The 115,343-nt window shown below is 54.0% G+C and carries 99 protein-coding genes, 2 tRNA genes, 1 other RNA gene, 2 pseudogenes and 1 riboswitch (2 of these 105 cut by a window edge); of the genes and pseudogenes, 49 read left to right on the forward strand and 55 right to left on the reverse strand.

Annotated features, from left to right (window positions below):
- Both plsX and rpaB read right to left on the reverse strand, forming a co-directional pair.
- Positions 1–567 carry the 5' portion of a phosphate acyltransferase PlsX gene (plsX, locus tag SYC_RS00520; protein WP_011242416.1) on the reverse strand. The gene continues 474 nt to the left of window position 1, outside the view, so the window shows 567 of its 1,041 coding nt (coding positions 1–567); its start codon is at positions 565–567; its stop codon lies off the left edge, out of view.
- 150 nt (positions 568–717) lie between these two features.
- On the reverse strand, positions 718–1,452 hold the full coding sequence (gene rpaB / locus SYC_RS00525) for a response regulator transcription factor RpaB (protein WP_041676892.1): 735 nt from the start codon (positions 1,450–1,452) through the stop codon (positions 718–720).
- Positions 1,453–1,656: 204 nt separating this feature from the next.
- Here rpaB and radA point away from each other — a divergent pair, with 204 nt between their 5' ends.
- Entirely contained in the window at positions 1,657–3,093 is a 1,437-nt protein-coding gene (gene radA / locus SYC_RS00530) for a DNA repair protein RadA (protein ID WP_011242418.1), read from the forward strand.
- Here the strand turns inward: radA and SYC_RS00535 are convergent.
- Together SYC_RS00535 and SYC_RS00540 are read right to left on the reverse strand one after the other, a co-directional pair.
- The gene (locus SYC_RS00535) at positions 3,090–3,551 is read right to left on the reverse strand and encodes a hypothetical protein (protein WP_011242419.1); all 462 of its coding nucleotides are present in this window, start codon (positions 3,549–3,551) and stop codon (positions 3,090–3,092) included. The genes radA and SYC_RS00535 overlap by 4 nt on opposite strands.
- Positions 3,552–3,593: 42 nt before the next feature.
- Complete coding sequence (locus SYC_RS00540) at positions 3,594–4,394, reverse strand: phosphate ABC transporter ATP-binding protein (RefSeq protein WP_011242420.1); 801 nt, start codon at positions 4,392–4,394, stop codon at positions 3,594–3,596.
- 64 nt (positions 4,395–4,458) lie between these two features.
- On the opposite strand from SYC_RS00540, the gene lpxD reads away from it, so the two are divergent.
- Positions 4,459–5,526, forward strand: a complete 1,068-nt coding sequence (lpxD, locus tag SYC_RS00545; RefSeq protein WP_011242421.1) for a UDP-3-O-(3-hydroxymyristoyl)glucosamine N-acyltransferase — start codon at positions 4,459–4,461, stop codon at positions 5,524–5,526.
- A 19-nt stretch (positions 5,527–5,545) separates the two neighbouring features.
- Here the strand turns inward: lpxD and nadA are convergent, their stop codons facing one another.
- Together nadA and SYC_RS00555 are read right to left on the reverse strand one after the other, a co-directional pair.
- Entirely contained in the window at positions 5,546–6,508 is a 963-nt protein-coding gene (gene nadA, locus SYC_RS00550; protein ID WP_011242422.1) for a quinolinate synthase NadA, read from the reverse strand.
- A 35-nt stretch (positions 6,509–6,543) separates the two neighbouring features.
- The gene (locus tag SYC_RS00555; protein ID WP_011242423.1) at positions 6,544–7,362 is read right to left on the reverse strand and encodes a carbonic anhydrase; all 819 of its coding nucleotides are present in this window, start codon (positions 7,360–7,362) and stop codon (positions 6,544–6,546) included.
- A 146-nt stretch (positions 7,363–7,508) separates the two neighbouring features.
- On the opposite strand from SYC_RS00555, the gene SYC_RS00560 reads away from it, so the two are divergent.
- Positions 7,509–7,928: a hypothetical protein gene (locus SYC_RS00560; protein WP_011378035.1), complete on the forward strand. Its 420-nt coding sequence runs from the start codon at positions 7,509–7,511 to the stop codon at positions 7,926–7,928.
- 132 nt (positions 7,929–8,060) lie between these two features.
- On the forward strand, positions 8,061–9,149 hold the full coding sequence (locus tag SYC_RS00565) for a CARDB domain-containing protein (protein WP_234701786.1): 1,089 nt from the start codon (positions 8,061–8,063) through the stop codon (positions 9,147–9,149).
- A gap of 412 nt (positions 9,150–9,561) precedes the next feature.
- On the opposite strand, the gene fba is transcribed toward SYC_RS00565, so the two are convergent.
- The 3 genes from fba to SYC_RS00585 all read right to left on the reverse strand — a co-directional run bounded on the left by fba (position 9,562) and on the right by SYC_RS00585 (position 11,453).
- Entirely contained in the window at positions 9,562–10,635 is a 1,074-nt protein-coding gene (gene fba, locus SYC_RS00575) for a class II fructose-bisphosphate aldolase (protein WP_011242426.1), read from the reverse strand.
- A gap of 241 nt (positions 10,636–10,876) precedes the next feature.
- Positions 10,877–10,948: transfer RNA gene (locus tag SYC_RS00580), tRNA-Lys, on the reverse strand.
- 70 nt (positions 10,949–11,018) lie between these two features.
- Positions 11,019–11,453: a VOC family protein gene (locus SYC_RS00585; protein ID WP_011242427.1), complete on the reverse strand. Its 435-nt coding sequence runs from the start codon at positions 11,451–11,453 to the stop codon at positions 11,019–11,021.
- A gap of 247 nt (positions 11,454–11,700) precedes the next feature.
- Between SYC_RS00585 and cbiB the strand changes: the two genes are divergently transcribed.
- From cbiB to SYC_RS00605, 4 genes are all read left to right on the forward strand, one after another.
- On the forward strand, positions 11,701–12,678 hold the full coding sequence (cbiB, locus tag SYC_RS00590; RefSeq protein WP_011242428.1) for an adenosylcobinamide-phosphate synthase CbiB: 978 nt from the start codon (positions 11,701–11,703) through the stop codon (positions 12,676–12,678).
- 80 nt (positions 12,679–12,758) lie between these two features.
- Positions 12,759–13,679 (forward strand): homoserine kinase, encoded by a 921-nt coding sequence (thrB, locus tag SYC_RS00595; protein WP_011242429.1) that lies wholly within the window; start codon positions 12,759–12,761, stop codon positions 13,677–13,679.
- Between the two features lie 142 nt (positions 13,680–13,821).
- Complete coding sequence (locus tag SYC_RS00600) at positions 13,822–15,423, forward strand: NAD(P)H-quinone oxidoreductase subunit 4 (RefSeq protein WP_011242430.1); 1,602 nt, start codon at positions 13,822–13,824, stop codon at positions 15,421–15,423.
- Between the two features lie 237 nt (positions 15,424–15,660).
- A complete protein-coding gene (locus tag SYC_RS00605; protein WP_231621403.1) occupies positions 15,661–16,056 on the forward strand; it encodes an ATP-binding protein in 396 nt (131 codons plus the stop codon).
- Positions 16,057–16,287: 231 nt separating this feature from the next.
- On the opposite strand, the gene SYC_RS00610 is transcribed toward SYC_RS00605, so the two are convergent.
- Positions 16,288–16,566: a DUF6439 family protein gene (locus SYC_RS00610; protein WP_011242433.1), complete on the reverse strand. Its 279-nt coding sequence runs from the start codon at positions 16,564–16,566 to the stop codon at positions 16,288–16,290.
- Between the two features lie 80 nt (positions 16,567–16,646).
- On the opposite strand from SYC_RS00610, the gene SYC_RS00615 reads away from it, so the two are divergent.
- The 3 genes from SYC_RS00615 to SYC_RS00625 all read left to right on the forward strand — a co-directional run bounded on the left by SYC_RS00615 (position 16,647) and on the right by SYC_RS00625 (position 19,597).
- On the forward strand, positions 16,647–17,093 hold the full coding sequence (locus SYC_RS00615) for a hypothetical protein (protein WP_011242434.1): 447 nt from the start codon (positions 16,647–16,649) through the stop codon (positions 17,091–17,093).
- 35 nt (positions 17,094–17,128) lie between these two features.
- Positions 17,129–18,877 (forward strand): 2-succinyl-5-enolpyruvyl-6-hydroxy-3-cyclohexene-1-carboxylic-acid synthase, encoded by a 1,749-nt coding sequence (menD, locus tag SYC_RS00620; protein WP_011242435.1) that lies wholly within the window; start codon positions 17,129–17,131, stop codon positions 18,875–18,877.
- A 120-nt stretch (positions 18,878–18,997) separates the two neighbouring features.
- Entirely contained in the window at positions 18,998–19,597 is a 600-nt protein-coding gene (locus SYC_RS00625; RefSeq protein ID WP_011242436.1) for a hypothetical protein, read from the forward strand.
- Positions 19,598–19,810: 213 nt separating this feature from the next.
- Here the strand turns inward: SYC_RS00625 and argC are convergent, their stop codons facing one another.
- Positions 19,811–20,869: an N-acetyl-gamma-glutamyl-phosphate reductase gene (argC, locus tag SYC_RS00630; protein WP_011242437.1), complete on the reverse strand. Its 1,059-nt coding sequence runs from the start codon at positions 20,867–20,869 to the stop codon at positions 19,811–19,813.
- Between argC and SYC_RS14120 the strand changes: the two genes are divergently transcribed.
- A complete protein-coding gene (locus SYC_RS14120) occupies positions 20,868–21,002 on the forward strand; it encodes a hypothetical protein (protein WP_265575003.1) in 135 nt (44 codons plus the stop codon). The genes argC and SYC_RS14120 overlap by 2 nt on opposite strands.
- A gap of 139 nt (positions 21,003–21,141) precedes the next feature.
- Entirely contained in the window at positions 21,142–22,827 is a 1,686-nt protein-coding gene (gene ribBA, locus SYC_RS00635; RefSeq protein WP_011242438.1) for a bifunctional 3,4-dihydroxy-2-butanone-4-phosphate synthase/GTP cyclohydrolase II, read from the forward strand.
- A 38-nt stretch (positions 22,828–22,865) separates the two neighbouring features.
- Here the strand turns inward: ribBA and SYC_RS00640 are convergent, their stop codons facing one another.
- Positions 22,866–23,303: a peptidylprolyl isomerase gene (locus SYC_RS00640; protein ID WP_011242439.1), complete on the reverse strand. Its 438-nt coding sequence runs from the start codon at positions 23,301–23,303 to the stop codon at positions 22,866–22,868.
- Between the two features lie 376 nt (positions 23,304–23,679).
- Between SYC_RS00640 and SYC_RS00645 the strand changes: the two genes are divergently transcribed.
- Both SYC_RS00645 and SYC_RS00650 read left to right on the forward strand, forming a co-directional pair.
- The gene (locus SYC_RS00645) at positions 23,680–24,537 is read left to right on the forward strand and encodes a hypothetical protein (protein ID WP_011242440.1); all 858 of its coding nucleotides are present in this window, start codon (positions 23,680–23,682) and stop codon (positions 24,535–24,537) included.
- Positions 24,538–24,585: 48 nt separating this feature from the next.
- The gene (locus tag SYC_RS00650) at positions 24,586–24,996 is read left to right on the forward strand and encodes a hypothetical protein (RefSeq protein ID WP_011242441.1); all 411 of its coding nucleotides are present in this window, start codon (positions 24,586–24,588) and stop codon (positions 24,994–24,996) included.
- Positions 24,997–25,054: 58 nt separating this feature from the next.
- On the opposite strand, the gene ssrS is transcribed toward SYC_RS00650, so the two are convergent.
- The 11 genes from ssrS to bchL form a co-directional block, all read right to left on the reverse strand.
- Positions 25,055–25,236: non-coding RNA, 6S RNA (gene ssrS, locus SYC_RS13415), on the reverse strand.
- Between the two features lie 22 nt (positions 25,237–25,258).
- Entirely contained in the window at positions 25,259–26,446 is a 1,188-nt protein-coding gene (purK, locus tag SYC_RS00655; protein WP_011242442.1) for a 5-(carboxyamino)imidazole ribonucleotide synthase, read from the reverse strand.
- Positions 26,447–26,547: 101 nt separating this feature from the next.
- Positions 26,548–26,883: a ribulose bisphosphate carboxylase small subunit gene (locus SYC_RS00660; protein WP_011242443.1), complete on the reverse strand. Its 336-nt coding sequence runs from the start codon at positions 26,881–26,883 to the stop codon at positions 26,548–26,550.
- 90 nt (positions 26,884–26,973) lie between these two features.
- Positions 26,974–28,392 carry a form I ribulose bisphosphate carboxylase large subunit gene (locus tag SYC_RS00665; protein WP_011242444.1) on the reverse strand — a complete coding sequence of 473 codons (1,419 nt, stop codon included), beginning with the start codon at positions 28,390–28,392 and terminating at the stop codon, positions 26,974–26,976.
- A 390-nt stretch (positions 28,393–28,782) separates the two neighbouring features.
- The gene (locus SYC_RS00670) at positions 28,783–29,613 is read right to left on the reverse strand and encodes a carbon dioxide-concentrating mechanism protein CcmK (protein WP_011242445.1); all 831 of its coding nucleotides are present in this window, start codon (positions 29,611–29,613) and stop codon (positions 28,783–28,785) included.
- A gap of 41 nt (positions 29,614–29,654) precedes the next feature.
- Positions 29,655–30,140 (reverse strand): hypothetical protein, encoded by a 486-nt coding sequence (locus SYC_RS00675; protein WP_011242446.1) that lies wholly within the window; start codon positions 30,138–30,140, stop codon positions 29,655–29,657.
- 35 nt (positions 30,141–30,175) lie between these two features.
- On the reverse strand, positions 30,176–31,795 hold the full coding sequence (locus SYC_RS00680) for a ribulose bisphosphate carboxylase small subunit (RefSeq protein ID WP_011242447.1): 1,620 nt from the start codon (positions 31,793–31,795) through the stop codon (positions 30,176–30,178).
- Positions 31,796–31,860: 65 nt separating this feature from the next.
- A complete protein-coding gene (locus SYC_RS00685) occupies positions 31,861–32,160 on the reverse strand; it encodes a EutN/CcmL family microcompartment protein (RefSeq protein ID WP_011242448.1) in 300 nt (99 codons plus the stop codon).
- Positions 32,161–32,306: 146 nt separating this feature from the next.
- On the reverse strand, positions 32,307–32,615 hold the full coding sequence (locus tag SYC_RS00690; RefSeq protein ID WP_011242449.1) for a carbon dioxide-concentrating mechanism protein CcmK: 309 nt from the start codon (positions 32,613–32,615) through the stop codon (positions 32,307–32,309).
- A gap of 329 nt (positions 32,616–32,944) precedes the next feature.
- Positions 32,945–34,345, reverse strand: a complete 1,401-nt coding sequence (locus SYC_RS00695; RefSeq protein ID WP_011242450.1) for a ferredoxin:protochlorophyllide reductase (ATP-dependent) subunit N — start codon at positions 34,343–34,345, stop codon at positions 32,945–32,947.
- Positions 34,346–34,408: 63 nt separating this feature from the next.
- Positions 34,409–35,269: a ferredoxin:protochlorophyllide reductase (ATP-dependent) iron-sulfur ATP-binding protein gene (bchL, locus tag SYC_RS00700; RefSeq protein ID WP_011242451.1), complete on the reverse strand. Its 861-nt coding sequence runs from the start codon at positions 35,267–35,269 to the stop codon at positions 34,409–34,411.
- A 398-nt stretch (positions 35,270–35,667) separates the two neighbouring features.
- Here bchL and SYC_RS00705 point away from each other — a divergent pair, with 398 nt between their 5' ends.
- Positions 35,668–35,874 (forward strand): hypothetical protein, encoded by a 207-nt coding sequence (locus SYC_RS00705; protein ID WP_011378027.1) that lies wholly within the window; start codon positions 35,668–35,670, stop codon positions 35,872–35,874.
- Here SYC_RS00705 and SYC_RS00710 read toward each other — a convergent pair.
- Complete coding sequence (locus SYC_RS00710) at positions 35,871–36,854, reverse strand: S-layer homology domain-containing protein (RefSeq protein WP_011242452.1); 984 nt, start codon at positions 36,852–36,854, stop codon at positions 35,871–35,873. The genes SYC_RS00705 and SYC_RS00710 overlap by 4 nt on opposite strands.
- Before the next feature lie 4 nt (positions 36,855–36,858).
- On the reverse strand, positions 36,859–39,510 hold the full coding sequence (topA, locus tag SYC_RS00715) for a type I DNA topoisomerase (RefSeq protein ID WP_011242453.1): 2,652 nt from the start codon (positions 39,508–39,510) through the stop codon (positions 36,859–36,861).
- Between the two features lie 248 nt (positions 39,511–39,758).
- Here topA and SYC_RS00720 point away from each other — a divergent pair, with 248 nt between their 5' ends.
- Both SYC_RS00720 and SYC_RS00725 read left to right on the forward strand, forming a co-directional pair.
- Positions 39,759–41,324, forward strand: a complete 1,566-nt coding sequence (locus SYC_RS00720) for an NAD(P)H-quinone oxidoreductase subunit N (RefSeq protein ID WP_011242454.1) — start codon at positions 39,759–39,761, stop codon at positions 41,322–41,324.
- A gap of 95 nt (positions 41,325–41,419) precedes the next feature.
- Positions 41,420–42,145, forward strand: a complete 726-nt coding sequence (locus SYC_RS00725; RefSeq protein ID WP_011242455.1) for an ABC transporter ATP-binding protein — start codon at positions 41,420–41,422, stop codon at positions 42,143–42,145.
- A 12-nt stretch (positions 42,146–42,157) separates the two neighbouring features.
- Here SYC_RS00725 and SYC_RS00730 read toward each other — a convergent pair whose 3' ends face one another.
- Positions 42,158–42,913, reverse strand: coding sequence for a sulfite exporter TauE/SafE family protein (locus tag SYC_RS00730; protein ID WP_011242456.1), 756 nt, complete (start codon positions 42,911–42,913; stop codon positions 42,158–42,160).
- Positions 42,914–43,036: 123 nt separating this feature from the next.
- On the opposite strand from SYC_RS00730, the gene SYC_RS00735 reads away from it, so the two are divergent.
- From SYC_RS00735 to SYC_RS00745, 3 genes are all read left to right on the forward strand, one after another.
- Positions 43,037–43,486 carry a YbjN domain-containing protein gene (locus SYC_RS00735; RefSeq protein WP_011242457.1) on the forward strand — a complete coding sequence of 150 codons (450 nt, stop codon included), beginning with the start codon at positions 43,037–43,039 and terminating at the stop codon, positions 43,484–43,486.
- Positions 43,487–43,495: 9 nt separating this feature from the next.
- Positions 43,496–44,203 carry a lipoate--protein ligase family protein gene (locus tag SYC_RS00740; RefSeq protein WP_011242458.1) on the forward strand — a complete coding sequence of 236 codons (708 nt, stop codon included), beginning with the start codon at positions 43,496–43,498 and terminating at the stop codon, positions 44,201–44,203.
- A 79-nt stretch (positions 44,204–44,282) separates the two neighbouring features.
- Complete coding sequence (locus SYC_RS00745; RefSeq protein WP_011242459.1) at positions 44,283–45,905, forward strand: 2-isopropylmalate synthase; 1,623 nt, start codon at positions 44,283–44,285, stop codon at positions 45,903–45,905.
- 79 nt (positions 45,906–45,984) lie between these two features.
- Here the strand turns inward: SYC_RS00745 and SYC_RS00750 are convergent, their stop codons facing one another.
- From SYC_RS00750 to SYC_RS00760, 3 genes are all read right to left on the reverse strand, one after another.
- Entirely contained in the window at positions 45,985–47,007 is a 1,023-nt protein-coding gene (locus SYC_RS00750) for a Fe(3+) ABC transporter substrate-binding protein (protein ID WP_011242460.1), read from the reverse strand.
- Between the two features lie 291 nt (positions 47,008–47,298).
- Positions 47,299–47,934 carry a class I SAM-dependent methyltransferase gene (locus SYC_RS00755; RefSeq protein WP_011242461.1) on the reverse strand — a complete coding sequence of 212 codons (636 nt, stop codon included), beginning with the start codon at positions 47,932–47,934 and terminating at the stop codon, positions 47,299–47,301.
- A gap of 231 nt (positions 47,935–48,165) precedes the next feature.
- Positions 48,166–49,797, reverse strand: coding sequence for an ABC transporter permease (locus SYC_RS00760; protein WP_011242462.1), 1,632 nt, complete (start codon positions 49,795–49,797; stop codon positions 48,166–48,168).
- Positions 49,798–49,944: 147 nt separating this feature from the next.
- Between SYC_RS00760 and SYC_RS00765 the strand changes: the two genes are divergently transcribed.
- On the forward strand, positions 49,945–51,051 hold the full coding sequence (locus SYC_RS00765) for an ABC transporter ATP-binding protein (RefSeq protein WP_011242463.1): 1,107 nt from the start codon (positions 49,945–49,947) through the stop codon (positions 51,049–51,051).
- 15 nt (positions 51,052–51,066) lie between these two features.
- Here the strand turns inward: SYC_RS00765 and SYC_RS00770 are convergent, their stop codons facing one another.
- Complete coding sequence (locus tag SYC_RS00770) at positions 51,067–51,594, reverse strand: DUF192 domain-containing protein (protein WP_011242464.1); 528 nt, start codon at positions 51,592–51,594, stop codon at positions 51,067–51,069.
- 175 nt (positions 51,595–51,769) lie between these two features.
- On the opposite strand from SYC_RS00770, the gene rppA reads away from it, so the two are divergent.
- Both rppA and gloB read left to right on the forward strand, forming a co-directional pair.
- A complete protein-coding gene (gene rppA, locus SYC_RS00775) occupies positions 51,770–52,459 on the forward strand; it encodes a two-component system response regulator RppA (RefSeq protein ID WP_011242465.1) in 690 nt (229 codons plus the stop codon).
- 25 nt (positions 52,460–52,484) lie between these two features.
- Positions 52,485–53,260, forward strand: a pseudogene (gloB, locus tag SYC_RS00780) (hydroxyacylglutathione hydrolase).
- 16 nt (positions 53,261–53,276) lie between these two features.
- Here the strand turns inward: gloB and SYC_RS00785 are convergent.
- Positions 53,277–54,371, reverse strand: coding sequence for a zinc ribbon domain-containing protein (locus SYC_RS00785; protein WP_231621302.1), 1,095 nt, complete (start codon positions 54,369–54,371; stop codon positions 53,277–53,279).
- Positions 54,372–54,748: 377 nt separating this feature from the next.
- On the opposite strand from SYC_RS00785, the gene SYC_RS00790 reads away from it, so the two are divergent.
- The 4 genes from SYC_RS00790 (at position 54,749) to SYC_RS00805 (ending at position 60,006) form a co-directional block, all read left to right on the forward strand.
- On the forward strand, positions 54,749–55,126 hold the full coding sequence (locus tag SYC_RS00790) for a VOC family protein (RefSeq protein ID WP_011242468.1): 378 nt from the start codon (positions 54,749–54,751) through the stop codon (positions 55,124–55,126).
- Between the two features lie 350 nt (positions 55,127–55,476).
- A complete protein-coding gene (locus SYC_RS00795; protein WP_011242469.1) occupies positions 55,477–56,598 on the forward strand; it encodes an endo-1,4-beta-xylanase in 1,122 nt (373 codons plus the stop codon).
- Positions 56,531–57,766 carry an HlyD family secretion protein gene (locus tag SYC_RS00800; protein WP_011242470.1) on the forward strand — a complete coding sequence of 412 codons (1,236 nt, stop codon included), beginning with the start codon at positions 56,531–56,533 and terminating at the stop codon, positions 57,764–57,766. Before SYC_RS00795 ends, SYC_RS00800 begins: the two co-directional genes overlap by 68 nt.
- A gap of 17 nt (positions 57,767–57,783) precedes the next feature.
- Positions 57,784–60,006 carry a glycosyltransferase gene (locus tag SYC_RS00805; RefSeq protein WP_011242471.1) on the forward strand — a complete coding sequence of 741 codons (2,223 nt, stop codon included), beginning with the start codon at positions 57,784–57,786 and terminating at the stop codon, positions 60,004–60,006.
- 327 nt (positions 60,007–60,333) lie between these two features.
- Here the strand turns inward: SYC_RS00805 and SYC_RS00810 are convergent, their stop codons facing one another.
- Positions 60,334–61,662, reverse strand: a complete 1,329-nt coding sequence (locus SYC_RS00810) for a hypothetical protein (RefSeq protein ID WP_011378017.1) — start codon at positions 61,660–61,662, stop codon at positions 60,334–60,336.
- A 190-nt stretch (positions 61,663–61,852) separates the two neighbouring features.
- Between SYC_RS00810 and SYC_RS00815 the strand changes: the two genes are divergently transcribed.
- Positions 61,853–62,110, forward strand: coding sequence for a hypothetical protein (locus SYC_RS00815; protein WP_011242473.1), 258 nt, complete (start codon positions 61,853–61,855; stop codon positions 62,108–62,110).
- Between the two features lie 17 nt (positions 62,111–62,127).
- On the opposite strand, the gene SYC_RS00820 is transcribed toward SYC_RS00815, so the two are convergent.
- From SYC_RS00820 to SYC_RS00830, 3 genes are all read right to left on the reverse strand, one after another.
- Positions 62,128–62,547, reverse strand: a complete 420-nt coding sequence (locus SYC_RS00820; protein WP_011242474.1) for a hypothetical protein — start codon at positions 62,545–62,547, stop codon at positions 62,128–62,130.
- Positions 62,544–64,307 (reverse strand): M61 family metallopeptidase, encoded by a 1,764-nt coding sequence (locus SYC_RS00825; RefSeq protein WP_011242475.1) that lies wholly within the window; start codon positions 64,305–64,307, stop codon positions 62,544–62,546. Before SYC_RS00825 ends, SYC_RS00820 begins: the two co-directional genes overlap by 4 nt.
- 127 nt (positions 64,308–64,434) lie before the next feature.
- Positions 64,435–65,349 (reverse strand): histone deacetylase family protein, encoded by a 915-nt coding sequence (locus tag SYC_RS00830; RefSeq protein WP_011242476.1) that lies wholly within the window; start codon positions 65,347–65,349, stop codon positions 64,435–64,437.
- Positions 65,350–65,870: 521 nt separating this feature from the next.
- Here SYC_RS00830 and SYC_RS00835 point away from each other — a divergent pair.
- Entirely contained in the window at positions 65,871–69,938 is a 4,068-nt protein-coding gene (locus SYC_RS00835; protein ID WP_011242477.1) for a choice-of-anchor I family protein, read from the forward strand.
- A gap of 223 nt (positions 69,939–70,161) precedes the next feature.
- Here SYC_RS00835 and SYC_RS00840 read toward each other — a convergent pair whose 3' ends face one another.
- The gene (locus SYC_RS00840) at positions 70,162–71,700 is read right to left on the reverse strand and encodes a YifB family Mg chelatase-like AAA ATPase (RefSeq protein ID WP_011242478.1); all 1,539 of its coding nucleotides are present in this window, start codon (positions 71,698–71,700) and stop codon (positions 70,162–70,164) included.
- A gap of 87 nt (positions 71,701–71,787) precedes the next feature.
- Here SYC_RS00840 and SYC_RS00845 point away from each other — a divergent pair, with 87 nt between their 5' ends.
- Positions 71,788–72,132 (forward strand): histidine triad nucleotide-binding protein, encoded by a 345-nt coding sequence (locus tag SYC_RS00845; protein WP_011378015.1) that lies wholly within the window; start codon positions 71,788–71,790, stop codon positions 72,130–72,132.
- Between the two features lie 101 nt (positions 72,133–72,233).
- Positions 72,234–73,316, forward strand: a complete 1,083-nt coding sequence (psbA, locus tag SYC_RS00850; RefSeq protein WP_011242480.1) for a photosystem II q(b) protein — start codon at positions 72,234–72,236, stop codon at positions 73,314–73,316.
- A 165-nt stretch (positions 73,317–73,481) separates the two neighbouring features.
- On the opposite strand, the gene SYC_RS00855 is transcribed toward psbA, so the two are convergent.
- Positions 73,482–74,195 (reverse strand): carbonic anhydrase family protein, encoded by a 714-nt coding sequence (locus tag SYC_RS00855; RefSeq protein ID WP_011242481.1) that lies wholly within the window; start codon positions 74,193–74,195, stop codon positions 73,482–73,484.
- Positions 74,174–75,001: an ATP-dependent sacrificial sulfur transferase LarE gene (larE, locus tag SYC_RS00860; protein WP_011242482.1), complete on the reverse strand. Its 828-nt coding sequence runs from the start codon at positions 74,999–75,001 to the stop codon at positions 74,174–74,176. Before larE ends, SYC_RS00855 begins: the two co-directional genes overlap by 22 nt.
- Positions 75,002–75,093: 92 nt before the next feature.
- On the opposite strand from larE, the gene SYC_RS00865 reads away from it, so the two are divergent.
- Positions 75,094–76,227 carry a cob(I)yrinic acid a,c-diamide adenosyltransferase gene (locus SYC_RS00865; RefSeq protein WP_011242483.1) on the forward strand — a complete coding sequence of 378 codons (1,134 nt, stop codon included), beginning with the start codon at positions 75,094–75,096 and terminating at the stop codon, positions 76,225–76,227.
- Between the two features lie 120 nt (positions 76,228–76,347).
- Entirely contained in the window at positions 76,348–76,569 is a 222-nt protein-coding gene (locus SYC_RS00870; RefSeq protein WP_011378013.1) for a hypothetical protein, read from the forward strand.
- Position 76,570: 1 nt separating this feature from the next.
- Here SYC_RS00870 and SYC_RS00875 read toward each other — a convergent pair whose 3' ends face one another.
- Positions 76,571–77,407 (reverse strand): META domain-containing protein, encoded by an 837-nt coding sequence (locus SYC_RS00875; protein WP_155813849.1) that lies wholly within the window; start codon positions 77,405–77,407, stop codon positions 76,571–76,573.
- A 135-nt stretch (positions 77,408–77,542) separates the two neighbouring features.
- On the opposite strand from SYC_RS00875, the gene SYC_RS00880 reads away from it, so the two are divergent.
- Positions 77,543–78,055 carry an inorganic diphosphatase gene (locus SYC_RS00880; RefSeq protein ID WP_011242486.1) on the forward strand — a complete coding sequence of 171 codons (513 nt, stop codon included), beginning with the start codon at positions 77,543–77,545 and terminating at the stop codon, positions 78,053–78,055.
- A gap of 86 nt (positions 78,056–78,141) precedes the next feature.
- Here the strand turns inward: SYC_RS00880 and SYC_RS13345 are convergent, their stop codons facing one another.
- From SYC_RS13345 to accC, 5 genes and pseudogenes are all read right to left on the reverse strand, one after another.
- Positions 78,142–80,367, reverse strand: a complete 2,226-nt coding sequence (locus SYC_RS13345) for a putative bifunctional diguanylate cyclase/phosphodiesterase (protein ID WP_162010016.1) — start codon at positions 80,365–80,367, stop codon at positions 78,142–78,144.
- A gap of 156 nt (positions 80,368–80,523) precedes the next feature.
- Complete coding sequence (locus tag SYC_RS00890) at positions 80,524–80,811, reverse strand: hypothetical protein (RefSeq protein ID WP_041676898.1); 288 nt, start codon at positions 80,809–80,811, stop codon at positions 80,524–80,526.
- A 431-nt stretch (positions 80,812–81,242) separates the two neighbouring features.
- Positions 81,243–83,169 (reverse strand): annotated as a pseudogene (locus SYC_RS00895) (ABC-F family ATP-binding cassette domain-containing protein).
- Positions 83,170–83,250: 81 nt separating this feature from the next.
- Positions 83,251–84,975, reverse strand: coding sequence for a solute carrier family 26 protein (locus tag SYC_RS00900; RefSeq protein WP_011242490.1), 1,725 nt, complete (start codon positions 84,973–84,975; stop codon positions 83,251–83,253).
- Positions 84,976–85,017: 42 nt separating this feature from the next.
- Positions 85,018–86,379 carry an acetyl-CoA carboxylase biotin carboxylase subunit gene (gene accC, locus SYC_RS00905; RefSeq protein WP_011242491.1) on the reverse strand — a complete coding sequence of 454 codons (1,362 nt, stop codon included), beginning with the start codon at positions 86,377–86,379 and terminating at the stop codon, positions 85,018–85,020.
- A gap of 155 nt (positions 86,380–86,534) precedes the next feature.
- Between accC and SYC_RS00910 the strand changes: the two genes are divergently transcribed.
- Positions 86,535–86,616, forward strand: a tRNA-Leu gene (locus tag SYC_RS00910).
- A gap of 76 nt (positions 86,617–86,692) precedes the next feature.
- On the forward strand, positions 86,693–87,928 hold the full coding sequence (locus SYC_RS00915) for a lipid-A-disaccharide synthase (protein WP_231621304.1): 1,236 nt from the start codon (positions 86,693–86,695) through the stop codon (positions 87,926–87,928).
- Positions 87,929–87,974: 46 nt separating this feature from the next.
- Here the strand turns inward: SYC_RS00915 and SYC_RS00920 are convergent, their stop codons facing one another.
- The gene (locus SYC_RS00920) at positions 87,975–90,269 is read right to left on the reverse strand and encodes a RelA/SpoT family protein (protein WP_011242493.1); all 2,295 of its coding nucleotides are present in this window, start codon (positions 90,267–90,269) and stop codon (positions 87,975–87,977) included.
- Between SYC_RS00920 and SYC_RS14125 the strand changes: the two genes are divergently transcribed.
- The 5 genes from SYC_RS14125 to SYC_RS00940 all read left to right on the forward strand — a co-directional run bounded on the left by SYC_RS14125 (position 90,268) and on the right by SYC_RS00940 (position 94,567).
- Positions 90,268–90,402, forward strand: coding sequence for a hypothetical protein (locus tag SYC_RS14125; protein ID WP_265574996.1), 135 nt, complete (start codon positions 90,268–90,270; stop codon positions 90,400–90,402). The two genes, SYC_RS00920 and SYC_RS14125, sit on opposite strands and share 2 nt — an antisense overlap.
- A 158-nt stretch (positions 90,403–90,560) precedes the next feature.
- On the forward strand, positions 90,561–91,148 hold the full coding sequence (locus SYC_RS00925) for a hypothetical protein (protein ID WP_126148055.1): 588 nt from the start codon (positions 90,561–90,563) through the stop codon (positions 91,146–91,148).
- A gap of 199 nt (positions 91,149–91,347) precedes the next feature.
- Positions 91,348–91,869 (forward strand): NAD(P)H-dependent oxidoreductase, encoded by a 522-nt coding sequence (locus tag SYC_RS00930; RefSeq protein WP_011242495.1) that lies wholly within the window; start codon positions 91,348–91,350, stop codon positions 91,867–91,869.
- A 70-nt stretch (positions 91,870–91,939) separates the two neighbouring features.
- On the forward strand, positions 91,940–93,571 hold the full coding sequence (locus tag SYC_RS00935) for an RluA family pseudouridine synthase (protein ID WP_011242496.1): 1,632 nt from the start codon (positions 91,940–91,942) through the stop codon (positions 93,569–93,571).
- Positions 93,572–93,706: 135 nt separating this feature from the next.
- A riboswitch (cobalamin riboswitch) is annotated at positions 93,707–93,851 on the forward strand.
- 20 nt (positions 93,852–93,871) lie between these two features.
- Entirely contained in the window at positions 93,872–94,567 is a 696-nt protein-coding gene (locus SYC_RS00940) for a HupE/UreJ family protein (RefSeq protein ID WP_011242497.1), read from the forward strand.
- Between the two features lie 154 nt (positions 94,568–94,721).
- On the opposite strand, the gene metH is transcribed toward SYC_RS00940, so the two are convergent.
- On the reverse strand, positions 94,722–98,294 hold the full coding sequence (metH, locus tag SYC_RS00945) for a methionine synthase (RefSeq protein ID WP_011242498.1): 3,573 nt from the start codon (positions 98,292–98,294) through the stop codon (positions 94,722–94,724).
- Between the two features lie 32 nt (positions 98,295–98,326).
- Between metH and corA the strand changes: the two genes are divergently transcribed.
- Positions 98,327–99,649 (forward strand): magnesium/cobalt transporter CorA, encoded by a 1,323-nt coding sequence (gene corA / locus SYC_RS00950; RefSeq protein WP_011242499.1) that lies wholly within the window; start codon positions 98,327–98,329, stop codon positions 99,647–99,649.
- A gap of 2 nt (positions 99,650–99,651) precedes the next feature.
- Here the strand turns inward: corA and SYC_RS00955 are convergent, their stop codons facing one another.
- The 4 genes from SYC_RS00955 to SYC_RS00970 all read right to left on the reverse strand — a co-directional run bounded on the left by SYC_RS00955 (position 99,652) and on the right by SYC_RS00970 (position 102,592).
- Complete coding sequence (locus SYC_RS00955; protein ID WP_011378005.1) at positions 99,652–99,891, reverse strand: hypothetical protein; 240 nt, start codon at positions 99,889–99,891, stop codon at positions 99,652–99,654.
- 125 nt (positions 99,892–100,016) lie between these two features.
- On the reverse strand, positions 100,017–100,616 hold the full coding sequence (gene recR, locus SYC_RS00960) for a recombination mediator RecR (RefSeq protein ID WP_011242500.1): 600 nt from the start codon (positions 100,614–100,616) through the stop codon (positions 100,017–100,019).
- Positions 100,617–100,861: 245 nt separating this feature from the next.
- Positions 100,862–101,197 (reverse strand): SH3 domain-containing protein, encoded by a 336-nt coding sequence (locus SYC_RS00965; protein WP_011242501.1) that lies wholly within the window; start codon positions 101,195–101,197, stop codon positions 100,862–100,864.
- 27 nt (positions 101,198–101,224) lie between these two features.
- Positions 101,225–102,592, reverse strand: a complete 1,368-nt coding sequence (locus tag SYC_RS00970; protein WP_011242502.1) for a cytochrome P450 — start codon at positions 102,590–102,592, stop codon at positions 101,225–101,227.
- Between the two features lie 58 nt (positions 102,593–102,650).
- Between SYC_RS00970 and menA the strand changes: the two genes are divergently transcribed.
- Both menA and SYC_RS00980 read left to right on the forward strand, forming a co-directional pair.
- The gene (menA, locus tag SYC_RS00975; protein ID WP_011242503.1) at positions 102,651–103,562 is read left to right on the forward strand and encodes a 2-carboxy-1,4-naphthoquinone phytyltransferase; all 912 of its coding nucleotides are present in this window, start codon (positions 102,651–102,653) and stop codon (positions 103,560–103,562) included.
- Between the two features lie 231 nt (positions 103,563–103,793).
- Complete coding sequence (locus SYC_RS00980; protein ID WP_011378003.1) at positions 103,794–104,492, forward strand: MarC family protein; 699 nt, start codon at positions 103,794–103,796, stop codon at positions 104,490–104,492.
- Positions 104,493–104,577: 85 nt separating this feature from the next.
- On the opposite strand, the gene SYC_RS14130 is transcribed toward SYC_RS00980, so the two are convergent.
- From SYC_RS14130 to SYC_RS01005, 5 genes are all read right to left on the reverse strand, one after another.
- Positions 104,578–104,712, reverse strand: a complete 135-nt coding sequence (locus tag SYC_RS14130; RefSeq protein WP_265574994.1) for a hypothetical protein — start codon at positions 104,710–104,712, stop codon at positions 104,578–104,580.
- A 38-nt stretch (positions 104,713–104,750) separates the two neighbouring features.
- Positions 104,751–105,167: an HHL1-like protein gene (locus tag SYC_RS00985; RefSeq protein ID WP_011242505.1), complete on the reverse strand. Its 417-nt coding sequence runs from the start codon at positions 105,165–105,167 to the stop codon at positions 104,751–104,753.
- Between the two features lie 529 nt (positions 105,168–105,696).
- Entirely contained in the window at positions 105,697–106,140 is a 444-nt protein-coding gene (locus SYC_RS00995) for a hypothetical protein (RefSeq protein WP_231621305.1), read from the reverse strand.
- 125 nt (positions 106,141–106,265) lie between these two features.
- Positions 106,266–106,769 carry a pentapeptide repeat-containing protein gene (locus SYC_RS01000; protein WP_011242507.1) on the reverse strand — a complete coding sequence of 168 codons (504 nt, stop codon included), beginning with the start codon at positions 106,767–106,769 and terminating at the stop codon, positions 106,266–106,268.
- Between the two features lie 32 nt (positions 106,770–106,801).
- Positions 106,802–108,070: an LCP family protein gene (locus SYC_RS01005; protein WP_231621306.1), complete on the reverse strand. Its 1,269-nt coding sequence runs from the start codon at positions 108,068–108,070 to the stop codon at positions 106,802–106,804.
- Positions 108,071–108,354: 284 nt separating this feature from the next.
- Here SYC_RS01005 and SYC_RS01010 point away from each other — a divergent pair, with 284 nt between their 5' ends.
- The 4 genes from SYC_RS01010 to SYC_RS14040 form a co-directional block, all read left to right on the forward strand.
- Positions 108,355–109,560, forward strand: coding sequence for a Coenzyme F420 hydrogenase/dehydrogenase, beta subunit C-terminal domain (locus SYC_RS01010; protein WP_011242509.1), 1,206 nt, complete (start codon positions 108,355–108,357; stop codon positions 109,558–109,560).
- A gap of 415 nt (positions 109,561–109,975) precedes the next feature.
- Positions 109,976–110,767 (forward strand): SWIM zinc finger family protein, encoded by a 792-nt coding sequence (locus SYC_RS01020; protein ID WP_011242510.1) that lies wholly within the window; start codon positions 109,976–109,978, stop codon positions 110,765–110,767.
- A 328-nt stretch (positions 110,768–111,095) separates the two neighbouring features.
- Positions 111,096–112,994: a PAS domain S-box protein gene (locus tag SYC_RS14035; protein WP_198407990.1), complete on the forward strand. Its 1,899-nt coding sequence runs from the start codon at positions 111,096–111,098 to the stop codon at positions 112,992–112,994.
- Positions 112,995–113,009: 15 nt separating this feature from the next.
- Positions 113,010–115,343, forward strand: partial view of a PAS domain S-box protein gene (locus SYC_RS14040; RefSeq protein WP_011242512.1) — the 5' portion only. It continues 1,164 nt past the right edge of the window; only the first 2,334 of its 3,498 coding nucleotides appear in the window; the start codon lies at positions 113,010–113,012; its stop codon lies off the right edge, out of view.

Here is a 115,343-nt window from a genome sequence, read left to right on the forward strand (position 1 = left end):
GCCCTTGGAATCTTCTTCGCCGATGTTGACCAAGCCGACCCGCGGGTTCGCTTGCCCCAAGACATCGCGGCTGTAGATTGAGCCCATGACTGCAAACTGCTCGAGAAAGCGGGGCTTGCAATCGACGTTAGCGCCGACATCCAAGACCAGCACGGGTTTGCCTGGGATTACCGTTGGTAGCAAGGCACCGATCGCGGGGCGATCAATTCCACGAATCCGCCCCAACCGCAGCAGCGCAGAGGCCATGACAGCGCCAGAATGCCCTGCAGAAATCACGGCATCCGCTTCGCCCGCCTTGACCAGATCCATGGCGACGTTGATCGAAGCACGGGGACGGCTGCGCACCGACACCGCCGCGTCTTCCATCGCGATCGCTTCTTCAGCAGCCTCAATCCGCACCTGTAGATGGGGCGCATGATCTTGGCAAATCGCCCGCAGACGATCGGGATCGCCCACTAAAATCACATCGGCCTGGAGTTCTTCTTGGGCGCGCAAAGCCCCTTTCACAATTTCCTCGGGGGCGAAATCGCCGCCCATTGCGTCCACCGCGATCCGCGCACGCGTCATCGGCTTACGTCCCTGAATCTCACCGGATTTTATCAGACCCTTTGTCTGCGCCTGAATCACAAGAATAACGGGGATCGATGGCTGCACTCGACGAAGCAGCGCCCCATCCCCTGACTATGAGCGCGACGATCGCTGCCGGCGCTGGCTGCTCTAACGCCCTTCTTCGCCCGGTTCAACGATGCGTTGGAAGAGGTAGCCGGTTCCTCGGGCCGTCAGAATGAGCTCAGGGTTGCCCGGATCGTCTTCCAATTTGGCGCGCAGCCGCGAGATGTGGACATCGACTACGCGGGTATCGACGTGGCGCTCGGGGGTATAGCCCCAGACCTCTTGCAGGATTTCGGCGCGGCTAAAAGGTTCACCGGAGCGGCTGACCAGCAGTTCCAACAAACTGAACTCCATGCCCGTCAGACGGATGCGCTCATCGCCTTTGTAGACTTGGCGCTTATTGGTGTCGATGCGGATGCTGTTGATCTGGATGACGCCCGAACTGGGGATGCCATTAGCACCGCTTTTTTCGACCCGACGCAGCACCGAGCGGACTCGCGCTTTTAGTTCCTTAGGCGAGAAGGGTTTGACGACGTAGTCATCAGCTCCCAACTCAAGCCCCGTAATGCGATCGGCCACATCGCCCAAGGCTGTCAGCATGATGATCGGAACGTCCGACTCTTTGCGCAGCTCTTGGCAAACGCCATAGCCATCGAGCTTGGGCATCATCACATCGAGCACCACGAGATCCGGCGTAGCATTGCGGAAGGTGATGAGGGCTTCTTCGCCGTCGGCTGCGGTGACAACTTCGTAACCAATCATCGCCAACCGAGTTTCAAGAATCCGCCGGATGCTCGCTTCATCGTCGACAACGAGGATTTTTTCCTTGCGATTTTCCAAGATTGGCCTCTCTCAAAGGTCGTCGGTTGACTCAGATTCGCCAAAAGCGAATGGCGCAGCAAAATGACAGTGAACCTGCAAATCAATAACAGGATAATCGTATTTCTTATCGTTTCGTCATCGTCAGAAAGGTTACCGTCATTGACTTTAAGCAATCCGTTACAACACAAAAAATTGTCAAAATTATTTAAAGGTTTGTAACGAATGGCGCGATCGCGAAGCGAATATGTATGTCAAAACTGCGGCCATCGTGCACCGCGTTACGTCGGCCGCTGTCCCGCCTGCGAAAGCTGGAATAGCCTCGTGGAGGAAGCAATCGCGCCAACGGCTAAGACGGCGATCGCGACCGTCTTACCTTCCCGACAACGCCGCGATCGCTTAGCTGAAGCCCCACCCCAAGCGGTTGCTGCCCAGCCCCTCAGTGCGATCGCGGATGTCAGTCAGCAGCGGATTGCCTCAGGTTCTGGCGAGTTCGATCGGGTTCTCGGTGGGGGGTTAGTGCCGGGTTCTTTGGTGTTGATTGGTGGTGATCCGGGCATTGGTAAATCAACACTGCTGCTGCAGACCGCCACGGCTCTCTCCCAACAGCAGCCAATTCTCTACGTCTGTGCCGAGGAATCGGGTCAGCAGGTCAAGCTGCGCTGGCAGCGGATTGCAGCCCACCGATCGCCCAATCAGGCGGATCAGCAGTTCTATTTACTGCCGGAAATCGACCTGGATGCGATCGTGGCGGAACTGGAGACTCTGCGTCCCCCTGTTGCCATCATCGACAGTATCCAAGCGCTCTACAGCCCAGCCCTCGGGTCTGCGCCGGGCTCCGTCGCCCAAGTGCGGGAATGCACGGCGGCCCTGATGCGCGTGGCGAAGCAACTGACAATCACCTTGCTGATCGTCGGTCATGTCACCAAAGACGGCGCCATCGCGGGGCCTAAGGTGTTGGAACACCTCGTCGATACGGTGCTTTACTTCGAGGGTGATCGCTTTGCCAGTCACCGACTGCCGCGATCGGTCAAGAACCGCTTTGGAGCGTCTCAGGAACTGGGCATCTTTGAGATGGTCGATCGCGGTCTGGAAGAGGTCGGTAATCCCTCAGCGCTGTTCCTGGGCAGTCGTGATCAAGCAACTAGTGGTACAGCTACGATCGTCGCCTGCGAGGGCACCAGGCCGCTGCTAGTCGAGCTGCAAGCCCTCGTTAGTCCCAGTAGCTATAGTTCACCGCGCCGTGCTGGTACGGGAATTGAGTACAACCGCTTGCTGCAAATTTTGGCGGTCTTAGAAAAACGCTTGGGTTTGCCGCTGTCAAAATTCGATGCCTACGTCGCCTCGGCTGGCGGGCTGAATGTGGCTGAACCCGCTGCGGATTTGGGAATTGCGATCGCTCTTGTCGCCAGTTTCCGCGATCGCTGCCTGCGGCCCGATACGGTACTGATTGGTGAAATCGGCTTAGGGGGACAAATGCGCCCTGTCAGTCAGGTTGAACTGCGCCTCAAGGAGGCTGCCAAGCTCGGCTTTCAACGAGCGCTCTTACCCAAGGGACAGGAGCGCTGCGAGTCGGATCTGGAACTGGTGCCGGTCAGCCGCTTGGTTGATGCGATCGGTCTAGCGCTGCAAGAAGCCCCCCCGAGCAGCGATCGTTCTTAGAAACGAGATTCAGCCGGTTCTTCTAGCAGTTGGGTCCGGACCGTGGCGCTGAAGCCCGATGCTTTGAATTGCTTAAGTTGCAGTGGTTCTGGTTGGCTGGCCGGAACGCTGATCCGAATTTCGAAAGGATGATCGCCCGGCGGCACTTCCTCAACCTCACCTAAGCGCGTGCGATTTTGCATCACTGAGTCGCCGTTCGCGTCGTAGACCCGACCGTAGATATCGACGTCGTAGACGGTTTTGTTGCTGGGGTTGTTGAGCGTGCCCACCACCAAGTAGCAGGTGGCTGGGCGACTACTACCGCCACTGGTGACAGCTCCTGAATTGAGTTCAGCCGGGCACTGTTGATAGTCAACGGTGGTGACATTGAGCTGAGTGATAGCCAACGCTGGGCCCGCGCCGAAAATCAGACCGCCAATCAGTACGAGCAAGAGACTGAGCGATCGCCAGATTTTCATAGTGATTTCCTTCGCAAGCAGCTTTTCTATTATTGCGACGCTTTAGCGTCGACCACAGACAAAGTCATCGGTGATCGGATGCTGGGGCTGGCGAAAGATTTGGCTGGTCGGTGCAAACTCAATTAGCTTGGTCACGGGCAGTTTCTGTTCGTCGATCAGGACAGGATGGAGCAGGGCTGTGTAGGTGGCGCAGCGTCCGGCTTGGGCCAAATTGTTGGTGATCAGAAGGATAGTGTGGCGATCGCAGAGCCGCAGCAGCAGTTCTTCAAAGGCAAGGGTCGCTGCTGAATCCAGTGGCAGACAGGGCTCATCGAGGAGCAGAATGTCAGGTTCCATGGCGGTCGCCCTGGCCAGACAGAGGCGGAGTTGGGTCTCTGGTGAACAATGGCGGGCCGCTTGCTGGAGGTCTAAATTTTCTGGCAGTTCAACAATGGTCAACACCTCCCGCACCAGCGCTTCCAGATTGCCGCGATAGCCCTGTAAACGAGCAGGTAGGACGATGTTGTCATAGAGACTACCGGCGATCGGGGTCGCAGGCCCACGAATCAGGGCCAGTTGACAGCGCAAACTTTCAACATTGACTTGGCGATCGCGCAGATTGCGATCGCGTAGCCAAATTTGACCGCTTACCCGCAGCTCTGGCTGGAGGTCACTCAGTCGGTTCAGACAGCGCAGCAGCAGGGTTTTACCACAGCCAGAAGGGCCGACGATCGCAGTGATGGTCTGCTGAGGAAATTCGCAGCTGATCTGATGCAACAGACAGTGATCGCCATGCTCAACCGTCAACCCCTGCAGGCGGAGTGCGGGGTCAGTGAAACGGGGCGGCGGCGGTAAAAACTCCATGGTGCTTAGTGTAGGGGAGAGTCAGTCCGCTAAGATCCTGTGCGGTTCACCTGGGGAATGAGGCATGCGCTGGAGTGAGTTTCTGCAACACCTGGAGGCCAAAACTGGCCCCTGTACCGCCAAGGCGATCGCAGGCGATCCAGAACTACACGGAGTCGCGGCCATCAACGAGGCGCAATCAGGACAGGTGAGCTTTCTCGATCAGGAGAGCGGCCTACAGGACTGGATTGAGCAAACAGCGGCCAGTGCTTTGATCTTGCCACCGGATCCAGCCTTACAGGCCCGTGCTGAGGCTCGCAATCTCCCTTGGATGACGACAGCTCAGCCACGCTTGGCGTTTGCTGCTGCGATCGCAGTCTTTTATCAACCCTTTCGGCCGGTAGCGGGCATTCATCCCAGCGCCGTTATTGATCCCAGCGCCCAGTTGGGCGATCGCGTCAGTGTCGGTGCCCATGTGGTGATTGGCGCGAACTGCGTGATCGGCAATGACGTCATCCTGCATGCCAATGTTGTCCTCTATCCCGGCGTCAGCCTCGGCGATCGCTGCCAGATCCATGCCAACAGCACGATTCATGAGCGCAGCCAAATCGGGCAAGACTGCGTGATCCACAGCGGTGCAGTCATCGGAGCAGAAGGCTTTGGCTTTGTGCCCACCGCCAGCGGCTGGTTCAAGATGGAGCAGTCCGGCATCGTTGTGCTGGAAGATGGCGTTGAAGTCGGGTGCAACAGTGCGATCGATCGCCCTGCAGTTGGCGAAACTCGGATTGGTGCTCAAACCAAGCTCGATAACCTTGTCCATATTGGCCATGGCTGCCAGATTGGCAAAGCCTGCGCTATGGCAGCCCAAGTCGGCCTCGCTGGGGGAGTGGAAGTCGGTGACCGCGTCATTCTGGCGGGACAGGTGGGCGTTGCTAACCGCGTCAAGATTGGCGATCGCGCGATCGCATCCTCAAAATCCGGCATCCACGGTGAAATCGAAGCCGGGGCGATTGTTTCGGGCTATCCAGCCATCCCCAATCGGCAATGGCTTAAAACCTCAGCTGTCTACAATCGCTTGCCTGAGCTCTACCGCAGCCTCCGCAACCTAATACGGCGCGTGGAAGTGCTGGAACAGGATCGCCCCAGTTCCTAGCGGCAGCCAAGCCTCAGACTCAAGCGCTCATTGCCAGCATCCGCTCGATTGGGCGAAGGGCTGCCAGGCGGGTTTCTTCTGGAATCTGAATTTCCGGCCGGCGATCGCGCATACAGAGATAGAGTTTCTCGAGCGTGTTCAGCCGCATGAACGGGCATTCATTGCAGGCGCAGGTAGTGTCTTGGGGAGGGGCAGGAATAAACGTCTTCTCCGGCGCCGCTTGCTGCATCTGGTGGATGATGCCCGGCTCGGTGACGACGATGAACTCGCGGCTGGGACTGTTGAGGCTGTAGTTTAGCAATGCTGTCGTCGAGCCGATGAAGCGAGCCTGATCAAGAACCGGCGTTTCGCATTCGGGGTGCGCGATGATTTCGGCGTCGGGATGCCGCGCTTGCAGTTCCAGCAGGCGTTGTTCTGAAAAGGTCTCGTGGACAATACAACTGCCATCCCAGAGCACCAAATCACGGCCTGTTTGCTGCATGACGTAGCGACCCAAGTTGCGATCGGGGGCAAAGATAATCGGCTGATCCACAGGAATCTGCTGAACAATCTTCACCGCATTGGAACTGGTGCAGATGATGTCGCTAAGCGCCTTAATCTCGGCGGTGCAGTTGATGTAGGAAATAACGATGTGATTGGGATGAGCGGCCTTAAACGCGGCAAATGCCTCGGGTGGGCAGCTATCGGCTAAGGAGCAACCTGCGGCCAGGTCCGGCAGCAACACTTGTCGCTGTGGGTTGAGAATTTTCGCCGTCTCGGCCATGAAATGGACGCCGGCAAAGACGATCACATCGGCGTCCGCTGCTGCGGCTTGGCGCGACAGACCGAGTGAATCACCAATGTAGTCCGCCACATCTTGAATCGCCGCTTCTTGGTAGTAGTGCGCCAAGATAACCGCATTCAGCTCTTGCTTGAGCGCCGCGATCGCGGCAGGTAAGTCGGCAGGAAGATCAGTGGTGGGACGATCAGCAGCGAGGAACACAGGCAGATCTCAGCAGGGTCGAAGATGCTTCGATCCTAGCTAGCATTGCCGCGATAAATCCGCTGTTGTTGTTCAGGGGCCAACCAACCGCGACTGGAGTAGTTGGCGGGTGGAGCCGCCACAGCCGCGATCACAGGCTCCGGCTCTGGTGGAGCAACGGCCACTTCTTCGGTCAGGGGGACGACACAACGACCGAGAATGGCTTTCTCCTGGCTGCCGGGCAAACGCACTGGACATTCATCAATGCCTGTGTCATCACTGCTGGTACGGCTAATCTGCAAGACCTCGCCGCTTTCAACTTCATAAATCCAGCCAAAAATCTGCAGCTTGCCTTGGAAAAGGCGCGATCGCACGATCGGGTAGGTCTTAAGGTTCTCGATCTGCGTCAGCACATTCTCGGCGACCAGAAACTCTACCAAGTCGTCAGTCTCATAACCGCTGTAGTTATCCAAGACTAGGCGGCGGGTGGCTTGGGCATGCTGCAGCCAGTCATAGACCAGCGGCATGTCCTCTTGCAGCTGATTGAGCTTGAGCAGCCCTTTCATCGCACCGCAGTGCGAGTGACCGCAGACCACAACATGCTCAATGTTCAAAGCTGCGATCGCGTATTCGATCGATGCCCCTTCACCACCGTTGGCGGCACCGAAGGGCGGGATCAGATTGCCAGCGTTGCGAATGACGAACAGCTCACCCATGCCCGACTGGGTAATGAGGTTAGGGTCAATGCGCGAGTCTGAGCAGGTAATGAACAGGACTCGAGGGTGCTGACCTTTGGCAAACTGCTCGAACAGGTCCCGATGAGACGGGTAGTAGGACGTACGGAAATGCCGTAACCCCTCGATGAGCTTGCGCATGCCAGTGATACTCGGGACTGAGAAGCATTATCGCGGAGAAGCGATCGCCCGCCTACAAGCTTTGCAAAATCCGATGGAGTCGATAAGTGCAGACAATCCCTCAGCTGGGTAGGCTAAGGCCACAGAGATTCCCTGAGGAGTGCAGCATGCGAGTTTTGAGTGGGGCAGCAGTGGTCAGCGCCATCAGCGTGATCGGAGTCCCTGTCGCAGTCATGGCTCAGCCAGCCCCTAGCAGTCTCTACGGCACAACGCTGATCTATCTCACTTGCGTCAACCTCAATAACGGCACGATTACCCGTCAGGATCTCTCCAGTCTGAGCGATCGCCAATACAATGCGCTGCTGCCAATTTGTAACTCTCTACAAGATGGCAAGATTACGCCTGAAGAAACGGTGGCAATCCAGACTCGACTCAAGCAGGAAAGCAGGCAAATCAATCAGGATGTTGCTCAACAACTCCAAAGCCAGCCCTACTTACAAGGAGCGCAAATTGATCTGCAGTCGGTTGAAACTATCAACCAAATTAACTCGATTTTCAATACAACTTTTACACCCGCTCCTTTTTAGCGAGACGCCATACAGCAAAGCACTAGGCGCGATCGCTGCAGGCTACTCCACAGCTTGGATCACTACCCACAGGATTTGGAGAACAGCCCCTATCTAGGCGAAGAGATGTTGAAACTTACTGTCGCTAACACTGTGACGGCACTGATTCAAGGTGACATCAGCGAACACTATTCTATTCGTCAGATTCCTCTGCAAGGGGAGGTGATTGGCCTAGGCACCACCACCGAAATTGATAACGGCGAGCTCTGTTTCTTGCCAGAAGGGGATGCCACCACTATCTACAAAGGGGAACCGCAAACGGGAGCAGCAATTTTTCAGGATCCGAGTTCAGAGCTGATTCATTTCCCCTATGTCTGCTTCACCAGTAATGGCGCTGGACTGGGGATCTCTGTTGACGCCGCTAGCCTGCCGCCGGTTGAAGCAGGGCTGCAAGCTATGGTTGCCGCTGCGATCGCTCAGATCGATTCCCCAGCCGATTACTTTGGTATCCGTCTGCAAGCCCACTGGCAAGCCTTGGTAGTGACAGTTGCTGCCAAGCTCTGTCTCTGGCAACGGGGGCGGTTGCTGCGCGATCGCCAAGAGGACAATGTCTACGAGAGCCTCAAGCACTTTTACTTTGCCGAACAGTCAGGTGACCCGCTCCATCATTTCCTTGGGCCTGCCCCCGTCTGGAATCTCAGTGGCTTTTATGCGCGCCATCCTGAAACGGGGCTTGTGACTGTACCGCAGGCGAATGCTCACCTTCACATTCACGGTTGCTCAAGCGATTTGCGCTTCGCAGGGCACATCCACCATGAACATCCCAATACGAGACTGAGATTGATTCAAGGGTTGATCCTCTATCCGATTGCAGCTGTCGAGGTGCTGAAGGCTGACTTGGCAGTGATAGATCTCCGTATCGAGGAGGATTTACTACGATTCACGATTGCCAACCAAGGCCGAATGGATGTTAGTGATGCGGATGTGGTGATCGTGGTTAACAACAGCTATCGGGGGCATCGTGCCCTGCGCTTACCCTGGTTAGCCCAAGGCGATCGTGAAGACGTGGCCTATCCGATTGCTGGGTTGCCGTTACAGGCAGGCACAAACTTGATTGAAGTGATTGCCAATCCTGATCAAACCATTCTGGAAGAGAATCTCAGTGATAATCGGGCCAGTATCACTACAGTCTTTACGCCCAGTCTGATGCAACCTTGTTCTGAAGACTCGCTGAGTGCTTAAAATTTAAAATGGAAATTTTTAATTCAATCTATAAACCTGATCTTTAGATTTATCTTTGGCAGTTAAAACCCAATTATTCAGCCCAAAAGTTTCTCAGGATTGAGTTGGCAATTGTCTGAGATCGACTCTATAGTCGAAGTACTGCAGACGATGCAGTCAAGAACTGTAAGCTGACCTCCTGACGAGGCAGCTTTTTTTTGATTAAGCGATCGCTTCTGCAAACAATTTCTCCACTCTTTCGACAAGGTATCAGCCTCCCACCGTTCACCCTCATCCCAGAGGAGCAGAACTATTTGTAGCGGTACGACACTGATATAGATCAAGACCAGCACTAAAAAGCGGAACCCCGACAAGTCGAGATTCCGCAGCACTCCAGAGAGGTAAAGTGAGGGCGCGATCGCCTCCTTAGGGTTTAGGCAAACACTTTGGTTTGAGCGCGCAGTTCGCCTTTGGCGTATTTCGCTGCGAACTCATCCAAGCCTTCTTGCTTGATCTTGCTGGCTTGTCCAGCGGTATTGAAGGCCACGTAGCGATCGACGCACACTTGTTTCATGTACTTGATCGCCGGTTTGTTGAAGTGGCGGGGGTCAAAGTTGCTGGGGTCTTTGGCCGCTGCTTCACGAACCGCAGCCGTAAAGGCCAAGCGGTTATCGGTGTCGATGTTGATTTTGCGGACGCCGAGTTTGATCGCTTTTTGGATCTCTTCGACAGGTACGCCGTAGGTCTCGGGAATCTGACCGCCGTATTCGTTGATCAGTTCCAGCAGCTCTTGGGGAACCGACGAAGAACCGTGCATCACCAAGTGGGTATTGGGCAGACGACGGTGGATTTCTTCGATGCGGCTGATCGCCAAGATTTCGCCCGTCGGTTTGCGGGTGAATTTGTAAGCGCCGTGGCTGGTGCCGATCGCAACAGCCAGAGCGTCGACTTGCGTTTTTTCAACGAAGTCAACAGCCTGGTCAGGGTCGGTCAGTAGTTGCGAATGGTCGAGGGTGCCCTCGAAACCATGGCCGTCTTCGGCTTCACCTTTGCCGGTTTCCAAGGAACCCAAGCAACCTAGCTCGCCTTCAACGCTGACGCCGATTGAGTGAGCCACGTCCACCACTTGACGGGTCACTTCAACGTTGTACTCGTAGCTGGCAGGGGTTTTAGCGTCGGCTTCCAAGGAGCCGTCCATCATCACGCTGGTAAAGCCGTTTTTGATGGCGGAGTAGCAGGTCGCCGGGCTGTTGCCATGGTCTTGGTGCATGGCGATGGGGATGTGGGGGTAGGTTTCCACAGCCGCCAGAATCAGGTGGCGCAAGAAGTTTTCGCCAGCGTAGCTGCGGGCACCCCGAGACGCTTGCAGAATGACAGGGCTATCAGTTTCGTCTGCCGCTTGCAGAATCGACTGAACCTGCTCCAGGTTGTTGACGTTGAAAGCAGGAATGCCGTATTCGTTCTCAGCTGCATGATCAAGCATGAGCCGCAAGGGTACGAGCGCCATAGAAGGTCCTCCGACTTGGGTTCCTGAATGCTGACGACCTGTTCGACCAGGCCGCAACTCTCTGTTCAAACAATCTTAGGCTAAGGGCAGCCCCGCAGACGGTCGCGAGCAATGCCAAGGGGGATCAAGCGGCGATCGCGACTTCTTTTGCCACAAAAACCTGGTGATCGTGCATCGAGTTAACGACTGAAGGCAGACGTTCTCTCAATCACTATTAAGGGATTGGTGGTGCTTGAAAAAATGGGTCGCCTGGGATTCGAACCCAGGACCAATCGGTTAAAAGCCGAGTGCTCTACCGCTGAGCTAGCGACCCATGCCTGATTGAGGCACGTTTTTTAATTTAGCATAAACGCCTGATCTCGCAAGTAGTCGGACCTGAGACTTCAGGTAGAGGGTTCCAGACGGGTCTGGAAGCGCAGAAACTCTAGCGGCAACCCATCACGATCGCTCAGAAACATCACTTCGTAGATGCTGGTGCCAATCTGCTGCTGGCGTGGCGTGAGTAAGACGGGCGCGGGTGCTTCGCCCTGAGCTTGCAGTCTGACCTGAAATTCATCCAGCCACTGACTGAGATTGGGAGTCAGTGCGGTTAGGTCAAAAGAAAGATGGTAATAGCCGGTGTAGTGCTCGTCGTGGAAGGCATCAGCAGCAGGTCGGGGTTGGGGCACTTGCAGGAGTTCGATGCGGCCGCCCAAACCTTCCATCCAGCAAGCCAAAGTGTAGCCAGCGGTGAATCGCTCGCAAACCTGAAATCCTAGAAGTTCGTAGAAGTCGATCGCGCGGTGGATATCGGCGGTACGAATCGATGCATGGTGCATGGTGGGTCAGGGCGCAAGTGGGTGTGGATAGTTGGGTTGTGATGATTCTGGTCTATCAATCAAAACCTTTGTCCGTGGGGGTGATTGCGCACCCCCACACCCACGCACTGGGGGCCTCGACTCCCCCAGCCCCCCCGCAACAGGATGGTCGGTGGGACTGCCCGGGTAAGAGCCAGACATTGCAATTAGTCGGCTTGCGGGAGCAGGCGTTTGGGTTTGAGGCTCCAACAGCACTCCAAGGGCAGTCATGATGTCTGCGTCACTGACGACGATCGCGGTCTTGGGGTTGGCGGCCTTGCTGGATTACGGTGTCGGCGATCCCTGGGGTTGGCCGCATCCGGTGCAGGCTTTGGGCTGGGTCATCGCTTGCTGGCGCGACTGGACGTTTCGCTGGCTGAAATCTGCGATCGCTCAGCGGATCTCAGGCATGGTCCTGACGATTGTTCTGGTGGCTGGTAGCGCGATCGCTAGCTGGGTTGCTTTTGGGGCGATCGCTCGTCTCTCACCACTCCTCTCGGCAGGTCTGCAAGTGATTCTGCTGGCAAGCTGTTTCGCCGGTCGCAGCTTGCGGGAAGCAGCTGCGGAAGTTCTGAAACCCCTAGCTGCTGAGGATTTGCCAGCAGCTCGAAGGGCACTGAGTCGCTACGTGGGCCGCGATACTGATCAGCTGTCGGCGCTCGAAATTCAGCGAGCGGTGCTGGAAACGGTGACTGAAAATTCGACGGATGGTGTTTTGGCACCACTGTTCTATGCCGGATTAGGAGTATTGCTGGGACTTGGCCCTGTTCCGTTGGCGATCGCCTATAAGGCTGCCAGCACCTTGGATTCGATGGTGGGCTACCGCCGCCCGCCCTACACGAACCTAGGTTGGTTTCCAGCTCGTAGCGAGGATGTCTGGACTTGGTTGCCCTGCCGCTTGGTGGTGCTGACGATCGCGCTATTCAGTGGTCAGCCCCGACAGGTCTGGCAAATTTGCTGCCGCGATGCTCCGGCGGATCCCAGTCCCAATGCAGGCTGGAGCGAAGCGGCCTACGCAGCTGCGCTGGGGGTTCAAGTCGGCGGCGACAACGTCTACCAAGGTCAAATCGTCTCGAAGCCGCTACTGGGGGATCCACAGCGATCGCTGGATGCCACAGTCATTCAGCAAGCCTTGCAGTTAACCCGCATCGCTTTTTTGCTTTGGTTAGCTGTGATCGCGGGACTGCTACTAGCGTTGGGGCATTAGAAACCCTGCCGGCTCACAGTGGTGTTCCAAGATGGGCGTCCCCCAGCCCAGTATTCTGGGAAAGGCTTTTTCCAGATTCCATGCGCGTTCGTGTCGCTGTTCCTGCTACGACGGCCAATCTTGGTCCGGGTTTCGACTGCCTTGGGGCAGCTCTGACGCTCTACAACCACTTCTGGTTTGCGCCTGCCTCAACCGGCGAGCTAGAGATTACGGCGCGGGGCATGGATGCCGAGAAGATCAGCGGCGATCGCGACAATCTGGTTTATCGCGCTTTCGCGGCGTTTTTTGAAAAGCAGGAGCAGCCGGTTCCAGCACTCAAGCTGGAAATTGAGCTGGCGGTGCCGCTAGCACGAGGTTTAGGCAGTTCTGCGACTGCGATCGTCGCCGGTTTGGTGGGGGCGAATGCGCTGGCCGGCAGCCCTTGGAGCAATGCACAACTCTGCGATCTAGCAACGGAGCTGGAAGGCCACCCCGACAATGTGGTGCCGGCGCTCCTCGGTGGTTGTCGCTTGGCGGCTCGCGATCGCCAGAATCAATGGGCGATCGCCGATCTCGACTGGCACCCCGACTTCATCCCAGTTGTCGCGATTCCGGACTTCGAGCTTTCGACCGAAGCGGCACGGCAGGTTCTCCCCACTCAATACAGCCGCAGTGATGCGATTTTCAATGCTGCTCACGTTGGCCTTGTGGTGCGATCGCTGGCCAGCGGTAATGGCGAATGGCTAGCAGCCGCACTGCAGGATCGCCTCCATCAGCCCTACCGCCAGGCCCTGATTCCGGGCTACGCAGCGGTGGAAACTGCTGCCCTGGAAGCTGGTGCTTTTGGTCTGGTGATCAGTGGCGCAGGCCCGACTTTGCTGGCGATCTCCAGCCCCGATCGCGCCGAAGCGGTACGCCAGGCCATGCTGACAACTTGGCAGGCAACCGGCCTCTCGGTCCGGGCTGAAATTTTGGCGATCGCGGAGTCCGGGACGCAGATTGAGCAGGAAACCGAAAATTAAAGCGCCAATTGCGTCACAAAAATTTACAATGTAAAAAAGTGGCGATCGCCAACTTGAGTATTTTTACTCAGTCCAGGTATATACTGGTTGCCAAGCCACTAAGCAAATCTGCTTATCGACCAGGCTTGCACCTGGAGACCCGATGACAAGCGAACAATTTCCCTGGCTTACAGGCATTATCCTGCTGCCGATCTTGGCAGCGCTTCCCATCCCACTGATCCCTGACAAGGACGGTCGGACAGTCCGCTGGTACTCCTTATTTGTGGGGCTGGCGGACTTTGCGTTGATGGTCTACGCCTTCTGGCAGCATTTCGATCGCAGTGAAGCAGGGCTTCAGATGGTCGAAAAGATTAGCTGGGTGCCGCAAATCGGGCTCAACTGGTCCTTAGCTGTCGATGGTCTATCGATGCCCTTGGTTCTGCTGACTGGCTTGGTCACCACCCTGGCAATCCTGGCCTCGTGGAACATCAACGTTAAACCCAAGTTGTTCCACTTCCTATTGCTGCTGCTCTACGGCGCTCAGATTGCCGTGTTCACAGCTCAAGACATGATGCTCTTCTTCCTTGTCTGGGAACTGGAGCTGGTTCCGGTCTACCTGCTGATCTCGATTTGGGGTGGCCCCAAACGGCAGTACGCGGCAACCAAATTCATCCTTTACACTGCCTTAGCCTCCTTATTCATCTTGGTGGCTGGTCTGGCTTTAGCCTTCAGTGGCGACAGCTTTAGCTTTGACCTGACTGAACTTGGCCTTAAGGATTACAGCCTCTGGTTGGAATTACTGGCCTACGCTGGTTTCTTGATCGCCTTTGGCGTCAAGCTGTCGATCTTCCCGCTCCATACGTGGTTGCCGGATGCCCACGGCGAAGCCAATGCACCCGGTTCGATGCTGCTGGCCGGCATTCTCTTGAAGATGGGCGGCTACGCGCTGATTCGCTTTAACGTGCAGCTTCTGCCAGAGGCGCATATCCGTTTTGCACCTGTTCTTGCCGTGCTTGGCATTGTCAACATCATCTACGGCGCGCTTAATGCCTTTGCCCAGGACAACCTGAAGCGCAAGATCGCCTACTCCTCGATCTCGCACATGGGCTTTGTCCTTTTGGGAATTGCCGCTTACAACAGCTTGGGATTGAATGGCGCTCTGCTGCAGATGCTCTCCCATGGTCTGATTGCAGCGGCACTCTTCTTCTTGGCCGGTGTTGCCTACGAGCGCACCCACACGCTGCAGATTCCCCAAATCAGTGGGCTTGCCAAGCAAATGCCGATTACCTTCGCTCTCTTTACCGTCACCGCCATGGCATCCTTAGCGCTGCCCGGCATGAGTGGCTTTGTCAGCGAACTAACGGTGTTCTTGGGCTTTACCGATAGCGTTTACAGCAGTGGTTTCCGAACCGTCACGATTCTGCTGGCGGCTGTTGGTCTCGTCTTGACGCCGATGTATCTGCTCTCGATGCTGCGGCGGATCTTTTACGGCACCTACAACATCCAACTGGGGCAAGTTCTGGCTGATGCCAAACCTCGAGAGCTATTCGTTGCCTTCTGCCTCTTGGTTCCGACCCTAGCGATCGGTTTCTATCCGAAGCTGACGACGCAGGTGTACGACGTGACCACGACGGCTCTGGCGGCTCAGGTACAGTCCAACTTGCCGGTCGTGGCGCTGGCCCAGCAGGGAAGTCTCTACTCCCAGATGCCGGCTGCTGAAGAAGCCACTGCGGTCTCGATGACTGCTCCGCCTGTGATCGACTGAATCTGGGCTTGGCGATCGCTCTAACAATGACAAGGGTTGAAGGCAACTTCAGCCCTTGTTCTATCTCTACTCGCAACAGTTCGTATCGTTGCTAACAGTTCAGCCAGGGGGGGCCTAGCTAGGATAAAGAGGTCAAGCATGGTTGCAATGAGGGTCTGCCCAGTGGTGACAGTACCAGAAGCGACTTGGGAGCAAGTAAGCTTCGCGTCAACCTTGCACCTTGAGCCGATCTTGTCTGTGCTCTTACGCCAGGTTCCAGCCCGCCACCGTCAGGAACTGCAACTGGGTTTACAGGAAGCGCTCGTCAATGCTGTCAAACACGGCAACTGCTCTGACCCCAGCAAACTCATCACTGTTCAGTACACTCGCTCTGGTGCCCACCACTGGTGGGTGGTCACTGACCAGGGATGTGGCTTTGGCGACTGCCTGCAAGAGACGCAGTCCCATGCCTGTCAACTACCTGACAGCAGCTGGGAATCGGGCCGAGGCTTATATATTTTGCGCCAAGTTTTCGACCAGGTAATTTGGAACGAAACGGGTAATCAGCTCCGGCTTTGCCGCTATCTACCACACCCGCTGGTCGCCTGGCAGCCCAAGCCTGATCAAATGCTTGTTCGCTGGGCGATGTCCTGACTTGCTGAAGCTGGGGGGCTTGTCTCAGCCGGTATTTGACCGGACCTGGGCAAGCTGATTCAATCCTCGTCATCATGACAAATTGCTGTGGAGGCTAGCTGAGCAACTGCTAGCAGGCAGTTGAGCAAGTGATGAGCGATGTCTTCAGTCATCTCCTGATCACAATGCCACGGTCGCTGGTGGGCCGAGACTCAGCGCGTAATTCAGCAGGTATTGTGGCTAGCCCGATCCCTAGCGCCGATGGGTGGGGCAAGGAGGCGGTGTGATGCTGCGATCGAGCAGCCCTAGCGCTTGTTGCAGATGGGCTTGGGCATCGTCAGGACGATTTTGCAACAGGGCTAGAACTGCAGCAGCAGTCTGTTCGCGGGCTCGCACCGGCCGATTATTTTTATAGCGATGCCATTGGTCATCTGTCAGAGCTAGCCGTTCCAACAGAACTTGGGCGATCGCGATCGTGTCGACTTCGCGCAGGGCTTGACTAGCCGGACTTTGCAGAGGAGAAGCCGTCATGGGTGTTGAGGGGCGGAGAGACTTGACGAGCGATGGACTCTCCTTGCAGTGTAGGCGCAGGATGGTCTGGGCAGGGCTCAATGCAGGGTTCGTCACTTTTCTCTTTTGTGCTGCTGACGGTTGCCGTCGCACTGACGCTGAGCTACCTCTGGATTTGGTGGCAACGACTGAAACGCCGTAAACGGCGATCGCTGCCGGTGCTCAGCCCCGATTGGTGCGATCGCTTTGAGCAATCACTTCAAGAAGCCCAGCAACAGTTGATTGAGGTGGGCGATCGCTATCGGCAAGTGGTGCGCGATCGCCAGCGCTGGGAAACGATTCAAGAGGCGCAAGAAGCCGCGCAACAGGAAGGGAAGTCTGCCCGCGATCAGCTACGTAGCTTGGAAGCCCAGATCCTTGAGCTCCAGGTCAACCTCGAAAGCCGTCTGATCGATTGGCCCGCATTGAAAGAATCGTTCTGGCAGTTCCTTCGTTTTGGCGGCTTAGGATTTTTGCTCGGTTGGTTTTTGCATTGTCTCGCTCGCTAGCTCCGCGTTAGGTCGAACAAGTGGCCCGTGAAAGAATGGGGCAAGCTGCCGCTATCACCATGCCGATCGACCCTCGCAACCTCAATACTCTTTGGTCTTCTGTTCTAGCGGAGAGCTTTGTGAGGCTGGGACTGCAAACCGTGGTGATCTGCCCAGGCTCCCGCTCGGCACCGCTGGCAATCGCTTTTGCAGAGCATCCAGAAATCGATGCCATCCCGATTTTGGATGAGCGTTCGGCTGGTTTCTTCGCCCTAGGGCGAGCAAAAGCCAGTCACCGACCCGTTGCCTTGATCTGTTCCTCTGGAACTGCGGGTGCCAACTTCTATCCGGCAGTGATCGAAGCCAAAGAGAGTGGCGTGCCGCTACTGGTCATCACCGCCGATCGCCCACCAGAGCTGCGTCAGTGTCATGCCGGCCAGGCGATCGATCAGCTGAGGCTCTTCGGCAGCTATGCGCTTTGGGAGGCCGAACTGGCCTTGCCTGTGCTGGATTTAGGTTTACTGCGCTACCTGCGACAAACGGCTCAACAGGCTTGGCAACAGGCACTGCGGGGCGGACCGGTTCATCTCAATCAACCGTTGCGGGAACCCCTCGCGCCGATCGCCGATCCCGCCACTCAAACTTGGTTAGCGCAACAGTGGCCCGGCGAGAATTTCTTCGCAGAATTGCTTACAGCTGTACCCACCCCACAGATTCAGCAACCGCTACCGCCACTACCCTCACAGGGACTGATTACTGTGGGCCCGATCGCCCCAGAAGATCCGGCCGCGTTTGTGCAAGCGATCGCACAGCTTTCAGCGCATCTGGGCTGGCCAGTGCTCAGTGATGCTGTGACGCCCTTGCGACAGTTCGCTGATCACTGTCCACGGTTGATCAGTAGCTATGACTTGATCCTGCGGCAACCCCACTGGCGAGCCAGTCTCCAGCCTGAAGCAGTGCTGCAAATTGGTGAATTGCCCACCAGCAAGGAACTGCGGCTGTGGTTGACTGAGCAAACCTGCCCCCGCTGGATTGTGTCGCCCCGTCCAGAGAATTTTGATCCCCTGCACGGATCCAGCCATCATCTGCCGGTGACGGTAGAGGCGATCGCCATCCCAGCCACAATCGCACCTGCCAGTGACTATAGTCGCCAGTGGCAGCAAGCAGAGACTGCTGTTCAAGCCGCGATCGCCCAGCATCTAGCCCAGGTTCCTGACCTGACAGAACCTGGCATTGCTCGGTTGCTCAGTCAGCATCTACCTGCGCAAACGCCGATCTTTGTGGCCAATAGTACGCCGATTCGCGATCTGGAATGGTTTTGGCTGGCGAATGATCAGCGGCGATCGCTCTACTGCAGTCGCGGAGCCAATGGCATTGATGGCACGCTCTCCACCGCGATCGGGATTGCCCATCAAAATCGCCCCAGTGTGCTGATTACCGGTGATCTCTCGCTCTTGCATGACAGCAATGGCTTTCTGCAGCGATCGCAGTTGCAGGGGCATCTCACCGTGGTGTTGATCGATAATTCCGGCGGCGGCATCTTTGAGTTGCTGCCGATTCGCGACTGTGGACCCAGTTTTGAGCCCTTTGTAGCCACTCCGCAAACGGTGGACTTTGCTGCACTTTGCCAAGCCTACGGCGTCGATTATCAGGCGATCGCCACTGAGGCGGAGCTGATCAAAGCGATTCAAACCCTGCCGACATCTGGCATCCGAGTCCTCCATCTGTTCACCGATCGCCGACAAAATGCCGCTTGGCGACGCGCCTTATTTGCCGAGCTAGCGGCGATCCCCAGCCAGAGCTGAAATCGGGACACCGGCCAATGGTAGATTGATCCCCAGAAGCGGCAAATTGCCGAACAAGCGGTGATTATCAGAGCCATTAGCTTTTCTCAATCACCTTGGCAGCAGTGAGGGCTACTATTCATGACGAGCGGAAACTCCCGACCTTCTAGTCGTCGACGGACGCCTCGGCCCGCCGCAGAACCTCAACCGACGCCAACCGAAACGTCTGCTATGACGCCAGAGACGCCGACCACTCCCGACCCGATGCCTGAAGCCGCAGACACCCCCCCCCAGCCCGAACCCATTGCTCCTGAACCTGCTGAGGCTCCTACCATGTCTACCTCCGACACTGCGATTACGCCGACCAAAGGGACTGAGTCCAGCGCGATCGTGCATGATGTGCAAGGTAATGCCCTGATCCTCAAAGGAACGGGTGGCTTGCCCAGCGATCGCCCTATTGGCATCAGCAACTTGGCAGTTTCTCGCACCTATGGGACGAATGCGATTCGCCCCATAGGCGTCAGCGCAATCACGGTCGTAGGCTCCTATCGCGATCCGGAGCAGCGCCCAATCACGGCGGATAACTTCACGATCGTCAAAGTGCAAAACGATGCAGGCGCCCGTCCCACGATGGCCAGCACGCTCAAAATCGATCGCATCGAATCCGCCTTTGGTCTGCGCCCCGTTGCCTCTAACGCGATTGATCCCGCCTCCCCAGAGTTGATGGGCTACCTCGACTAGCGGGCTGCGATTGCCAACTGGTTTTCCTCCTCACTGGGAATCCCTGCAAATCCAACTGGACGAGCAGGGATTTTTTAATGCGGCTCTACTGGAGAGCCGTCAGCAAGACAGCTAAAGCGATCGCTCGGACAGCAGGAGCAGATTCGGCGGACCCATCGTTAGGACAGGGAATCGGAGGACGAGCCCGCCCTCTTGGACTGGGGCGATCGCAACCTAGGGGTAGTAGCAGAGTGTGGGCAGACCTAAGCCTTCCTCCCAGCCCTGCATTAGGTTCAGGCATTGAATCGCCTGTCCTGCCTGTCCTTTGATCAAGTTATCGATCGCGGATAGCAAGACAATTCGCCCCGTGCGAGCATCGACCTCTAAGCCGAGATAGCAGAGGTTAGTGCCCGCTGCCCACTTGGTTTGTGGATAAGTCCCGTGCGTCAGTACCTTGACCATGGGAGCGTTGCGGTAAAAGGCCTGATAGACCGTCAAGCAATCTTCAGTCGTCAGATTGGGATCACGCAGCTTGGCGTAGATCGTGGCGTGAATCCCCCGTACCATCGGCATTAGGTGGGGCGTGAATTGCAACAGCACCTCATGACCGCTGAGGTCGCTACAGATTTGCTCGATTTCGGGAGTATGGCGGTGCCGAGCGACGCCATAGGCCCCGACGGAATTACCTGCTTCCGCGAGCAAGGCATTGGTCTTCGCCTGGCGGCCGGCCCCAGAAGTGCCCGATTTGGCATCGATCACAATCGTGTCGGGGTCGATCAAGCCCTGTTTAAGAGCCGGTGCTAGCGCCAGCAAGCTGGCCGTAGGATAGCAACCAGGGCAGCCAATCAGCTGGGCATTGGCAATGCGGTTGCGATAGAGCTCTGGCAGACCGTAAATGGCCGTGTGCGCGACCGCGGCATCTTGGCGATCGCCGCCGTACCAAAGTGCATAGGTCTTGAGGTCGTGGAAGCGATAGTCTGCCGAGAGGTCCAAAACCTTGCAGCCCCGCTCCAGTAAGGCCGGCGCTAGATCGTAGGCCAAACCATTGGGAAGCGAGAGGAATACTGCCGCACAACGCTCAGCAATGCGGTCGACGTCGATCGCTTCGATCGTCAGGTTGAGGTGGGGGCCGAGGTGGGGATAGAGCTCAGCAAACTCTTTACCGGCACTGCGATCGCCCCCAAGGTAAGCAACCTCCAGTTGCGGGTGATCTTGCAAAAGCCGGACGAGCTGTACGCCACCATAGCCTGAAGCGCCAATAATACCGACGGGAAGACGGGAAGACTCGTGCATGAACGCAGCCACAGGCCAAACAGCAATGGAGCAGCATTTTAGCGCTTCGTGGGGGCTCTCAGGCAGCCACGGCGATCGCCTGATGCTTCAGATTGAGACCCCGCCTGCTCAAACGATGCCTGCGATCGCCTAGCTGAGCGAGTTATCCCCTTTTGGTCAGGGTGAGGGCTGCTAGCCCAGGCTCCCAAATCCCTCCTATGGCGCTGCCCAGACCGGAGTTTCTCAGAGAATTAAGATGAAACTATGACTTTTGTAAGCCTTGATTGGCTGCTGTGACTTTGCCAGAAGACTTTCAGTTTGATGCGATCGCCGACGCGATCGCGGAAATCAAAGCCGGTCGCTCGGTGGTGGTGGTTGACGATGAAAACCGCGAAAACGAAGGTGACCTGATCTGTGCGGCTCAGTTTGCCACCCCCGAAAAGATCAACTTCATGGCGGTGGAAGCCAGAGGCTTAATCTGTCTGGCTATGACGGGCGATCGCCTCGATCAACTCGATTTGCCGCTGATGGTCGATCGCAACACCGACAGCAATCAAACTGCCTTTACCGTCAGCATTGATGCGGCCCCCCATCTCGGCGTCAGCACTGGTATTTCTGCTGAGGATCGGGCGCGAACGATTCAAGCCACGATCAATCCCCTGACCAAGCCCCACGATCTGCGCCGCCCCGGTCACATTTTTCCGCTGCGATCGCGGGAGGGCGGTGTCCTCAAGCGGGCTGGACATACCGAAGCCGCTGTCGATCTAGCACGGATGGCTGGGCTCTATCCCGCTGGGGTGATCTGTGAGATCCAGAATCCCAATGGATCGATGGCGCGGCTGCCGGATTTGATTGACTACGCTCGTCAGCATCGGCTGAAACTGATCAGCATTGCTGATCTGATCAGCTATCGGCTGCAACATGAGCGCTTCGTGATTCGCGAAACGATCGCGACTTTGCCGAGTGAGTTCGGGCAGTTCACGATTTTTGCCTACCGCAACAGCTTGGATGGCTCAGAGCATGTGGCGCTGGTCAAGGGCGATCCCAGCCGCTTTAGTCAGCAGCCAGTCATGGTGCGCGTTCACTCCGAATGTCTGACCGGTGATGCCTTCGGTTCACTGCGCTGCGATTGCCGGATGCAGCTGCAGGCCGCGATGAAGATGATTGAAAATGCTGGTCAGGGCGTGATTGTCTACCTACGGCAAGAAGGTCGTGGCATTGGCCTAATCAACAAACTCAAGGCTTATTCACTACAAGATTTGGGGCTAGATACCGTCGAAGCCAACGCCCGCCTTGGCTTTCCGGCTGACCTGCGCAATTACGGCGTGGGGGCGCAAATCCTCAACGACCTAGGGGTAACGCGCATTCGTCTGATCACCAACAATCCCCGCAAAATTGCCGGCCTCAAGGGCTATGGACTAGAAGTGGTCGATCGCGTCCCCCTGCTGATTGAAGCCACCCCCTACAATTCGTCTTATCTGGCGACTAAGGGTGAAAAACTCGGCCACTTGCTCCTCAAAACCCATCTAGCCGCGATCGCTCTGCATCTCACGCCGGAATTACAGAACAATCCCTATCGCCAAACGCTGATTGGTCAGATTCGCAGTCTGGTGCAAGGAGAGGGATTATTCCTGCAAGAAGAGCTGCGATCGGTGGCGTCAGCGCTCTTTGGCCCCCAGGTCCTAACCCTGCAGGTCGGCTTGGCCCAGTCAGAAGCGATCGCAGCGGACTGGTACCGCTCGCCCGATTCCCCACTGGCCGACCAGCTGCAGCATTGCTTGGAACAAATGGCTGCGATCGATGGCTTAGAAGATCTGGAATTTCTGCTGGCGGATGGTCATGACCCGCTAACTAGCTTGCAGGTGCAGCTCGATCGCCAGTCGTTACCGCTACCGGATCTGAGCCGCCAGTTCAAAACCCTGAAGCTGCAGCAGATCTATCACTTACAGCTGCAGGAACGACCGAGCTTTGTCAGCTGAGGCTCACACGAAACAAACCCCAGCTGAACTTAGGTTAGCTAGGCAGCATCGGTCACGATTTTGACGGAGAGAATGCGATCGCCATTGCGCAGCGATCGCACTACTTTCAGGCTCTCGTCATCTTCGGTCTGCCCAAAGGTCGTATGCACGCCGTCCAAATGGGGCTGGGGCTCATGGCAGATAAAGAACTGGCTGCCACCCGTATTCCGACCCGCATGGGCCATCGACAGCGTTCCGGCTAGGTGGGGATTATCGTTGATTTCACAGGGGATTTTGTAGCCGGGGCCGCCGGTGCCAGTCCCATGGGGGCAGCCGCCCTGGCTCATAAACCCAGGAATGACGCGGTGGAAGGTCAGCCCATCGTAGAAGCCATCTTGCGAGAGCTTCACAAAGTTAGCAACCGTGTTCGGCGCGTCGTTGTCAAAAAATTGCAGGCGGATCGTGCCTTTCTCGGTTTCCAGAATGGCTTGGGTCATTCAGACTGCGTGGATAAGTGGATCTCCTGTGATCCTAGCCCGTTGCTCAGCTGCAACTAGTTGATGCAAGCAGGAGACGGGGAACCCTTGAGACTGAAACTACATCAACTAGCCTACGGCGATCGCAAAGCTGGAGCCCCGATCGACTCTTGGATGCGATCGCCCGTCACTGAGAGTGATTACTCAGTGTGTCGGTACCGTATTGGCAGATTTTGTCAAGTTCATAGGCAACATTATGTTTTGCGCATTGTACCTAAATTTAAATTACAGTTTTAAATTTACTCAAGGGGTAGGCTGATGGTAGAGCACTTCCCACGAGAAATAGAGGTCACAGCCTGTTGCCAGACAACAGCTTTTCCCAGAGCAGTCTGCTTCGATGACTGTTTTTGAGGAACTGAATGAAGCGGCACGCACTTTTGTGGGCCCAATCTTCATCCTGTTGCCCGACTATTATCGATTTCCTGGAACCCCTCATCTCCACATTGATTTATCGAGGGCTGGGCTACTACGCGGTAGTCAATATCATGTGTATCACGAGGGAAATCGCCTACTCTACACCAGTGACCAGCGTTACTTTGGTGCCAATCTGCGCGATCAACGGTTAGTGGCTGCCTCACCCCACGGCACTTGTTTATTTGTTCAATTTTCTGATGGTCGCAAGCTGAATCGAGTCCTGATTTGGATCTGTAAGCGTCGTGATCATCCCCAATTAGCTTCTAGTTTGCGCTCGAAAAAGTCGGTGGGAGAAAGACTGAGGGACACCCAGACTTGGCAGCCTCTCAAAAAAGCCCGCGATCGCGTTGTGCAAATGTCAAAGCTCAACGAAGTTCTGCGAATCGAAGGCCACATTAAACCCACTTCTGGCTCTCGGGTCTGTCTGAGCCTAGAACCTATCCTTGTGCTGCAAGGTCAGACTGAACTGCACCACTCGGGGCGATCGCAGGTGGTCGCGACTGGATCAGGAGCTTGCATGGGCACACTCCAAGCAGTTTCGAGAGGACAATCCCACTGTCAGAGCCAAGGCTGCACCCTTGTGGTCGGTCAACTGCGTGCTCGCCAGGCATCGTCCTCGAAACTAGAGTCTCACTTCCGGGTCTGCCCACGAGACCCCAGCGCCCCAGAGATGGACTACATCTATGGGGCTTTTGGACGAGCGTTGCTCAAACATCGCGATCGCTACTGGTTCAGCTTTGATCCCATCTTGGCGGGCATTCCCATGCCCCCCGATGCCTAGCGATCGCCGCAGGAAAACCCCAAAAACTTGATGAGGTTAATTGCTTAGATGACGGTGGCTCTTGGTTTAGAACTGCGCAATAGCCTATGTGAGCTGATTCGCGATCGGGCAAGTAATGGCGCGCTGATTCTTTACGCAGGCTATGACCCGCATAGCGATCAACTGACGGAAGAGATCGTCCGGTTTCCCCTCGCGGCCCAACCCTTTCGGCCGGTTGAGTCAGGTACGATGGCTGCTGCGCCGATCGCGCCAGCTCGCTGCAGTCGTGGGGGCGCGCTGCGCTATTGGGAAATACGCTCTAGTCCACTCCATGACACCCATCCTGACCAGATGCTTTTGCGGGGTAGCATCGGGGACATTACCAATCCCGGAGACGCAGATTTGGTGCTGGATACCGTCGCGGTTCTGCAAAACCAGGCGATCGCAATCGCCAGCTTTACCTACTCTGCCCCCCTCTGAGCGGCGTGACACAACTCACGTTGCCTTGGGGACAGGTTGAGGATTTGAAAAAAGGAGAGATCTAACCGCGACGCCGTTTTACCTCAGATTTCGACCTGGGAGAACCAGGGGGGAGCTTGCGGCCAACATTAAGTTTCCGAGTCAAGCTCGGTCTACTGCCGTCGGCTCTGCGAGAGCGCCCAACTTCGAAAGGTATAGATCAAAAAACATTGTTGGCAGTCACCAACGTCGCAGCCAGATCTGAGGTCATCCTAGCAGGCTTCTAGGGTTGGTGGGCAGTGTCTGGATTTGGCCAGATCGCCTCAACCTGAGCCAGCATAGTTTGCGCCTGTTGCGCTCGCTCCGTGGACGACGCGCCAGAGAGCGGCAGTGTGATATGTCCCAACTTACGACCAGGCTTCGACTCCGTTTTGCCATACCAGTAGAGACAGGCCCCAGGTAGCGCGGCGAGTTGCTGGCGCAGTTCTGCATAGCCACTCTGGTGATCCTCGAAGCCGAGGAGATTAACCATTAAGGCACCGGGCCACTGCAATGCTGTCGATCCCAAAGGCAGATCAGCGATCGCTCGCAACTGCTGTTCAAACTGCGAAGTCTGGCAGGCGTCCAAGCTGTAGTGTCCTGAGTTGTGGGTGCGGGGCGCAATTTCGTTCACCCAGAGGCGATCGCCCTGCTGAAAGAGTTCAATGCCCGCGACGCCAACATAATCGACCGTCTCAACGAGGGTTCGGGCGATCGCAGCAACGGCTTTTTGCAACGCGCCTGGGATGGCAGCAGGAGCAACGACCCAACGACAGACCTGATTCTGCTGATGGGTCTGAACCACAGGGAAAGTCGCGATCGCCCCACTCTGACTACGGGCAACCATCACCGCTAATTCCTGCTCAAAGGGAATGAACTCTTCGAGGAGTAGTGGCGTATCGCCATAAGACTGCAAGGCTTGTTGAAGTTCTGCTAGCGATCGCAAAACCTGTGTTCCCTTGCCGTCGTAGCCATGGCGGCGTTGCTTCAGCACCACCGGAAAGCCCAAGGCTGTTAGCTCCGACTCTGTTGCGGTTGCTGCCGCGATCGCTAAAAAGCGTGGGGTTGGCAATCCCAGACGAGTCAATAGTTGTCGCTGATCAAGTTTGTCGAGCAGGGAGGCGATCGCCGCTGGACGGGGGCGAAACCGGACACCAGTTTCCTCCAGCTCGGTCAAAGCCGGCAGATCAACAAACTCATTTTCGAATGTGATGACGTCACAGGCTTGAGCCAATTTCGCAGTCGCTGCAGCGTCAGCAACTGCTGCTAATACGGTTTGATCCGCGATCGCTACTGCTGGGTCGTGATCATTGGGTGTTTGAACGTGCAGCGACATCCCCAACTGTTGCGCTGCTGGTGCCAGCATCCAAGCTAACTGGCCACCACCAATCACTCCAACGTGCTGGACAGGGGAGACTGCGATCGCATTCATGGGCGTAGAGCAAAAGGGAAAGAGTCCGCCATCCTCAAGAATGGCAGACAGAAAAAAGCCCCTGCCCAAAGGCAGGAGCAGCTATCAAGACAAATCAGGCTTTAGTAGCGGCCGGGACGATGAACGATGAAGCTCACGGTTTGGCACTGCTTGATGTTGTCGAAGCCAGCGACACGGATGTAGCAATCACCGTATTCGCTGCGGCACTCACGCACTTCATCGAGGACTTGCTGAGGGCTCTTGCAGTCAAACAGGGGGAGCTTCCACATCGTCCAGTAGAACTCTTCCGGATTCGAGTGCTCGTTGAACTCGATCAAGGGGTGGAAGCCTTGCTCGATCATGTACTCGATTTGTGCAGCGATTTGGCGATCGCTGAGGGGAGGCAGGTACGAGAAAGTCTCGAAACGACGCTCTTTGGGCAGAGTTTTCATGCTCATGATTCAGAAATCCTGAAAGGTTAAGTCGAAAGGCTGGGGAGAAAGCTTTACGCAGCAACGCTCACTCCCCCAGCGATAGTCAGAGGCTCCTTAGAGCTTGTCCATCGTTTCGAATTCGAACTTGATCTCTTTCCAGAGGTCGAGGGCAGCAGCCAGTTCAGGCGACCACTTGCCAGCTTCACGAAGGATGTCGCCGCCTTCACGGTAGAGGTCGCGACCTTCGTTCCGAGCTTGGACGCAAGCTTCCAAGGCAACACGGTTCGCGGTTGCACCAGGAGCATTACCCCAGGGGTGACCCAAGGTGCCGCCACCGAACTGGAGAACGGAGTCATCACCGAAGATTTCCACCAGTGCGGGCATGTGCCACACGTGGATACCACCGGAAGCAACCGGCAGCACGCCCGGCATCGACGCCCAATCTTGGGTGAAGAAGACCCCACGGCTGCGGTCAGCTTCGATGTGGTCTTCGCGCATCAAGTCAACAAAGCCCAAGGTCGAAGCTTTGTCGCCTTCCAGTTTGCCGACGACGGTGCCGGAGTGGAGGTGGTCACCACCGGACAGACGCAAACACTTGGCCAAGACACGGAAGTGAATCCCGTGGTTACGCTGACGGTCGATCACCGCGTGCATTGCACGGTGGATGTGCAGCAGGACGCCGTTGTCGCGGCACCATTTTGCCAAGGTGGTGTTGGCGGTGAAACCAGCCGTCAAGAAGTCATGCATGATGATCGGCATGCCGAGTTCTTTAGCGAACTCAGCCCGTTTCATCATTTCTTCGCAGGTCGGCGCGGTCACGTTCAGGTAGTGACCTTTGATTTCACCGGTTTCTGCTTGCGATTTGTGGATTGCATCAGCCACAAACAGGAAGCGATCGCGCCAGCGTTGGAACGGCTGCGAGTTGATGTTTTCGTCGTCTTTGGTGAAGTCCAGACCGCCGCGCAGACATTCGTAGACGGCACGACCGTAGTTTTTCGCCGACAGACCGAGTTTTGGTTTGATCGTGCAACCCAGCATCGGACGGCCGTACTTGTTCAGCAGGTCGCGCTCGACTTGGATACCGTGGGGAGGACCTTGGAAGGTTTTGACCAAGGCGACGGGGAAGCGGATGTCTTCCAGACGCAGCGAACGGATAGCTTTGAAGCCAAACACGTTACCGACGATCGAGGTCAGGATGTTGGTGACCGACCCTTCTTCAAACAGGTCGAGCGGGTAAGCGATGAACGCAAAGTAGGAGTTCTCTTCGCCTTGCACCGGCTCGATGTGGTAGCACTTGCCTTTGTACCGATCCATGTCGGTCAGCAAGTCGGTCCACACGGTGGTCCAGGTACCGGTCGAAGATTCAGCCGCGATCGCCGCACCAGCTTCGTCAGCAGGGACACCCGGCTGAGGGCTGAAGCGGAAAGCCGCCAGCAGGTCAGTGTCTTTGGGGGTGTAATCGGGGGTGTAATAGGTGAGTTTGTAGTCCTTCACCCCGGCCTTATAGCCTGCGGCAGATTGCGTCTTGGGCATGTCGTCTCTCCCTAGAGATATGTCAGATATGCTCGACGATTCAGGATTTCTGGCAGGGGGAGCCTGTAAAGCTGCAGTCCCACAGCGCAAGTCCAGCGGAGCATTCCGTTGCGACGGACGCTTAATTCTTTTGTGGAGAATTAAGCCTTAGATTCCTCATGAATCAACCTATCATCAATCGGAACCATTTATTGAAGCCCAGAAGCGAGATTTGATTTGATTTGCTTAACGCTGGCTCATGCCCTGCTTATTGAAGATGAGGAGCGATCGCTGAACCATGGCAAAAGCCGCCTCCCGTCTAGCTTGAAGGCGTTGACATCACTCTGTACTTAGGTCTACTGAGTCCGAAACTTTCAGCCAAAAACCAAGGGAATTACAGTGCTTTTTCCATCACTGATCATCACGAGGATTGGGGAGCTCTAAGGGCTCGGCGAGCGGTGTCTCTTGAGCCAATTCCAACGCAGACTGTCGCTCTTCTGCTAAAAGTCGCGGTGCTTCGATCGCGATCGGCTGCCGTTCGAGTTCCGGTAGCTCCAACAGCGGTTGTTTTTCGCGAACCCGCAGCGGTAATTGGAGTGGCTGGGCTGCTTCGCTATCCGACTGCGGCTCAGGCAAGCTGTCCATCAAGTCGTCTAGCGGTCTGGGAATGACCATGATTGCGTTGAGCTGGCCGATCCGCTCAGCGGCATACATCCCGGCTTCGACCGCAACGGTCACATTAGAAACCGTGCCTTGCACGATCGCAGTACAGAGACCGCTGCCCGTTTTCTCATAACAAATCAGCTTGACGTTAGCCGATTTGAGCATGGCATCGGCTGCTCCAACCAAAGCAGGGAACCCATTGGTCTCAATTAGCCCAATCGCGCCAACATTCTGATGCGATCGCGTGGCCATGGCTTCTTGGGAGAGCCGCCGGCTAATCGGCAACACGGCTTCGAGGTTGCCTTGAGGCCGCGGCAGAATAGTGCTGGAAACGTACTGCTCAAACTGACGAGCTGTCGCTACGCCAGCCTCAAGAGCCAGCTTGATGTCGGCATAGCCACCCCGGATGATTGCTGTACAAAAGCCCGAGCCTGTTTTCTCATAGCCGATCAATGTGACATCGGCCGACTTGAGCATCATGTCTGCAGTGCCGACAACCGCTGGAAAACTACGGGTACAAATGACCCCTAGTGCACCTGCATTGCGAGGCTGAGAATAGGCGGGAAGAGAAGCCGACATCAACAAAGTACCCTGCAGCTCCTAGAGCTGCTGTGCACATCTTAGCGATCGGGGAACATGCTCTGGCGCATCCGCAAAAACTGTTCCTTGCCGTAGACCTTAGTGGGGTGGGCGATTGCACTGGATTGAGGCGATCGCCCGGCGGGCTCGGAAGAGCTGACCGTCGCGGTTGTTGGGGGCGTTTCAGCACTCAACAAGCTGCCAGGCGCCGTGACACCGCCAGCCTCGATCGAGGTGTTAACCAGAGTGGTGGATGCACCCAGGCAAGCCTGACGACCGACAATACTCTGGCCAACAATCAGCACTCCGGCAGCAAGCAAGGCTCCTGCTTGAATGATGATTGCACCGCCGCGAGCGTGGATCACCGATCCAAGGCCAATACAGACGCCACTTGCGATCTCAATCCGGCTGTCGGCCTCCGCAATCAGCAACACCCCCGGAGCAATCACCACATCAGCAGCAATCGTGACCTCACCACTGGCAAAGTAGCGATCGCTGATCGGGGGCTCTAGGGGCGGTAGATGCATGAAGACAAGGGGCGATCGCCGGATTCCCGGCACAGTTACGGCTTTTGAATCAACAGTTCAGCCACGCGACGACGAGCCGCAGGGTCAATCCCAATCAGGCGCACATACTTACCCTTGTGCTCTTGCAGAATTGACTCCAAAGCAGGCAAGACAGTTGCTTCGCTCCGGCCACTCAGAGCCGGCAAACTCTGCCAAGAGCTGGTTTGGAAGCGACGCTTATCGGCGACTTCCGCACTGATCCGGTAGCCTTGGGCTAGCAGACCCCGAACCTGTCCAGCGACATCGCTCGAACTCGATCCATTTGAGGTGTAGCTGTGGCTGCTGGGCGTTGCCGAACTCACAGGTGCGGCGGCCGCTTTGGCGGAACCCACCGGTCCTTGGGGATCTTGGATCAGGGCTTCAAAAACACGACTGCGGCTAGCAGTGTCGATGCCCAGCAGGCGAACGTACTCACCTTCGTGCTCGCTCAGACAGTTTTCCAGTTCAGCCAGAACCTGGCGCTCATTCGAACTTTGAATCGGTGCGCAGGACTGCCAAGAGCTAGTCCGAAAGCGGCGCTTGTCTGCATGTTCCGTCCCAATCCGATAGCCTTGGGCTAAGAGGTTGCGGACTTTATTGACCACTTCTGCTGAGAGGTTGCCGCTGACGCTGGCATAGCTGCTCTGACGGCCACCACCGGAAGCGACTGCCACCGGTTGGCTCCCCAGCGATTCAGGAACCGAACCATCGGGCCGTTGAATCAGGGCTTCAAAAACACGGCTGCGAGTATTGGTATCGATGCCGAGCAAGCGAACGTATTCACCTTCGTGTTCGCTCAGACAATTTTCCAGTTCGCTCAAGACCTGGCGCTCGTTCGTGCTTTGAATCGGCGCGCAGGGCTGCCAAGAGCTAGTCCGGAAGCGGCGCTTGTCCGCATGTTCCGTCCCAATCCGATAGCCCTGGTTCAGCAAACTCCGGACTTGGGTGATGACTTCGGAACTGAGTCGGCCTTGGCCGTTATAAGCGCTCACGGTCGTTGCCTCGCTAGACGATGGACGAAGTGGAGAAGGAGTTGGCGTGGAGTGGAAATCAGCAGTAGCTGCTGGAGTAGACCGGACAATCACTGGAGGTGAGCCAATGATGTGGCGGGCAAATTCCCGATCTTCCGGGCGAACCTCGGGTAGGCGATCGGCCTGCTGCTGGGTCGTGATGATTGCTCCAGAAGGAACATAGCGACCGGGAGGAATCTCTACGTCTTGGACAAGGGCGTGCATCATGATTACCGAACCGGCCCCAACACGAGCGTTGAAGACGGTGGATCGGAAACCGACGAAGCAGTCATCTCCGAGATAGGCCGGGCCATGGATGAGTGCTTTGTGAGTAATCGCGACTCGCTGGCCTATCCAGACGGAATAGTCCGCTTGGTCATCGCCCAAGACACGACCATATTCCAAGCCGTGGATGACAGCGCCCTCTTGCAGGATGCTTTCTTTCCCGACTTGGAATGGTGCGCCTTCGTCAGCACGGATCGAAACCCCCGCTGCAACGCGGACTCCCGCTGCGATACGTACGTCGCCGATGATGCTGGCGATCGCATGAACCTGAGCAGCCGGATCAATATAAGGCTCAGCCAACCGACCCGCCGTAGCAACGGGGACCGTTGTTGGGCTCGGCATTCTCTAACCTCCCAAGCCTGGGCTCAATCCAGATCAATGACCAGCAGGGATTCAATCCCTGCCCATTAGCTGTGCTCGCGTTTGTCGTAGACGGAGCGGTTTTCCACGTTGACCGTATCGATGATGGCAATGACAGCTGCATCAACCGGTCGTTCCTGACAATCGCGCACATGGCGCGCTTGACTGCCGCGGCTAATCAACACCCACTCGTCAACGCCAGCGCCAACCATGTCAGCAGCAACCTCATACTCTTGAAGTGCCTGTCCAGCCTCATCCAAGAACTGAACAACCAAGAACTTTACCCCTTGCAGGCTGGGCTCTTTGTAGGTACTGACTACGGTTCCGCGAACCTTAGCAATGCGCATGCTGATCTCACATCGACGGCACAACAGGACAGCCGACCATCGAAGAACAGACAAACAAATCTGCCAAGGTGCATCTTGAAAGACTCACCTAAAGAGTCGGCAATCAAGATGAAAGGGCTATTGAAACGACTCAACAGCCCTCAACCTTACATGCGGAATTGTTCAACAGCTTCGGTGTAGCGAATCGGGAGAACGTATTCCAAGTTCTCGTGGGGACGCGCAATGATGTGGTGCGACAGCACTTCACCACCGGCAACCCGTTTCGCCGAATCGAGACCCGCAGAGACAGAAGCTTGAACTTCCGAAACGTCTCCCCGGACAATGACAGTGACGCGGCCGCTGCCAATCTTCTCATAGCCAACCAGCGTGACACGCGCTGCTTTGACCATCGCGTCAGCTGCTTCCACAACAGCCGGGAAGCCCAGGGTCTCGATCATTCCAACCGCAATAGGCATGAGTCCACGTCCTTTAAAAAAGTCGAGTCAGTCTCTAGCAAGAAGCAAACAAATGTGACTCAAGTGAATCAGCTTGAGGTTTCAGGATGCTTCAATCGCTCTCTAATCAAAAGATTAGATTGATGGGGATCTATTGACAATATTTAAGCTGATGGTGATTTTCGATTAACCTCATCAGCAAAACTAATCGCCCCCATCGGATTCGGGCACAGATGATGCCCTGGTTTCTGGGCGACTGAACGAGAAGTTCAACCCCGGAAACCCTCAATAGTTTCTCATGAGTAGGTCCGCGATCGCACAGCAACTTTGGCCGGGCGATCGCAGTAGGTCTAGCGTGAGGTAACAGCTTCGCTCACCCATTGACTGCCGCCCAATGTGCCCAATGCGAGGTTACGACGGAGGGGGCGAGTCACCAGCTCTAGGATGGCGCGGGCATTGCCGAAGCCATGGATCTGGGCAAAGGTGAACTCCACCGACCACTTGGTGCTGATGCCGCGAGCCTCTAGAGGATTAGCGTGGGCCATGCCGGTAATGACTAGGTCGGGCTGTAGTGCCTCGATCCGCTGCAGTTGGTTGTAGTTGTCCGGTTTCTCAACCAAGCGTGGTAGGGGGACTCCCATGCTTTGGCAGGTGGCTTCAAGCATTGCCAGCTCAGCCCCTAGGTAGCGGCGATCGAGGTAGGGGATGCCAATTTCAGGACAGCGCATCCCGCAGCGGACCAGGAAGCGAGCCAGGGAAATTTCCCAGAGGTTGTCGCCCATGAAGAAGACTTGTTTGCCCTCGACAAGCTGACGATAGTCTTCGATGCTGTCCCAAACTTGAGCTTCCCGCTCAGCTAAGCCTTGGGGCTCAATCTCCAGAACGCTGCAGATTTTCTCGATCCAAGCGCGACTGCCATCGGGTCCAATGGGGAAGGGAGCGCCGATCACTTTGCATTTACGGCGGCGCATCAGGGTTGTAGCTGTTCTGGACAAAAACGGATTCAAGCCGATCGCGTAACTCCCTTCAGCGATGACCGGTAGTTCGGTATAGCGCTTAGCGGGCAACCAACCCGAGACCGTAATCCCTTGCTTCGCCAGCTCGATCGTGAGTTGGGTGGCAACAGGATCGGGCACCGAGCCAAACAGGATCAGGGGCGGGTGCTTGGAACTAGCAGGCTGCTGCTCGGCGGCAGGGGATTTCCCAAACTGGAGCAGACGCTGGATAGCGTTAGTCCGTTCTTGTTGATCTGCTTCGCTGGTAGCAGCCTCAGGGCAGCGAGCGGGCATAGCAGCTAACACGGTGTCCTCGCCTTGGGTGAAGGCATAGTCCAAACCATTGGCACGAGCGACCACGATCGGAATGCCAATCTCAGCTTCTAGCTTGGGAGCGAGTCCCTCCAGATCCATCTTGATAATTTCAGTCGTGCAAGTACCAATCCAAACAATTACGCTGGGATTGCGATCGCGTTTGATTTGTGTGCAGAGTCGTTTGAGTTCTGCAAAGTCATTAAGCTGAGCGGAAATGTCTCCCTCTTCCAGCTCTGCCATCGCATAGCGTGGCTCTGCAAAGATCATCACACCCATGGCATTTTGCAAAAAATAGCCGCAGGTTTTTGTGCCAATCACCAAGAAGAAACTATCTTCAATTTTTTGATAAAGCCAAGCCACGCAACTAATGGGACAAAAAGTGTGATAGTTGCCAGTTTCACACTCAAAAGAGAGTGCTGAAGGTGCTTCGGTAGTCGTCATAAGAGAGGAGATGGGAGAAGAGTAGCAGAACTTGAGCGAACAGATTTCAGCCAGTCAGTCGCACTACACCAGCAACGCTTCAGGTGCGATCGCTTCCGTAGTCTGTTTGGGTGGATTGAGATAGAAGTCAGATAACAAGCTGAACAAGTCACGATCGGCTGCATCCTTGGGAACAACGCCCTCTGGTCTTGCGAGGATTTGATCCGCAATGTTCAGGTAGTAATCACAGACTGTGAGTAGGCTGGGTTCAGTTTCAGCCATCTCAAAGACAGTTTTTCCTTTCACTCGAGAAATACGGATATCTTCAATCAGCGGAAGAACTTCTAGCACGGGCATCGGGACCGCTTCGATGTATTTATCGATTAGATCACGTTTACTAGTTCGATTGCCAATCAATCCAGCTAGTCGCAGGGTATGCGTCCGTGCTTTTTCCCGCACTGAGGCGGCAATCCGATTGGCAGCGAAGAGCGCATCAAAGCCATTATCTGTGATGATTAAGCAGTAGTCAGAATAGTTCAGTGGTGCCGCAAATCCACCACAAACGACATCTCCCAAAACATCAAAAAGAATGACATCGTACTCATCAAAGGCATTGAGCTCTTTGAGTAGTTTGACGGTTTCGCCAACCACATAACCGCCACAGCCTGCACCAGCTGGTGGACCGCCCGCTTCAACGCAGTCCACGCCACCATAGCCGCGATAAATTACATCTTCAGGCCAGACATCTTCGTAGTGATAATCCTTGGCTTGCAGGGTATCGATGATGGTGGGAATTAAAAAGCCCGTCAGGGTGAACGTACTGTCGTGCTTGGGGTCACAACCGATTTGCAGCACCTTCTTACCACGTCTGGCTAAAGCGACAGAAATATTGCAACTGGTGGTTGATTTTCCGATACCACCTTTGCCATAAACCGAAAGTTTCACGGGTGCGACTCCTTGGCTGTTAGCCTCGATAGCCCAGCGTGAGCGGTGCTATCTGAGCGGGGATGCCTGCATTATCAAGTTGCTATGCCTAGGGCTGCTGGTTTAAAAGCTTGATTTAACGCTTCAAATCAATATTTAAAAGTTCTTGAATAGTAATGGCTCCTTTCAACGGCTTTAGGATAAATCGAAAATCAATTGAACAACCTTGCTTTAGATTGAAACAGTATCTATAAACAATAAACAAAAAGTAAATTTCAGCCAAAATCTAGGAATTTTTAAGGGCCAATGACTGGCTGACAGAGGGCTCAAGATCGTTACTTGCCTGAATTCGTAGCGATCGCTGCTCAAAGCAGTGATTTGATAAAAATAGTGAATTTTCTCGATTGAGGCGGCAGTCCATGACCGCAAGCGATCGCCAGTTATCTGAAGCGGAGCTGCTCACCTTGCAGGCTGATCCGATCGCAACGCTGCAATTCTTGCTGGCAGAAGCAGCGTTACCCAATTCTGAGACAGCGGCAATACTCCAGCTGGCGCAGGCACTCAGGGCTGAATTTCAAACTGCTACTCCAGAGGCGATCGCTCACCTTACCCCTAAGGCAGATTAAGGCTGAGGGGTAGGGGCTGGCTGCTGCGTGGGCGGTGAACTCGTTGAGGGACGTGTGGGCGGATTGGTGGCTGCTGGCGGCGTCGCAGGTTCTGGCGCTTGCTGCGATCGCAGGACCTGAGCCGCAGATTGTCCTTCCCCTTGGAAACCGATGTACCAGAGAGCAGCGGCAGCCTCAGCTCGAGTCACTGGCTTTCGCGGCTGGAAGAGTTGAGTGAAGCCAAAAACGCGCCGAATGATGCTTTGGGTTCCATTGTCGTCATCGGCCAACAGTGCCCGCTGCAGCCGTGGATCTAGCCCGTTGGTATCCTGAAAGCCCCAGCTCGCGGCTAACTTTTCTGGGGTTGCCGTCGGTAGTGTTTGGCGATGGTCGAGGGGGACTTTCCAGAGCAGTAAGTCAGCACGGGTCAGAGGAGCCTCAGGCTGGAAGCGGGTTGCAGCCGTATCGCCACTGAGGCGGCTGGGGAGAGTTCCCGCTTCAGCCAATGATTGAATGGCGATGAAGTCTGGGTTGCTGGTGGGAACGTCCGTGTAAATTGGCGGACTATCGGCGATCGCCAGCCGAATTTGGCGACCTGGGTCGTCCTCAAAGAAACGGTTGTTGACAGCGAGCAACCAGCGCGCAAAAGTACCGCGATCGATCGGCTGATTGGGGTCAAACCGACCTTGGCGATCGCCCGGGGTATCAAGCACCCCTAGTTCGATCATCTCCTCCACTTGGCTGCGGAGAGCAGTAGGAATCTGATCCAGATCCGTGAAACTGCTGAGGGCCGGCGGACTTGGGGCTGGCGTTGACGGTGCTGGATTGGTCGGAGACGGGGGCGTTGTAGGAGCGCCAGAAGTGCCAGTTCCGTTCTCCGGTCGCTCAAAAGACTGCTGCAGTGACTGGCCAAAGGGCGTGCCACTACAGGCTTGGAGCGCAATCGTCAGGAAGCCCAGCGCGATCGCAGGCCGAAGTCGATACCCAGACAGATGTCGCACAGTGTTAGCGGCTCGTAGTCCGACGAGTCGTGGTTTTCTTAGTCGTTTTGGTTGTTCGGGCTTTCGTTTCACCGGACTTTGGTGTTCCCGTACTACGGCGGCCTCCTTTAGCCTTGGCCTGACCGGCTTTGGCCGCTAAGGCTGCAACTGCTGTTTCCAGGCTGATCGTCTCCGGCTTCTCATCCTCGGGCAGCGAGGCATTGACCTTGCCATGTTTGAGGTAAAGACCGTAGGGACCCTCAAAAATTTGAATGGGGGCTTGGTCATCAGGATGGAGGCCAACCTCCCGAATCGGTTCCTTGCCGCGACCCCGACTCTTCTTGGGTTGTGCCAGGAGTTCGAGGGCACGATCGAGATCGATGGTCAGCACATCATCATCGGCTTTGAGCGATCGGTAATCCTTCTCACCACCCCCCAGATCGCAGACCACGTAGGGTCCAAATCGCCCTAGACCTGCTTGGATCCGTCGTCCTGTTTCGGGATGCTCGCCCAAGGTACGTGGTAGCGACAACAGCCCTACGGCTTGCTCCAACGAGATCGTTTCTAAGCTCATACCCTTGGGCAAAGAAGCCCGCTTCGGCTTGGGTTTTTCCTCGGTGGCTGCCCCAAGTTGGACGTAGGGACCGTAGGCACCCGTAAGCAGGTAAATCGGCTCGTCGGTTTCAGGATGTGTTCCCAGTTGGTCCGGCCCTTCGGTTTTTTGCCGCAGTAGTGTTTCCACTCGCTGGACATCCAAATCAGCAGGCGTTAGCTCCTTGGGCAGGTTTGCTTTGATCGGTTCTCCATCGGCCTCGGCCTCGAGGTAAGCGCCAAAACGACCAATACGGACTTTGGCGGGCAGTCCCTCCAGCGCGACTGTGCGAGCGGCAGCCGGATCAATTTCACTTTCGCGAAGTTTGACCTGTTCTTCCAAGCCACGATCGCCCCGATAAAACTGACTGAGATAGGGTAGCCAGTCGACTTCACCATTGGAAATGTCGTCGAGGGACTGCTCCATCCGCGCACTGAAGCTGGTGTCCACCAAATCGGGGAAATGTTGCTCCAGCAATGCTGTCACTGCAAAAGCCGTGAAGGTCGGCGTTAGAGTGTTGCTCACCAATTGGGCATAGCCGCGATCGACGATCGTGCCGATGATGCTGGCGTAGGTACTGGGACGACCAATGCCCTCGTTCTCCAGCATTTTGACCAGTGAGGCTTCGGTGTAGCGGGCTGGCGGCTGGGTTTCATGACCGATCGCGGCCAGTTCCTGACAGGTGGGGCGATCGCCCACCTTCAACGCCGGCAGCAGAATTTCGCGATCTTCTAGGGCTGCATCAGGATCGTCTGAGCCTTCAACGTAAGCGCGGAAGAAGCCCGGGAAATCGATCCGCTTGCCACTGGCGCGGAACTCAGCATTATCAACCTCCAACAACACACTCAGCATGGTTTGTCGGGCCTCAGCCATCTGAGAGGCGATCGTGCGCTTCCAGATCAGGTCGTAGAGCGCAAACTCGGCGCCCGACAGTCCCGTTTCTTGGGGCAGCCTAAACGTGTTCCCCGCTGGCCGAATTGCTTCGTGGGCTTCCTGGGCGTTTTTGCTCTTGGTGGTGAACTGGCGAGGCTGGGGGCTGAGATAGTTTTTGCCATACATCTGCTCAACGCAGCTGCGAGCTGCCTCGATCGCCTGTTGCGACAGATGGACCGAATCCGTCCGCATGTAGGTGATAAAGCCTCGCTCGTAGAGGCTCTGGGCGACTCGCATCGTTTCCCGGGCTGAGAGCCGTAGCTTCCGGTTCGACTCCTGCTGCAAGGTCGAAGTGGTGAAGGGTGGGGCTGGTTTGCGAGTGGTGGGTTTTTCTTCCAGCGACTTTACTTGCCAGGGCTGGGTCTGGAGGCGATCGCGCAGGGCTTCCGCTTCTTGCTGATCGAGCAGACAGACCTGACGGCCGGCAATGATTTGGCCGGTGCTTTCGTCAAAGTCATTGCCTGTGGCTAGCCGTTGGCCTGCCAATGTCCAGAGTTTGGCTTCAAACTGGCCAGCCTCCACCGTCAGCTGAGCTTTGAGATCCCAGTAGCTGCCTTGGCGGAAGGCCCGCCGCGCCCGTTCCCGCTGGACGAGTAGGCGTACTGCCACCGACTGCACCCGCCCGGCGGATAGGCCCCAGGCAATTTTTTTCCAGAGCAGGGGGGACAGGGTGTAGCCCACCAAGCGATCGAGAATCCGGCGGGTTTCTTGGGCATGGACCAAGCGCTGATCGACATCCCGACAATTTTTCAGGGCTGCTTGAATCGCCTCTTGGGTGATTTCGTGAAAGACCATGCGCTTCGTGGGCACCCGAGGTTGCAAAAGCTGCAACAAGTGCCAGCTAATACTTTCGCCTTCGCGGTCTTCGTCCGTTGCCAGGATCAGTTCATCGGCATCTTTCAGTGCATCTTTCAATGTTTTGACAATCTTTTTTTTATCCTTGGGGACGATATAAAGCGGCGCGAAGTTATTTTCAACATCGACCCCAAGATTGCTCCATTTCTCACCTTTCAGTTCGGTGGGAATGTCGCTTGCCGACTGTGGAAGATCGCGGACATGTCCCATCGATGCTTCGACGCGGTAATCCTTCGGCAGGTAGTTGCGGATGGTGCGCGCCTTGGTGGGCGACTCGACGATGACGAGTTTGGGCATGGAGTCACGATTCTGCCCGATTGGCAGCTAGGGAAGTCAAAAAAAGCGATCGCAGGCGATCGAGAGGGCCCAACCCAAAGGGCTGATCAATGGGTAACCTCCTCTTCCACTTATAGCCAAAGATGTGAAGTCTCCTGCAACTGCGATCGCGGAAGGATCAGGCTGAGAGGAAGGTAGAATCAGTGGCTGATGCCTCAGGTTACTCAATCAACCTGCTGGCGTTCCCCAGTTCTGAGTCGCACCGACCTATGGACTTTTTAACCCTCGCCGGTCAACTCAATGCCGGTGTGATTCTGCCAGAAGGCATCGTAATCGTCACACTGTTGACGGTTCTGGTCACGGATTTGATTTTGGGACGGCAATCGCTGCGCCTAACTCCAGCCCTCGCCATCACGGGGCTTAGTGCTGCGATCGCAGTGCTCACACTCCAATGGAATACGAGTCAAAATCTGGCTTTTCTTGGTGGCTTCAACGGCGATAATCTCAGTATTGTTTTCCGAGGCATTGTGCTGCTGTCTGCAGCGGTCACCATCCTGCTCTCGATTCGCTACGTTGAGCAGTCGGGAACGTCTCTTGGAGAATTCATTACGATTCTGCTCACGGCATCACTGGGGGGGATGTTTCTCTCCGGTGCGAATGAGCTCGTAACTATTTTTGTGTCACTGGAAACGCTCAGTATTTCGTCTTATCTCTTGACGGGATATATGAAGCGCGACCCCCGTTCCAATGAAGCAGCACTGAAGTATTTGCTGATTGGCGCTGCCAGCTCGGCTATCTTCCTCTACGGTGTTTCACTGCTCTACGGCTTAGCTGGGGGGGAGACCCAGTTGCCTGCGATCGCGGAAAAACTGGGCGAAGCTCAGCCGCTGGCACTGCTGATTTCATTGATTTTTGTAATCGCTGGCATTGCTTTCAAAATTTCTGCGGTTCCTTTCCACCAATGGACTCCGGACGTTTACGAAGGCTCGCCCACCCCGATCGTGGCGTTTCTCTCGGTCGGTTCCAAAGCAGCGGGTTTTGCTTTGGCGATTCGCTTGCTGGTCACCGCCTATCCGGCTTTGACCGAGCAATGGCACTTTGTCTTCACGGCCCTGGCCATCCTCAGCTTGGTGCTCGGTAACGTCGTGGCGCTCGCGCAAACCAGCATGAAGCGCCTGCTAGCCTACTCCTCGATCGCCCAAGCTGGTTTTGTGATGATTGGCCTGATCGCTGGCACCGAAGCAGGCTATTCCAGCATGGTTTATTACCTGCTGATTTACCTGTTTATGAATCTGGGTGGCTTTGCCTGTGTCATCCTCTTCTCGCTACGGACAGGAACGGACCAAATCAGCGAATACGCTGGCCTCTACCAAAAAGATCCGCTGGTCACCCTCGGTCTGAGCCTCTGCCTGCTCTCGCTGGGCGGCATTCCGCCGCTGGCTGGATTCTTTGGCAAGCTCTACCTGTTCTGGGCAGGTTGGCAGGCCGGGCTGTATGGGTTGGTGTTGCTAGCGCTGATCACCAGTGTCATCTCGATCTACTACTACATCCGTGTGATCAAGATGATGGTGGTCAAAGAGCCACAGGAGATGTCGGAGTCAGTGCGCAACTACCCCGAAACCAACTGGAATCTGCCGGGCATGCAGCCGTTGCGTGCTGGTTTGGTGGTTTGCGTGATTGCCACGGCCGTAGCAGGTATCCTCTCCAACCCACTGTTTAACCTTGCTAGTGCTTCGGTGAGCGGCAGTTCCTTCCTGGGTTTAGCTCCTGCTGCAGAAGTGGTGACCACGACGGCAACCCCCGTCGCTCTGTCAGAACCGCCAGCTGCCAGTTAGCTAAACCGACCGCGATCGCGGCTCACTCACCCCATCCTTTCCCAAGACAGCGCTAGCATGGCGCTGTCTTTCTTTTTGCAACCCCTTGTCTCTGCATGGCAGAATCCGCGCCTCCCGTCATTCAGTTCGAGCATGTCAGCAAGATCTACGGCGAAGGGGAAACTACGGTCCGTGCCTTGGATCATGTCGACTTTCAAGTTCGGGCGGGTGAGTATTGCGCGATTATGGGCGCTTCGGGTTCGGGAAAGTCGACGGCAATGAACCTGATTGGTTGCCTTGATCGCCCCACAGCTGGCCGCTATTACCTCGACGGCACCGATGTCGCCGATTTGGATGACGACGCCCTCGCTGCCGTGCGCAATCGCAAGATTGGATTTGTTTTTCAGCAATTTCACCTGTTGCCCCAGCTCAGCGCGGTCGAGAATGTGATGCTGCCGATGATCTACGCCGGCATTTCTCAGCAGGAGCGGCGCGATCGCGCTGTCGCTGCTTTAACCCAAGTGGGCCTCGCTCAACGACTGGACAATAAACCCAATCAGCTGTCTGGGGGACAACAACAACGGGTGGCGATCGCCCGAGCGATCGTGAATCAACCAGTGCTATTGCTGGCAGATGAACCGACTGGAGCATTGGATTCCCAGACGACCGAAGAAGTGCTGAATATCTTCGACCAGTTGCACCAGCGGGGCATCACGATCGTGATCGTCACCCACGAAGCCGAGGTCGCCGATCGTGCCGAGCGGGTGATCTGGTTCCGCGATGGCCAAATCCAGCGGGAAACCCAAAATCCGCCTCGGCCAGTCCTTGCAGCTACCTTTTGAGCAGCGCGATCGCTAGGGATTTTGAGCCTTCCAGATGAAATAGATCCCAAAACTAAGTAGCAACAGCTGAAAGCAGCGTTGAACCAGCACTGCAGGTAACTTGGGCAAGAGCCGCGTGGTCACCTGCACGCCCAGTAAGCCGCCCAAACCCAGCCAAAACCCTTGGACCCAGAGTACGTCGCCAGCGACTGCATAACCACTCAACGCTGAGCAGGCAGTGACGATAATCACGCCGAGGCTGGTTTGCACTGCTGTTTTGATCGGTACCCTCATCAACAGCACCTGCAGCGGCACCATCAGCGTGCCCCCCCCAATCCCAAACAGTCCTGCTAGGACGCCCCCTAAAGCGCCCGTAATCAGTACGGACATCAGGCTAGGCTGAGTGGGCTTATCCTTGTCGGGCGAGGCGTTACGGTTCAACCACTGCCGCAGTTCAACCAAAAAGATATTAAGAAAGTAAAGGCCGGCAATTCCCAGCAGCAGAACATTGCCCGGTAGCCGTTGGGCCAGAAAGACCCCCAGTTGGGCTGTCGCGATCGCCGGTAGACCCAGTTGCCAGATACTCGCTGCCTGTAAATTGCCCGATCGCCAGTTTTGCCAGGTGCCAGAGATTGAGGTGATCAGAATGGCGAGATTACTGGTGCCAAAGGCTTGCACCGGGCTGACGCCTAAACCGATCAAGACCGGCACCATCAACACGCCGCCGCCCACTCCCAGCAGTCCTGCCAAGAGGCCAGCTCCAATCCCAATTACAAACAACGTCACCATTGTGTTTCTCGTCTGGTTGATGACCGATGAGGAGTAGCGATACCGTCGCAGAGGTTGAGCAGTGCTAGAAAGAAAACAGCGCCGCCCCTACCTGCGAACGCTCAACCGACTCTGGAGATTGGCATGGCTGTGTCTTCCGAAACGACTCTTGACTCCTCGGCCTTGTCTGCGACTGCGCCGCTAGATTACATCGATATCATCGAGACCGTCATCAGTAGCCTTGCCGATGCTGACAGTGCCCAGGTCAGCCACACGGGCAGCGGCACGATCTGGAAGTTTCGCTATGGCCAACTCGAAGTTTTTGTACAACTGACGGGCTCTAGCGAGGACGACCTGTTCACGGTTTGGGCCAAAGTTTTTCCGCTCAGCGAATCCACCGACGCCACACTTCTGCAACGGCTGCTTACCCTCAACTGGGCCGACACCCTCGAGGCGCGGTTTGCCCTTTATGACGATCACATCACGATGGTGGCTAGCCGCACCGTAGCTGATCTCTCGGCGGGCGAAATCTCGCGAGCCATTACCTTGGTGGCGAGTATTGCTGCCACTTATGCTGAAGGGCTCCCAAGCTAGGGTACAGCGGTGCCCTTCTCGACTCTTACTTGGCAGATCCTACCTTGGCTGGTTGCGCCGGGTGACTGGCAGATGGCCTTGGATGACTGGCTGCTCGATGAAGTGCGCCGCGATCGCTGTCCCCCTACTTTTCGCTTATTCACTTGGCAAGACCCTGGCTTGTCCCTCGGCTGGCATCAGGATCCACTGCTCGTGGATCTGGACTTACCCATCGTTCGCCGACCCACGGGAGGACGGGCTGTGCTTCACGGAGGCGATCTTTGCTATTCCCTAGTGACGCCTGCCCCAGTAACAGGCGATCGCCGACAGACCTATTGTCTGCTCACTCAATTCCTGCGATCGGCCTTTCAGTCCCTCGGGTATCCACTCAGTACCGGTTGTGATCGCCCCGATCGCACTGCGATCGACTGTTTTGCCCACAGTACCGTTGCTGATTTACAGCTCATTGATGGCCGCAAGTGCATTGGCAGCGCCCAACTTTGGCGCGATCGCACCATCCTCCAGCAAGGGTCGATTCAGCTCCAGCCGCCCGATTGCTGGACTCAAGTCTTGGGAACGCCATCGCCACCAGCCCTGTCGCTCGCGATCGCGACCCTAGCGACGAGTCTGATCAATGCCCTGAGAGACAGCTACGGCCTCAGCCTGAACCCTGGAGGTTTGAGCTCTGCGGATTGGGAGGCAATTGACGACCGGCGATCGCGCTTTCAGGTTGACTGAACACCTCAGCGCCACTAAAAACACCGCAAGCGGGAAGTTCGCCACCTAGAATGAAAACAGTTTTTCTGGCAACCGTCCGATGGCCAGCGCAAGCTCGAACGACCGGATTCTCATTTTCGATACCACGCTCCGGGATGGCGAACAGTCACCTGGTGCAAGCCTAAACCTAGAAGAGAAACTGGTGATCGCGCGTCAACTGGCTCGACTGAATGTCGACATTATTGAGGCCGGTTTTGCCTTTGCTAGTCCCGGTGATTTTGGAGCGGTGCAGCGCATTGCCGCTGAAGTCGGCACACCGGATGGCCCCACGATTTGTAGTTTGGCGCGGGCAACTCGTCAGGATATCAAAGCAGCGGCTGAAGCCTTGGCACCGGCAGCCAAAGGCCGCATTCACACCTTTATCGCCACTTCCGACATCCACCTCGAGTACAAGCTCAAGAAAACTCGGGCTGAGGTTTTGGCGGTCATCCCCGAGATGGTTGGCTATGCCGCTTCCTTGGTCGATGACGTCGAATTTTCGCCGGAAGATGCGGGGCGATCGGATCCTGAATTCCTCTATGAGTGTTTGGAAGCGGCGATCGCGGCAGGGGCCAAAACGATCAATATTCCCGACACCGTCGGCTACACGACTCCTAGCGAGTTTGGAGCCTTGATTGGCGGCATTAAACAGAATGTCTGCAACATTGATCAGGCAATCATTTCCGTCCATGGTCACAACGACTTAGGCCTTGCTGTCGCCAACTTCCTAGAAGCGGTCAAAAACGGCGCGCGCCAGCTGGAATGTACGATCAACGGCATTGGCGAACGAGCTGGTAATGCGGCTCTAGAAGAGCTGGTGATGGCCCTGCATGTGCGTCGCCAATACTTCAATCCGTTCTTGGGACGCGCTGCAGATTCAGAAGCACCCCTAACCCAAGTCAACACTCGCGAAATCTACAAAACCTCGCGCTTGGTCTCGAATCTGACTGGGATGTTGGTGCAGCCGAATAAAGCGATCGTGGGGGCCAATGCCTTTGCACATGAATCGGGTATTCACCAAGACGGCGTCCTCAAAAATAAGCTGACCTACGAAATCGTCGACGCCGAAACGATTGGCCTAAGTACCAATCGCATTACCCTCGGTAAGCTGTCGGGGCGCAATGCCTTCCGTACCCGTTTGCAGGAGTTGGGCTACGACCTTGGCGAGGACGACTTGAACCGAGCTTTCCTGCGCTTCAAGGAACTAGCCGATAAAAAGCGGGAAGTCACCGATCGCGACTTGGAAGCGATCGTCAATGACGAAACCCAGCAAGCACCCGAGCTGTTCAAGCTGGAATTGGTGCAGGTTTCAGCGGGCGATCATGCGCGTCCCACCGCCACCGTCACCCTACGCACTCCCGAAGGGGAAGAACTGACTGACGCAGCGATCGGTACGGGGCCGGTTGATGCGATTTATCGAGCCATCAATCGTGTGGTGAACATCCCGAATGAGCTGATCGAGTTTTCGGTCAAGTCTGTCACAGCAGGGATTGATGCGATCGGCGAGGTCACGATTCGTCTGCGTCATGAAGACCGGATTTTCTCTGGACATTCGGCTAATACCGACATCCTCGTAGCCTCGGCCCAAGCCTATATTCACGCTCTCAACCGGCTTGCCGAAGCGTTGCAGAAGGATAAGCCCTTGCATCCGCAAGAACCGATTGTCGCTGGTATGGGTCGTTAGGCGATCGTCCATTCTCTCAACAGAGCAGCCACCCGATCCTTGAATCGGGTGGCTATTGTTTTTAGATTGCGCTAGATGATTAACGCCAGCCTGCACGGTCCATAATCTTCACCGCTTCAGCATTGTTGGCCCCGTAGACATCGACATTGACGGGAGCGGCCTCAAAGGGGCCAAAGCTTTGGACCACTGCATCCTCAGCCGTATTGGCTTTGGCTGGATACTCGTAGGTGCCTTGGGTGAAGTAGCGCTGTCCGTCGGGGCTCGCCAAGAACTCGAGAAATGCAACTGCATTTTCCTTGTGTGGAGCATTGGTCGCAACGCCGGCACCACTGACATTGACGTGGGTGGGGCGCGGGAAAAAGACCCCGACTTTTGAGGCAATTTCGCGATCGCTCGCCTCTTTGGATTCCAACAACCGTGCGACGTAGTAGTGATTGACGACCGCGACATCACAGACGCCTTCCGCAACCGCCTTGATCTGAGCGGTGTCGTTGCCCTGGGGCGGTCGCGCAAAGTTTGCCGTCAAACCTTTGATCCACTCTTCCGTAGCTGCTTCCCCTTGCGTTGCGATCGTTGCCGCAACTAAGGACTGGTTGTAGATGTTGTCAGAGCTGCGCATGCATAGCTTGCCACGCCACTCGGGGTTGGCGAGGGCTTGATAGGTGGAAAGCTGACTGGGCTGAACCTTGGCTTTGTTGTAGATGATGACGCGGGCCCGACGGGCAAATCCAAACCAGCGGCCGTCCGGATCGCGCAGGTCATCAGGCAGGCCAGCGGTGAGCACGGATGATTGCACGGGCTGGAAGAGTCCCTTTGACTCCGCCTGCCACAGGCGACCCGCATCCACCGTAATCAGGACATCGGCAGGGCTGTTGGCTCCTTCACTTTGGATGCGCTCAATCAGCTCAGCATCTTTGCCTTCAATCACATTGACCTGAATGCCGGTCTTGTCTGTGAAAGCTTTGTAGAGTTCATCGTCTTGGTTGTAATGCCGGGACGAGTAGATGTTGACGACCTTATCGCTACCCCCTGAGCAGGCTGCAAGGCCTGTGCTGAGGAGCAGAGCAGCAAGGCCCGTTGACCAGATACGTAGACAAGACAAAAGCTTGATCCTTATTGCAAGTAGTTCTAAATAAGAGCGTATAAGCCTGACGCCCCTTTCGACAACTCAGGACCTTTGAAACCTGGTGTTAGCCTCTTCTAAGCACTAATTCTGCTAGGACTCATTTGCAAATAACCTAGGGTGTAGTGATCTCCTCTACCGAGCTATTGCCATCCCATGAGGAGGCGGCAGCAAAACCTGAGGCGCTAGAGCCAGCGACTCATTGCCAAAGTTACCGACAACCAGCGTCAGATCAGGTTGGAGTTGTAGCGCTTTCTTCCATACCCTGTTTTAGGCTGCTATATCACCTCTAGCTGCCTGTATTGTCATCAATCCCCAAAACCAATTGATCCGATATTGGTCAATTGATAGCAGTTTAAAGTTGCTTTCGATTAATATCTTTTGCAAATCATCTATTGAGTAAGCTCTAACATGAGCCTTGTCAACCCAATGCAACCATCGATCTAGGAGGTTAATCATCAAGTAATTTCGGCACCAGTCCGTTAAAATCAAGCAACCCTGGGGCTTTAAAACTCTCGTGATCTCTTGAAGAACTTTTTCAGGGTTTTGAAAATAATGGAAAACACTCGTTGAGATCACGAGGTCGAAATGGTGTTCCGGAAAGGGGAGTTCATTAGCTTCTCCAGTCTGCAGCTTGACTGAATCCGGTAGTTTCTGCCGAGCGATCGCTAGCATTGCAGCTGATATATCTAAACCTGAAAGCTTGACTGTAGGATATTGTGCTGCAAGTTGTTGAAGGAGTGATCCAGTTCCACAACCAAGGTCTAAGACTGATGCTTGAGAGCTGATAGTAATTCGCTTAAGGGTTTCTTGAATAGTGGCATGAATATAAAAATCCCAGCGGCGATCGTAGGATGATGCAAGGATTGTATATTCTTCTTGAACTGGGGTGGAATGATTTTCCATCGTCAAAATTTGCTGACTAGAAGCTGTTGGTAATATTTGCTGGATTCTAGTGCTGTGAAACTGGGGCAGTCGAGTCTTTCTTGGTGTCTATGGTGAGGTGATCAATGCTCTTTGAGACTGTTGTCACGCTCTCGGGTTGGAGTGCATCAATGCCGACTCAGAGGCGATCGCCAGAAAAACTCAGCAATCGCCCAGCAGGCGTCGGTGGATTCCCTGCAATAGTCGCAAAAATCAGGCCCGTTTGGTTGCCGACTGAGTGACTTGGCGGCTAATTAGAATCACAGGCAGCAGACCCGCTACCAAAATCATCAGCGCCGGGAGCGCAGCTTCTGCCAGACGTTCATCCGAGGCATATTGATAGACCCGCACAGCCAAAGTGTCGAAGTTAAAGGGGCGCATCACCAAAGTGGCAGGCAGCTCCTTCATTACATCGACAAACACCAGCATGCTGACGCTGAGGAGTCCACCGCTGAGGAGAGGCAAGTGAATGCGGCGTAGCACCCCACTGCTGCTTTCCCCGAGGCTGCGAGCCGCTTCGTCAAAGCTAGGGCGGATTTTGGTCAAGCTGGATTCGATACCCGAAAAAGCGATCGCCAGAAACCGCACGAGATAGGCAAACACAAGGCCAACCAAAGTTCCGGTCAAAAGAATTGGTTCTGTGCCACCAAAGCGATCGCTGAGGCCTGTCAAGCCCTGATCTAGCCCCCCTAGCGCCAAAAGAATACCCACAGCCAATACTGACCCGGGAATGGCATAGCCGAGAGAAGCCGTACGCACCGCTAGCTGAATTGGCCAAGACTTTTGTAATCGCTGACCATAGCTGACGATCAAGCCCAGCAGCGTCGCCAGAACAGCTGTGATTCCAGCCAACATCAAACTGTTGCGGGTCAAGTCCCAGAAGTTATTGTTACTGGCCTCTTCGCTGTAGTTAAGGACGAGTTCTAACAAAATGCCGACGGGCAGCACGAGACCAAGCAACACTGGCAGGAGACAAGCGATCGCTGCAATCAGCGCCCGCCAACCCCGTAATTGGTAAACCGGCGCTTCCGCGTAGCGACTCCCAGACTCGTAGAAACGGGCTTGCCGGCGTGAGGCCCATTCCAGTAGCAGCAGCACGGCAATAAACAACAGCAAAACGGCTGATAACTGGGTTGCTGCAGGGCGATCGCCCAATCCCAGCCAGGTGCGATAGATGCCAGTCGTAAAAGTATTGACGCCCAGGTATTGCACTGCCCCGAAGTCATTGAGGGTTTCCATCAACGCCAAGGCCATCCCCGCTGCGATCGCAGGCCGAGCCAAGGGCAGGGCCACTCGCCAGAAACTTTTCCAAGGACTACAGCCCAGACTGCGAGCGGCTTCGATCGTGCAGTGAGACTGCTCAAGGAAGCTGCTGCGGGCTAGCAGGTAGACGTAGGGATAGAGGGTCAGACTAAAAAGAGCGATCGCCCCTGGCAACGAGCGAATCTCGGGGAACCAATAGTCCTGACTATTGCTCCAGCCAAACGTCTGCCGCAACAAGCCTTGGACGGGACCGTAATAGTCCAAGAACTCTGAGAGCGTGTAGGCCAACAAATACGTCGGGGTCGCCAGTGGCAAGAGTAAGCCCCATTGCAGCCAGCGACTGCCTGGAAATCGGCAGGCCGTCACCAACCAAGCCGTTGCCGTACCAATGACAGCGACGCCAAAGCCCACTCCAAACAACAACGCAAGGGAATGACGCACGTATTCCGGCAGGACTGTGGATGCCAGATGCGCCCAAATTTCACTTTTCTGGGTAAACAGGCTAGCCAGAATGACCAAGATCGGAGCGGCCACCAGCAGCGCCAAGCCGAGGGTCAGGGCAGCCCAGCTCCGACGAGCCATCAGGGTTGGCCAGTGCAGTGCTGGCTGGCTGGCTGAAGTGGGGGGCGAAGCGGCACTCACGGGGCAATTGAGAATAAATCGCAGAAGATCACTCTACACTGGAAAAGCTCTCTCTATCACCGCTGTCGCGGTTCTTCGCAGTTGCCCATGTCTCAATCCGAGGTTCTTTGCCTAGACCGTGTCTGTAAGCAGTTCTCAGGAAGTTCTCTGGCAGCGGTTGATCAAGTCAGCTTTGGATTAGAAGCTGGAGAAATTCTGGGACTGGTTGGTCCCTCAGGTTGCGGCAAGACGACCTTATTGCGAATGATTGCTGGTTTTGAGAGCCTGCAGTCTGGCAGCATCCAGCTCGCAGGAGAAACCGTAGCCACCGCCCAGCGATCGCTCCCGCCCGAAACTCGGTCAGTGGGCATGGTCTTTCAGGACTATGCACTGTTTCCGCATCTAACGGTTTTGGACAATGTCTGCTTTGGGCTGCGCGATCGCAAGGGGTCTGCCGCTGTCGCTCGACAAGCGCTGGCTTTGGTAGGCCTCGAAGGACTAGAACGCCGCTATCCCCATGAACTCTCTGGCGGCCAACAACAACGAGTAGCTCTTGCTCGGGCTTTGGCACCGCAGCCCCCGCTGATCTTGCTGGATGAGCCGCTCAGTAATCTTGATGTTCAAGTCCGGCTGCGATTGCGGCAGGAACTGCGTGACATCCTGCGCCAAGCTCAGGCAACGGCAATTCTAGTCACCCACGACCAAGAAGAAGCTCTTTCCATTTGCGATCGCGTGGCGGTAATGCGTTTGGGCCGTTTTGAGCAGATTGGTCAGCCCGAGGAGCTATTTCAACACCCGGCCAGCCGCTTTGTCGCTGAGTTTTTATCCCAAGCCAACTTCTTGGCCACAGAGTATCAAGGTGATGCGTGGCGCACGGTGCTGGGCGACTTTGAAGCACCGGGGGGATTGGAGGGCAGCCGTACGGGTGGCGAGCCGCCAGTGGTGATGGTGCGGCAAGAGGATGTTTTGCTACATCCCCATCCTGAGGGCACCGGCCTGGTCCGCGATCGCCAGTTTCTGGGTCGCGATTACCGCTATTTTGTCCAGCTTCCCGCCGGACTGGAAATCCAAGTCCTTGGGCCAGTCAGCGAGGCGATCGCCGTGGGGACGGCCGTGCAGGTTCAATTGCGGACAGGGCAAGCCCGCCTCTATCCCTACGACCTGCCCTTGGTTTTACGGGGCACTTCCACGCGTAATGCTGCCGCCCGAGCTTGAGCATTGTCCTAGTAGTTATGGTTCCTGAGAGGTGGGCACTGTTTGGCCGACAGGCTGCAGAAATTGCACATTGAGGCGATCGCCCCTATTCAAGCCAAGCTCCTGACTCCGTCCAGCCCGCAGTTCAATGACCGCATCAATCGGTACCAAGGCCGGACCATAGCTGGGACAGGGCATGGCCAGACAGGGCGGCACCTCACGCACAATCGCTCGCACTTCCCCTTGGTAGAGAAAGATCATGTCCAGCGGCTCCGGTGTGTTGAACATCCAGAAGCTGACGGGACGGGCTTGGGAGAACGGAAAAATCATGCCGCGGTTGTCGGCAAGACGTGGTCGAAACATCAGCCCACGCGCCTGCTGAGCAGGGGTTGCTGCCACTTCCACTTCCAAACGCTGGCCGCCAATCTTGACCTCAGCGCCGATCGGTAAATACTGGGCGCGATCGCTCTCCGCTTGGCCTCGGCAGCTCAGGCCCAAAATCGAGAGGGGGATGACTGCGATCGCTAGCCGTTGCAACCAGCGCTGCTCCAAGAACACAAGCATGGTGAATCCTGAAAATAGGACAGTCAGGTCGAGAGGGCAGTCCTCTGCTTTCAACAGGACGATTGATGACGGTGATCAGTTGCCGAGCTGACTGTAGATCCGCAGCTTCCCCAGCGATCGCCACGGATCCCAGCAAGAGGCAATGATAGAGCTTGCTACGCCTGCTGATTGAATCATGCGAATTCTGCTCGTTGACGACGAAGAAGCCCTGACTGCGCCACCCCATCGCATGTTGCGCCGCGAAGGCTACGACGTGGATGTGGCGAGTGATGGTCAGACGGGAGAACAGCTGGCAACCCACCAGCCCTACGACTTGCTGATTCTTGATTGGATGCTGCCCGAGCGATCGGGGTTGGATCTCTGTCGCTCCGTTCGACAGCGCGATCGCCAAGTACCAGTTCTGTTTCTGACTGCTCGCGATACAGTCGATGACCGAGTTCAGGGCTTAGATGCCGGAGCTGACGACTACTTGGTTAAACCCTTCGAACTGAAGGAACTCCTAGCCCGCGTCCGAGCCTTGCTCCGGCGATCGCCCCGACAGGAAACCTCGGAGGCTCCGCGCCTTGCGGGTGGCGATCTGGAACTGGATACGCCCAACCAACTGGCCTATCGTCAGGCCCGTCGCATTGAGCTGTCCGAAAAAGAGACGCAGTTGCTGGCAGTACTCATGCAGCATCCGGGCCAACTGGTCAGCCACCAAGAGCTGCAAGCGCAAGTGTGGGGTTCTGCCAATCCCCCCAGTAGCAATGTTCTGGCCGCACAAATTCGCCTCCTGCGCCGCAAGCTGGAAGCCCCGGGCGAAACGCCGCTGATCTTTAGCGTCTATGGCAAAGGTTACCGCTTCCAATTCGGAGATTTGGCCTAAATTTACCCTTCGGAGACTCGTCACCATGCGGATTGACTGCCTGCCAGCACTTCAGGACAATACATCTTTCTGCTAGTTGATGTAGAGCAGCGACAGGCCGCGGTAGTTGACCCAGCGGAAGCAGAGCCAGTGCTCGCTGCTTTGCAAGCGGAAGGGCTCACCCTAACAGCCATCCTGAATACCCACCATCACGGCGATCATGTCGGCGGTAACCGGCGGTTGCTACGGCAATTTCCCGAGGCAGCTGTCTCCGCCAGCGCCGTCGATCGCGATCGCATTCCAGGTCAAACGGTCTTGCTCGAAGCGGGCGATCGCCTACAGATTTGTGGTCAAACCGCCGAAGTCTTATTTGTGCCCGGACATACCCGTGGCCACATCGCCTATTACTTCCCTGAGGTAGCTGAGGGCAACCCTAGGGGCGCTTTGTTCTGCGGCGACACCCTGTTTGCCGGTGGCTGCGGTCGTCTGTTTGAAGGGACGCCGGCGCAAATGCTGGACTCCTTGCAACAGCTGCGATCGCTCCCTGACGACACCGCAATCTACTGCGCCCACGAGTACACCTTGAACAACCTCCGCTTCGCGCTAACAGTAGAGCCAGACAATTTTGACCTGCAACAGCGCTATCAAGCCGTCGCGATCGCTCGTCAGCAAGGACAGGCGACTATTCCTAGCCGTTTAGACATTGAAAAAGCTACCAATCCCTTTCTGCGCTGGGATCAAGCAGCCCTGCAAGCGGCCGTTTCCAGTCAAGATCCGGTTCAAACCTTGGCTCGGCTGCGGAGCCGGAAGGATCAGTTTTAGAGAGCAGAGATTGAGGTCACGACTGCGGCGATCGCAAATTCTCGCCACACGCCCGACAGTAGGGCAGATATTGATAGGTCAGGTGGTGGCAATGATGGCACTCGATGTATTGATAATGGCCACAGTGGGGGCAGTGCGCTTCTTGAGCAGGGAGCCGTTTGGCGCACTTGATACAGCGGGACTTCTGGACTCGATTAGCGGCTTGAATGCGTGGGTTAAAAATCCAAGCTTGGGCGAGTTTGATGATGCCAAAACCCAAGGCAGGAATCAGGAAGATATAGAGATAACTGACGAGGAAGAGGAGCTGGCCAAATAGAGCTTGAACTAGCTGTGAGAGAGCATTAAAAATAATGTTGATTCGCAGTAGCTCAAAGGCTTTAAACAGTAATGGCAGAGAGAAGATAACTAGTAAGTGCCAGCTCAACAAAGCCAGCAATCCATAGTCACGTCGTTCAGCATAGCGATGGATAACTGTCGCGATCGCTAGGAGTGGAGCAAGGAATATAATCTGTAGCAAGAGTTGCAGGGCTGGATACCAAAACAGCGATCGCTGATAGCCCTGTGCAACCTGTTCAAATTGACTACGATCGGCCAGCAGCGCCAAAAAGGAGCGACTTGCAGGCTGAGTGATCAGCGTTTGTTCTAAACCAGCGATCGCCTGCCGATTGGTCTGAATCGTTGCTTGATTAGCCTCAAGTTTTTGGCGAGCTTGATCTGCCCCAACATCGGTGATTGCCTGATCTCGAGACTGCCCTGCGATTTGCTCCAGCAGGGAAGAGTCGTACTGCTCACGAATTTTTTGATTTTCAGCTTCTAGCTGGTTGATCGTGGCTTGTTTTTGATTAATCGAGACAAGAATATTAGAATAATTTGCCTTAGTGATTTGGTCATAGCGCTCTGCATATTGTAGACAGAGTGGAGAGGCTGAGCCGAGGCGATCGCGCTGCGACTGTTGATATTGACTAGTCAGCGAAAGAAAGGAACTAGGGGTTTCCATCCCGATTCTTACAGCTTGAGAGACTAGCTTAAAAGCCTGATTCTCTGCCTTGCGAAGTTGTGGGTCTTGATAAATTTGCCAGTCTTGATAGCAAGGATAAGACTCGCTAGCCATGAGTGGCCAACGACCAATTTCTGAGAGTCCTGAAAAGACATTAACGAGGATGAAAATATCAATAACAATAATGACAACAAGACTAACTTTGTTCAGGGGCTCATTGTTAATCGTTCTCGACCTGCGAAATGCCGATCCAAACCATCGTTTCAAGCGTGACCACATGGTTACGACTCCTCCCAGTGTTTCCTGAGCAGCTCACTCCGGCTTTTAAGATGTCACCCTGAACTCGACCAACGGATGATTCGTCGAAATTTCTTATCATTGGTGAATCCCTCCCCAGATCCGTTGAGCGTCAATCCGTGGCTCTGAGGGCCTCAATCCAGTCCATTGGAAATCTCGCGGCAGAATAAAGGAGTACTGCTGTTTGAACTCGCATGGATCTCAAACGCCTCGGCCACGTTGCCATTTGCGTGAAAGATATTGAAGCTGCCGCTGCGTTCTATCAGGGCTTGGGTCTCGAGCTAGTTTGGCAGGATGCAGACTGGGCATACCTTAAGGCGGGTGAGGACGGCCTGGCGCTACTCGGCCCCAGCTACAAGCAAGCAGGTCCACACTTTGGCTTTATTTTTCACGATCGCGCCGAAGTTGACACGGCTTATGAGCAGCTGAAAACCCAGGGTGTTGAACTAACGCGCATCCATGAGCACCGTGATGGTACGGCCTCCTTCTACGGCAAAGACCTTGACGGCAACTGGTTTGAATACCTCTATGAACCCATCAAGGCAACCGTAGAAACTACAGTTTCGGCTTGATCGAGGCTTAACTACCTTGGTTAATCTTAATTCCGATTAGCAAGGTTAGTTGTCATGAGTTAGCCTCTCTTATTCCAAGAGAGGCTTAGTTAATCTAGACAGATTACCAAAGAATCTAAGATGTTTACTGCAAAAATAATTTGTCTAAATTAATTCAGAACACCCTAACTCACGAGTGCTGGCAATGGTTTGAACGTTGAAAGATCAACCCAAATCAAACCTCCAGTCAAACTTTTAAAAAATAAATTTACAACATTAAGAGACGTTTAAAAGCATTAGCCTTGTTGCCGGCAAGATTAGGATCACTCTTGGGAATCCTCTGATCCAGAGGTTAGGAGTGTTGCTTCATCTTGATTGGTCATACGCTGAGGAGACGCCAGTTTTTGCAGGGACTTTGTGGTGCGTCTGCAGTTCTACTCGCCCAGCAAGTCCAAGCTGCACCGGCAAGATTGCGATCGCTGGCAGAGTTAGCACAACAGCGATCGCTCCTGCGGGGATCTGCCATTACGACTGACATGTTGGCCATTCCAGACTTAGCAGCACTCTATCGTCAGCAAACGAGTCTCTTGGTGCCGGAATGGGAAATGAAGTGGGAGGTGTTGCAACCGAGCCCCGATCGCTTTGACTTTAGCCGCTCGGATCGCTTACTCGCTTTTGCGCAGTCCTATCAAGCCCAGTTGCGCGGTCACACGTTGCTCTGGCATCAGCAATTGCCGCAGTGGCTAGCATCCTTGACAGCGGCTGAGACAGCAACAGCCCTGCAACGCTATATCACCACCGTTGTTGGTCACTATCGCGGTCACCTGCAATCTTGGGATGTGATTAACGAACCGATCGCCGAAAATGGACAAGGACTCCGTCCCAATCTTTGGTTACGGCAGCTAGGGCCTAGTTATTTAGAGAAGAGCCTGCGCTGGGCAAGAGCGGTCGACCCGACAGTTCCCTTGGTCATTAATGACTTCGGTCTGGAACCTGATAGCCCCCTCGCGACTCGTAAACGTCTGCAGCTACTGCGTCTCGTTCAGGAATTGCGCGATCGCGATACTCCCCTTCAGGCGATCGGGTTCCAAGCTCACTTGGTCGCTAACCCCCAAGCACCTCCCAGCTTCACTGGTTTTGCTGAGTTTTTAGCGGACTTGAGTCGCTTTGATCTCGACTTCTACATTACAGAATTAGACGTCAATGATCAGGCTTTACCGGCCAATAATGCTGAGCGCGATCGCGAAGTTGCCCAGACCTATCAGCGTTTCTTGAGTGCAGTTCTACCGCTTCCTCGCCTCAAGTTAGTGACCACTTGGGGGCTCAGCGATCGCTTCACTTGGCTTAATCAGTTTGCACCTCGGGCAGATGGACTACCTCAGCGTCCACTCCCGTTTGATTCCGTTTTTCAACCCACTGAGACCTATGGCAACCTCATCACCCTCCTCCAATCAGTTTCAAACGGACCCAACAGCAGCACCTCAACGCAGTAGCGCTGCTAATTTTGTGGTGATCAGCCTAGGCATCTTGATTCTGCTCAGTGGTGTTGGCTTACTGTTTTACACCTTGGCAACCACTCGTGGTCGAGATGCAATTGTCAACGCCAAAGTTATCACTTTGCAAGCCCCTGATGATGGGATTGTGACCGATTTTCAGATACGACCGGGCGAAGAAATTCCTGCTAATCAACCCCTTCTAAGGATTGAGAATCCTCGCACAAGTACATTTGAGCAAGCACGCTTACAGACTCAGCTCGATACTGAGCAGCAAAAACTAAAATTACAGCAAGATCAGTTGAGCAATATCTCACAACTTCGCCAACAGGTCGAGCGTGATAACCGCAATCAACGGCAACTCGAAATCAATAAGTTCACAGCGCAACGCCGCAAGTTGCAGGCTGATATTAATGCAGCTCGTGGGCAATTGGCATTAGCGAAACGAATTTATGAACGCCGCCGCGACCTAGCTACCACAGGAGCTATCGCGATCGAAGTGGCTGATCAAGCAGAGACAGACTATTTACGGCAACAGGATGCTCTCACAGCCCTAACGAAAGAGCTGACCAGTCGGGAACAAGATTTAAAAGCAGCCCAATTGGGGCTAACTTTAATTAATTCCCGCACCAACTATGATCCGAGTGTTCGTCTACAGGAATTAAAGATTCAAGAAACGCAGCTACGATCGCAGGTCGCAGCACAGACAGCCCAAGTCAATGGTCTAAAAAATCAGTTACAGGAAATTACGCGTAACACGCGATCGCGCCAGAATATTCCGCTTTCAAGTCCTGTTCCTACTGTTTTATGGCAGTCCTCAGTCAGTAATGGAGACGTTGTCACACGAGGACAACCACTCGCAAAAACCATTGACTGTCGCGACCGTTGGATCGATGTCTACATCGGTGAAACGGCTTTACGCCAAGTCCGAATTGGTGAGTCTGCTCGCATTGATTTGATTGGCAAAGATCAATCAATAACAGGCAAGGTTGCATTTATTCGTTCTGGGGTTGGTCGTCTACGTATTGGTGAAGATGTGCTGCCACTTGTACCGATTAATTTAGCGCGGGAAAGCCAGGTGAGAATTCAGTTAGATCCTGATAACGTTCAAGCTGCTGAATTTTGCTATGTGGGATTTACAGGTCGTGTTACTTTCCAAAATTTTTAAGAGTTGTTAATTGCTTCATGCGTTTCCCCAACTTTCTACAGCGATCGCCCCAGTCCAACCTAGCTCCGAGTCAGGTTTCACCTGGAGCATGGCTATTTTTAGCTATCAGCATCGCTGTTTTAGTTTTTGCCTTACTGAGTCTGAATTTAAGTTGGCTGCAAAATCTGCCAGGCTATCTGAATCCTCAAAACGTACGGGATCTACCAGAATCTCTGAGCTTCCCAGAGGATCCACGGCAGCTGTTTCAGCCCCTATTACTAGTAGCCGGTCTACTGCTGTCATTAAGGATATTGCCTCACCATCCTATTAGTCATCTGCTAGTATTGTTAACCCTCTTGCTCTATGGGATTCGCTACTTCACGTGGCGTTTATTCGCTCTGAATAATGGACATATTTTTAGTTTAACCTTAAGCATTATTTTTCTTTTGACGGAAAGCCTTTATGTCTTAAGCTTCTTGATGCAATTCTATCCAACTCTAGTGTTTGATCCCAAGCGGCGATCGCGGCAGGCTGACCAGCAAGAAGCTTTACTCAGCAAGTTTTCGCCCAGTGTCGCCATTTGGATTCCGATTTACAACGAGCATCCAAGAATCATTCGGCGTACAATTCTTGCTTGCCAACTGATCGATTATGAGAATAAAGAAATTTATGTTCTCGATGATGGTCATCGATCTGAAATTCGAGCGATCGCTACAGAATTAGGTGTCCATTACCTCAGTCGTCCAGATAATACCCATCGCAAGGCAGGCAATCTGAACTATGCTCTTAATCATACAAATAGTGACTTAATTGCTGTATTTGATTGCGACTTCTTGCCATTCAATAATTTTCTAAAGCGGACCGTTGGTTTCTTTGCCAACGAAGAGATTGCACTTGTCCAAACTCCGCAGCACTACTACAACAGTGACTTCCATACTCGTAATTTAGGTCTAGATTATGTGTTGCCCAATGATATGGATTATTTCTTTCACTATATCCAGCCAATACGAGATCAATTTAACTCCGTCATCTGTTGTGGAACTTCATACGTCGCTCGTCGCTCAGCTCTGGAGGATGTGGGTGGCTACTACACTGATTGCATTGTTGAAGATTTCCAAACGGGCACTAAATTACTCCTTAATCATTGGCGAGTTGTTTACCTCAATGAAGTGCTCAGTATTGGTGAAGTCCCGCGTCACTTATCTGAATATTTGCAGCAGCGTCTTCGCTGGATGCAGGGAAATATTCAACTTTACTGCAGTCATAAACAGTTGCCCATTTGGTCTGGTCGACTCACCACTTGGCAACGTCTTTTCTATCTAAGTATATTGATCTACTGCCTCACACCATTCATGCGTGCAATTTATATCCTCTTGCCACTGCTGAGTTTTCTTTTTGGCTTCACATTGATTGCTGCACCCCCAATTGAATATTTCTATTATGGATTGCCTTTTATATTATTGATTTATGGCGCTACAAGCTGGTTGACCTACAATCACTATTTTCTTTACTGGACTGAGATTTATGAGTCAATTATGTGTTGGCCTAGCCTTCAACGAATCATACAAGTCTTATTTAACCCTTTTGGAAACTTTGGCTCCTTGGTAACTGCCAAAGGAGAATTAGATGATCGCAAACGCTTTAACTTAAAAATTTCTTGGCCTTTCATTGCTTATTTAAGCTTATTTGGCTTAGGTTTCTGTCTGCGCTATGTAGCTCCGTTGCTCTCTCCTTATTTTGTGCGACCCTCCTTTGAAGGAGAAGCCTTAATGATGATCTGGAATTTCTATAATGCAATGCTAATGTCAATTTGCTTATTTGCTTGTGTTGATCAACCTATCCGTCGTCGTTTTGAACGCTATCCTTACCAAGCTGTCGCTTGTCTTGAAGTCAACGGTCATAAGTTCTGGGGCATGACTCAAGATCTCTCTGAAGGAGGAGCTAGTTTTATCCTGCGTAATGAGCAAGAGCTCCAACTGATTGACGAGCAAGCTGAACTAGTTTTACTTCAAGAAGACTTGCGTATTCCTGTCAATGTCCTTCGTATGAGCCGTGAAGCGTTCAACGGTCATAGCCAAGTAGGCTTGGAATTTCAGCTCTCTGATACGGCTGCTGAAAAAACACTGATTCGCCTCCTATATGTGGACTCAAGCCTGTGGTGGCAGCAGATTCGCCGCTCCAGTGCGATCGATGCTTTTCTAGTGCTGATTCGGTCCGCCCTCAATCCACGAGCGCTTTTAACGCGCTACAACAATGGTTAAGGCTGTAGCTTTCCCTACCGTTGCGATCGTAGCTGAGCCCCTAGTTCAAAAGGCAGTGCATCCAATTGCAGCAGTTACGTGCGTTCTATGGAGCCATCACAGTGACCCCTCTGATACCTAAGTTGGCAACCAGTATCAATGTTTGCTCCATTGAGTTGGCTGTATGCGAGGGATTGACTGGAAGTAGTCTTCGCTACAGGGATTTGCGATCTCCCTTGCTAAGGTAATGACCATCAAAACTTTATAAAAACCCCCTAGAGGCAGCAATGCCCTGGTAGAGCTCTACCAGGGCGCTATTTTTTCGCTAACTCAGACTTAAACTCAGCCTTAGCCAAAGAGCTTGCGGAAAAATCCCTTAATTTTGCGAAGCAACCGCCCAAAGAAACTGGGGCTAGGGGACTCACTGGCCAGCTGTAACGAACTTTGGCTTTGAACCTCTGCCGGCTTCAGCTTCTCAGCAACAGACTGCGAGGCAACGACTGCGGCTTCGAGCTTCTCTTGTGCCCCTTTGAGGCTGTCAGCTGCAGTTGAAACCGCCTCGGGCGCCTGCTCAAGCTGTTCACTGACCGTATTAGCAGTATCCTGGACGTCGCTCTGAGCGCTCTTTGTCAGATTGCCGAGTTCTTCTTGCCGAGCGTTGGTAAAAGTTGACAGCTTTTCCTGGGCACTAGCAGCAAACTCAGACGCATCTTCCTGGAGATTGCTGAGTTTTTCTGCCGCTGATTCGCCAAGTTCTCCGAAGCGATCGCTAACGGCTTCACCGAAACTGGCAGCTTTACCCTGAGTCGTTTCCACAATCTCGCTCAGTTTTTCCTGACTTGCCTCTGCAAAGTCACCAAACTTCTCCTTCGCTCCGGCTGCAAGCTCAGACGCACCTTCCTGGAGATTGCCGAGTTTTTCTGCCGCTGAGCCACGCAGCCCTTCGACGCGATCGCTCACAGCTTCACCGAAACTGGCAGCTTTACCCTGAGTCGTTTCCACAATCTCGCTCAGTTTTTCCTGACTTGCCTCTGCAAAGTCACCAAACTTCTCCTTCGCTCCGGCTGCAAGCTCAGACGCACCTTCCTGGAGATTGCCGAGTTTTTCTGCCGCTGAGCCACGCAGCCCTTCGACGCGATCGCTCACAGCTTCACCGAAACTGGCGGCTTTATCCTGAGTCGTTTCCGCAATCTCACTCAGTTTTTCCTGACTTGCTTCTGCAAAGTCACCAAATTTCTCCTTCGCTCCGGCTGCAAATCCTGCAGCGCCCTCTTGCAAGTTGCCGAAGCTTTCAGTTGCTGATTCGCCGAGTTCTCCGAAGCGATCGCTAACGGCTTCACCAAAACTGGCAGCCTTCCCCTGAGCGCTGGTCAATAACTGACCTAAGTCATCTTTATGCGCTTCGGCAAAGTTGCCAAACTTTTCCTTAGTCTCAGCCGCTAGTTCTGTAGCACTTTCCTGCAAGTTGCTCAGACCCTCGGTAGCGGCAGATCCAAGCTCAGTAGCCTTGTCGGTTACGGACTTAAAAATAGTGGTGAAGGGGTTGCCAGAATCATCAGCAGGATTAGGCTCAGCTGAAGCTTCCGGAGAAAGTTCAGCTAAAAGTCCATCCAACACCTCATCTGCTGGAGTTGAAGGCGTACTCTCTGGACTGTTGGGCGTTTTGTCGTTACTCATGTAGCTTCCCTCTACAGAACACCGCGGCCCAGCGACAGGCATTGCTCAAATTTTGGCGATATTTCGCTGATCTGGCCACAATTGCAAAGTTTCATTGACGATCGCGGACCCATCGCAGTTCTGAAAGTGCGCTGGTCACAACCTCAGGGGTTAGCTAGCGTAGAGAGAACACGTCGGCGATCGCAACTGCATGGAAGCCCTCTTTGTCGCCATTGCGATGATTCTGAGCTGGGTCTTAATTCTGATGACAGTTTGGAGTCTGCTTAGCGCAGCTCGCGATGCGATCCGTCAAGCACGACGCATGTACGCGATTCCCTGTCCACGCTGCCGGTTTTTCAGTAACAACACCCACCTCAAATGCTGTGTGCATCCTCACATTGCCATGACGGAGGCGGCGACTGACTGTCGCGATTTTGAGCCACTCACTAAGCCGATGCGCCTGTCTTAATTCAGCGTGAACTCTTGCTAGGGAAGGGCTTCAGCAGGGCAATAGCGGCGCATGAGATCACTGACCCAAACAGGACGTTGTTGATCGGCCAAACTGATGGCCGTTCCCAAACCTGCTCGCGGCGTGCGTTGCTGCAGGAGATCATCCACCTCATTGACACGTTCAAGCCCCAGAAAAGATTGGCGGGGATTCTGGCGATCGCACTCACCATAGATATCCACTAATAGATAACGACTACTGGTTTTCGGATCATCAATCCGAACCTGGCCCCGAATCAGGGTTTTGGTGGCGGTGGCAGCATCTAAGGTTGGTTCCGCCAGCAGAGCAACTCGGCGATCGGCATAGACCCCTAGTTCTAAATTGTTCGGAGCCGAAGTTTGGCGATTACAGGCGACCAGTACAACCGCTAACAACCCCACAGCGATCGCCTTAATCACAGCTGAGGCTCCAGACCCAACCAGCGCTGGAAGCGATCGCGTTGTTCGGACGTGACTGTTGCAGCCGGTCGCAGGTTGTAGCTTTGCGGTTGCGGTTCCGCTAAGGTCAGTGAAAACGATTGGAGTTGATCGTCGTGGAAAATCGTCAGCTCTAACACCTGACCGGCTTGGTAAGTTGCCAGCCGCCGCGAGAAGTTATCGGCACTGACCCGCAAACCGTTGAGCGCAACAATTTCATCGCCGATCATCAAGCCTGCTTGCTCAGCCGGACTATCACTCGCCACAAATTTGATTTGGCAGCGGCCCTGCTCATCAGCTAAGCGCAGCCCATGACTGGGGCGATCGCAGCCCTGGGGTAAAAGCTGCAGCCCTAGCGAATCCACTGCCGCTGCGATTGGTAATTCTTCCAGGCCATCCACATAGCGCTCGAAGAAGTCAGTCAGATCAACCCCAGCGACTTCACTAAAAATTTGCCGTAGTTCCGCTTCCTCGAACCCAATTTCTGGCCCTTGCCCGTGGCGCTGCCAGAGCAGACGCAACACATCATCAAAACTGCGATCGGGCTGGTGGTTACGAATCTCGAGATCGAGGAGCCAGCAGACCAGTTGCCCTTTCAAGTAGTAGGACATTTGCTGGTTATCGCTGTAGGCATCGCGGCGGTAGAGTTTCACCCAAGCATCAAAGCTCGACTCAGCCAACGGTTGCACCTTGCGGCCAGGCGTCGTCAGATAGCGGCTCAGATCCTTACCCAGCGCTTCCAGAAAGCTATCCACCCCATAGAGACCGGCCCGCAGCGGCAGCAGCAGATCGTAGTAGCTGGTTGCCCCTTCACTAAACCAGAGCGAGGGCGTGTAGTTTTCGGCTTCGTAGTCAAACTGTTCCAGCGCCTTGGGCCGTATCCGTTTGACATTCCAGAGATGGAAAAACTCGTGAGCAACTAATTGCAGGAAGCGACGATAGCCCTCGGGTTCTGTGATTGCTTGGCGATCAAACGCCAGAACCGTGCTGTCGCGGTGCTCTAGGCCGCCGTAGCCACCACTGCTGAGATGGAGGATGAACCAATAGTGGTCGTAGGGCAGTCCGCCGAAGATGGCTGCTTCAGTTTCAATGAGGCGTGCGGTATCCGCCAAGAGGCGATCGCTGTCGAGGTTGCCGCCCCAAGTCCGCCAGTAGTGTTTCTTGCCAAGAACCGTAAATTCCTGGGTTCCTTCTGGCCCAATTTCAAAGGGGCTATCCACCAAAGTGTCGAAGTCGGCCGCTCGGAAACAGTTGTGAGCGATTGCGGGTAGGGCTGTGGCGACGTTCCAGCCTTCCGGTGCCTTGATTTCGACTTGACAGGGGCGATCGCGCCAAGCGTCGATGTAGAGGCAGAGCGCTGCTGGCGTGAAGAAACCATGACTGCGATCGAGATGGTTCGTCCGAACAGTCAGCTCTGTGGCGAGAACCTGATAGCTGATGTAAATCTCAGAGTGTTCTTGCGTCTCAATCTGCCAAGCATTTTTGCGGAGTTTGCGCCACAGTAGTGGTTGTCCTGTTGCAGTTTGTGCCCGAAAGTTCTGGAGATGACGGGCGTATTCTCGCAGGAGATAGGAACCCGGCGTCCAAGCTGGCATCTGCACCGTCACTATCTCAGATTGCCAATCCGAGATTTGCAGCGTTACCTCAAATAAGTGATTGCTGGGATTTGGTAGCGCCACACGGTAGGTGAGGCCTGAAGCAGCGATCGCCAAGGAATCGGCAGCAGCGGGCGCGAGGGTCATCAGCCAAGGGGGAGGGAACTGCTTCCCATTGTGCAGCTGCAACCGCCAAGCCCGTCTGTCCTCTGGCAACGAGGTTCCTCCCAGCCGCGTTGCAGAAGTGCGATCGCCGCCTTAAATGCCAGTGATTTCACAACCATGTTCGATAGACATCGCTAGCGGCGCGTTGGCAAAGGGAATGACGGTAGACCAAAGCGTTGAAGTCTTCGCAATAGCCGCCACCTAGCACAGCAGCAACGGGATACCCTTGACGCACACAGGTTTCCAGCACCTGCATTTCTCGGCGGAAGAGTCCAGTATCAGTCAGGGCAAGCTTGCCAAGGCGATCGCCCCCATGGGGATCAACACCAGCGTTGTAAATCACCAAGTTAGGGCGGACTTGACTGAGCAGATCCGGCAGGTACTGGGCGAGTTGTTGCAGATAGGCATCATCCTCCATGCCCTCAGGCAAGGGAACGTCACAGTCACTGTGCTGGTTGCGGGCCGGGAAGTTCGCCTCACAGTGCATTGAGAAGGTAAAGACTCTCGGGTCATCCTGGAAAATCCAGGCTGTGCCATCTCCTTGGTGAACGTCCAAATCGACGATCAAAATCCGTTCAACGAGCCGTTCTTGTAGCAATAGTCTGGCCGCGATCGCACAGTCGTTGAAGATGCAGAAGCCCGATCCGTAGTCAGGGAAGGCGTGGTGGGTGCCACCGGCCAAATTACAGGCCAATCCCTGTTGCAAAGCTAGACGTGCCGTCAGAATCGTGCCGCCAACCGCAATCCAAGTTCGTTCAACTAGGGCAGGACTCCAGGGCAGGCCAATTCGGCGTAGCGATCGCTCGTCGAGCGTTCCTTGGCTATAAGCCTGAATGTAATCAAGGCTATGAACCGAGGTCAGCCATTCCAGTGGTGGGCGATCGGGCTGGTGAAACTGTTGAGGATAGACTACCCGTTCACGCAGTAGGCGATCGTGAAGAAGCCGAAACTTAGCCATCGGAAAGCGATGGGTCGATGGCAGTGGCGCAGAATAGCCTGGGTGATAGACCAACGGCAGGTCCACAGCAACCCTTTGAGAACAATGCTTTCTGAAGCTAGCAGGACTCCGAGTCGCGATCGTGGAACAGCCTCAGCCCCCATTGCCTTTGAGGATGACCAAAAAGCCTAAGAGATACCTAAGAATTCAGCAGAATTCCGATGAGACAGATAATCAACATCCCATAACCAGAACAGAATTAATAGGCAGTATTTTAACCAGAATCTACTTTTGACTTAATAATTCAGCTCAATTATTCATCAGCATGAATCAGCGATTGAGCATTTTTGCTCTTAACAAGAAATCCTACGGAGTTTTAACTATTTCATAATCTATTCTCAATCTCCTGTAAACCCAAGCCGCCTACCTTGGTTTAGGTGACTCAGTAGTCAAACACTGGTTTAGTCGACTCACTCATGTTTGCGTTAGTGGTTTGACCAGCCTTCACTGCTGATTTTTGACAATGATGCCTGATGCAAACTTAGCCTTGTCTAAGTAGTCTTCATCTTGCCAGAAGTGCCGATTGATATTCTTCAGTAATCAAGACGATGGCTCAATTTACCCTTCAGCTTCTGCACTTTTCAGATCAAGAAGCAGGTATTCCTGCTTTAAAAGATGCTCCCAATCTATCAGCAGTCCTGAAGGCTCTGAAAGACCAAGACGGGGATGATGTAGATACTGATCCTGACTATCTGAACACATTAATTCTTTCATCAGGTGATGCCTACATTCCAGGCACCTTTTTGGATGCTAGCGTCCAGGCTTACGGTGGCCAAGGACGAGCTGATATCCTCATCCAGAATGAGCTTGGCGTACAGGCCATTTCTTTTGGCAACCATGAGTTTGACTTGGGAACTGGCTTGATTGCCAATCTGTTGAAGCCCTCAGCAGATGGACTCTATGCCGGGGCTGCCTTCCCTTACCTCAGTGGCAACCTCAACTTTGCACCAGATGCAAACCTCGCACCCTTAGTCACTGCTGATGGTCAGGAAGCCAGCACGATCGCGGGTAAAATCGCGGCGAGCAGCATCATTACTGTCAATGGGGAAAAGATTGGCGTTGTTGGCGCAACAACGCCGATTCTGCGCAGCATTTCTAGCCCAGGTGCTGTTCAAATCGAGCCTAGTCCCTTTGGCAGTGTTCCTAGCGCCCAAGAACTCGATGCCCTAGCTGCCATCATTCAGGCCGACGTTGATGCGCTGCTGGCAAATAACCCTGATCTCAATAAAGTGATTTTGCTGTCTCACATGCAGCAAATCTCGATTGAGCAAGAAATTGCAAAACGACTGAGAAACGTTGACATCATCGTTGCTGGCGGTTCTAATACTCGTCTACTTGATAGCAACGATGTACTAAGAGCTGGTGACACCAAGCAGGGTGAATATCCCTTCTTTACAAATGATGCAGATGGCAAGCCGATCGCTGTTGTCAACACAGATGGAAATTATAAGTATGTTGGTCGGCTAGTTATTGATTTTGATGAAAACGGTAATGTTATTGCCGAGAGCTATGACCCCAATGTAAGCGGGGTCTATGCCACTGACGATACTGGTGTTGCTGCCCTAAACGCTCAGAATTTAGTTGATCCTGAAATCCAACAAATTGTTGACAACTTGAGCTCTGTTATTTCCAGCTTAGATGGCGCAATTTTTGGTAGTACAGACGTCTTTCTCAACGGCGCGAGAAGTGATATCCGCATCCAAGAAACCAACTTAGGTAACTTAACTGCGGATGCGAACCTTGCCTACGCCAAGACTATTGATTCGACTGTAACCCTCTCACTGAAGAATGGTGGCGGTGTTCGTAACAACATCGGTTTCGTCACCTTCCCGGAGGGCTCTACCGATCCAGATGATGTATTGAAACTCCCGCCAGCAGCTAACCCTCTTGCAGGCAAAGAGGAAGGGGATATTTCTCAGCTGGATATTACGAACTCGCTGAGTTTTAACAATGGCTTAGCGCTGATCACATTGACTGCGGAAGAACTTCTAGAAATCGTCGAGTATGGCTTTGCAGCCAGTAGTCTTAACGATGGTAATACCCAAGGTCGCTTCCCTCAGATTGGTGGCTTCTCCGTTGCAGTTGATTTGACTCGTGCCCCAGGCGATCGCGTCCTCTCGCTAGCGATTAAAGACGAAGAGGGCCGCGACATTGATGTCGTTGTCCGTAATGGCGAGATCGTTGGCAACCCCGCTCGCACCTTCCGGATGGTAACGCTCAGCTTTTTGGCCGACGGGGGCGATGGATATCCATTCCCGACCGGTGAGGCGACTAATCGCATTGATCTTGCTCAACCTGCCGAGGCTGAACGGACTGGTTTAGCGCAATTTGCACCAGATGGCACTGAGCAAGATGTTCTAGCGGAGTATCTAGCTACTCGCTTCACTGAGAATTCTTTTGACAAACTGGATTCTGCGCGTGATTTCGATACTCGCATTCAGAACGTCAGCTTCCGCGATGATACGGTCATTAACTCTCAAATCCAGCTGAGTGTTCTAGGAACCTTTGCAACAGGCAGCTTTGACCAGGGCGCCGCAGAAATCCCGGCCTATGACCCGATTAGCCAACGTCTCTTTGTTGTCAATGCCCAAAACAGCCGCGTAGATGTCCTAGACATCAGCGACCCTACTCGACCTACCCTCATTGGATTTATCGATACTTCGAGCTTTGGCTCTCCTAACAGTGTCGCCATCCAAAATGGTCTGGTTGCGATCGCTGTTCAAAATGCGAATCCGCAGGAGAACGGCCAAGTCTTCTTCTATCAGTCCACCGCTAGTTCCTTCAATGCTCCGCTTCGGGCAATTGAAGTGGGCGCCCTACCCGACATGCTGATCTTTACGCCTGACGGCTCCAAGGTTTTGGTAGCTAATGAAGGTGAACCTAATGAAGATTACACCGTTGATCCCGAAGGTTCAGTCAGCATCATTGACCTTAGTCTGGGTGTAGCCAACGCTCAGGTTAGAACAGCAACTTTTACTGCCTTCAATGACCGAAAGGCAGAGCTGCAAGAAGCTGGCGTCCGCATTTTGAAAGATGATGCGACTGTTGCCGAGGATATTGAGCCGGAGTACATCGCTATCTCTCCCGATGGCAACACTGCAGTGGTGACTCTCCAGGAAGCCAATGCACTGGCTTTCATTGATTTGGCGACCGCAACGGTTACGGATATCAAGCCGCTGGGTCTAAAGGACTTTAGTCTTCCGGGTAATGCGCTGGATCCGAGCGATCGCGATGGAGGTATTAATCTCCGTAACGTCCCAGTGTTTGGGCTCTACCAACCAGATGCCATTGCCTCCTTCGTTGGTGCTGATGGGAAGACCTACTACATCACTGCCAATGAAGGCGATAGCCGAGTCCGGCCGACGGGAGATGACATCATCCCCGAGGTTGGTGAAGGGGACATCTTCAATGAAGAGGTTCGAGTCAGCAGCAACCGTTACATTCTCGACCCAACGATCTTCCCAAATGCAGCTGAGCTGAAGCAGAACTCGAATCTGGGTCGCCTGACCGTTACCAACGAATCAGGTGATCTAGATGGGGATGGTGACTTTGACCAAATCGTCACTTTTGGAGCTCGCTCTTTCTCGATCCTCAATTCCGAGGGTGAGCTTGTTTTTGATAGTGGCGATCAGCTAGAGCGAATCACTGCTAGCTTCTTCCCTGAAAACTTCAACGCCAGCAATGACAATAACGATCTAGATAACCGCAGTGACAACAAAGGTCCTGAGCCTGAAGGTGTCGTGATTGGCCAGATTAACGATCGCACCTATGCCTTTGTCGGTCTTGAGCGGACCGGTGGCGTCATAGTCTACGACGTGACTACCCCTAACAATCCCACCTTTGTTCAGTACCTCAACAATCGTAATTTCAACGCTGATGTTGAAAGTGCCGAAGCGGGTGATTTAGGCCCTGAGGGTCTTGCTTTCATCTCTGCAGAGGACAGCCCCAACGGCAAACCTCTGTTGGTTGTCGCCAACGAGATCAGTGGAACTACAACGCTCTATGAGATTAATGTCGGTTCTAATCCTGACTTGATCAAGTTAGACAACAGCGCCCAGATTGCTTACATCACTTATCTAGGACGGCCTGGCGATCGCGGTGGACTGACCTTTTGGAATGAGGTTCTGAGAGATGCCGAAATCAGCTACGACCCTCAAACTGGTGATTTAATTACTGGTGAAGAAGTTCTTCCCTTCAACGCCTTCATCAACGGGTTTGGAGATTCTTCTGAAGCTGATCAAATCTACGGTGGTAAATCTGCAGCCGATCAGGTGAACTTAATTTATAACTTTGCCTTCAATCGTAATGCTGAGAGTGCTGGCCAAGCCTTCTGGGTCAACCAGCTGAATAGTCGCCAGCTCAGCTTGGCGGAACTGGCTCTAGAAATTGGTCTGAACGCGACAGGCAATGATTCAGTAGTTCTTAACAACAAGATTAGAAGTGCCACTCTGTTCACCGATTCGATTGACACGAATGTTGAACTAGCTGCTTATCAAGGTAGTAAGGGGACCAGCTTTGGTCAGACCTGGCTAGATCAGTTTGACTTTAGCCAAAGTAGCCAAGCTCTGGTTGATAGTGCTCTTAACGCTTTAGTCAATGACCTACCTCTTGGATAGAGAGGCTTAGATTTCTCTGCCCATTTGCTCAGTATTTTTTGCCAAAGGGGTTGATGTTTCAATACGGCATCCACCCCTTTTTCCTTATCAGAACTCTCTCAGGTTTGAGTAGTGAAAAGAAGTTCTCCCAGCATCTTGAATGCTGTAGGTGAGCAGTCATTACAGGCCCTGCTTGCATCAGACTATTGAATTGATTCCGATCAGCCAGCTTTTGAAGCACTGCTTAGCGCTCAACGAGGCGATCGAGACCTCTATACTGAGCTGCTTCTGCGAGATGCTGACTCTGGAGCTGTTCACTGCCATCCAGATCTGCGATTGTCCGCGCAACTTTGAGGATACGAGCGGTGGAACGTCCAGACAACCGCAATTTAGTGATGATTTTCTCGAGCAACGCTGTTGTCGGCTCCGTCAAGGCACACCAATGGCGCAGGTCAGCACTTTGCATTTCGGCGTTGCACCGCAATCTGCCTTGAAAGCGCTGTTGAGCCCGCTGACGAGCTTGCGCTACTCGATCCCGCACGATCGCAGTTGACTCGCCTAGCTGACTGCGAGCCAAATCGGTTGGTGGCAACCGCTGCACACTCACTTGCAAGTCAATTCGATCTAGCAATGGTCCCGACAGGCGGCTCCAATAGCGCTGGCGCTGATTCAGGCCGCAAGTACAGGGCTGCAGAGTATCGCCGTAATAGCCACAGGGACAGGGGTTGGCACTGGCAACAAGGGTAAATCTCGCTGGAAAAGCCACTGACTGTCTTGTCCGCGAAATCATGACCTGACCGTCTTCGAGAGGCTGCCGTAGGAAATCTAAGACTTCTCGTTTGAACTCCGTCAGCTCATCCAGAAACAACACGCCACGATGTGCCAGAGAAATTTCGCCCGGCCGCGGGAAGGATCCGCCACCCACCAAAGACGGCCCAGAAGCCGAATGATGAGGACTGCGAAAGGGGCGATCGCAGATCAAATGTCCGCGTTCTTTCAGCAGACCCGCTGCTGAGTGAATGCGCGTCACCTCCAGTGCTTCTTCAAAACTGAGCGTGGGCAATATGCCCGGTAGACGCCGTGCCAGCATCGTTTTGCCACTGCCCGGTGGACCAATGAATAAGAGATTGTGACCGCCCGCTGCAGAAATTTCTAAAGCCCGTCGCGCCTGTAGCTGGCCCTGAACATCGGCTAAATCTAATGTTGATTGCAACGATGACGGGCTGACTTCTGCCGATTCCAACTGGGTGACTGGGTAAGGACTATGGCGATCGGGCTGATGCAAAAACTCAGCGACCTCCGCAACCGTCTCAAAACCGTAGACCGCTAGTCCTTGAACAAGACTGGCTTCCGCTGCATTGGCCGCCGGTAAAACCAGGGCTTGATAACCCAGCTTTTGGGCTGCAACAGCGACGGATAGTACTCCTGCGATCGCCCGGAGGCTGCCATCAAGAGCGACTTCTCCGAGCAGAAGAAAGCGATCGAGTTGAGGGCTCGGTAACTGCTTCGAGGCGGCCAGAACCGCCATCGCGATCGCCAGATCAAAACTTGGGCCTTCCTTGCGCAGATCACCCGGAGCTAGATTCACCACAACCCGCTGCATTGGAAACGAGAGCCCGGCATTACGAATCGCAGCCCGCACCCGCTCCTTCGATTCCTGAATGGCTGCATCGGGTAAGCCGACCAAGACCATCGCTGGAAGACCCGCGGAAACATCTGCTTCGACGCAGACCGGAACTGCATCTAAACCGACGAGGGCAGCACTCCAAGTCCGAGCATGCATCTTTGCGTTCCGTGACGGCTACTGCCAGCATGCCGAGCCTGATGTGTGACACCTAAGATCACTCCAGTTCTCTTTGGAAACTGGCTGATGAGTGAAGACACCATCTTTGGCAAGATCATCCGGCGCGAGATTCCAGCAGACATTGTTTATGAAGATGATCTCTGTCTGGCTTTTCGAGATGTGGCACCCCAAGCGCCGGTTCACATTCTGGTGATTCCCAAGCAACCAATTGCCAACCTTTTGGAAGCGACAGCAGAACATCAAGCGCTGCTGGGTCATTTGTTGCTGACTGTAAAGGCGATCGCGGCCCAAGAAGGACTCACCGAGGGCTACCGCACCGTGATTAACACGGGCCCTGCGGGTGGGCAAACCGTTTACCACCTGCATATTCACTTACTGGGCGGGCGATCGCTGGCTTGGCCGCCCGGCTGAGAAAAGTCTGAAAGTTCTTTACAAAACTCAATCTGCTTGTTAGATTTTACTCACGAGGCTATTAAGTCTCGTAAATAGTTCAACTAAGGACTCATCGCAAAATGACGACTGCATTGCAGCGGCGCGAGAGCGCCAGCCTGTGGCAGCAGTTCTGCGAGTGGGTAACCAGCACCGACAACCGCCTCTATGTGGGTTGGTTCGGCGTGCTGATGATCCCCACTCTGCTGACCGCCACCATCTGCTTCATCGTTGCGTTCATCGCAGCACCTCCCGTTGACATCGACGGCATCCGCGAGCCCGTTGCTGGCTCCTTGATGTATGGCAACAACATCATCTCTGGTGCTGTTGTTCCTTCTAGCAACGCCATTGGTTTGCACTTCTACCCGATCTGGGAAGCCGCTAGCCTCGACGAGTGGCTGTACAACGGTGGTCCCTACCAACTGGTAGTGTTCCACTTCCTGATCGGCGTCTTCTGCTACATGGGCCGTGAGTGGGAACTGTCGTACCGCCTCGGTATGCGTCCCTGGATCTGTGTTGCATACAGCGCACCGGTTGCAGCAGCGACTGCAGTGTTTCTGATCTACCCGATCGGCCAAGGTTCGTTCTCGGACGGCATGCCCCTGGGTATCAGCGGCACCTTCAACTTCATGTTCGTGTTCCAAGCAGAGCACAACATTTTGATGCACCCCTTCCACATGCTGGGTGTGGCTGGTGTGTTCGGTGGTTCGCTGTTCTCGGCAATGCACGGTTCGTTGGTGACCAGCTCGCTGGTGCGTGAGACGACCGAGACCGAGAGCCAAAACTACGGCTACAAATTTGGTCAAGAGGAAGAGACCTACAACATCGTGGCAGCCCACGGTTACTTCGGTCGCTTGATCTTCCAATACGCATCGTTCAACAACAGCCGTTCGCTGCACTTCTTCCTGGCTGCATGGCCGGTTGTGGGCATCTGGTTCACGTCCTTGGGCATCAGCACCATGGCGTTCAACCTGAATGGTTTCAACTTCAACCAGTCGGTTTTGGATAGCCAAGGCCGTGTGATCAACACCTGGGCAGATGTGTTGAACCGTGCCAACTTGGGCATGGAAGTGATGCACGAGCGTAATGCTCACAACTTCCCCCTCGATTTGGCAGCAGGCGAAGCGACCCCGGTTGCTCTGACTGCACCTGCAATCAACGGCTAATTGCCGGCTGATGCGGAACAGCTAATCAAAATTGAGTAGGTGAAAGGGTCTGGGAGTAATCTCAGACCCTTTCCCTTTTTGATGTCTAAGCTTTCCCCGATCGCAGATGCACTGCATCGATCGCGCTCCTCAGAAGACACTTAGCGATCGCCTTCGGGCACTGCTTTAGGCTTGCAGTGGTCGAGCATTCATACCCAACCGTTGCCGGAGCTGCCGGAGTTGTTGCCGAGCTACAAACAGTGGGCGATCGCAGACCCGCCAGAGAACGGGTTCAGAGCAGGGTGGGGTTGTTAGAGACCCAGAGTAGCGCCAGACGGTGCGATCGCGGGGCATGAGGTCTGTCGGTTGAATGGCTGTTGAAAGCAGTTGATTGTCAGTTGACGGTGGCACGGCTAAGAGGGTGTCCAGAATCGGAAGGGGGCGATCGCCCGCTGCCAGAAAAACACCAACCACAGCGAGCTGATCGCGATCGCTGCGATGGACGAAATGAATTTCTGCTGGGAAACGTTGGCCTTGGTGCTGGTGCTCACTGGGCGTGTGGAAGTGAAATTGCAGCAGCTCATAGAAGGTGCCAGCTTCCCAGAAACCATTCCCAGCTGGACAGTCAATGCGGAGGGAATGGGGAGCCTGCTGCAGAATGCCCTTAAACGGGCGATCGCGGTAATCCAGTGGTGTTCTGTCAGGCTGACCCGTCAGGTTAATTGGGGATTGTTGACGACCCTGCTGACAAATGGCATAGGCCGGATCAAGCTTGGCCCACTGGCGAGGACCTCGGCGGCGACTATAGTCCCAGTCTGCACTGGCCCAGACGGGTTGACTGCTGCCCAACCAACCGATGCAGCTGCCGCCAAGAGCTGCTAGGAGCGATCGCCGGCGCATGCTGCAGTCAAAGCGCGATTGAGTTTGCCACTGACCAAACCTTCCAGATCAAGGCTGACGTAGCGAAACCCCAAGGATTGAAAATGGCTGACCAAGACTGGCAAATCAGTCTCGGCCACAAACCGCTGCAAATCAGTACTAGGCAATTCAATCCGAGCCGTATCCTGTTGCGATCGCACTCGGATTGATTGCCAGCCGAGTTGGCGCAGATAGCGTTCGGCAGCCCCGACCCGCGCCAGTTTCTCAGCAGTGATCGCTTCACCGTAGGGAAAACGGGAGGACAGGCAGGGCATGGCTGGTTTATCCCACCAAGGCATCCCCAGTTCTCGGGCCAACTGCCGGACTTCGAGCTTGCTAATGCCGGCCTCAGCGAGGGGCGATCGCACGCCTCGTTCCGCTGCGGCTTGTAAACCCGGACGGTGATCGCCAAGGTCATCAGCATTGACGCCATCCAGAACCACAGCGAACCCGCGACTTTGGGCAAGAGGCTGGAGGCGATCGTGCAGCTCGCTTTTGCAGAAATAGCAGCGATTGCTGGGATTACTGGCGTAGTTAGGATTCGCTAACTCATCGGTCTGAATTTGCTCGTGAGCAATGCCCATCCATTCCGCCTGCGATCGCGCCGCTTCAAGATCTTCCGGCAACAAGGAGGCGGAAACAGCCGTAACGGCGATCGCGCGATCGCCTAACTCCTGAGCTGCAAGGTAAGCAACGAGGCTGCTATCAATGCCTCCAGAGTAGGCCACCAAGGCCGAGGGAAACGATCGAAGTTGCGATCGCACCTGCTCAAGTTTGGCCTGCAGCATGAATCTCGTACCCAGCAACGCCCTCTAGCCTATCGAACTCCCAAGCCTTGCCGCAGATCGATAAGATCGGGGCTGTCGCAGTTCAGATCAGCATGACCCGCTCAGGCATTGGCATCCGCACCGCGCAGCAGCAGTCTGGACGCCTCACCGGTCAAATTCATGTCTATGACGGGGCTGGCAAAGGTAAATCCCAAGCCGCGCTGGGGGTGGTGCTGCGCTCAATTGGTCTGGGGATTCGCGATCAATGGCAGTCGCGGGTGCTGTTGCTGCGCTTTCTGAAAGGGCCCGGCCGCACCTACGACGAAGATGCCGCGATCGAGGCACTCCACCAGGGTTTTCCCCATCTGATTGACCAAGTCCGCACAGGGCGAGCGGAGTTTTTTGGCCCGGATGCGATCAGTCGATTCGATCGCCAAGAAGCTCGCCGGGGCTGGGACATCGCTAAAGGGGCGATCGTCTCGGGTCTCTATTCGGTGATTGTGCTGGATGAACTCAACCCGATTTTGGATTTGGGCCTGCTCCCTGTCGATGAAGTCGTGCAAACTCTGCGCCAGAAGCCGCCGCAGGTGGAAGTTATTGCTACCGGCCGCGGAGCGCCGCCGCAACTGCTAGAAATTGCCGACCTCCACTCCGAAATGATTGCCCATGCCAATCCTGCTGTGGCTCCGGTCGGCATGGAAGGCATCGAAATCTATACCGGCGAGGGCAAGGGGAAATCGACTAGTGCCCTAGGTACAGCTCTACAGGCGATCGGACGGGGCATCGGTCAGGATCTCTCGCATCGCGTCCTGATTTTGCAATGGCTCAAAGGGGGCAGTGGCTACACCGAAGATGCGGCCATTCAAGCCCTGCGCCAGAGCTATCCACATCTCGTTGATCACCAGCGATCGGGCCGGGATGCGATCGTTTGGCGGGGGCAGCAGCAGGAAATTGACTACATCGAGGCGGAGCGAGCTTGGGAAATTGCGCGTGCTGCGATCGCTTCTGGACTCTATAAAACGATCATTCTGGATGAACTGAATCCGACAGTGGATCTTGAGCTACTGCCCGAAGAACCGATTTTGCAGGCGCTACTGCGCAAACCGCGCGATACGGAGGTGATCATCACCGGACGTTGCAAACAGATTCCGGCTTACTTCCATCTGGCCAGTGTTCACTCCGAGATGGTCTGTCACAAGCATTATGCAGAGCGCGGTATTGAACTCAAGCGTGGCGTTGATTATTAGGCGGCTGTCAGGCTGCCAGGGCGATTGCTGGTCACGATTAGCGAGACTCAGCCGACTGAGCTAGGGACTGACGCCACAATAAAGGCTGTGCTTCTGTTCCCATCGCTTTCTAAACCTGCCATGAGTTCTGAGTTTTCCGATCACTTGATTGAGCAACTGGTACAAGAGGCCAAGGGCTACGCCGATACCGATCCTGCGGTTGAGCGCAACTGCTGGCTGGCGGTACATCGCCATGCTCATGGGGTGCTGCCCAGTGAGTACGACATCCGCGAAATTCCTGAGGACTTGTACTTAGCCGTTCTTGAACGGGCGCGGGCGATCGCTCAGGCCACGAATCCATAATTCAGGAACCGGCCTTTGCGCCGAAGACCGCCAGTAACTGTTGTTGGGCGTCGTATAACTCCAGGCGATCGCCCTCCAATTGGTAAGAATGCGAAGCAGCCAGCAACTGCAGGAAGGCTTGCTCTTGGGTAGCCTGATCTCTGCCACAGGCCATGCGGGTACTGCCAATCGCCCCGACTGTGAGCTGTTGCTGCTGGACTTTGTAAGTGGCGAAATAGCGATTACAGCCGGTGAATCCTGAAAGCCGTTGACTGTCTGCTGCAAATTGAGTCGTCACGTCAGTGTCGGCAATCGGCGGTATCAAAGCCCCTTCGCCATTGTTGTAGCGCTGCAACTGCCACTGGGTTTGGGTCAAAGCAATCATCGGCTGGGGACGCAAGGTGAAGAGAACTTGCTGGGCTGAATTCTGGAGTTGCAGGCGCTCGCCCTCTAAGCGATAGGTCGTGACTTGGGCAAGTCCCGTAAGTAAGGCTTGTTCTTGCTGACTGAGCGCTGTCGAAAGACAGGCCCGTAGGGTTGAGCCTACGGGTTTAATCTGCAACTGATTGGTGTTGGACTCGAGACGATAGCTACCAAAGAAGGAATTACAGCCAGTGTTGCCCTGGAGTTGTGGAGTCGTTTGGCCTGATTGCAAGCGGAGGCTTGCTTTCTGCTCAGGAGCGACCGCCGCCAGCTGCTCACCATTCACTTGACGGAAACTGATGAGTTCCCAGGTGATGTCTTCTAGCTTAGATGGCTCAGGGGCGGCACTGAGCCGTAGCGGCTGAGCGATCGCAGTTGCTCCGAATACCAGCGCACTAAGCTCAATCCCAAAGTACTGCTGAGAGAACTGCTCCACCCTGACATCGCGCGACTCCCGTCAACTCAATTCCAACCAGCGATCGCCATGCTCCATCGAGGGGGCGACTAGGGAATGAGACAATCAAAACGGCAGGTCTGTTCCTGCCCCTAGAGACGATTCTGGAGAACGCCAGTGGACCTTTCCCGCATTCCCGCCCAACCGAAGCCGGGCTTAGTGAATGTCCTCATTGAAATCCCCGGGGGAAGCAAGAACAAATACGAGTTCGATAAAGACCTCAACGCCTTTGCGCTCGATCGCGTCCTCTATTCCTCGGTGCAATATCCCTACGATTACGGCTTCATTCCTAACACGCTGGCGGATGATGGCGATCCCCTTGATGGCATGGTCATTCTTGATCAACCTACCTTTCCAGGCTGTGTGATTGCGGCGCGCCCAATCGGGATGCTGGAGATGATCGATGGTGGCGATCGCGATGAGAAATTGCTCTGCGTTCCTGCGAAAGATCCACGCTATGCAGAGGTCAAAACCCTCAGCGATTTAGCCCCGCATCGTCTTGAGGAAATTGCTGAATTCTTCCGCTCCTACAAAAACCTCGAGAAGAAAGTTACTGAAATTCTCGGTTGGAAAGGCCCTGAAACAGTTCAAGCTTTGGTTGATGAGTGCATCAAAGCCTACAACGCTTAGAGACATAGCCTTAGTAACAACCTAAGTACTAGCCAGCCTCTTGAGGGATCTACAGACAAAAATGTCTCAAGGGGCTTTCTCTTTCCCTATTGCTGCTCCCGCAAAATTGCTGGAATGTCCTCAGCTGGCAGCGGCAAGTAGACCAGATACCCCTGAATTTCGTGACACTGATGCTCTTGCAGCCACTGTCTTTGGAATTCAGTTTCGACACCTTCAGCCAATACTCGAAGTTCTAACTTATGGCCTAAGTCAATAATTGCGGACACAATCGTCTGAATTGCTTGGTCCACCTCTAAAGCTTGAATTAAAGAAGCATCAATTTTCAAACGATTCAGACCTTTATTCTGAAGAGAGGCAAGGGTTGAATCAGAGCAGCCAAAGTCATCAACTGTCATCTTCAGGCCAAGATTCTTGAGCTGAATTAGACCTTGTTTGAGCCCAGAATCCGGATCCGCAAGAATCGCTTCATTCAACTCTAGTTCAAGATATTGAGGACGTAGGGTAGTTTCATTCAGAATCTCAAAAATTTGAGGACAGAATTCTTGTATCTGAAAGCCGGAGAAATTAATCCCAATAGGCACTGATTTTAAGCCTTGGGCTTGCCAGACTGCATTTTGTGTACAAGCTGTTTTGAGAACCCACTGCTGAATTTCTTCCATTAGACCGATTTCAATCGCAATCGGCAGAAAACTTTTGGGGGTCAGTAGGCCTAGGTGGGGGTGATGCCAACGCAGCAAAGCCTCGAGCCCAATGATGCTGTCGTCTTGGAGGCTAATTTGGGGTTGATAGAAAAGTTCGAACTGCTGATTAGCGATCGCCGATCGAAGGCCTGATTCAATCTCCAAGCGTTCTTGTAAGCGCTGGCCAATAGTGGCGGTAAAGAAGCTAAAGGCATCTCGCCCACCTTCTTTGATGCTGTACATTGCTGTGTCAGCTTTCTTGATCAAGATTTCCAGATCATCGCCATCGACAGGGAAGAGACTAATACCAAGACTGGTTGTGAGTTGAATTGAGCGATCGCCGATCGCGATCGGTGGCGTAATTTGTTGCTGCAGCTTTTGGGCCAGTGTGGCGGCCCCCTGTGCATCAGTGTTGGGGAGAATGACGACAAACTCATCGCCGCTCAAGCGAGCGATGAGATCACTCTGTCGTACTGATTGTCTGATTCGTTGAGCAACCTCTACTAAAACGCGATCGCCTACTTCGTGGCCGAAATTATCATTAATATCCTTGAAGCGATCGAGGTCAATAAAAATAACTGCCAGCATCTCTTGACTTCTTTTTGCCAGCAACAGCAACTCTTGTCCTTGTTCTTGTAACAAGAAACGGTTTGCCAGACCAGTCAAGAAGTCGTAGCAAGCCTGGCGCTCTAGCGCCTTTTCGTTATCTCGGCGATCAGTAATATCAATCCCAAAGGAGATGAAGCCAACACATTCATTGTTTTTGAAAATTTTGCTGTTGCGCCAGACAATATAGCGTTCCTTGCCAGACTTAGTAATAATTGGATTTTCAAAATTGTGAGGGATTTCTTCAGAGCTACAGTTCTTAAACTGCTCCCAGACATGCGGATAGCGATCGCGGGGGACAATAGATTCAAACCAGTCTTTTCCGAGGATTTCTGACCTTTGGTAGCCAGTGACTTCCTCAGCGGTTGGGTTCAACTCAAGAATGCACCCATTTAAATCGAGGAGAAGGACAATGGCATTCGCTGTTTGAATAAGATTTTCTGCAAAATCCCTAGCGTCTTCTAGCTCTTTTTGGGTTTTATCAAGGGCTTCGATTTCATCAATTAAATAATTTGTTTGCTCATTGATAGTGGCTTGTAAGTGATCACGCTGACGCCTTAGCTCAGCATATTGCAGCGCAACGATATGAACCGCCAAGCTGATACTAAACATCAGCAAGATGACTGCTAGATAGGGATTATCTGGTGCTAAACGAATGAAAGGCCCTAGCCCCCGGCGAGTAGCAAGGAGTGAAATAACTGAGAGTAATGTGGCGCCAATGGCACTCCCGAGCAAACCGACTCGTAAGGCCAAACCTAGTAGAGCAAGCAGTGAGATGCCTAGCAGAACGGGATAGAGAACAAAAGTTAAGGTCAGCACTATCACTAGGGAGAGAACACCCAGCCCCAGCCACAGAAACTTGCTTTGGTTTATCGTTTTACTTTGCCGCCAAGCATCATACAGAGGCAAAACCAAGAAAATTCCTAGAGAGTCTCCCATCCAAATGGTGATCAAACTCTCAGGAACTTCCTGCCAAGGTAAGAAGCCACCAAAAGCTTGATTGGCAACAAGTAACGGTAGAGTCAATGCAGTTGGCAAAAGACAGACCCAAGCTACCAATTGCCCAAGCTGATGAATTTTTTGAATCGGCTCTCCCAAAAATCGCCGCCATAGGGTGTAGGCAATCGCCGCCTGACTGGCATTAATTGGTGCAGCCAGAAAGCTATGAAGTAGCTCGGTTCCTCAGTCCAAGCGCCCCAACTGTGTAAAGTCTTGTAAATTAATCAGCAAAGCAGCGAGCCAAATTGCCGGGATGGCTCGATAGCCCATGGTGATGCAGGCTGCTAAACCAATACCTGCTGGCAGCCAAACGACCGTGAGGTTACTGGGGGGCAGAGAACCATAGGCAATTCCCAAGCGGGCAAAGCCCCAAAACAAGAGGAAAGTGACAAGACTACCTAGCCTGAAGCGCCGAGAATGCAAGCGCAGGCTCGTGGGAGCGGTCAATCCCATAAAGGAGGCCAGGGACATTGGGTTTCTTGATTAACTCTTGAGCAATGAACAGCAAACGACCAATTTTTCCCATGGGGCTCATTGGAATTTTATGATTTTGTCCTTAGCCTGCAGACAACGCAAGATTCTAGTGAAAATTATCAATAAATTGTGTACCCAGCGCTGAGGATTAAACTCGCGCCCCTAGTATGCATATCTCTAGAGTAAAGCTTATGCCTGTAATGAATCCTTTTCGGGTGACAGATACCTCAATTAGCAACCTCAACTAAGGGCTCACTATACAGGAATATTTAATTAAGTCTTTAGGATGTCGTAGTAAGGTGGATGCTTATGCTCTTGCGTTAGTGATCGGATAGGCTTACACAGCACTCAATGATTCCCTACTTTCAGAAATAGGAGACTCAAATATTGAGTTTAATGGGGTCAACAAATTTCCAACTCCGATGAGCTTAAGCAGAACTGGCAACCTCGGAAAGTTCTAGCCAGCGTTCGGTACCCACTTCAATCCGTGTCTCTAGCTCAGCAAGTTGCTCCGAAAGTGTCTGAAGTTGGCTAAAACTCCCTGAGTTGTCTTGGTAGAGCTTGGCTTCTATTTCTGCTTTTTCTGCTTCCCAAACAGGAATTTGCAGTTCTAGTTGCTCTAGTTCTCTTTTCTCTTTGAAGGAAAGTCGGCGCTGCTGCGATCGCGACGTTTGACTCGCCGATCGCTCACCATTCGATTTAGGAGCCTTTGTCGGCTCAGCTTCTATCACTGCCGCCTGTTTCTGTTGATACTCAAGATAGACCGCATAATTGCCAGGGTAGTGGCGTAGTTCACCTGTTGGTTCAAAAGCCAAGATTGAATCAACTGTGCGATCGAGGAAGTAGCGATCGTGGGAAATAATAATGACTGTCCCCCGGAAAATCCTCAAGATAATCTTCTAAGACAGCTAGAGTTTGGATATCGAGATCATTCGTGGGTTCATCCAAAATCAGCACATTTGGCGCTGTCATTAGGATCCGTAACAAATAGAGCCGCCGCCGCTCTCCTCCTGATAGGGAAGCGATCGGAGCGTATTGTTGTGCTGGTGGAAATAGAAAACGTTCTAAAAGCTGACTGGCACTGAGCTTTTCACCATTCCCAAGTGGGAGATACTCTCCTTCTTCCCGCAGATAGTCAATGGGGCGCTGTTGTTTTTGGGCAGCTAACTCTAGTCCCTCTGCTTGCTGATCAACATAGCCAAAACAGACAGTACTCCCCTGAACAACCTTACCTTGATCAGGAGAGAGTTGCCCAGTCATTAAGTTGAGTAAGGTCGACTTACCCACCCCATTTGGGCCAATAATTCCTAATCGCTCTTCAGGGCTAACTTCGTAGGAAAAGTCCTGAATCAGTTGGCGATCGCCAAAGCTTTTACTGACATTTTCCAATCTCACAACCGTCTTGCCAAGCCGTTGGCTTGCAGCTGCAATTTCAACTCGACCCGCAGCCCCACGAACCTCCTGCGATCGCATTTCTTCAATGCGTTGAATCCGAGCCTTTTGCTTCGTACTCCGTGCCTTGGGTCCGCGCTGCAACCAAGCTAACTCTCGTCGTAAAACCCCTTGGAACTTGTGGGCACTACTCGCTGCAGAGGCTTCTTGCTCAGCTTTCTTCTGCAAGTAGTATGCGTAATTTCCGTCATAGGCCGACAGCTCGCCCCGATCGAGATCCAAGATGCGATTGGTGACGCGATCGAGGAAGTAGCGATCGTGGGTAATCAGAACAAGGGCACCCCGAAACTTGCTCAGAAAAGACTGCAGCCACTCCACCGAATCTGCATCGAGGTGGTTAGTCGGTTCATCCAGCAACAGCAACTCTGGATCCGCAAGCAGAGCGGAAGCAAGTCCCAAACGCTTACGATAGCCCCCCGAGAGATCGCCAACTCGTTGCTGAAAGTTGTGAATGCCGAGGCGACTGAGGACAATTTTGGCTTGAGTTTCCAGTCCCCAAGCATCCTGAGCATCCAATTGCTGACTGAGGCTGGTCAGCCGCGCCATCAAAGCTTCTGCTGCTTCCCCCTCAGCCGTCGCTAACTGCTCAGAAATGGCTTCGTAGTCACGCACAAGCTGCAGTTGCTCACCCGCATCAGCAAAGACTTGTTCCAGCACAGTGCGCTCAGGGTCGAGTTGAGGATCTTGAGGCACGTAAACGGAGCGAAGGCCTGACTGCCGCTGAATATCGCCGCTATCAGCTGTTTCTAAACCTGCCAAAATGCGCAAGAGCGTCGATTTGCCAGAACCATTCCGGCCAATCAAGCCGATCCGATCGCGATCGCCCACACTGAAGCTCGCTGACTGTAGCAAGACTTTGAGACCGTAGTCTTTGCTGACGTTGCGCAGCGTCATCAGCGCCATAGGAACTCCCGGACCGGATTGCTCTTTTCAGTCTCGCAGCTCGAGGCTGTCTACGTCGCAGTTCGGCTCTGGAAGACCGTCTTAGCTGGCGGTTAGAGGCGGCTCATCCGCGATCTGGCTTTGGCGAAACTGTTGGAAAGCCGCGATCGCAGTCGGCAACGTCGGATAAAAGTGCTCGCCCCCAATCTGCTCGACTAACCCCACGCGATCGAGTTCAGCAATTAGTTCCTGCTTGGCACGAGCGATCGTCAGGGTGACACCGCGTTGCTGGAGTTCCCGCAACAGCTCTAGCAGTTTTTCCGCTGCCGTAACATCCAAATTAATAATTGCCTCTGCATTCAGCAGCAGCCATTGGACAGGTTGTGGTGCCGTTGCGATTGCCAGCAGCACCCGCCGCTTAAAGTCCTCTGCATTGGCAAAGCAAAGCTGAGCGTCATAACGAAAAATCACCAAACCCGGAAAGGTTTGCGCTTGGGGCCAATCTTCAATGTCATGCAAACCAGCCATGCCTGGAATTTCACCCAAAATCGCAGCATGGGGACGCGCAACTCGGGCAAACAAATCAATTACCGAGAGACTAACAGCCACACCAACACCAATCAGCATATTAGTGCCCAGCACACCCGCAGCAGTAATCAGTGCTAGCCAAAACTCGCTAGGACGATAGCGGCGCAGACGATAGAACTCGCGCAGGTCAATCAGTTTGGTGGCGGCATAGATCACGATCGCTCCCAGAGCTGCTTGGGGAAACATCGCCAGTACTGGTCGAAAGAACCAGAGCACTAGCAAGACCGTGCCCAAGCTGACCAGAGAGAACAGTTGGGTACGACTGCCGAGCGCATCGCCAATCACTGTGCGGCTCGTGCTGCCACTAATTGGGAAACACTGAAAAAAACTGTTGCCGACGTTGGCGATACCCAGCGCTAATAATTCTTGATTGGCATCGATCTCGTAGCGATGACGGACTGCAAAAGCTCGCGCCGTCAGAATATTGTCCGAGTAGCCCACTAGCGCTACTCCGATCGCAGATGCTGTCAAGGTGGGCCATTGTTGCCAAGGCAGCGTTGGCCATTGCCACCGGGGCAGGCCGGCTGGAATTGTTCCGATGACTTGCACCCCCTGTTGATCGAGCTGAAAGAGGGCGACAAACAACGTCGCGAGCAACACAGCTAAAAGTGGACCTGGAGCTGTCCGAAACTTTTTCTGAACTCCAAACAGAAACAACAGGACAAGAATGGAGACCCCAACTGTGGGCCAATGGCATTGTCCGAGCCCAGCAAAAAACTGTTGAAACTCCTCAAGTGGCTTTGTCGCCGTAATTGGAATGCCACTGGTTTTTCCCAGCTGCCCTGAAATCATGACCAGACCAATCCCTGCCATGTAGCCAATCAGAATTGGTTTGGAGAGTAAGTCGGCCAGAAACCCCAATCGGAGGCTGTAGGCAACCAGAAAGACAATGCCAACTAGCAACGCCATCACTGCGGCCAACAGAGAATAGCTGAGATCAGTTTGCGCAGCGACCGGTGCGATCGCCACCGCCGTCATGATCGCTGTGGAGGATTCGGGGCCGACCGACAGCTGTGGTGAGGAGCCGAAAAAGGTGTAAAGAAACAACGGGATCAAAATCGCCCACAATCCAACGATCGCCGGTAATCCTGCTAGCTGACCGTAGGCCATGCACTGGGGAATGAGATAAGCGGCAACCGTAACTCCAGCCAGCACATCTCCCCGTAACCAAGCCCGACGGTAGTGCAGTAGCGATCGCAGCCCCGGCAGCCAGCGCAGTTGAGATTGTCCCAACAGCATCCCCTCTTCTTAGGTTTCAGTGAGCAGTGGGCGATCGCAGCACTAGGACTTGAGGATCCGAGGTAGCATCACCTGCTCAACAAAGTTGGTATAGAGTTCCCCGCGCAGGAACTCAGGCATCTGCAACATCAGCTGATGGAAACTAAGGGTCGTCGGCAAGCCGGTGATGGCGCATTCCCGCAGAGCACGCTGCATCCGCGCGATCGCCTCTTCCCGTGTTGCACCCCAGACAATCAATTTGCCAATCAGCGAATCGTAATAGGGCGGAATTTCGTAGTCGGTATAAACATGGGAATCGACACGAACGCCGGGGCCGCCGGGCGGTAAATAGCCTGTAATGCGGCCAGGATTCGGCCGGAAATTGTATTCCGGATCTTCCGCATTGATACGGCATTCGATCGCATGGCCGCGCAGTTGAATATCGGCTTGCCGGAAGCGCAGCGCTTCGCCTTGGGCAATCCGAATCTGCTCCGCAATCAAGTCCAGTCCCGTAATCATTTCTGTGACTGGATGCTCGACTTGGATGCGGGTATTCATCTCCATGAAGTAGAAGTTGCCGGTCGCATCGACCAGAAACTCCACGGTGCCGGCACCGATGTAGCCGATCGCTTGAGCGACTTTGACGGCGGCATCGCCCATTTTCTGCCGCAGGTCTGCCGATAGCGCCGGACTGGGGGCTTCTTCGAGCAGCTTTTGGTGACGACGTTGAATGGAGCAATCGCGCTCGCCTAGATGCACTACATTGCCGTAGGCATCGGCCAAGATCTGAAATTCAACGTGGCGTGGGCGATCGATAAATTTTTCGAGATACAGTCCTGGATTCCCAAAAGCTGCCTCGGCTTCTCCTTGGGCAGCAAGGAACAGTTTTTCCAGATCTGCAGGCTCACGCACCAGCCGCATACCGCGACCACCGCCCCCCGCCGTCGCTTTGATCATGACGGGATAGCCGATCTCGGCAGCAACTTTGGCAGCCGAATCAACATCCGTCAGCAGACCGTCACTGCCCGGAATCGTCGGAACGCCGACCCGCTGCATTGTTTCCTTAGCGGTGGATTTATCGCCCATGGCTCGAATCGAATCGGGGCTGGGGCCAATAAAGGTGAGATGGTGATCGGCGCAGATTTCTGCAAAGCGGGCATTCTCCGCCAAGAAGCCATAGCCGGGGTGAATGGCGCTGGCATTACGGGTCAGGGCCGCCGCAATGATGTTGGGGATATTGAGATAGCTTTTGCTGCTGGCCGCTTCGCCAATACAGACCGCTTCGTCCGCTAACTGCACATGGAGCGCGTTGCGATCCACAGTGGAGTGAACGGCGATCGTGCCGATCCCGAGTTCTTCACAAGTGCGGAGAATGCGCAGGGCGATTTCGCCGCGATTGGCGATCAGGATCTTGTTGAAACGCATAGGAGCAGCGGCAGCCAGGAATTACTAGCGGCAGCAGAACGGCGGCTAAACCGTTTTGAGCAACCGAATCCTATCATGCAGCCTCAGTGACCCTCTTGCCGAGTCCGCCGATCGCTCGTTATAGTACTTAAGCGCTTTTGAACAAGTGCAACCACGCGGATGTGGTGGAATTGGTAGACACGCACGTTTGAGGGGCGTGTGGCTTACGCCATGCGAGTTCAAGTCTCGCCATCCGCATTCATAAAGCCGAAAAGCAGGAGAGCAAAACGCTAGCCTGCTTTTTTGGTTTGATGGTGGGGCCAAGAGGATGCGTATGGATATTTTGATTCTGTCCAACGGCCCAGGGGAAGTTGCCACTTGGGTACGCCCTGTGGTTAAGGCTCTACGACAACAGTTGGGTGACAATCGCGATCGCCTGCGTCTCTCCCTAGTCCTTGCACCCTGCAGTAATGGCACCGGTCAGGAAGCGGCGGCGGCAGCTCGCTATCCTGAGCTCGATCGCATCCAAGCCGTTGAGCATTTCTGGCCATTCCTCCTCTGGGGCAAAACTGCGGATAACTGGGACTGGCGATCGCAGGGCTTGGTGATCTTCCTTGGCGGCGATCAGTTTTTTGCCCTCTGGATTGCCCGACGCTTGGGCTACCGCTGCTTGATCTACGCGGAATGGGAAGCCCGCTGGACTGGCTGGGCTGATGCCTTTGCGGTAATGACGCCCCAGGTGATTGAGAAAGCACCGCAGAAAGACCGTCACAAGTTTCAGTTGGTTGGCGATTTAATGGCGGAGGTCTCAGCGCAGGCTGGATCTGAATCCACACGATCGCGGGTGGGTCTTCTGCCCGGATCCAAAGCAGCTAAATTGCAGATCGGCTTGCCCTTCATGCTGGCGGCGGCTGAAGCGATCGCGGCTCAGCAACCAGAGATGGAGTTTATTCTGCCACTCGCACCGACCGTGCAACCGCAGCAGATCGCTCGCTATGCGGATGCGGATCAAAATCCCGTCATTGCAATGTTTCGGGGTAGTTCCGCCCGTTTAGAAGAGCAACCCACAGGTTGGGTGCTGACGACCGAAAAAGGGCTAACCGTAAGGTTGATCACGGAATTTCCAGCCTATGTCGAGTTGGCCCAGTGCCAGATCTGCCTGACCACGATCGGCGCGAATACAGCAGAATTAGGCGCGCTGGCGGTGCCGATGTTGGTGCTGCTGCCAACCCAAAAACGGGATGCGATGAAAGCCTGGGACGGCTTGCCGGGCTTGCTGGTCAAGGTGCCACTGTTGGGCAATGCGATCGCTAGCCTGATTAATACCTTGGCGCTGCGCAAAGTGGGTCTGCTGGCTTGGCCGAATATTTGGGCGAAGCGGGCGATCGTGCCCGAGTTGATCGGCGAATACTATCCCGAGGATATTGCCGCGATCGCTCTCGACTATCTCCAGAACCCAGAGAAACTGTCGGCCATGCAAGCGGAACTCAGAGCGGTTCGCGGTGAGGCCGGTGCGGCCCAAAAACTAGCGGCGATCGCGGCTCAATTGCTAACTCCTGCAGCGCAATAAGTGCCTGTAGGCGGTATTTATCAGCATCAGTTGGATAGCTGAGTGATCACAGCTCATCATCGCTGCCGCTTGACAGCCGCCGGATATGCAGCACATCGCTCATCTGGCGGATTTGAGAAAACGTCCGTCCCAGCTGATCTGCACTAGCAAGATCGATACAGAGATCGATAATCGCTGGCTTGCCTGGGGTCGTTTTCACTTGCGCATTGCGGACGTTGATGTTGTTATCGCTGAGGCGGGTCAGGATATCGCGTAAAACGCCAACGCGATCGAGCACGGTGATCTGAACATTGACCGGATAGGTCTGTGGCCGAGGTGCTTTGACTTCGTCCGGATTCCAGCACACCGGAATTAAGCGATCGCCCGCAATCCCTTCCACGTTTGGGCAGCTCTGGCGATGGACTGCAATGCCATGGTTACCCCGCGAAACTACTGCCAGAATTGATTCGCCAGGCAGAGGATTACAACAGCCCGCCAACCGATACACCAGCCCTTCAACACCAATAATCGGCGATCGGCTAACCGGGCGCTGGGCATCGTGGCGCTGGGTGGCTTGGCTGAGCGTCGCAGCTAGATCCGCATCCGAGAGCGCTGTGTCTGTGCCTTCCAGCAGTGCCGGTTGCTGCGATCGCACAGCATCACGGATGCGATTGACCACCAAAGTAATGGTCATTTCGCCGTAGCCGATCGCCGCCAGCAGGTCATCGGGACTGGGGTAGTTGCAGCGCTCCGCAACCTTTTGCATCGGCTCCGATTTCAGCAGCGCTTCAAAGCCGGGCTTGCCCAGCTCTTTCTCCAGCATTTCGCGGCCGCGTGCAATGTTTTCATCGCGATGGCTACGTTTATACCACTGACGAATCCGGTTTTTGGCCGCTGAAGTAACAACAAAATTGAGCCAGTCCAAACTAGGACGAGCATTTTTTTGGGTCAGAATCTCGACGATATCGCCGTTATTGAGGCGAGTCTCCAGCGGTACTATCCGGCCATTAACCTTTGCACCTGCACAACGGTTCCCCACTTCGGTGTGAATGCGATAGGCAAAGTCAACCGGTGTCGATCGCTGGGCTAAGGCAATCACATCGCCGCCGGGAGTGAAGACGTAAACATCCTCATCAAACAGGTTGTCTTTAATATTCTCCAGATACTCCTTGGCATCTTTGAGATCGTGTTGCCATTCCAGCAACTGACGCAGCCAAGTAAACTTCTCGTCTTCGGTCGAAAATTTCCCAGCTGAGCCGCCGCTTTCCTTGTATTTCCAGTGGGCAGCGATCCCGTATTCAGCAATTCGGTGCATTTCCAGCGTCCGAATTTGAATTTCTAGGGGACGACCTGAAAGGCCAATCACCGTCGTGTGAAGGGATTGATAGCGATTGGGCTTAGGCAGACCGATATAGTCTTTAAAGCGACCTGGAATCGGTCGAAAGGCATCGTGAACAACAGCAAGTGCTCGATAGCATTCATCATTGCTATTGACGATAATCCGCAGCGCTGCTACATCAAAAATTTCGTGGAACTCCTTCTGCTGCATCTGCATCTTGCGATAGATGCTGTAGAGGTGCTTGGGACGACCGCTGACATCAACGGGCTCAATTCCAATTTGTGATAAGCGATCGCGCAGAATCTGTACCGATTGCTCTAGCCGCGCCTCACGATCGGCTCGTTTTTCAGCGACGTGGCCTTGGATTGAGCGATATTGCTCTGCATCCAAATATTTGAATGAGAGATCTTCCAGCTCCCACTTAACACGACCAATGCCCAATCGATTGGCCAGCGGCGCAAAGATATCCATCGTTTCTTTAGCGATCCGCTTCTGCTTTGTGGAGGCAAGATGCTCCAACGTCCGCATGTTGTGGAGGCGATCGGCCAATTTGACTAAAATGACGCGGATGTCCTGGGCCATGGCCAAAAACATGCGCCGAAAATTCTCAGCCTGCTGTTCAGTTTTGCTCGAGAAGTTGAACTTCGAAAGCTTGGTCACGCCTTCAACGAGCTGACGAACTTCCGCACCAAAGCGCTCTTCAATCTCCTCGGGTGTGACTTCAGTGTCTTCGACAACATCGTGGAGAAAACCCGCACAGATCACTGCAGCACTGCCACCCAGATCGCGGAGCAGCCCAGCAACAGCTACAGGATGGGCAATGTAGGGCTCGCCCGAGGCGCGGTATTGCCCTTCATGTAGGGAATAGGCGAAGCGAAAAGCGCGGGCAATTAGACAGTGATCACTGCCGTCAGGCGACTCCTCACTCTGCTGTTCCTCGTGGCTGAGACTTTGCTCAAGCCAAGCCGGTAACTCAACAGCAAAGGTTGAAGGGAAATTGGCGGCTGGGGCAGCGACGTTCATGGCATCAGCGGAGAAAGGGACTGCCGGCAAACCGGCTGACGGCATCGAACGTGCGATCGCTCCCCTTTTGGCTGGTGCAACTGCAGCAGTTCATTGGGAAGCTCGGCAGTTGTGCACCGATCTTAACCGTTAATTTCCTGTGAGTCAGGGGGGTGACAGGAATGCTAGTGGACTGAATCGCAAGATTCTGGGTCTGAATCCAGTCATTCTTGGTGCAAACGGCAAACCTAGGTCTTGATTCCTGGTGGGAAAATGGCAAGCTAGCTGTGCGAAAGGCGATGGATGGAAATGATGCGCAAATCTGCAGTCGCGATCGCTGGCGTGTTAGCCGCACTGTCAGCTTCGACCGCTTGGGCCCAGTCCAGTATTCCACTGCCGACCGTGCCGGCTGGCGGTGGCTCGTCACTCAGCACAACCCCCTTGAAACCCTTGAGCGATCGGTTTGTGGTGCGGCTCCGCTACACAGGTCCTGGTCTGAGCTTGCAAAGCGCTCTACCAATTCAAGAGGTCATGACTGTTGACCAAAATGTCACGGATAGCAGGGGCCAGGTCATCCTACCGATCGGGACGCCAGTGCTCGGCCGCTTTGAAACTAATCAGCAGGGCAGTCGGTTTGTTGCACAAGCGCTTGTCCTCAATGGAGTCTCAGTACCGATCTATGCCATTTCAGAGGTCATCACCGGCCCGCCTACGGCTGATGGCGGTCGTGTTGCCAACAATGCAGGTGTAGGCGCAGCGGCAGGACTAGTGGTTGGAGGACCCGTGGGGTTAGTCGGGGGGGCTGCTGTCGGAGCTGCATCAGCCTTTGGGAGTGGCTTGCCGGCGACGAGTCTTCAACCCAATCAAGTGCTGGAAGTCTTGCTGACCAGTGCTTGGTAAGGGAACGTTAAGCTCGAATCAACGGCAGTCTGGACGTTGACCTGCCTAGAAGTGGAAACGGCTGCCCTGTCTGGCTGGAAGCGATCGCTGTTCAGGGCTGGCTAACCGTTTTGGTTTGACACTGTCGATTAGCCCCGATGTCTAGCGCCAGTTATGCCGCCATCCAGCCCTGTCATTCGACTTTTCCAAGGATTTTGTAATGACTACCGATCTGCTCGTGATTAGTGCCAGCAATGGCGAGAATCTCAAGCTGGCAAACCGTTTTGCAGAAACAGGTTCGGCCCAAGGATTAACAAGCACTGTTTTAGACCTAACGGCCGTTGATTTACCGCTTTACACCCCTCGGCAGCAGGCTAACCAAGGGTTCCCCAGTAATTTATCCAGCCTGAGCCAACAGCTGGATGCGGCTCCCCGTTGGGTGCTCTGCGTACCCGAGTACAACGGCTCGATCCCGCCGGTTCTCACCAGTGCGATCGCGTGGCTGTCGGTGCAGGGCAATGACTTTCGTCGCCTGTTTAATGGACGGCCAATCGCGATGGCGACCTACTCTGGCGGGGGTGGCCATACCGTCCTCACTGCCCTCCGGCTGCAGCTGGCTCACCTCGGCGCCCATGTGGTCGGTCGTCAGCTGGTCAGCAACTCTGGGAAACCGGCTCAGGACAGCAGTATCGAAGATTTGATTCTGCGGCTCCAAAATATTCCCTACCATCCCCTCGGGTAGTGGGGTGACTGGTTCACAGCTTGCAACAGCAGTCCAGAAGCGTGGGCTGGAGCCGCCGTAAGCTAAGAGCATGACTGCGATTGCCATGACTCCCTTAGCTCATTGGCTGGAGACGACTGCCTCCGCTGATTTAGGGCCTGCTCGCTACTGGTACGAGGCTGCTTGCCCGCGCACCCAACGCTGGCTACGGTTACCCCGTACGGTCCTAGCGGAACAGTTAGCAGTGCAGCTGATGCAACGGCTGGAGATCCAAGGGCTGCCGCTGTTGGAAGGCAAGATGTTTGGCCTGCTGATCGCTGCCAACGATCAGGGCGATCGTTTTGTCCTGCAAGCTTTCTCGGGATCGCTACAGGGTAAAGCCGAATGGCCGGGCTGGGTGCCGCCAATTCCGGGGCGGGAACGAACGCGGCTGCAGGAAGAATTGACGTTGCTGGAACTGCAGGAGATTCGGACTGCACTGCAAGACAATCAGCAGCACCCTATCCGTGCGGAACTCAAAACAGCGGAACAGGTCTGGCAAAATCGCCTAGACCAGCTCAAAGCGGAACAGCAGCAACGCCGGTTGCAACGGCAACAGGATCGCGAGCAGGCGATCGCCCAACTTACGGGCGAAGCACTAGCGCACCGTCTCTGGGAAATCGAACAAGCGGGGGCTGACGATGGATTTGCGCGATCGCGCCTCAAACAGGCTCGTCGACAGGAATTAGCAGCCTTGCAAGCTCAGGTGGCTGAACTGGAGGCTGAGTGGTTGCGACTGCGTCGCCGTCGGCGCGCCATTTCTCAAGCCTTGCAAACGGCCATGCATCAAAGCGCCACTTTGCGCAGTTTTGATGGTGTGGAACAGGCAATCGCCAGTTTAGGCCGTCTGCCCACGGGCACCGGTGATTGTTGCCTGCCGAAGCTCTTGCATTGGGCGGGGGTAGCGGGCCTGACCCCCCTTTCGATCGCGGAATTTTGGTGGGGCCCCCCGCTCAGCGATCGCCAAGCGGGGCAATTTTACGGGCCTTGCCGCGATCGCTGCCAGCCAATTTTGGGCCACCTTCTAGCTGGATTGCCACCCAGTTCAGATGAGCCGCTGGAACTGCCAATTCTTTATGAAGATGCGGATCTGTTAGCGATCATCAAACCAGCCGGACTGCTGTCGGTGCCCGGTACGAGGGGTTTGCAGCAGGCCAGTGCCATTCAGCTGTTACGCCAGCAGTTTCCAGATCTGCCGACCTACTGCGTGGTTCACCGTCTTGATCAAGCAACATCGGGCATTCTCTTAGTGGCTCGCAATCGCCCCACACAAGTGGCTTTGTTTGAACAATTTCGCCGCCGGCAAGTTCATAAAGTCTACGAGGCACTGTTGGAGGGTCAGCCCGATTGCACTGCAGGGACGATCGATTTACCTTTGCGGCCCGACTGGACGCGGCGACCCTATCAACTCGTCGATCGAGATCGCGGCCGTCCAGCGCTGACTTACTATCGCTGCATCGACCAAACAGGCGATCGCTGTCGCATGGAGCTGGAGCCTATTACTGGCCGCACGCATCAATTGCGAGTTCACATGGCGCATCCTGAGGGATTAGGGCAACCCATTCTCGGCGATGATCTCTACGGACAAAGCAGCGATCGCCTCTATTTACATGCGCGATCAATTCGCTTTCGGCACCCCAGCCAGCTCGACTGGATTCAGCTGACCACAGACACCCCTTTTTGATAGAAAATCAGGGCAATTAATGACTAAAACAAAGTCTAAAAAATCTGATTATTTCTGATTGCATTAATGATTCTGAGATTGGCTTCAGTACAAAACTTATCGTTATTTCTAACCAAAACTGAACGTCTGTCAGTATATAATCACTAGGCTAACGGTTCTAGCGGGGATCAGCTGCTAGAAGCAATGGGGAAAGTGCAGTGTAAGTCTGCCGCTGTCCCGCAACTGTAATGAGACTATTGGTCTCTGAGTCAGGACGCCCACCGTTATCCCGTCAAAACACTGTCTGCGAGGTACAGGCAAATGCAAGTTAAATCAGGGCGATCGCTCTCTTCACTACAACGAAAACTCCAGAAAGTTAGTCTTTTCAGTGCACCAGTTTTACTGCTTCTCTCGATAGCATCACCTGCTTTTGCTCATCATGCTATGGGCGGACAAACACCCACCAGTATTTTTGAAGGATTACTATCGGGATTAGCCCACCCTATCATCGGCGTTGATCACTTCGCATTTGTGATTGCTGTTGGTTTGCTGGCATCTGTAACTCGTCAAGGTTTTCTCAGTATTTTTGCCTTTGTGATCGCTGCTCTAATTGGGACAGGATTGCACCTCGCTAATCTCAATTTGCCTGGGGCTGAGCTGCTGATCTCTGGCTCAATTCTGATTTTTGGTTGCTTGCTGGCTCGCAAAAAAGCGTTGCCAGTTGCCGCGATTGCAGGGCTAGCCGCAATCGCGGGGCTTTTCCATGGCTATGCCTACGGTGAAGCGATTATTGGCGCTGGCATGCCGCCCCTGTTTGCCTATCTAGTTGGCTTTACCCTGACGCAACTCGTGATTGCTATTTCGGCTTGGGCAGTGGGATGTACCTTGATTCGGCAACAATCTGCAACCGAAAGCCTGACTGCACCTTTGAAAACAAGTGGTCTAGTGCTGGTTGGAATTGGTCTTGCCTTCCTAACTTCTGAGCTAATCAATCTGGTCTTGCCAGCAGTCGCTTAGGGGCATGCGATTGATCACAATGGATCCCTAAAGTCAGGGGAGAGAAATCTCCCCTTTTTCAATGCCTAGAGTCTGCGATCGTGCAATCCCTCGAGACTCAAAATAGTCCGAGCTAGATTGCTCCTAGCCTTAATTGTGACTGACCCTAGCCAACTCAAGCACTAAAGTATTTCGCAGCCGGATGGTAGGCAACGATTGCAGTGGTTGATTGTTCTGGATAGAGTTGTTCACTCTCATCCATACTCATGCCAATGCGATCGGCTTCTAGAAGCTCCAACTGAATCCGCGAATCAGCAACATTGGGGCAAGCAGGATAACCAAAGCTATAGCGACTGCCTTGATAACGTTGCGCCAAGATGTCGCGCAAACTTTCGGGTTCTAGTGAACCATAGCCCAATTCGCGCCGGATGCGAGCGTGAGTCCACTCGGCCAACGCTTCGGCAAGCTGCACTGCCAAACCATGGAAATAGAGATAGTCGCTATATTGATCGCCTGCAAACAGTTGGGCTGCAAATTCTGTTGCCTTATGGCCAACCGTGACTGCTTGCATCGGGAAGACATCCTGAATGCCAAGCTCTTCTGGTGCGAAGAAATCAGCAATACAGAGTCGCCGCAAACTCCGTTGACGGGGGAAATCGAAACGAGCGGTTGGGCGATCGCGATCGTTGGGGTCAAACAACTGCAGACTATTTCCAACTGCAACGCAAGGGAAATAGCCATATACGACCTGCGGTTCTAGCAGATCTTCTGCCAGAATTCGGGTCGTCCATTGCTGGAGAATCGGTTCTACTTTTTCCGCAATAAAAGCATCGTATTCTTCGCGACTTTGCTCTTTCGGCTTTCGGAATTGCCATTGACCTACAAACAGGGCTTGGCGATCGAGATAGCTAAAGACCTCGGCAAAGGGAATTTCGTCAGGACCGAGGATTTTTGATCCCCAGAACGGTGGTGTGGGGCGATCGATATCAACTGCAACGGCTTCCGATCGCTCTAAATCAATTACAACTTCTGCTACAGACTCTCTCGATTCTGTTGGCTCAGCCGCTTCAGAGGCGATCGCGGCGACCTGCAAAGGCTGTCCCTGCTCATCCAAGAAGCCCAATTGGTCATCCCATTGATCCTTGGACTTAGCCGCCATGAGCTGATCCATGAAATGAAGATCAGCGAAAGCATCTTTGCCATAGATAACTTGACCTTTGTAGGTCTGTTGGCAGTCTTCATAGACAAATTTGGGTGTTAGAGCCGCGCCTCCTAAAATGACTGGGACTGAAATACCCTCCTCATTGAAGGTAGCTAAGTTTTCCTTCATAAAAGCAGTAGACTTCACCAGTAGCCCGCTCATGGCAATACAGTCTGCGTTGCAGTCTCGATAGGCTTGAATGATGTTTTCTACCGGTTGCTTAATACCAATATTGACAACCTTATAGCCATTGTTCGTCAGAATAATATCGACTAAGTTTTTACCAATATCATGAACATCACCTTTGACTGTTGCAATTAGGAACGTGCCTTTGCCCGAGTCATTGGTTTCCTCTTTATCCATGAAGGGCTCAAGGTAAGCCACAGCAGACTTCATGGTTTCAGCCGATTGCAGCACAAAGGGTAACTGCATTTGGCCACTACCAAAGAGATCACCAACGACCTTCATGCCATCCAACAAGAAGGTATTGATAATTTCTAGCGGTGGATACTGCTCAAGTGCCGTCGCTAATGCTTGATCTAAGCCAATCCGTTCGCCGTCGATGATGTGTTGTTTTAGTCGTTCTTCTAATGGCAAATCAGCCAGCGAAGGCCCACTGGCCCGAGCTTCTTTGGCACTGACTCCTTCAAATAGGGTTGTCAGCTCTGTCAGGGGATCGTAGACGCAAATACCATTTTCAAAGCGCCGGCGATCGCCTATCAAATCACGACAGACTTGTAATGGCTTTTCATCAATCTTACTGAGCGGCAGAATCTTCGCGGCGCTGACGATCGCACCATCCATTCCTGCTTCGCAGGCATCGTGAAGGAAAACTGAATTGAGGACAATTCGTGCCGCTGGATTGAGACCAAAGCTGATGTTAGAAACGCCCAGCAAGATATGCACACCGGGCAAATTTTCCCGAATCAAACGAATGGATTCGATCGTCTCGCGACCATTACCGCGATCTTCTTCAATCCCTGTCGAGATTGGTAAAGCGAGCGGATCATAGAAGATTTCATGCGCCGGAATACCAAACTCTAGAGCATCTCGATAAGCCCGCTGGGCGATCGCAAACTTCTTCTCAGCCGTTCGCGCCATCCCTTCTTCATCAATCGTGCCGACGACAATCCCAGCCCCATACTGTTTGGCAAGTTCCAGCACTTTAAAGAAGCGCTCATCGCCATCCTCATAGTTAGTAGAGTTAAGAATGCATTTCCCGCCCGCCTTCTTTAGGCCAGCCTCCATTTTTTGCCACTCGGTCGAGTCGAGCATCAGCGGCAAATTAACGTTGGTAACCAACCGCGATACCAACTCGCCCATATCGCGCTCGCCATCGCGACCGACGTAATCGACGTTGACGTCAAGAACGTGCGCCCCTTCCTTGACTTGGCTGCGGGCGATCGCAACCAGTCCATCCCAATCCTCTTCGTTCAACAGTTCCCGTACTTTTTTAGAACCACTAGCGTTGAGTCGCTCACCAATGATCAGGAAAGAGTTGTCTTGAATGTAGGGCGTAGTGCCGTAGATCGAAGCCGCCGAAGGAACGTAGTTAAACGGTTGCCGTTGTTGATGGTCACGATCGCGGCGAACTGGACGATCTTTCGCTTGTAATTGCGTTGCAACTTCCGCCAATTGGGCGATGTGTTCTGGTTTTGTACCGCAGCAACCGCCAATCACTTGCACGCCTAAATCTTCGACAAAGCGATGCAGCGCCATCCGCAGCTCCATCGGTGTGAGGCGATAGTGCGCATGGCCGCCCACGTTCTCGGGAATGCCAGCGTTGGGAATGCAGCTGATCACGAACGGCGAATGTTCGCTCAGGTATTTGATGTGCTCCACCATGCGATCGGGGCCGGTGGCGCAGTTTAGCCCCAAGATATCGATCGGATAGGGTTCCAGAATCGCCAGCATTGCGGCTACATCCGAGCCAACCAGCATGGTGCCGGTCGTTTCCATCGTCACCGAGACCATCAACGGTCGGCGATCGCCCTTTTCCGAAAAGATTTCTGCAATCCCGTTCAGTGCCGCTTTAATTTGCAGCACGTCTTGACAGGTTTCAACAATAAAGAGATCAACGCCGCCTTCCCATAGACCTCGCGCCTGCTCAGCAAAAGAGGCTTTCATCTCGTCGTAGCCGATATGTCCCAAGGTCGGCAGCTTGGTCGTTGGCCCCATCGACCCAGCCACAAAGCGCGGTTTCTCTGGCGTCGAAAATTCCGCCGCGATCGCCTTAGCGAGCTTGGCCGCTTCCACATTCAGGGCGTAGGCGTGATCTTCCAGTCCATATTCCGCCAGAACAATCGTAGTTGCCCCAAAGGTGTCAGTCTCGATGACATCTGCGCCCGCTTCCAGAAACTGGCGATGTACCGTCGCGATTGCCTCTGGTTTGGTGCGAATCAGCCACTCATTACAGCCCTCGGTTTCCGGGCCCCCGAAATCCTCAGCGGTCAAATTCTGAAACTGCAACGTCGTTCCCATGCCGCCATCAAAAACCAGCACGGGCCGCTCAGGGCTATGCAGACGGTCGAGGAAGAGGCTTTGCATGGTCAGAGTGCAATGGGAAGCAATCTTTTCCAGTGTACGGAGGATTGTCAGTCTTCCTGAGTTGGGGCAAGCGCCATGCACTGAATGGCTCTGCGATCGCCCCAGCAGCAGTGCCCGCGTTACACCTTGTGAAAAACTGGCAGCCCCGCGATCGCCACCGTCAGAATAGGTCGGCCTCCAGACTGACTGTCATGGGTTCCCGCCGCAACAATCATCGACACCCTCGCAAGACCAAGCGCCAGAATTTTCGCCACCGCCTGACCAGTACGGTCTACCAAGCCCCAGGAACCTTGCGACAGCCACTCGAGGCCAGTCCAACTCAACTGCGGCAGATTGAGTACAGCGCCAACCAGATCGTTAGCCGCCCGATCTCGGATCCCTTGGACTTGGTTTCTGCGCGGATGGGGGAAACGGGCACCACTTGGTTACAGATGCAAGGCTTCTCGGATTTGGAACAGTTGCGGAGTTTGGGGGAGGTGCTGGAGCTGAATCCACTCACTCTTGAGGACCTGATTGGTCATCCCCAGCGGCCCAAGCAGGAACGCTATCCCCATTACCTAGAGGTGATTTTTTATCGACCTGACCTGCAGCCTGGCGATCGCCTCCGCCTCGAACAGGTGGGGCTCGTTCTGGGCGATCGCTGGCTCCTCACGGTGGAAGCAGACGAAATTGGCCCCAATTTCTCTGGTTTGGAACAGCGGCTGGCCAATCGAACGGCTTACCCCAGACTGGAAGCGGATACTTTGGCCTACCTCGCGATCGATTGGATTATCGACACCTACTTCCCGGTGCTTGAGGTCTTGGGTGAGGAACTGGAGCAACTAGAGGATGCAGTGGTAGCCCAACCAACTCAGGCGCTGCTGTCAGATATCTATGAGCTACGGCGCGAACTGATGGTGTTGCGGCGCGTCGTCTGGCCGTTGCGGGATGTGATCAATGCCTTGATTCGCGATCGCACACCCCTGATTCGGGAGGAAGTGCGCATGGATCTGCGGGACTGTGCTGATCACGCCTACTTTTTGCTGGATACCCTAGAAACCTATCGGGATCTGGCTAACAACTTGATGGAGGTCTATCTCTCGTCGATCAGCAACCGCCTCAACCAAGTCATGAAGCTGTTAGCCATCCTTTCGACCGTATTCATGCCCCTGACCTTGATCGCCGGAATCTACGGCATGAATTTCAATCCTGAGGCGTCTCGCTGGAATATGCCAGAACTAAACTGGCCCTACGGTTATCCGGCTGTGCTGCTGGCGATGGTGGCGATCGCGATCGTCTTACTGTGGTTGTTTTGGCAGCGCGGCTGGTTTGAAGACTGGAGCAGGCCCAGCTTCCGCTCTAGGCAAGACACCTGACCCTACCAACGCCAGACCCGGAAAGAAGCCCCGTAACGGGCTAAATCACCAAACGTCAGCTCAACCTTGACCCCACCCAGTAGTTCTTCCAGGGTGGAATAGCGGGGCTCTTGATCTGCGGGCGGTGAATCGGCCTGAATTTCTAGCTTGGGCTGCTCAATGGGGAAACGCAGCTGATCAGCGGCATTGATCGGTTCGACAGGAGCTGTTGCAGCCTGGGCCAGCAAGATCATGGACCACATCAGACTGCCCTCACGCTGCTCATAGCTTAGGCAGTCCAAGAGCGATCGGCTAGCAGGAATTGAGGTTCTGTCTGCCTAATCCGTAGTGAGGGTTTCGGGAATCAATGCTGCCTGCGATCGCTCCTCTAAGTCAGATCGCGGCGACCCTCCAGCGCTCGAGCCAGCGTCACTTCATCGGCGTACTCCAAGTCACCCCCCATCGGTAAACCAAAGGCAATGCGCGTCACACGGGTGAAGGGTTTCAAAAGCTGCCCTACATAGAGCGTCGTTGTTTCGCCCTCAACGCTGGGGCTAATCGCCATAATCACCTCCTGCGTTTGCTCCTGAGCGACTCGCCGTACCAGCGCCTGCACCGTTAGCTGCTCAGGACCGATGCCATCCATGGGCGAAATCAACCCACCCAGCACGTGATAGAGCCCCTTATATTCGCGGGTTTTCTCAAGGGCGATCACGTCGCGCGGATCAGCCACCACGCAGATGGTTTGGGCGTCGCGCTTGGGATCTCGGCAGATGTTGCAGAGGTCTTCCGAAGAGAGATGAAAACAGCGCTGACAGTGCCCCACTTGTTGCTTGGCTGCTAGCAATGCTTCCGCAAAGGCTGCGATTTCAGCTTCGGGTCGTTGAATGAGGTGCAGTGCTAACCGTTGAGCCGTTTTGGGGCCAACACCTGGCAGTTTCTGTAGGTGCTCAATCAGGCGGGCCAGCGGACGGGTATAAACAGACACAATCGCATTGACGCAATTTTTCGATCGTAAACCCAAGCCTGCTTAGCGCGACAGTAACCGGCTACTGTTCAACTCTCGATTCCCCAGTCACCACGATTTGGAAACGGGTCAAGCCGATCGAGGCCTGCGGTCGCTATCCCGAAAATTGAGATCACGCCAGCTACGCCAGCCTTGAGATTCAGTCGTGAAAATGCGCTGCAATCCTCGTCGAGGGGGCCCAGCAGCCAAGCCTTAGTTCCAGTTGCTCAGGGGGTAGCCACAACGCCACAGTGCTGACCAGCGAGGTAGTCACTGCGAATCCAGCCCTGATATTGGTCGTTGGCTCCCCGTGTGAATTCGACCAAGTACCAGAGTTCTTGGTTGACTTCCTGTTCTTGGAGAACCATGCCGGATCGCCCGTTGAGGATAGAGCCTTTGATATTGCGCCAGTCTTTGCGATCGGGACTCGACCGCAGGAAAACGCGCGAACGATCGTAGTAGGTTGTCACCCGTGCGGGGTAGTTCACCAGTGGGGCACAGGCAGTTTTGGGCGGTTCTGGCACCGAGGCCAGCAGGGTTGAGAGGAGCAGAGTGGACAGCATGGTGCGTTCGGTGACGAGATGACTTGATCAGACAGAGGCGATCGCAGTCTGTGCAGAGGGATTGTGCCACTGCTGCACCTGGATCCGGAAGTCTTGGGAGGGGACAAACGTGATGCCGCGCCGTGCCGGTCGGACTGGACGTTGGCTGACCTCAGCGATTTGGCACTGGCGGAGCAAAGTGGCTAGCACCATTTTCATTTCGATCAGCGATAGAGCCATACCAATACAACTGCGCTGACCGCCACCAAAAGGTAAAAATTCGCCATTGGAAAATCGTCGTTCCAAAAAGCGATTGGGCTGAAATTGGTCTGGGTTGGGATAGGTTGCCGCTCGACGATGGGCCGTCAGGACGCAGGGCACCAAAATCGTGCCACTCGCAAAGTCATACCCACCCAAGGAAAGCGGCGAAGCCACCCGTCGTGGCTGGGCAATCAGGGCGATCGGTTGGAGGCGCAGGGCTTCGCGGCAAACGGCATCCAGGTAGGGAGCTTTCGCGATCGCGCGATCGTTGTCACCGATGGCGACCAGTTCGGATTGGAGCCGGTTTAAGCAGTCGGGATGGCGCAGCAACCAAAACACGGCCCAGGTCAAGGCAGAAGCCGTCGTTTCATGGCCTAGTAAGAGTAAGGTCATCAACTGATCCCGCAGTTCTTGATCGCTCAGCGGGTTGCCATCGCGATCGCGGGCCGCTAATAGCAGTTCCAGCACATCCTGACGGGGCTGCTGACTTTGGCGACCCTCTTGAATTTCTGCAGTAATCAGGGCATCGATCGCTTCGCGTTGCCGACAGAAACGCCCCCAAGGGCTCCAGTTACCCCAGTCTTGTTGCAGAGCAGGCCAGAAGAATTGAAGGGAGTAGAGGGGATCGGTGATCGCTTCCAGTAATTGATCGAGGCGTTGGTAGAGATCGCGGTAGCGCGGTCCCGGCGTTAGGCCAAAAACCACTTGCAGAATCACTGCCAGGGAAATCTGCGACATCTGCCGCCGTAAATCTAGGGGTTGACCTAGCGGCCACTGGGCGATCGCGGCTTGGGTAATCGCGGTCATAGCGGGTGTGTAGTCAAATAGCCGCTCACCCTGCAGGGCGGGCATTAGCAGTTGCCGCTGCTGACGATGGCGATCGCCGTTTTGCATAATCAGCGACTCGTTGCCGACCAAGGGCCGAAACACATCAGCAATCCGCCCTAGTTCCAGTTGGTCGGCCAGACTACTAAAAATCGCCAGAATCGCCTCGGGATCGCTGACAAAGACCACCGGCGGAGACTGAGGTCCCAACACCCGCAAGGTGAACCAGTCCCCGTAGCGATCGGCGCAGCTGAGCAGAAATGAAACTGGTTGAGTGATGATGCGCAGGGTTTGCAGTAGCGCCAGTTGCGACGGTCCAGGAGGCAGCATGATTGCTAGGCAGGGGTCAGCGCTAATCCTAAAATGAGTCTGGCCTTGCGCGATTGCCATGCAGACTGCTCCGCCCCGCCCCAACAAGCTTTGGCTCGCAGCCCTGAAACCCCCCATGTACAGCGTGGCCATCATGCCTATCGTGCTGGGCAGCGCTGTCGCCTACTGGGAAACCAGCCAAATTAACTGGGCAACAGCAGTGCGTTTTGGCCTGGCAGCGGTGTTAATCCTGCTCTGGGAGAACCTCTGCAACGACGTGTTCGATGCGTCCACCGGCATCGATCGCCAGAAGCATCACTCGCTCGTCAACCTCACGGGTCACCGTTGGCTGCTGTTTTGGCTGGCCCAAGCCAGCTTGATCCTAGGGTTGGCCCTGATTGCCGCGATCGCCCAAACCCAAGGTTGGTTGATTCTGGGGATCATCCTCGTCTGCTGCCTCCTGGGCTACCTCTATCAAGGCCCGCCCTTTCGCCTTGGCTATCGAGGTCTGGGGGAATTTCTCTGTTTTCCGGCGTTTGGGCCCTTGGCAGTCTCTGCTGTTTACTTCAGCCAAACCGGGAGCTTTTCGAGCACGGCTTTGTGGGCTTCGATCAGCTTGGGAATCAGCACCAGCTTAGTGCTCTTTTGCTCCCACTTTCATCAAGTTGATGACGACCTCGCCGCAGGTAAAAAATCACCGATTGTTCGACTCGGCACAAGACGGGCAGCCCAGCTTTTGCCTTGGGCTTGTGGACTGACATTAGCCACGATCGCAATCCCAATTCTGTTCCAAGTTTTTCCTTGGGCCACCGCGATCGCCTTGATTAGCATTTTCCCTGCGCGATCGCTCTGCCGCTTTGTGCGAACCTCGCATTCACAACCAGCAGTGGTCAGCCGGTCGAAGTTCCTCGCAATCCATTTTCAGTTTTGGAGTGGGTTGCTCTTTAGCTTGGGTTTTGTACTAGCCGACCAACTCTCATCGAGTCTTTAACTGCCTAAATCAGACGCAAGCTACCGCGAGCCGCCGACAGGTTGACTGCTGATTGAGCTTGTCTTGGCAATGGGCTGGAGCGATCGAGCTTCTCAACGGAGGAGGAGTCATTGACAGGCCCAATGGCATTACAGATTACGAGTGCCAGCTAGCAAAAATGCGCTTACTCTGGCTGTGGGTGTTGAGTTTCGACTCCCAGGTATCACATTAGTGCCACAGAGTACTAGCTCCATGAGTTTTCCGTCCCAGGCTGCCTTTGCGACAACCCTGTTTGCAATGCTCAATCCCTTGGGGATGCTGCCTGTTTTTATTAGCTACACCGAGAGTGAGCGCCGACAAGTACAACGCTGGGCTGCGCTCTTTATCTCTCTGACAGTCTTTGCCCTTCTCATCTTATTCCTGCTAACAGGATCCACGCTACTAAGATTCTTTGGGATCAGCCTTTCATCATTCCGAATTGCCGGAGGTATTTTGTTGCTATTGCTCGGCATTAATCTCACAATTGACAACACTGCTAAACAGACACGGGCCATCGTCAAGCATGAACAGGAAAGCAGTCTGCGGGCGGCAGAGTCCGTCTATAAAAAGATTGTGATTCCCTTGGCCGTACCCCTTTTGGTTGGTCCAGGAGCGATCGCTAATGTCATTCTCCACGGCACTCTGGCTGAAACCGAGCAACAGTATGGGCTATTGGCTGAGTTTGCGTTAATCATTGCCCTGATATCTCTGCTCACGTTTATCATTTTTCAGTCGGGGCGCTGGTTTCAAAAGGTGATCGGGGATGTTGGACTCTCGATTCTGACCCGTATTCTGGGCCTACTCGTAGCAGCGATCGGAATTCAATTTCTAGTCGCTGGGGTGGCAGATGTTGCTGCTACTGTCGTTACGCCCGCTGTGCTCCAACAGCTGCAGCGATCGCCCATGCCTTAGACAGGCAACCGGCGATTAGGGCCTCTTACGACCTATTTTCAGTTTTTAGAGTGCATTGCCCCCTAAGAGGGTCTTAGAGGGTCTGTTATTGATAATTGACCGCCAGAAAAATAACATCGCCCTGCTCAGGGCCACGGGTCGTAAAACCAGCGATACCGTGCTCCAAGCAAAGGCGATAGTTGCTCAGGGACTTACCGCAATGAAGAATGCGATAAGCCATTGGCTTAAATCCTGAGGATGGGGATTGGCGATCGATCGCTAGTATTTGCGGGGATTAAAAATCTGCGCGATTCTCTCACCGATCGCCGTCAGAGGATTGGGAATCTTCAGCTTCGGCTCTTCGTAGGCCTTGATCGGCTCGTCTTTGAATTCCTTCAACCGATAGCCAAATTCCAACACCTCTTGCTTGCGCAGCGGCGGGAAAAGACGACCTGCTGCCTCTTGGAGTTGCGCTTGGTTATCACGAATGGCGTAGTTGACTAGGTCAACCCGTTTGACGGCAATCACACCGACAGGAAACCATTGCTCTTTGCCAGGAATTCGCACATAGATCTCGAAGTCCGGAGTTCCCTCACGGGTCATGCGATCGTAGGTTTGCGCCGCTTCGGCTCGCTTGCGGGCTGCCTTAGAAGGCTGCTTTTTTTGGGGTTGTTCCGGCGCAAATCCTTTGGCCACGCATCGATCCTGTCGCAACTGGCACTGATCCTATCGCGTTGCTTCCCTAGCCTGGAAGCAGACAGGCCTCAACATGGCAAATGTGACTGAGGGTGACGGGAAAGACAGGGTTGCTTTTTGGACGGAGGGGCCACTGACGCACCCAACAAATGCCGCCTTCCTCCTGCACACTGATGACTTGGTAGAGATGTGCCGCTGAATCTTGCAGTCGGACACAATCACCTTGATGGACGGGTTTGTTCTTCATAGGGGACCGTGCGTGATCCTGCCACTGTTTTAGGTTAGAAAGCTGGTCTTGGTTGGCATACAGGATACGAAATCTCAGGATTTTCAAGGACTCCTGACAGAACTCACATCGCCAAGTTCCGCACCCACCGTACCGCAGCTGTCGAGTCTGGCGTCAGATTGTGCCAAGGCTGCTGAGCCAATCTCGAGAGCGATCGCGTTAGCAGGCAATCCTGGATTGGAGGGTCATACCTCTACCGCAAGACCTAGCGATCGCTGAAGTCCTGGCTAGGGGCGATCGCAGTTAACGACAGATGGTTTGCAGACCGTTTTCCACCACTTCGGGATAGTTCTCCAGCCAGCGGGCTTCCAGCTCGAGCAGTTGATCTTCGGGGGCATATTGACTACGGACAATACGCAGATCCGATCGCCGAGTTTCTCGCAGCATTTTGGGAACTAAGTCTGGCCGAAGGCGAGCAATCGGACGACTGCGGCGTGTCCCAACTCGACCTTGATTTGCAAGGCAATTCTGAACAACGTGCCAGCTTTCATGTACCAAGGTGCGAAACACCTCGTCATCACTGTCGTGGGCTTCGGGGCAGATGCGAATTTCACGACGGCGATCGCTAAAACTGCCCAACAATCCAGGTTCACAGGCCTGAGTGACCCGTACGCCGACTCGACGCAGTTCAGCCAAGAGACTTCGGGCGTTATTGAACTGACCCCAAGCGGGTGCCTCTAACAGCATCACAAGAAGGATAGGAAGGGGAAGCCAGCGCGACGACACCATGAGAGCCCTGCCCGGGGTAATCAGAAAATTGCAATCAGCCCTACCACAGCAAGACGTGATCGCTTCCCACTAGGTTTCCCGAATCACACACAACCCAGACTATCTCGGGTGGCTACCCCTGTTTTGGGGTTAACGCCGTCGGCCCGCAGGCAAAGCTGCTTCTGCTCGTAGCGATCGATGATTGCATCTGTGAAATCGGCACCTGTGATCTTGACATCTTGAAAACTGGTGCGAGTAGCAGTCACGTCTACCAACAGGGCATCGGTCAAATCAGCGCCCACCAAAAAGACGCGATCGAGTAAGGCACCGCTCAGATCTGCTCCATGGAAATTGGCATCCAAGAAGACTCCTAGAGTCAGAATCGCATTGCGCAAATTCGCCTCTTCTAGATTGGCTTTGCGCATCTCGGTCGACACGAACAACATCCCCGACAAGTCTTCGTGGGAGAGATCGATGCCGTTGCGAATCAAGTTGCTGTAGTTATTCGTTTCGGGCTCTGCGATCGCAGGGTGAGCTAACCCCAAAACTAAAACCAGCGCCAGCACCATCGAGAGCCATCGCCAACCGAATCGACGGGGCAAAACCATAGAACCATTCTCGGAAGGAGATCCCCTTCAGCTTAAGGCTTGGGGCTGGGGGTCGGTTGCCAGTCTTGGCCAATCCGAATTGTCAGGTCGGAGCCAATATCGCCATCAGAGCTTGCACGGACCTCACCCAAATTCAGCTGCTGTTGCAACCCTTCCGCTTGGATTAAGTCCCCCCGCTGGGCAATAATTTGTGTCTTCTCGAGGGGCTCTGGCCAGTCTTCAATGATGTAGACGCGACGAATTCCCAACTTAGCTAAGGATTCAGCAAGGGCTTGGGCTGCTTCGGGTTTCCCCGATGAGTCTTGAATGGCAACGCGCAGGTCTTCAAAAGCCAAGCGATCGATTGGCTGGATACTGATCTGGTTGAAAAAGTCACTGACTAGGCGATCGCGAGCGCCTTCATCCAAGCGCCAGTAGCTGACGTCGTCCTGCATAATCGGGCGACCGGGCAGCATCACCATGCGGATATTGGCCAAATCCTGTTGCAGCCCAATACTGACCAGAGCCATCAGTTCTTCAAAGCTGAGGTTGGTATCGACGTACTTTTGCAGGACTTTGACCAAGTCGGGTGCCTTCGTCAGAATCAGCGGATTGGCCAGCTTTTCCCGTAGGGCCCGTAGCAACATTTGCTGGCGCTGCACCCGCCCAATATCCCCCAGCTCGTCGTAACGGAAGCGGGCGAACTGTTCTGCCTGATCGCCATTCAGGGTTTGGCGCCCCGCTGGGAGATCGATGTAGAGCTTTTGGGTGTTGTCGGTATAGCGCATCGGCTTGGGCACATACACCTCAACCCCACCGACCAAATCGACCAGCTCCTTAAAAGCAGTGGTGTCAATCCGCAGGTAGCGATCGATCGGTACGTCATTGAGGGTGCGACTAACCACATCCGCCGCCAGAGCCGGCCCCCCAAAGACGTTAGCCGCATTAATTTTGGTGGTGCCGTAGCCAGGGATTGCGACTTGGGTGTCGCGGGGAATCGAGAGGAGGCTGGTTGTCCCTTCCAGGGGGTCAAACCGCAATAACAGCAGGGTATCGCTGCGAGTGTCAAACTTCTCTGCTTGTTCACCGGTTTCCGACTGATCCAAGCCCATGACCAGAACATTGATCGGCCGATTGAAGCTGTAGGGCAGCAGGGCCATCAAGGGCGAGTTGGGCGCAACCGGCTTGGCAGAACGGCTGAGGGGGAGGGCATAAACAAGACCTGCCGTAGCGATCGCGGCAGCGCTGGCGATCGCAGCCATCAACCCGACTTGGGGCCAAAGCCGTCGGGGTTTTGATGCTGGCGACGAGATCCGCTTCACCTTTGTTTGAGTCGCTGGTCGAGAGATGGGTGAAGCCCCCACAGGTTTACCTCAGGCAAAATTGCGCAGAATTGACGGATTATAGGCGACTCTTTACGCTCGGCAAGGTCTGCTGGCGTGCAGTTGTAGCAGCGGCTGCGATCGCATACAGCATTTATACCTAATTTCTGTCCTTCTCTGGGGTCAGAAGACGCTCTTCTATCTGCCCCATTGGCAAGCGGTGATTCCGCGAGTTTTCCGGCTCCGGTAAGGTGGAAACATTGGCTTTGTCCCCTTGGTTTGGCATGACTGCAGCACTTCCCCACCGTCGCGCCCGCGCCCTCAAACCCGGAAGCCGTCGGCCCGCCAAAGATCTCTGCAGTGAGTGTGGTCTCTGCGATACCTCCTATGTCCATTACGTCAAAGAGGCCTGTGCCTTTTTAAATCAGCAGTTTGAGCCGCTGGAACAGCAGGTTCATGGGCGATCGCGGGATCTGGAGAATCCTGATGAACTCTACTTCGGAGTTCATCAGTCGATGACGGCTGCCCAAAAGCGAGAACCCATCGAAGGCGCTCAGTGGACTGGGATTGTTAGTGCGCTGGCCTGCCGGATGCTAGAGCAGGGCTGGGTCGAAGGCGTAGTCTGTGTCCAAAATAGCCCTAGCGATCGCTTCCAACCCATGCCTGTGATCGCGCGCACAACCGATGAAATTTTGGCCGCGCGAGTCAACAAACCGACCCTGTCGCCCAACCTCAATATCCTTGATCTGATTGAGCAATCAGGACTGAAACGACTGCTGGTGATTGGCGTCGGTTGCCAAATTCAAGCTCTGCGCGCCGTTCAAGACAAACTGGGGCTCGACAAGCTTTACGTCTTGGGCACCCCCTGCGTCGATAATGTCAGTCGCGCCGGTCTGCAAAAGTTCTTGGAAACCACCAGCCGATCTCCCGAGACAGTGGTGCACTACGAGTTCATGCAGGATTTCCGCATCCACTTCAAGCATGAAGACGGCAGCATCGAAATGGTGCCCTTCTTTGGCCTCAAGACTAAGGAGCTTAAAGATGTGTTCGCACCTTCCTGTCTGAGCTGTTTTGACTACACCAATGGCCTTGCTGACCTCGTTGTCGGCTACATGGGCGCGCCCTTTGGCTGGCAGTGGTTAGTGGTGCGCAATGAAATCGGCCAAGAAATGTTTGATCTCATCCAAGACGACCTACGGCTACAACCTGTCCAGAGCAGTGGCGATCGCCGGGCTGCGGTACAAAACAGCATTCCGGCCTACGAACAAGGTGTGCAGCTGCCGATGTGGGCGGCCAAATTGATGGGCCTCGTGATCGAGCGGATCGGTCCCAAGGGCCTTGAATATGCTCGCTTTTCGATTGACAGCCACTTCACCCGCAACGCGCTCTACGTGCGGCGCAACTATCCCGAGAAAGCTGAGACGCACATTCCGGAGTTTGCCAAGCGGATCGTCAGTCAATATCAACTCCCACCGATCGAGGAGAAATAATTCTGCTGTAGAGCCACCGATCTCTTAGGCAAACCCTTGGTTCGGCTTTCCCCCTTGCTGCACCTGATAGGATGCCAATATCCCTTTATTTAGCGCTTGCTGGCGCTTGACCCGCCGCTTTTTTATGGAACCTGGCAGTAGTAGCCGCGCCAACGCCCCCGCCCCGCCTGCGCAACGGTGGTCTGAACGGGTCGGTATCGCAATTGCGTTGGCAACCTTAGTCATCCCTTTTTGGGTTATTAGTTTTTACTCAACCTCGCGGACCAGTTCGTCACCTCCTGCTTCGCTGCAGCTGCGAAGTGACTGATCCGGCGATCGCCCGACTCTTCCGTCTACGATTTTGCTTTCCTCCTTTCGGGGGTGGCAATCGCAAGGTATGGCAGGCTAGGGGAACAAGTTGTCGGAGCCACCTGCGATGAATACAGCCTCTGATCCCTGGTGGGTTCAACAGTGGCTGGATTTGATCAATGCCTATCGCTTCAAGAAACGCTTGGAGCGAGGTTGGCGCTATGCCCGCGAAGGTCATGTCCTCAGCATTTGCTTCCAAGGGCAAAAAGTGGAGGCGAAGGTTCAAGGGACTGAAGCGAAGCCCTATCGAGCCTCGCTTTGGCTGGATCCAATCAGTGAGGAGGACTGGGGCTACGTCATTTCAGCCTTGGCGACTGAGGCCCGTTGGTCAGCACTGTTGTTAGCAGGCGAAATGCCCGCCGACATCGAGACGGTGTTCGCCCGTAATGGTTTGCGCCTTTTCCCGTTTAGCCTCAGTGATGTCCACTCGCGCTGTAGCTGTCCAGATAAAGCCAACCCTTGCAAGCATGTCAGCGCTATCTACTACCTGCTTGGCGATCGCTTTAGTGAAGATCCCTTCGTGCTTTTTCAGCTCCGGGGACGGCAACGACAGCAGCTACTAGAGGAATTGCGATCGCGTCGCCAAGCTAGCCTTCAACCAACGCCAGAAGTCTCTGCTGCACCAGTTCCTCAGCTGCAGCAATTTTGGGATTACGCCGATCCCCTTGACCCAGAGCTGGTGATTATCACGCCCAGTCTCGGCGACACAGTGCTTGGACAATTGGGTTCTTTGCCCCTTGCGAGCGATCCTCGTTTAGAGACCAGCGCTGCGCAGCTACTAGTGCAATTGCGGCAGCTCTATGAGGATGTTGCTCAGTCAGTTTTCTTGGAATCTATGGCATCAGCAGGCGATCGCTGAGCCATTTTTCAGGATCAGCAGTATAGTCATTGCAGCTAATCCGCTATTCAACGGCTTTCCTCTTTCCCTGTCTTAAGCAAAGGCTTCTAAAGCTCACAATAAATAGACAGCAGCTAACTGCGTAACAAGCAAAAATGAGTGCGGTTAGACATGCGGACTTTACACAAAGTATTCCAAACTACCTAACAGCAGCTCTTTGGTGTCAATTTTTGTTGATGGGGTGGAATTGGCTAGCGATCGCTCCAACCCTAGCAGTTAAACTCCCCCTAAGCACCTTCTAGCTCAGCAGAGCTAGATATGTGAACTGTTAGCGAGAATGTCAAGAATCATGAGCATACGTTTTTTAATTATCGAGGCGTATCTGCATGTATTGGCCTTTGCGTTAATCATCACAGGCCTCATTGGGTTAGTCGGCTACCCTGATGTCCAACACTTAACCTTTCATAGTTTAGTTCTGCCATTAGATAGTTCACTCTTATTACTATTACTTGGTGGGCTGCTACTTAGCGCAGTTTATCGCGCAGGAAAGCTGCTAAAAGCCTTGATGTTCTTGTTGATAATCACCGTAGTGTACGGCACCACAAGGAATTGGTTGGTTGGAGAGCCAGAAACAAATTTCTCGTTTATCAGTGAATTTATTCGGGTTAGAACTGCTTTTGTTATCACGTCCTTGATAAGTAGTCTTGCTTTTTCTTGGAGTCTAGAATCACGTCTAACTAAGCGACGAGCTTACTTTACTGGTGTTGGTATTATTTTGCTTTCAAGCACATCATTGCTGTCTGACTTATTTTGGGCTCCAGAAGCTACTAGCTTGAGATATGATTTTTCGTCAATTTATGTTGTCAATTTCTTGAGTATTTTACTGAGCATTAGTGTTATTTTATTGGCGCCTAGATCACATCAGAGTCTCAGCAGCCCCGGAAGAATTCCTGTTTTAGCAGGCTTATTGGGAGTGATGTTAACCTGCATCACTTGGTATTTGCTCAGCTTGCAAACTATTAGCTTTATCAATCAGCAAAGTGACATTTTACTGGCTAAAGTCCAGAGCAGCACCGAGCGGGCATTATCCAATCGACTAGCACTCATTCAACGAATGAGCGAGCGCTGGGAAGCGCTAGGAAGCTTACCCACTCAAGCCTATTGGCAGCAAGAAGCCAAGAGTTACCTTCGTGACTTCCCGAATCTACAGTGGGTGGGAGTATTCGATTCTGAGATACAGCCCTACTGGCTGGTGGGACGTACAGATAAGGCTGCAGAGTGGTTGCCTCGGTTCAGAGCTGAACAGAATCAACAAGTTTGGTTCCAGCAAACCTTAGCCTCTAGGTCTACCTCACTCAGCCCGGTATTCACTCTTCCTGACAACCCAAGTACCTATGTCTTGCTTGCTAGCCCGCTGAACTTACCGAATCACCCCCCCCGCTTAATTGCTGCCGGCCTCAGTCTTCAGGGCATTATGCGTGACCTTATTGGGACAGATTATGACCAGTTTGTTCTGGCTCTATTTCAAGGCGATCAACCAATCTACCGCTCAGCTCTCCTATCTAATCAAGACTTGAAGAGTAGGCCTATTAACGATCGCAATATTATTTTGAGCAATGGGAAAAGTTGGAAATTAGTGGCCTATGTCAGTAACCCAGCCGCATTTTCAACGGCACGTTTACTATCTGTCTTGGTGATGGCATTTGGCTTGTTGCTGAGCTTTTTTCTCATGCTTAGTCAACGATTAGCAAGAATTGCTACAGAACGTGCAAAATATCTACAACAAGCGAATAAAAACTTGCAAGCCAGTCTGGAAAGCCAAGCCTTTGCTCAAGCCCTCAACCAGCGCATCATGGAATTCACTATGGATGTGCTTTGTTCCTTTGATCGCGAGGGGCGCTTTCTCGAAGTTAGTCCATCGTGTCTTAAGTTATTTGGCTATAGTCCAGAAGAACTGAATGGCCGCCCCTATTTAGAACTAGTCTTGCCTGAAGATCGGGATTTAACAATTCAGGAAGCCCAGCAGTTGATGACCGGTCGGCCAACCTATAACTTTCGCAATCGCTATCGTCATAAAGATGGTCATGTTATACACATTCTTTGGTCTGCTGACTGGTCTGAAACTGATCAAGTGTTATTTGCAGTTGCTCATGATATTACGCCACTTGTTCAGAACGAAGCCTTTGCTAATCGTCAACGCGATATTTTGAGCTTGATTTCCCTTGATCGCCCCCTGACAGAAATATAGACGGCCATTTGCGCAATGGTAGAGGAGTTCAATCCGAGCACTTACTGCTCAATTTTGCGCCTCGATCGGGAGACTCAACAGATTTGGACAGTCGTAGCTCCCAGCCTGCCCAAAGAGTATTGCCAAGCGATTGATGGCGCCACAGTGGGGCCAAACACGGGAAGTTGCGGGGCAGCTATTTTCCGGCGGCAACCTGTTCTCGTTGCGGACATCGAATCGGATCCGCTTTGGGCAAACGACCGCGATACTGCTCTCATCCATGGCTTGCGGTCTTGCTGGTCGTTTCCCTTGATTGCTCATAATGGGCAAGTTCAAGGGACATTAGCAGTCTATCAACCATTTCCACAGACACCCTCGGAAGATCAACTGCAGCAGTGTCTCACCGTGGCACAGTTAGCAGCGATCGCGTTCGCCCGATCACTCGACCGCCAACAACTTCAAGATAGTGAGCAGCGTTTTCGATCCCTGTTTACCTTCAACCCTGATGCCGTCTACTCATTTGACTTGCAGGGTATCTACCAGAGCATGAATTCTGCTGGCTTCGAAATTTTGGATCGACAAGCTGATCAAATCATCGGTAAGCATTTTTCAGATGTTGTTATCTCAGAAGACCTTGAAAAATGTCAACAGCATTTTGACCAAGCTTGCAAAGGAGAGGCGCAGCACTATGAAATAAGGATTAACGGCAGAAACGGTCAACTCTTTTACTTAGATGTTAGTAAATTTCCGATTGTTGTAAACAACAAGATTGTTGGAGTTTTTGGTATTGCCAAAGATATTACTCAGAGAAAGCAAATTACTGCTGATTTACAACAGGCTTTGATGCAGAGTAATAAGCAGACAGAGCAGCTTCGTCGTTTAGGAAATGCTGCGATCGCTACTGCAGAGCTCCAAGACCATCAAGAATTGGTCAAATATCTTGTGGAACAAGTTCGGCTTACCATTAGGGCTCACCAAGCCGTTATTAGTTTAACTCGATGTGATGACTGGAGTCAGTCAATCAATGCTATCTCTCTCTCTGATAAATATGCTGCTTGGAAGAACTATGATGAACTATCCACTGGCGAAGGTATTTACACCCTCATTTGCGAAACGAATCAGCCCTTGGTTCTAACTCAAGAAGAGCTTGAAAAACACCCTCGCTGGCGAGGATTTGGCGACCAAGCAGATAAGCATCCTCCCATGCGAGGCTGGTTGGCTGTACCTCTGTTCGATCCCAATGGCCGCAATCTCGGTGTCCTTCAGCTCTCTGATAAAGAGGAAGGCGAATTTGATGATGATGATCTAGCGATCGCCCAGCAATTTGCACAGATGACAGTGGCGGTTTTGGAAAATAACCGGCTCCTCAATGAGGTGCTCACTGCTGAACAACAACTGAAGGAGCAGTTGAGCTTCAACTCTACAATCACGGACTGTATGGCTGAGGGACTGTTGGCCGTTGATGAACGTGGCAAATTAGCTTTTGCCAATCCAACGGCGCAGGAGTGGCTGGCAATCGACAAGTCAGAACTTTCGCAACAATCCCTCGACCAACTCCTACCACTAGATCTGACTGCTTGGAATCAAGGAGGAGTTGGCAATCAAGGGGAGTTGAAGCTTAAAGGACGGATTTTGCAGTACGAAGCCCGTCCCTTAGTAGGCCCCGTAGCAGAGAGAGGTTGGGTTTTAGTCCTCCACGACGTTACAGCCCAGCGTCAAGTTGACCAAGCCATGCGGGAGCGAGACCAGTTTTTTAGCCTTTCCCTCGAGATGTTCTGCATGGTCGATTTACGAGGGCGTTTCATTCAGGTCAATCCAGCCTTTGCTGCAACCCTTCGCTACAGTACCGCTGAGCTCGTTGGTCGCCCCTATCTCGAGTTGGTCGATTTGGGCGATCGCAGTCAGATCGCGACTACAATTCGCCGGTTGAAAGCCGGGCTTCTCATCCACGATCTAGTCATCCGCGTCTGGGACAAAGCAGGTGAGTTACACTGGCTACAAATCAGTGCAGCCCTCGGGGACGATCGCGTCATCTATTGCGTAGCCCGCGACGTTACAGAGCAACGAGCTATTCAAGAGCAAATCCTTCAGCAAAACCTACTGCTAAGAATGGCTGGGCAGACTGCCAAGCTGGGCGGCTGGAGCGTTGAGCTACCCAGTCGAGAAGTGATTTGGTCGCCAGAAACCTTTAGTTTGCTGGGTTTTACTGATGAAGATGAACCCGATTTGGAGGAAGCCCTTAGCCTCTATCCCCCTGCGGAGCGAGCCCTAGTCACAAAGGCGCTAGAGGACTGTATTCAGCAGGGAATTAGCTTTGATTTTGATGTAGCTGTTCACAATACTTCTGGCTTCCTGCTCGATGCACGAGTG

Source organism: Synechococcus elongatus PCC 6301 (genome assembly GCF_000010065.1).
GTDB lineage: Bacteria > Cyanobacteriota > Cyanobacteriia > Synechococcales > Synechococcaceae > Synechococcus > Synechococcus elongatus.

What these genes read in the sequence shown, in the direction of transcription:
- SYC_RS00695 (WP_011242450.1), bottom strand. Translation starts at nt 34,345, where the DNA reads ATGACGACTACCGAAGCACCTTCAGCACTCTCTTTTGAGTGTGAAACT.
- SYC_RS00785 (WP_231621302.1), bottom strand. Translation starts at nt 54,371, where the DNA reads ATGGCTAGCGAGTCTTATCCTTGCTATCAAGACTGGCAAATTTATCAA.
- psbA (WP_011242480.1), top strand. Translation starts at nt 72,234, where the DNA reads ATGACGACTGCATTGCAGCGGCGCGAGAGCGCCAGCCTGTGGCAGCAG.
- larE (WP_011242482.1), bottom strand. Translation starts at nt 75,001, where the DNA reads ATGCTGCAGGCCAAACTTGAGCAGGTGCGATCGCAACTTCGATCGTTT.
- SYC_RS00870 (WP_011378013.1), top strand. Translation starts at nt 76,348, where the DNA reads ATGAGTTCTGAGTTTTCCGATCACTTGATTGAGCAACTGGTACAAGAG.
- SYC_RS00815 (WP_011242473.1), top strand. Translation starts at nt 61,853, where the DNA reads ATGGAAGCCCTCTTTGTCGCCATTGCGATGATTCTGAGCTGGGTCTTA.
- SYC_RS01000 (WP_011242507.1), bottom strand. Translation starts at nt 106,769, where the DNA reads ATGGTTTTGCCCCGTCGATTCGGTTGGCGATGGCTCTCGATGGTGCTG.
- SYC_RS00940 (WP_011242497.1), top strand. Translation starts at nt 93,872, where the DNA reads ATGCAAGTTAAATCAGGGCGATCGCTCTCTTCACTACAACGAAAACTC.
- SYC_RS14125 (WP_265574996.1), top strand. Translation starts at nt 90,268, where the DNA reads ATGGCATCAGCGGAGAAAGGGACTGCCGGCAAACCGGCTGACGGCATC.
- SYC_RS00855 (WP_011242481.1), bottom strand. Translation starts at nt 74,195, where the DNA reads ATGCGCCGGCGATCGCTCCTAGCAGCTCTTGGCGGCAGCTGCATCGGT.
- SYC_RS01020 (WP_011242510.1), top strand. Translation starts at nt 109,976, where the DNA reads ATGAATACAGCCTCTGATCCCTGGTGGGTTCAACAGTGGCTGGATTTG.
- SYC_RS00845 (WP_011378015.1), top strand. Translation starts at nt 71,788, where the DNA reads ATGAGTGAAGACACCATCTTTGGCAAGATCATCCGGCGCGAGATTCCA.
- SYC_RS00585 (WP_011242427.1), bottom strand. Translation starts at nt 11,453, where the DNA reads ATGCACCATGCATCGATTCGTACCGCCGATATCCACCGCGCGATCGAC.
- SYC_RS14035 (WP_198407990.1), top strand. Translation starts at nt 111,096, where the DNA reads ATGAGCATACGTTTTTTAATTATCGAGGCGTATCTGCATGTATTGGCC.
- SYC_RS00805 (WP_011242471.1), top strand. Translation starts at nt 57,784, where the DNA reads ATGCGTTTCCCCAACTTTCTACAGCGATCGCCCCAGTCCAACCTAGCT.
- radA (WP_011242418.1), top strand. Translation starts at nt 1,657, where the DNA reads ATGGCGCGATCGCGAAGCGAATATGTATGTCAAAACTGCGGCCATCGT.
- SYC_RS00555 (WP_011242423.1), bottom strand. Translation starts at nt 7,362, where the DNA reads ATGCGCAAGCTCATCGAGGGGTTACGGCATTTCCGTACGTCCTACTAC.
- SYC_RS00900 (WP_011242490.1), bottom strand. Translation starts at nt 84,975, where the DNA reads ATGCTGTTGGGACAATCTCAACTGCGCTGGCTGCCGGGGCTGCGATCG.
- SYC_RS00890 (WP_041676898.1), bottom strand. Translation starts at nt 80,811, where the DNA reads ATGTCCCTGGCCTCCTTTATGGGATTGACCGCTCCCACGAGCCTGCGC.
- SYC_RS00645 (WP_011242440.1), top strand. Translation starts at nt 23,680, where the DNA reads ATGACTGTTTTTGAGGAACTGAATGAAGCGGCACGCACTTTTGTGGGC.
- SYC_RS00665 (WP_011242444.1), bottom strand. Translation starts at nt 28,392, where the DNA reads ATGCCCAAGACGCAATCTGCCGCAGGCTATAAGGCCGGGGTGAAGGAC.
- SYC_RS00980 (WP_011378003.1), top strand. Translation starts at nt 103,794, where the DNA reads ATGAGTTTTCCGTCCCAGGCTGCCTTTGCGACAACCCTGTTTGCAATG.
- SYC_RS00610 (WP_011242433.1), bottom strand. Translation starts at nt 16,566, where the DNA reads ATGACGGCTTCTCCTCTGCAAAGTCCGGCTAGTCAAGCCCTGCGCGAA.
- topA (WP_011242453.1), bottom strand. Translation starts at nt 39,510, where the DNA reads ATGCCCAAACTCGTCATCGTCGAGTCGCCCACCAAGGCGCGCACCATC.
- SYC_RS00915 (WP_231621304.1), top strand. Translation starts at nt 86,693, where the DNA reads ATGGATATTTTGATTCTGTCCAACGGCCCAGGGGAAGTTGCCACTTGG.
- SYC_RS00685 (WP_011242448.1), bottom strand. Translation starts at nt 32,160, where the DNA reads ATGCGCATTGCTAAGGTTCGCGGAACCGTAGTCAGTACCTACAAAGAG.
- SYC_RS00705 (WP_011378027.1), top strand. Translation starts at nt 35,668, where the DNA reads ATGACCGCAAGCGATCGCCAGTTATCTGAAGCGGAGCTGCTCACCTTG.
- cbiB (WP_011242428.1), top strand. Translation starts at nt 11,701, where the DNA reads ATGATGTCTGCGTCACTGACGACGATCGCGGTCTTGGGGTTGGCGGCC.
- SYC_RS00745 (WP_011242459.1), top strand. Translation starts at nt 44,283, where the DNA reads ATGGCCAGCGCAAGCTCGAACGACCGGATTCTCATTTTCGATACCACG.
- SYC_RS00720 (WP_011242454.1), top strand. Translation starts at nt 39,759, where the DNA reads ATGGACTTTTTAACCCTCGCCGGTCAACTCAATGCCGGTGTGATTCTG.
- SYC_RS00670 (WP_011242445.1), bottom strand. Translation starts at nt 29,613, where the DNA reads ATGTCGGCTTCTCTTCCCGCCTATTCTCAGCCTCGCAATGCAGGTGCA.
- SYC_RS00800 (WP_011242470.1), top strand. Translation starts at nt 56,531, where the DNA reads ATGGCAACCTCATCACCCTCCTCCAATCAGTTTCAAACGGACCCAACA.
- SYC_RS00615 (WP_011242434.1), top strand. Translation starts at nt 16,647, where the DNA reads ATGCAGGGTTCGTCACTTTTCTCTTTTGTGCTGCTGACGGTTGCCGTC.
- menA (WP_011242503.1), top strand. Translation starts at nt 102,651, where the DNA reads ATGCAGACTGCTCCGCCCCGCCCCAACAAGCTTTGGCTCGCAGCCCTG.
- SYC_RS00770 (WP_011242464.1), bottom strand. Translation starts at nt 51,594, where the DNA reads ATGCTTGTGTTCTTGGAGCAGCGCTGGTTGCAACGGCTAGCGATCGCA.
- SYC_RS00935 (WP_011242496.1), top strand. Translation starts at nt 91,940, where the DNA reads ATGACTGCGATTGCCATGACTCCCTTAGCTCATTGGCTGGAGACGACT.
- lpxD (WP_011242421.1), top strand. Translation starts at nt 4,459, where the DNA reads ATGCGCTGGAGTGAGTTTCTGCAACACCTGGAGGCCAAAACTGGCCCC.
- SYC_RS00625 (WP_011242436.1), top strand. Translation starts at nt 18,998, where the DNA reads ATGACGAGCGGAAACTCCCGACCTTCTAGTCGTCGACGGACGCCTCGG.
- SYC_RS00995 (WP_231621305.1), bottom strand. Translation starts at nt 106,140, where the DNA reads ATGCTGTTAGAGGCACCCGCTTGGGGTCAGTTCAATAACGCCCGAAGT.
- SYC_RS00660 (WP_011242443.1), bottom strand. Translation starts at nt 26,883, where the DNA reads ATGAGCATGAAAACTCTGCCCAAAGAGCGTCGTTTCGAGACTTTCTCG.
- SYC_RS00640 (WP_011242439.1), bottom strand. Translation starts at nt 23,303, where the DNA reads ATGACCCAAGCCATTCTGGAAACCGAGAAAGGCACGATCCGCCTGCAA.
- thrB (WP_011242429.1), top strand. Translation starts at nt 12,759, where the DNA reads ATGCGCGTTCGTGTCGCTGTTCCTGCTACGACGGCCAATCTTGGTCCG.
- SYC_RS00560 (WP_011378035.1), top strand. Translation starts at nt 7,509, where the DNA reads ATGCGAGTTTTGAGTGGGGCAGCAGTGGTCAGCGCCATCAGCGTGATC.
- SYC_RS00760 (WP_011242462.1), bottom strand. Translation starts at nt 49,797, where the DNA reads ATGGCTCGTCGGAGCTGGGCTGCCCTGACCCTCGGCTTGGCGCTGCTG.
- SYC_RS00535 (WP_011242419.1), bottom strand. Translation starts at nt 3,551, where the DNA reads ATGAAAATCTGGCGATCGCTCAGTCTCTTGCTCGTACTGATTGGCGGT.
- SYC_RS01010 (WP_011242509.1), top strand. Translation starts at nt 108,355, where the DNA reads ATGACTGCAGCACTTCCCCACCGTCGCGCCCGCGCCCTCAAACCCGGA.
- metH (WP_011242498.1), bottom strand. Translation starts at nt 98,294, where the DNA reads ATGCAAAGCCTCTTCCTCGACCGTCTGCATAGCCCTGAGCGGCCCGTG.
- SYC_RS14120 (WP_265575003.1), top strand. Translation starts at nt 20,868, where the DNA reads ATGAACGCAGCCACAGGCCAAACAGCAATGGAGCAGCATTTTAGCGCT.
- SYC_RS00725 (WP_011242455.1), top strand. Translation starts at nt 41,420, where the DNA reads ATGGCAGAATCCGCGCCTCCCGTCATTCAGTTCGAGCATGTCAGCAAG.
- accC (WP_011242491.1), bottom strand. Translation starts at nt 86,379, where the DNA reads ATGCGTTTCAACAAGATCCTGATCGCCAATCGCGGCGAAATCGCCCTG.
- SYC_RS00790 (WP_011242468.1), top strand. Translation starts at nt 54,749, where the DNA reads ATGGATCTCAAACGCCTCGGCCACGTTGCCATTTGCGTGAAAGATATT.
- SYC_RS00840 (WP_011242478.1), bottom strand. Translation starts at nt 71,700, where the DNA reads ATGCATGCTCGGACTTGGAGTGCTGCCCTCGTCGGTTTAGATGCAGTT.
- menD (WP_011242435.1), top strand. Translation starts at nt 17,129, where the DNA reads ATGGGGCAAGCTGCCGCTATCACCATGCCGATCGACCCTCGCAACCTC.
- SYC_RS00540 (WP_011242420.1), bottom strand. Translation starts at nt 4,394, where the DNA reads ATGGAGTTTTTACCGCCGCCGCCCCGTTTCACTGACCCCGCACTCCGC.
- SYC_RS00730 (WP_011242456.1), bottom strand. Translation starts at nt 42,913, where the DNA reads ATGGTGACGTTGTTTGTAATTGGGATTGGAGCTGGCCTCTTGGCAGGA.
- SYC_RS00650 (WP_011242441.1), top strand. Translation starts at nt 24,586, where the DNA reads ATGACGGTGGCTCTTGGTTTAGAACTGCGCAATAGCCTATGTGAGCTG.
- SYC_RS00600 (WP_011242430.1), top strand. Translation starts at nt 13,822, where the DNA reads ATGACAAGCGAACAATTTCCCTGGCTTACAGGCATTATCCTGCTGCCG.
- SYC_RS00810 (WP_011378017.1), bottom strand. Translation starts at nt 61,662, where the DNA reads ATGAGTAACGACAAAACGCCCAACAGTCCAGAGAGTACGCCTTCAACT.
- SYC_RS14130 (WP_265574994.1), bottom strand. Translation starts at nt 104,712, where the DNA reads ATGGCTTATCGCATTCTTCATTGCGGTAAGTCCCTGAGCAACTATCGC.
- SYC_RS00865 (WP_011242483.1), top strand. Translation starts at nt 75,094, where the DNA reads ATGACCCGCTCAGGCATTGGCATCCGCACCGCGCAGCAGCAGTCTGGA.
- SYC_RS00835 (WP_011242477.1), top strand. Translation starts at nt 65,871, where the DNA reads ATGGCTCAATTTACCCTTCAGCTTCTGCACTTTTCAGATCAAGAAGCA.
- SYC_RS00965 (WP_011242501.1), bottom strand. Translation starts at nt 101,197, where the DNA reads ATGCTGTCCACTCTGCTCCTCTCAACCCTGCTGGCCTCGGTGCCAGAA.
- SYC_RS00970 (WP_011242502.1), bottom strand. Translation starts at nt 102,592, where the DNA reads ATGCTGCCTCCTGGACCGTCGCAACTGGCGCTACTGCAAACCCTGCGC.
- argC (WP_011242437.1), bottom strand. Translation starts at nt 20,869, where the DNA reads ATGCACGAGTCTTCCCGTCTTCCCGTCGGTATTATTGGCGCTTCAGGC.
- rppA (WP_011242465.1), top strand. Translation starts at nt 51,770, where the DNA reads ATGCGAATTCTGCTCGTTGACGACGAAGAAGCCCTGACTGCGCCACCC.
- SYC_RS00690 (WP_011242449.1), bottom strand. Translation starts at nt 32,615, where the DNA reads ATGCCTATTGCGGTTGGAATGATCGAGACCCTGGGCTTCCCGGCTGTT.
- SYC_RS00955 (WP_011378005.1), bottom strand. Translation starts at nt 99,891, where the DNA reads ATGTGGTCCATGATCTTGCTGGCCCAGGCTGCAACAGCTCCTGTCGAA.
- SYC_RS00925 (WP_126148055.1), top strand. Translation starts at nt 90,561, where the DNA reads ATGCGCAAATCTGCAGTCGCGATCGCTGGCGTGTTAGCCGCACTGTCA.
- purK (WP_011242442.1), bottom strand. Translation starts at nt 26,446, where the DNA reads ATGAATGCGATCGCAGTCTCCCCTGTCCAGCACGTTGGAGTGATTGGT.
- SYC_RS00765 (WP_011242463.1), top strand. Translation starts at nt 49,945, where the DNA reads ATGTCTCAATCCGAGGTTCTTTGCCTAGACCGTGTCTGTAAGCAGTTC.
- SYC_RS00755 (WP_011242461.1), bottom strand. Translation starts at nt 47,934, where the DNA reads ATGGAAAATCATTCCACCCCAGTTCAAGAAGAATATACAATCCTTGCA.
- SYC_RS00825 (WP_011242475.1), bottom strand. Translation starts at nt 64,307, where the DNA reads ATGACCCTCGCGCCCGCTGCTGCCGATTCCTTGGCGATCGCTGCTTCA.
- SYC_RS00920 (WP_011242493.1), bottom strand. Translation starts at nt 90,269, where the DNA reads ATGAACGTCGCTGCCCCAGCCGCCAATTTCCCTTCAACCTTTGCTGTT.
- SYC_RS00680 (WP_011242447.1), bottom strand. Translation starts at nt 31,795, where the DNA reads ATGCCGAGCCCAACAACGGTCCCCGTTGCTACGGCGGGTCGGTTGGCT.
- SYC_RS00675 (WP_011242446.1), bottom strand. Translation starts at nt 30,140, where the DNA reads ATGCATCTACCGCCCCTAGAGCCCCCGATCAGCGATCGCTACTTTGCC.
- SYC_RS00735 (WP_011242457.1), top strand. Translation starts at nt 43,037, where the DNA reads ATGGCTGTGTCTTCCGAAACGACTCTTGACTCCTCGGCCTTGTCTGCG.
- fba (WP_011242426.1), bottom strand. Translation starts at nt 10,635, where the DNA reads ATGGCGCTCGTACCCTTGCGGCTCATGCTTGATCATGCAGCTGAGAAC.
- SYC_RS00930 (WP_011242495.1), top strand. Translation starts at nt 91,348, where the DNA reads ATGACTACCGATCTGCTCGTGATTAGTGCCAGCAATGGCGAGAATCTC.